Here is a 113,279-nt window from a genome sequence, read left to right on the forward strand (position 1 = left end):
TCCTTGCGCGACAGAGACATGATCTGCTGGATCGCCAGCATCTCCAGGGAGACGTTCGGATAGCGCGCCGCAAAGTCCGCCAGCCGGTCGGCCAGAAAGAAGTTGCCGAAGCCTTCGAGTGTGCTGAGACGGACGACGCCGCGCTGCGCCGTCAGACCGTCATTGATGTCGAGCTGCAATTGTTCGGTCTCGCGCTCGATCCGCTCGGCGGTTTCGACGAAGCGCTGGCCCATGCCGGTCAAGATGTAGCCGCGCGGATTGCGCTCGAACAGCTTGACCTTGAGCGCGAATTCCAGCCTGTCGATGCGACGAGACACCGTGGCATGGCTGGTCCTCAAGCGCCGCGCCGCCGTCGACAGTTGCCCGGTGCGGGCCACCGCCAGAAAGAACTGCAGATCGTCCCAGGTGAAATTCGGATTCATGCTTACTCCCCGTCTGTCCGAAAATGAACAGATCCTGTTTTGCAATTTACGGTTCCGGACGCTTGCATCCAAGCGGTTTTTTCCCGATTGTACGCGTCAGAGCGGACATCTGAGGAGCATGTCTGGCCAAATATGAACAGACCGAAACGAACGCCCCCGGCGGCCACCATCCGGCGCCGGAGTATTCCTGCGTTCGTTCGCGGCGGCTGGCGGTTCAGGAAGAAGACAAGATGACGAAGCTCAAGAATGCGGCGCCGGGGCGCGGCTGAAGGAGCGATGTCGCCCGAACCCGGGATCTGAAGGGTCGCGCCGTACATATCGAGGGAGAACCATGGACATATACGACTTCATCGTCGTTGGGGCAGGTAGCGCCGGCTGCGTGCTTGCCAACCGCCTTTCGGAAAACCCGGGGCATCGCGTGCTGCTGCTCGAAGCCGGCGGCCGCGACAACTACCATTGGATCCATATTCCGGTCGGCTATCTCTATTGCATCAACAATCCGCGCACGGACTGGTGTTTCACGACCGCAGCGGAAGAGGGCCTGAACGGCCGTTCACTCGGCTATCCCCGCGGCAAGGTGCTCGGCGGCTGCTCGTCGATCAACGGCATGATCTATATGCGCGGCCAGGCTGAGGACTACGACCACTGGCGCCAGCTCGGCTGTACCGGCTGGGGCTGGGACGACGTGCTGCCGCTCTTCAGGAAATCCGAGGACCACTATCGCGGTGCCAACGAGATGCACGGCGCCGGCGGCGAATGGCGGGTGGAAAAGGCGCGCGTGCGCTGGGACGTGCTCGACGCTTTTCAGAAGGCGGCAAGCGAAGCCGGCATTCCCGAGACGCCGGATTTCAACCGCGGCAGCAACGAAGGCTCCGGTTATTTCGATGTCAACCAGCGTTCCGGCATCCGCTGGAACACCGCAAAGGCATTCCTGCGCCCGGCCCAGAAGCGCGGCAACCTCACAGTTCTGACCAAGGCGCATGTGCGCAAGCTGATCATCGAGGGCGATCGCATCGCCGGCGTTGAATTCCAGCATGACGGCACAGTCAAGCGCGCCGGCGCAACCCGCGAAACTGTGCTCTCCGCCGGCGCGATCGGCTCACCCCATATCCTCGAACTCTCCGGCATCGGCCGTGGTGACGTGCTGCAGGCAAACGGCATCGAGCTTCGCCACGAACGCGCCGGCGTCGGCGAAAACCTGCAGGATCATCTGCAGCTCCGCATGGCCTACAAGGTCACCGGCGTACCGACGCTCAACGAAAAGGCAAACTCGCTGTTCGGCAAGGCGTCGATCGGACTCGAATATCTACTGAAGCGTTCCGGGCCGATGGCAATGGCGCCGAGCCAGCTCGGCATCTTCACCCGCTCCGGGCCGGAAAAGGAAACGCCGGATCTGCAGTATCATGTGCAGCCGGTGTCGCTCGACAAGTTCGGCGAGCCGGTTCATTCCTTCCCGGCAATCACCGCCAGCGTCTGCAATCTGCGCCCGGAAAGCCGCGGATCGGTACATCTGAAGGGTCCGGATTTTGCCGCCGCGCCGGACATCAGGCCGCGCTACCTGACGGCGGAGGCCGACCGCGATGTCGCGGTCAGCGCCATCCGGTTGACGCGGCAAATCGTCAAGCAACCCTCGTTCGCCCGCTTCAACCCGGTCGAGTTCAAGCCGGGCCCGTCCTACGAGACCGAGGAGGACCTGAAGCGCGCGGCCGGCGATATCGGCACGACGATCTTCCATCCGGTTGGGACCTGCCGCATGGGCGCCGATCCGGAGAGCGTCGTCGATCCGGAACTGCGCCTGCGCGGTCTGAAGGGATTGCGCATCGCCGACGCCTCGGTCATGCCGACGATCACCTCGGGCAACACCAATTCGCCGACGATCATGATCGCCGAAAAGGCGGCAACGATGATCCTGGCAGTCAATCGTTAGGCGTCAGCGGCAAGGGCGGGCGGCACTCGGGCGTCCGCCGAAGATGCTGATTCCATGCCGGATTCGGCCAGCTAGCGGTGTCGGATAACGGTAAACTGGCCGAAAAGCGACGCGAAAAGCTTAAATCTCAGGCGTTGAGCCCCTATATCAGGTCCTGATGGCTCGGTTTGAGCCCAAGCAAGATTTAGGGGTTGTGATGGCAATGCAGCGATTTGGGCGTTTTGGACGAACTCTGGCAATGATGGCGATCGGCATGGTCGTTGCGCTGACCGTTGTGGACGTCGCCGAAGCGCGGCGTTCGGGCGGCGGCTTCGGTAGCCGCGGCACCCGCACCTTCTCGCAACCGCCGGTCACCCGTACCGCGCCGACCAACGCGGCACCGATCGACCGTTCGATGACGCCGCGCCAGGACGCAGGCCCGGCCGCGACCAATCCGGCAGCCGGCCAGACGCGCCCGAACGCCACCCAGCCGAACGCCCGTCCGGGCTTCTTCAGCGGCTTCGGCGGTTCGCTGCTCGGTGGCCTGATGGTCGGCGGCCTCATCGGCATGCTGATGGGCGGCGGTTTCGGCGGTGCTGCCGGCTTCCTCGGCCTGATCGTGCAGATGCTCCTGATCGGTGGCCTGATCATGCTCGCCATGCGCTTCTTTAACCGCAACCGCCAGCAGACAGCCTATGCCGGCCCGTCCGAGCGCTCGTCGGGCCAGCAGCCATCGAACGGCATGCCGTCGTTCAAGATCCCGAGCATCGGCGGCGGCCAGGCAAGCGGTCAGGCGCAGGCTCGACCCCAGGCAGCCCCTCAGGCGGCGCCCGTCACCGACGGCCCGGCCGATGAAATCGGCGTCCAGGGGTCTGACCTCGAGCAGTTCGAAAAGATGCTGAAGGACGTGCAGGCGGCTTACGCCGCGGAAGACTACGGCACGCTGCGTCGCCTGACGACGCCGGAAGCCATGTCGTACCTAGCAGAAGAGCTCAGCGACAACGCCACGAGCGGCGTCAAGAACGATGTGCGCGACGTGCACCTCGTTCAGGGCGACGTCGCCGAAGCCTGGTCGGAGAACGGTACCGAATTTGCGACCGTCGCCATGCGTTACGAGAGCATCGACGTCATGCGCGACCGCACCACCGGCAAGGTGATCAGCGGCGATCCGGACAATCTGACGGAAGCCGTCGAGCTCTGGACTTTCGTGCGCAAGCCGGGTGCCGAATGGCAGGTTTCGGCGATCCAGGGCGTCAGCCACGACTGAAGCGCAGCAAAGCCTATAGAAAAAAGGCCCGGTCGGCATCGCCGCACCGGGCCTTTTCGTTTTCAGGCCGTCCAATCACACGGCCGCGGGGGCCCCAGTCGGCGGCGCGAGGATGCCGGTGATCAGATCCCGCAGCCAGCGATGGGCGGGGTCGCCGTCGCGCCGCCGGTGCCAGATCTGCCGGAAGGCGAAGGGCGGGATCGCGAAGGGTGGCGCGAAGATGGCGAGCGGCCCGATCTCCCCGTCGCGGGGCAGGATCCGGCGCGCAACCGTTAGCACGAGGTCGGTTCCCGGAACGAGACCCGGCGCCGCACTCCAATGAGGAAGGGCCAGCGCAATGCGGCGCTTGTGTCCAATAGCCGAAAGCGCAAGGTCGATCTCGTTGCCGGTATCGCCACGCAGGGAGACGAGAATATGCGGCCGCTGCAGATAGGCCGAAAGATCCATCGTCGTTTCGCCGCCGAGGCTCGCGCGATCGGCCAGGCAGGCGAAGTGCTCCTCGAACAGCAATGATGTCCTCAGATCCTCGGCAAGCGTCGGGAAAACCCCGAGCGCCAGATCGATTTCGCCGTCGACGGCCTGCGCCATCATCACTTCGCGGCTTGCCTGGCTGACGAGGAGATCGACGTTCGGCGCCTGCCGGCGCAGCACGGTCATCAGTTGCGGCAGCAGCACAAGCGCAGCGTAATCGGACATCGCCAGCCGGAAGACGTGGGGCTCGCGCGCCGGATCGAATGGCTGAGAACCCATGAGCAGACGCATATGCGCGAGCGCTTCGGCAAGCTGCGGCGCGATCTCCAGCGCCCGCACCGTCGGCTCGAGATGGCCGCCATGGCGAACCAGCAAGGGATCGTCGAACAGAGCGCGCAACCGCGCCAGCGCATGGCTGACGGCAGGCTGGCTCTTGTTCAACCGCAGAGCCGCGCGCGAGACGTGGCGCTCCGCCAGGAGCGCGTCGAGCACCACGAGCAGGTTCAGGTCGATTGCGCCAAGATTATTCATCATACGAATATAGCACGTGAAAAATTGGAATTTCCATTCCCAAGATAGATGATGGAGGGTCGCCGCAACAAAAAGGAAAAACAATGCCCAATCTCTCCTCCCTCCTGTTGCTTGCCGTGGCGATCTTCGCCGGCGCCGTCGTCCCCCTCCAGGCCGGCGCCAATGCCAACCTTGGCCGCCTCCTCGGCCATCCGCTCTGGGCGACGGTCGTCTCGCTCGGCGTCAGTCTCGCGCTCATCCTGCCGATGCTGATTGCCTTCCGGGCGCCGTTGCCCAGCCTGGCTGTGGCATTCAAGGGTCCGTGGTGGATCTGGGTCGGCGGCCTCGCCGGCGTGATCTACATCACTGCGGCTCTTCTCCTTGCGCCGAAGCTCGGCGCGGCAAGCTTCATTGTCGCCGTCATCGCCGGCCAGATGGTCATTTCCATGTTGATCGATCACTACGGCCTGATGGGTTTCCCGCAAAAGCCGGTCAATGCGGCGCGGCTGACCGGCCTGTTCTTCATCGTCGGCGGCATGGTGATCACCCAGATCGCCAATGTCACGCCGGCCTTGGCCAACGCGCCGCGATAGCACAGAGCCGCATCTCGGCAGCGGCAGCCATGACGATCAAGGCTGCCGCTTGTCACCTGAGAAGCACCCATGGTAAATGGCTGACCATGTCGAGCGAACCCCATTTGATGGCCTGATTTGCCCCGCAAGGCGGGGCTTGCATCTGTGAGCCCAGAACCGTCCGCCTCTTGCGCGGGCTTATCCTGTTCGCATTCGATCTCATCAAACCTGCCCAATACAGCAGACCCGAGATCGATTGCGTCTCATCGGGCTCTCCTATGGACAAATCCAATCTTTGGGGCGATGCCGCCTTCCGGCGCATCAGCCTCGTCCTCACCGTCGATTCCTTCTGCTCCTGGATGCTCGTCGCCGCGCTGCCGCTCGTCGTTGCAAGCCGCTTCGGCGCCGGTGCGGAACTGGTCGGCAGTCTTGCCTTGCGTCTGCTGCCGAGCCTCCTGCTTGCGCCGATCGTCGCCTCGCTCCTACGGCGCAGCGGCCCGCAGCTTCCGGTGCTGTGCTGCCTGTCGGTGACCGCCATCGCCATTCCCGGCCTTGCGTTCGCGCCGGACGCAATGACATTGCACATGATCGTCCTGGTCATCGGCGCTGCGGACGCGGTGGTCACGCCGGGTCTGTTGATGCTGCGCGCCGCCGTCGTTCCAGCCGGCCGCAACATGGAGGCCAACACCGCCTTCCAGGCGATCGACCGCTTCGCCAAGATTTTCGGTCCGCCGGCGGCGGGTCTGGCAGCTGCCTCCACCTCGATCGTGACAACCCTTCTTGCGCTGTCCCTTGCCCAGATCGGGGCAGCCCTTCTGCTGGTGCTTCAACCACGCGACAAGCCGGTGCAGGAGAACGCGGCACCCTCGCACGCATCGGGCTTCGGACGGGAAACCCTTGCGATGTTTCGCGAGAACCCCTTGCTCTGGGCTTTGCTGCTCCCGGCCTTCGGCTACATGGTCTCGCTCGGGACACTGCAGCCGTTCCTGTTCTGGCTCAGTCGTGACCAGTTTCATCTCGGCCCGGAGATGTGGACCTTGCTTCTGGCGGCACAGGGCGCCGGCGCCCTGATTGGTGCCGTCGTCTCGCACCGATTGGCGGGAGCTTTGACCAGTACGCAGGCGCTGCTTCGCGCCTATCTTCTCTCCAGCCTGCTCGAAGGCCTTTCGACCTTCGCGCTGATTTTTGCCCCCAACTCCCTGGTGGCCAGCGGACTGCTGATCGTCGGCGGCATACCGGAGATGATCGCTTTCGCTACCTACTTTACCCTCCTGCAACGCTGCCTGTCCCTGGAGCGCCAGGCAGTGTTTTACGCCGTGAGCTTGCCACTCATGGATGCCTGCTTGATCGCCGGCATCGTCTCGGGAGCCTTCTATACCAGCGATCTCGTGACCCTCGGGCAGTTCTGGCTCTTTGCCAGCGCCTGCGCCGTGCTTCCGGTTCTGCCGTTCCTCGCGTGGCGCGGGTCGGCGACCGACCGTCAGAGCAGTGTCTCGCGGCAAAAAGATCAACGCCAGCCGTAACTTACGGCTGGCGTGTTTCACTTTGACTGGCCATACTCGCACCGGGCTATAAAGGGGTATTGCATGCAGGACCGGTTGTTCATCGATGGCAAATGGGAAAAACCGCGGCGCGGCGGCACGCTCGACGTGATCGATCCGGCGACGGAGGAGATCATCCATCGTGCACCTGCGGCAACCTACGAGGACGTGGACCGGGCCGCAAAGGCGGCCCGCATCGCCTTCGATAGCGGCCCCTGGCCAAAACTTTCGGGCAGCGAGCGCGCCGCCTATCTGCGTGCAATCGCCGCCAAGATCGAGGAAAAGCGCCACTCGCTGGCCCGGCTCGAAGTCGCCGACAACGGCAAACCGCTGCCGGAAGCATTGTGGGACATCGACGATGCTGCAGGCTGCTTCCGCTATTATGCCGGCCTCGCCGAGGAACTGGACACCAGCCCTGAGGAGGCGATCGCCGTCGGCGACAGCCGCTTCACGTCACGCGCCGTGCGCGAACCGCTGGGCGTCGTCGGCGCGATCACCCCGTGGAACTATCCGTTGCTGATGGTGTCGTGGAAGGTGGCGCCGGCGCTGGCCGCCGGCTGCACCATCGTGCTCAAACCGTCGGAGCTGACACCGCTGACAGCACTTGAGCTCGGCGTCATCGCCGAGGAAGTCGGGCTGCCGGCCGGCGTGCTCAACATCCTCACCGGCACCGGCCAGGACGCCGGCCAGCCGCTGACCGAGCATCCACTGGTCGACAAGCTTGCCTTCACCGGCTCCGTCGTCACCGGCCGCAAGGTGATGATGGCCGGTGCCCAGGACATCAAGAATGTCAGCCTCGAACTCGGCGGCAAGTCGCCCTTCGTCGTCTTTGCCGACAGCGACATCGACAAGGCCGTCGAATGGATCATGTTCGGCATCTTCTGGAACCAGGGCCAGGTCTGCTCGGCGACCTCGCGCGTGCTCGTCGAGGAGACGATCTACGAGACCGTCGTCAAGCGCCTCTGCGAAGAAGCGGCGAAGATCACCATCGGCAATGGTCTGGAAGACGGAACCCTGCTCGGGCCGATCGTCTCGAAGGGGCAGTACGACAAGATCATGGGCGCGATCGACCGCGCCCGCCAGGACGGCGCCACGGTGGCTGCCGGCGGCGGCCGCCCGGCCGGCCTCAACAGCGGCTACTTCATCGAACCGACGGTGCTGACCGATATGCGCGAAGACAGTTACGTCTGGCGCGAGGAGATCTTTGGTCCGGTCGTCTGCGTCAAGCCGTTTGGCGAAGAGGCCGACGCGATCCGCATGGCCAACAACAGCCGCTTCGGTCTTGCAGCCGCCGTCATGTCGGCCGACAGGGACCGCTGCGAGCGCGTCGCCCGCGCTTTTCGCGCTGGCATCGTCTGGATCAACTGCTCGCAGCCGACCTTCACCGAAGCACCCTGGGGTGGCTACAAGCAATCGGGCATCGGCCGTGAGCTCGGCCGCTGGGGCCTTTCCAATTATCTGGAGACCAAGCAGATCACCAGTTTCGACGCCGACGAGCCCTGGGGCTGGTACATCAAGGGATAGCGCCGATCGGGGCGTGGAGGTCAGCGTCAAATTCCCTTCATGCGGCTGTGAAATAAGCCGACTAACGATGGCATCACGCAAAGTTGTCGTCGAACACACGCAATCCGGAGGGTCAGATGAACAGGTCGAACGACGAGATCGAAACGCAGGACTGGCTGGAAGCGGAACTGGCCGACACGCTCGACGAGGACTACGAACTCGAGCTTTCCGAACCGGCGCTGTCGGAAGAGATCCGCAAGATCTACCGCAAGAACCACCCGCCATCGATCCCGCGCATCGATTACTTCCGCTCGCTGCTGAAGTTGCAGTCGGAACTGATCAAGCTGCAGGACTGGGTGGTCCATCACAAGGAAAAGGTGGTGGTGATCTTCGAGGGCCGCGATTCCGCTGGCAAGGGCGGCGTCATCAAGCGCATCACCCAGAGGCTCAATCCCCGCGTCGTGCGTGTCGTCGCGCTGCCGGCACCGTCCGACCGCGAAAAGACGCAATGGTATTTCCAGCGCTACGTGCCGCACCTGCCGGCCGGCGGCGAGATCGTGCTCTTCGACCGCTCCTGGTACAACCGCTCCGGCGTTGAGCGCGTCATGGGCTTCGCCACCGAGGACCAGGTCGAGCAGTTCTTCGACGACGTGCCGGAATTCGAGCGCATGCTGGTTCGCTCCGGCATCCGGCTGGTGAAGTACTGGTTCTCGATCACCGACGAGGAGCAGCAGATGCGCTTCCTGGTGCGCATTCACGACCCGTTGAAGCAGTGGAAGCTGTCGCCGATGGATCTGCAGTCGCGGGTGCGCTGGGAAGGTTACACCAAGGCCAAGGAGGAGACCTTCGCCCGAACCAACATCCCGGAAGCACCCTGGCATATCGTCGAAGGCAACGACAAGAAGCGCGCCCGTCTGAACTGTATCGACCACCTGTTGAGGCAGATCCCCTACGAGGACGTGCCGCACGAGGAAATCTCCCTGCCGGAACGCGTCTTCAACCCGGACTACGAGCGCAAGGTTCTGCCGCCGGAACTCTACGTGCCGTCGAAATACTGACGCACGCGGGCAACCGCCCGCGTCTGCAGCCGTTGAAAGCGAGGCGGCATCCGCCCGCCTCGCTTGCAATATCCCCGCGAAAATCAGAGATTGCCGTGAAACGCCAGTTTCATGGACATCGCATGAGCCCGAAAGAACGTTCCTTCCTCACCCGTGTTCGCCAAGTGCTGCCGGAACTGCATCCGGCCGAGCGGCGGCTGGGCGACTTCCTCTGCGATTTTCCAGGCGAGGTCGCCAGCTACTCAGCCCAGGAACTGGCGGCGCTCGCACATGTGTCGAAGGCGACGGTCTCTCGCTTCATCCAGCGGCTCGGCTACGACAATTACGAAGAAGCGCGTCGGCATGCCCGCGCCGACAAGCAGACCGGTTCGCGCCTGTTCCTTGCAACCGCCACCGACAGCGGCGGCGAGCAGTCGCTCACGTCCCATGTGGCGCAGGGCGTGGCCAATATCGAAGCGACCTTTCTCGCCATTTCCGAAACCCAGGTGACGGCGGCGGCAACCGCCATCCTTGGCGCCCGCAAAGTCTGGGTCATCGGCTTTCGCGCCAGCCATTCCTTCGCCACCTATCTGCAATGGCAGATGACACAGGTGGTCGAGCACATCTCGGCCATTCCCGGCGGCGGCCAGACGCTCGGCGAACATCTGGTCAGCATCAACAACGACGACGTCGTCATCCTTTTCGGCCTGCGCCGGCGCGTCACGTTGATGGAACCGATCCTCGCGCAGCTCGAAAAATCGGGCGCAAGGCTGCTCTATATCACCGACGAAGGCGTTCCCTTCCTCAACCAGGCAGAATGGCATTTCCGCTGCCAGACGCTGGCGCCGGGGCCCCTGTTCAACCACGTCTCGGTGATGGCGCTCTGCCATCTGCTCACCACGCGTTGCATCGAAATCGCCGGTCCCGCCGGCCGAAACCGCCTGCGCGGCATCGAGGCGATCAACGACGCTCTCGACGAATTGTGAGCGCCGATTGGGCATTTGCCTGAAACGGCAGAACATTTTTCGAGCACAAGAAATCTGGGTTTCAACCGCCCGTTAGAGTGCAATCTGTCGCCAAGCTTTTGACGGCAAACGAGAAACTGTCGTTTCCCGTCGAGTGGCACGAAATCTGCATTCCATAACCTGGGTTGCGAGCGGCCATTTCCTTTCGCAGCGCGTCATAGAATCTCCTATGAAACTCAGATTTCATGATGTAGATTTCATGAAACTGAGTTTTCACATTTTCACGTTGTTAAGCCATAAAGGGGAACGAACCATGGCAGCGGAAAATATGGTACCGTCCGGCAGGTCATCGCCGGTCATCAGACAGTTGGAATCAGCCTTCACCAAGATCGGCGTCACCGGCGCCCACAAGCAAATTCTCGCCCTCGTGCTCATCGGCTGCCTGTTCGACAGCTTCGAACAGAACACCATCGGCGTTGCCGGCCCGATCCTGAAAGAACATTGGGGCCTTACCGGCACCGACATCGGTTTCCTCAACACCATCACCTTTGGCAGCGCGGCGATCGGCCGCCTGCTTTCAGGCATCCTCGGCGACCGCTACGGCCGACGCGTGATGCTGACCATCAACCTCCTGCTCTTCACCATTGGCTCGGCCGCCTGCGCCATGGCGCCGAACTTCGCCACGCTCTGCTTTGCCCGTGCCATCGTCGGCTTCGGCGTCGGCGGCGAAATCTCGACGGCCGTTACCATGCTGTCGGAATTCTGCTCGCCGAAATTCCGCGGCACGGCGGCCGGCCTCGTCAATGTCGGCGCCGGCGGCTTCGGCAACTTCCTGGCGCCCGCCTTCGGCCTGATGATCTTCACCCTCTTCCCGGGTGAAAACAGCTGGCGCTGGCTCTTCGCCGCCCTCGCGCTCCCGGCTCTGCTCGTCGTCTTCTACCGCCGCTTCGTGCCGGAGACCCCGCGCTTCCTGGCTTCGCAGGGCAAGATCGACGAAGCCAACAAGGTGCTCTCCATCCTTGCCTCCGGCTCGTTGCGCCCGCGCAATCTCAAGGTCCAGGAGTATCTGACCAAGGATCACCTGAAGGACGAAGAGCCGGCCAAGAGCGACTGGAAGGAACTCTTCCGCGCGCCCTTCATCGGCCGCACGATCCCCGTCGCCATCGCCATCCTGATGAGCTACGGCGCCCAGCTTTCCGTGCTGACGCTGATGCCGATCATCTTCGTCTCCATGGGCTACACGCTGCAGGGCAGCCTGCTCTACAGCATGATCATCCAGAGCGGCAGCGTGCTTGGTGCCATCGCCGCCTCGATGTTCGGCTACTACTTTCCGCGCAAGAAGGTGCTGACGCTCGGCGCCGTGTTCGCCTGCCTCGCGGCGGTCTCGATCGCCTATCTCGGCACCAACATCTATCTGGTGCTGATGTTCGGCGCGATCTTCCAGTTCTTCGTGCTGCTGCTCAACACCTCGATCTGGATCTATGCGCCCGAACTCTTTCCGACCCGCATCCGCGCCTTCGGCGTGGCGCTGATCCTGGCAACCGGTTCGGCCGCGGGTTCCTTCGTCCCCACCATCGCCGGCGCCCTCTTCGACGTCTACGGCATGGTCGGTGTCTTCGGGCTTGCCGCCGGCATGTATGCGGTCTTTGCCTTCTGCATCCAGCTCGGCCCCGAAACCTACGGCATGTCGATGGAAGACCTCACCCAGCCTGCCGATGCCGACCTGGCAAAGGCTGACACTTCTGAAATCAAAGTCGGCGTGGAACTGAGAACGTGAGCGCACATATCCTTCTGATCAACCCGAACAGTTCGCGTGCCACGAGCGACATGATGGTCGCCATCGCACGCCGGGCGGCATCAGGACGCATGGCCGTGGCAGTCGCCACGGCCATGCGGAACCCGCCGATGATCGTCACGCCGGAGCAGCTGGACGCATCCGCTGCCGAGGTCGTCGAGATCGGCGAAAAGCATGAGGCCGGATGCCTCGGCATCGTCGTCAGCGCCTTCGGCGATCCCGGCCTTGCCGCGCTCAAGCACCGGCTCGATATCCCCGTCATCGGAATCTGTGAGGCCTCGATGATCGAGGCCTCACAGGGCGGCCGCAAATTCGGCGTCGCCACCACGACGCCGGAACTGATCCAGGCGATCGACGACCGCGCCCGCGATCTCGGCGTCTGGGAACAATATACCGGCATCCGTTGCACTTCGGGCGATCCGCTGGCGCTTTCCGCCCACCCGGATCGGCTGCTTTCGGCTCTCGGCGATGCGGTCCGCCAATGCATCGAGCTCGACGGCGCCGAGGCCGTCATCATCGGCGGCGGCCCGCTCGGCCAGGCGGCCGACGAGCTCCAGCCGATGTTTTCGACGCCGATCATCGCCCCCATCCCGAGCGCAATCGGCCGCATGCTCGACCTGATGCAGGTCGCCGCCTGACAGGCATTCCTCATCGCAGACACCCAAAAGGAGTATGGATCGGGCGGCGCTAATGCCTGTTTCCGCCGGCCGCCCTGTGGTATTTTCGCCCTTCCTAATTGGCGAGACCGAAGCTGGGGCGGAGGTTACGCGATGAAATCTCTCTTTGCTTCGCTGGTCGCGGTGGCGTTCTTCGCCGCGGCGGCGAACGCGGGTCCTTTGCATGACGCGGCACGGGACGGCGACACGGAACGCGTCAAACAGTTGCTCGATCAGGGAACCGACATAACCGAGCCGGATGCGGCCGGTGAACCGGCGCTGTTGATTGCCGCTCTCAAGGGTCGCGCCGAGGTCGTCGCCCTTCTCATCGAGCGCGGCAACGACATCGAGATCCGCAATAAGGGTGGTCTCACCGCGCTTCACGCCGCGGCCTATGGCGGCAATCTCGAAACCGTCAAACTACTCGTCGCCAAGGGCGCGGCGGTCAACGACGTCGCCAACTTCTACAAGATGTCGCCTCTGCATGCAGCAGCCGAAGAAGGCCACGCCGAAGTGGTCGCCTTCCTGCTTGCCAACAAGGCAGACATCGAAGCCAAGGAGCGCAACGGCTATACGCCGCTCACCCAGGCCGGCTGGCGGTCCTATTGGCCGGCCGCCGAACTTCTGTTGAAGGCCGGCGCCACCTGCCAGAAGGCCGAGCTTGTCGGCGAATGGCTCTACGGCGAATGCACGAAACGTCAATAGATCCGGAAACGGAGGAAACGGCATGTCTCGACACTCCATACGATTTATAATCGCGGCGACAACGGCGTTCCTTGCGCCGGCCGTCCCGTCACTGGCAGAAGAGCCCGTGAACACCGGCTACTTCGGTGACGTGGCGATCAAGGGTTACGATCCCGTCGCCTATTTCACCGAGAACAAGGCTGTCGAAGGATCACCCGAATTCAGCTATCGCTGGCTTGGCGCCACCTGGCAGTTTGCCAGCGCCGAGCATCGCGACCAGTTCATCAAGGAGCCGACCCGCTATGCGCCGCAATATGGCGGCTACTGCGCCGATGGCGTCTCCTTCGGCACGGTCACGACCAACATCGATCCCAAAGCCTGGCGCATCATCAAGGACAAGCTCTATCTCAGCTACGATCCGGGCGCAGCCGACGGACTGGTGAAGAACCCGAACAAGGTGGTCGATTCGCGCAAGCACTGGTCCGAGGTCGAGCAGACGCTGCTCACCGAGAAGGCGAACATCAACTGGACGCAGCCCCGGCCCTGAAGGCCGGCGGCTCGGCGATGACAACCGTCACTTCTCGATCGAGAAGAACTTCAGCGACTGCGGCGTGACATTGATGTAGTCCGCCGTGCGCTCGCCCTTTGCCGTATTGCGGTAGACATAGCCGCAGACCATGCGGTCGAGAAAATAGCCGTCATATTTTTCGCAGAGCTGGTTGCCCTTCACTTCAATCCGACCGGTGATGTTGGTGTTGCTGGTGCGATAGGCGGTGTTGCCGTCCTTGTCGAAAAACTGCGCAAAGCCCGTGCCGTTCTTGTGCACGCCGACCCAGGTCTTGTCGGTGGTCAGTTGTTTCAGCTCGGCCGGGCCGAGCCGGTCGCTGGCGGCGCCGACGAAGCCGAAGGGCCATTCCGGAATACCGGCGACGCGAAGGCCGAAGAGGTGGCGATAGAGATCCTCTTCGCGCCAGTAGTCGTAGAGATAGCCGTAGTAGCTCAGGTTCGTGTCCGGGAAGAGCTTCAACAGCTCGTCCGCTTCGGCGGCCGCACTCTGCTGGTCGCCGCGCTGGGCATAGGCCGACGCCAGATACTCCCGCACCGCCTCCGCCTTTGGCAAGGATGCGCCGGCCGCTTCAATCAGGGGGATCGCCTTCTCAAGGTGACGCGTCGTGTAATAGACGATGCCCGAAAGCAGCTGCAGGCTCGAAGATGGCGACGGATCAAGCCTCAGCGCCCGCTCGATATCGTCGAGCGCCTGCTCGTGTTCACCGGTCTGGGCCAGTATCAGCGCCAGATTGGCGAGCGCCTCGGCATCCCCCGGCTGCGCCGAGACGGCTCGAAGCGCCGATTCCTTTGCCTCAAGGGGACGGCCGTCCACCAGCTGCAGCAGCGCCAGCACGGTATGGGCGCGGGCGTTGTTGGCGTCGAGCTTCAGGGCCTGTCCCGCCGCATCATAGGCGATCTTGCGCGCCACGGCCGCGGACCAGAGATAGTTGTAGTCGTTGCGCCAGACGTCGACGGCGACCCGGGCGATACCGGCATGCGCATCGGCGAACTTCGGATCGAGATCGATCGCCCGCTGATAATAGGAAAGCGTCTGGCGATAGGTGTCGACGTCGCGCCAGATCAAGCCCTGCTGCTCGGCGCGCATGTAGTTGTCGTAGGCCTCGAGATTGTCCGTCGGAATGCGCGCCAGCTGGTCGCGTTCGCCCTCGCTGAGCTTGACCTCGAGCGCTGCGATGATCTTGCCGATCACGTCGTCCTGAACCGCAAAGAGGTCGGCGTATTGCCGATCGTAGCGCTCGGCCCAGAGCGAAAGACCGCTCATCGCATCGATCAGCTTGACGTTGATGCGCAACCGCTGGTCCGCCCGCTGCAGCGTGCCCTCCAGCACATAGTGTACGCCAAGCTCGGCGGCCACGTCCTGGATCTTGTCGGTACTGCCCTTCAGCGCGAACACCGAATGGCGCGCGATGACAAAGAGGCCGGACACTTTCGAGAGTTCTGTGATGAGATCGTCCGTCAGCCCCTCGGCCAAATGGTCGTGATCGCTGTCGCCGCTGACATTGATGAAGGGCAGCACGGCAACCGAAGGCTGGTCCGGCAGCGGATAGGCGAAGCGCTGCGCCATCCCCTCCTGCCCGATCCACGTCCAAGGCTGCCACCAGGCGACCGCAGTCGACAGCGCAATCGCGACGAGACCAACGACCGATCCCTTCACCCAGGCCGCATTGCGTCGAGGCTTCTCGACAACCGTCCTGCCGGCGGCCCCCGGATCGAGGAGGACCCGGTAAACCCGGATCGGCTCGGCAAGCCCCTTGACCGTCTGTTGACCCAGGGACGCAAATCCGACTTTCAGCTTGGAGCTGACCTGGTCGTAAGCCGTGCCGGAGATCGCAATACCACCCGGCTCGGCAAGTCCCTGGACCCGATCGGCGATGTTGACGCCGTCGCCATGGATGTCGTCACCCTCGACGATGATGTCGCCAAGATTGATGCCGATGCGGAAGTCCAGCCTCTCGCCATCTGGCGCCTTGTCGGCTTCCGCCTCCGCCTTGCGCCGCTGGATCTCGACTGCGCATTGGGTCGCGTCGACAACGCTGCGGAATTCGACGAGCAGGCCATCGCCCATCGTCTTCACCAGACGCCCGTGATGCTCGCGGAAAAGCGGCTCGAGAATATCGCCGAGATCCGACTGGAATCGCAAGCGCGTCCCTTCCTCGTCCAGCCGGCTCAAGCGGCTGTAACCGACGACATCCGCGATCAGGACGGCTGCGAGACGGCGCTCCATCGACGGGCTCTCAACGTGCGATGTACTCCAGAGGCAATGGTACCGCAGCTTGGCGGGCGGCGCCATCGGCACGCATGGACGAGACGCGTCGACCAGGCCGTAACCGTTACGTACTTGCAGGACCTCGCTGAAGTGCCACGATTACAGGCGATCATCCGAAGGAAGCTGCCATGCTCAAACGACGGTCTCTGCTGGTGCTCGGCGCTCTTGCCACGGCACTTCCCGCACTCAAGTTGACGAGCGCGAGGGCTGCCGATGCAGGCCTCTCTGCGGACGAGGCGCGCGCCATTGCCAAGGACGCCTATATCTACGGTTTCCCGCTGGTCGACAGCTACAGGGTGCAGCATTCCTATTTCGTCGATCACGGCAATCCCGAGTTCAAGAGCGGCTGGAATACGCTCAACAATACCGCGCGGGTCTATACGCCTGACGACAAGGCGATCCAGACGCCAAATTCCGATACGCCCTACTCCTTCCTGGGCGCGGACCTGCGCGCCGAGCCGCTGGTCCTGACCGTGCCGGCGGTCGAGAAGGAGCGCTACTACTCGCTCCAGTTCGTCGACATGTACACCTTCAATTTCGCCTATGTCGGAAGTCGCGCCACCGGCAGCGAGGCTGGCACCTTCCTGCTGGCGGGACCGGGCTGGAAGGGTGAAACCCCGCCCGGGATCAAGGCGGTGATCCGGTCGGAAACGGAATTCGCTTTCGTGCTTTACCGCACGCAGATGTTTGATCCCGCCGACATCGAGAACGTCAAGAAGATCCAGGCGGGCTACAGGGTCGAGCTGCTGTCGAGCTTCCTTGGTCAGCCGGCTCCGGCACCGGCCGCGGCCGTCGATTTTATCACCCCGTTGAGCGCGGCTGACGAAAAGACCTCGCCTGACTTCTACAGGGTCCTGAATTTTATCCTGCATTACTGCCCGACGCACCCGTCCGAAACGGCGCTGATGCAGCGTTTCGCCGATCTGAACATCGGTGCGGGCAAGACGTTCGACATCACGGCTTTCTCGCCGGAGATCCAGAAGGCGATCACTGACGGCATGGCGGACGCCTGGGCGGCGTTCAAGGAACACAAGGAAACCGAAATCGACACCGGCAAGGCTTCGAGTGCCGACGCGTTCGGCACGCGGGAGTTCCTGAAGAACGACTATATGCAGCGCATGTCCGGCGCGGTTCTCGGTATCTACGGCAACTCGAAGGACGAAGCTCTCTATCCCGCCTATTTCGTCGATGACCAGAAGAAGCCGCTGACCGGGTCGGGCCACTACACCTTGCGCTTCGAACCCGAGCAACTGCCGCCGGTCAACGCCTTCTGGTCGCTGACCCTCTACGAACTGCCGTCGAGCCTGCTCTACGCCAATCCGCTTAACCGCTATCTCATCAACTCGCCGATGCTACCGAACCTGCAAAAGGACGCCGATGGCGGCGTGACGCTCTACGTCCAGCACGAGAGCCCTGGGCCTGACAAGGAAGCAAACTGGCTGCCGGCGCCGAGCGGCCCGTTCTTCACCGCCATGCGGCTCTACTGGCCAAAGCCGGACGCATTGGACGGAAAATGGAAAGCGCCGCCGATGCGGCGCGCCAACTGATCAACGAGGATTTGAATATGAAACACTATCGTTCGTTCCTCATTGCCAGTGCACTGGCGATGGCTGCCGCAACCCAGGCAAGCGCCGCCGACCCCGTAACCGTCGGTGTCGACAACTTCGTTCGTGCCGAGAGCGACATGTACCTCGCCTCCATGGTCAAGGACGGCGCCTTCGGCAAATTCGTGCATCGGCGCGAACCGGCTTCGATCGACAATCAGACCGTCATTCGCCTCAACCGCGATACGCTCTATTCATCGGCCGTGTTCGATCTCGACGCGGGCCCGGTTACGGTCACCATGCCGGACGCGGGAAAACGCTTCATGTCGCTGCAGGTGGTCAATGAGGACCACTATGTGCCGGAGGTCGTCTACGGCGCCGGAGAGGTGACGTTGACCAAGGAAAAGGTCGGCACGCGCTACGCCGTTGTCGGCGTCCGCACCCTGGTCGATCCGACCGACCAGAAGGATATCGCCGAAGTCCACGCCCTGCAGGATGCGATCAAGGTGACCCAGGAGAAGGAAGGCACGTTCGAAATCCCGGCCTGGGACCCGGCCAGCCAGAAGAAGGTGCGCGAAGCCCTGCTTGCGCTCGGCGCCACCATGCCGGACTTCAAGAAGGCCTTCGGCACCAAGGCCGACGTCGACCCGATCCGCCATCTGATCGGCACCGCGACCGGCTGGGGCGGCAACCCCGACAAGGACGCGTCCTATCTCAACGTCACGCCCGCCAAGAACGACGGCAAGACCATCTACAAGCTCGACGTCAAGGACGTACCGGTCGATGCCTTCTGGTCGGTCAGCGTCTACGACGCGCAAGGCTTCTACGAAAAGAACGCCTACAATGCCTACGCGATCAACAATATCACCGCCAAGAAGGGCGACGATGGCAGCGTCTCGATCCAGTTCGGCGGCTGCGACGGCAAGATCGCCAACTGCCTGCCCGTGGTCGACGGCTGGAACTATACGGTGCGGCTCTACCGGCCGCGCAAGGAAATCCTCGACGGAACCTGGTACTTTCCCGAGCCGCAGCCGGTAAACTAGGCGTGCCGCGAATTTGGCAGCGGAGGCCGCATGCATGGAACACAGCGATGACAACCTTGCGGCCTTCGCCGAGCATGGCGCAACGCCCCTGCCCGCAGCAACGGGTGAAGGCCGTGTCGAGCGTGACGGCGCACGAATCTGGTATGCGACCTATGGATCGGGCGAACCGGTTATCCTCTTGCACGGCGGCCTTGGCCACAGCGGCAACTGGGGCTTTCAAGTCCCGGCCCTGCTCGACACTGGCCACCGCGTCATCCTGATCGACAGCCGCGGCCATGGCCGCAGCACCCGCGACCGAAAGCCCTACACCTACGAACTGATGGCGGCGGACGTGCTTGCGGTGATGGACAGGCTGGATATTCAGAAGGCCGCCTTTGCCGGCTGGAGCGATGGCGCCTGCATCGCGCTTATCCTCGCCTCACAGACGCCGGAACGCGTCAGCGGCGTCTTCTTCTTCGCCTGCAACATGGACCCGAGCGGAACGAAGGACATCGAGCCGAGCCCGGTGCTCGACCGTTGCTTCAGCCGTCATGCCGAAGACTACCGCGCGCTGTCGGCGACGCCCGACGATTTCAGCACCTTCGTCGACGCCGTCAGCGAAATGCAGAGAACCGAGCCGAACTACACGGCGGAAGATCTCGGCAAGATCCGCGTGCCGGTCGTGATCGTCCAAAGCGAAAACGACGAGTTCATCAAACACGAGCATGCTGACCATCTCGCCCGCAGCATTCCCGGCGCCGCGTTCATCCTTCTCGATGGCGTCAGCCACTTCGCCCCGCTGCAGCGGCCCGACCGCTTCAATGCCGCGCTCACGGCTTTCCTTGTCGCACTCGAAGACGAGCCCAAAGGCGACGCGCAATGACGGCATTGACGAGCCCTTGTCGGCTCGTCATCTCGCCCTCAGGCGACGCTACTCGGCCGCTTCGGTCTCAGGCATCGGCACGTAGTTGAGGATCGGCGACAGCCAGCGCTCGACCTCGCGCACCGGCATGCGTTTACGTGTCGCATAGTCCTCGACCTGGTCGCGCTCGACCTTGGCGACACCGAAGTAATAGGCTTCGGGATGGCCGATATAGAGGCCGGAAACCGACGAACCCGGCCACATCGCATAGCTCTCGGTGAGGCTGACGCCGATCGTTGCTTCTGCGTCAAGCAGCCGGAAGAGCGTTGCCTTTTCCGTGTGATCGGGCTGGGCCGGATAACCCGGCGCCGGGCGGATGCCGGCATAGGGCTCCCCAATCAGCTCCACGGGCGTAAACGTCTCGTCCGCCGCATAACCCCAGAGTTCGGTGCGCACATATTCATGCATGCGCTCGGCAAAGGCCTCGGCGAAACGATCGGCCAGCGCCTTGACCATAATCGAGGAGTAATCGTCGTTGGCGCGCTCGAAGCGCTCGGCGATCGCCACTTCCTCGATGCCGGCTGTGACAACGAAACCGCCGACATAGTCGTTGGAGCCGCTATCAACAGGCGCGACGAAGTCGGAAAGGGCCACGTTCGCACGGCCATCGCGCTTGCTGAGTTGCTGGCGCAGCGTGAAGAAGGTCGCAAGTTCAGCGGCCCGATCCTCTCCGGTAAAGAGCCGGATATCGTCGCCGACCGTGCCTGCCGGCCAGAAGCCGACAACCGCCTTCGGCGCAAACCACTTCTCCTCGATGATCTTTTTCAGCATCGCCTGCGCGTCGTCGAACAACTGGCGGGCAGCCGCACCTTGCGCCTCGTCGTCGAGGATCTTCGGATAGACGCCCTTCAGCTCCCAGGTCTGGAAGAACGGCGTCCAGTCGATGTAGCGGGCAAGCTCCGCCAGATCCCAGCTTTCGAACACGCGCGTGCCGAGGAACGAGGGCGTCTTGGCCTGATAATTCGACCAGTCAACCCGATGCTGATTGGCACGTGCCTGCGACAGGGGCAGCCGGCGCTTTTCCGCCTCGTTGCGCGCATGCGCGTCGGCGACCTTGCGATACTCCGCCCGAACCGTCTCCATGTAATTGTCGCGCGCTTCGGGCGAGAGCAAGCTCGATACGACGCCGACGGCGCGGCTGGCATCGGTCACGTAGACCGTCTGGCCGCGATCGTAGCGCGGATTGATCTTGACGGCGGTGTGCACGCGGCTGGTGGTCGCGCCGCCGATCAGCAGCGGTACGTCGAAGCCTTCGCGCTCAAGTTCCGAGGCGACATGCACCATTTCATCCAGTGAGGGCGTGATCAGGCCAGAGAGACCGATGATGTCGACCTTCTGCTCGCGCGCCACTTCGAGGATCTTCGCCGAGGGCACCATGACGCCGAGATCGATGATCTCGTAATTGTTGCAGGCCAACACGACGCCGACGATGTTCTTGCCGATGTCGTGCACGTCGCCCTTGACCGTCGCCATCAGGATCTTGCCGGCGCTTTCGCGCGCCTCGCCGCCATTGGCGAGCTTTTCTGCCTCCATGTGCGGCAAGAGCACGGCGACCGCCTGCTTCATAACGCGTGCGGATTTGACCACCTGCGGCAAGAACATCTTGCCGGAACCGAAGAGGTCGCCGACGACGTTCATGCCGGCCATCAGCGGGCCCTCGATGACATGCAGCGGCCGCGCTGCCTCAAGCCGAGCCTCCTCGGTATCAGCCTCGATGTATTCGGTGATGCCGTTGACCAGCGCATGTTCGAGGCGCTTTGCCACCGACCATTCGCGCCAGGAAAGATCCTTCTCGCGGCCCTGCGAGCCGCCCTGTCCGCGATAGCGCTCAGCGATCTCCAGCATGCGCTCGGTCGAATCGGCGCGGCGGTTGAGCACCACGTCCTCGCAGGCCTCGCGCAGATCGGCATCGATGGCGTCATAGACGGCGAGCTGGCCGGCGTTGACGATGCCCATGTCCATGCCCGCCTGGATGGCGTGGTAGAGGAACACCGCGTGCATTGCCTCGCGCACCGGCTCGTTGCCGCGGAACGAGAAGGAGAGGTTGGAGACGCCGCCCGACACATGCACGTGCGGCAGGGTCTTGATGATCTCGCGCGTCGCCTCGATGAAGTCGACACCGTAGTTGTTGTGTTCCTCGATGCCCGTCGCCACGGCGAAGATGTTCGGATCGAAGATTATGTCTTCGGGCGGGAAGCCCGCCTGTTCCGTCAGGAGCTTGTAGGCGCGTGTGCAGATCTCGATCTTGCGCGCCTGGGTGTCGGCCTGGCCGACCTCGTCGAAGGCCATGATGACGACGGCGGCACCGTAGGCGCGGCAAAGCCTGGCATGGTGCAGGAACGCCTCTTCGCCTTCCTTCATCGAGATGGAATTGACCAGCGGCTTGCCCTGAACGCATTTCAGGCCCGCCTCGATCACTTCCCACTTCGACGAATCGATCATCACGGGAACGCGGGCGATATCGGGTTCGGAGGCGACGAGGTTCAAGAACTCGATCATCGCCTGCTTCGAATCGATCAGGCCCTCGTCCATGTTGATGTCGATGATCTGGGCGCCGTTCGCCACCTGGTCGCGCGCGACGTCGAGAGCGGCCGAATAATCGCCGGCAGTGATCAGCTTGCGGAACTTCGCCGAGCCGGTGACGTTGGTGCGCTCGCCGACGTTGACGAAGGGAATGTCGGAGGTGAGCGTGAAGGGCTCCAGCCCGGAGAGCCGCATCAGCGGCTCGACCTTGGGGATCTCGCGCGGCGGATGCTTGGCAACGGCCTTGGCGATCGCGCTGATATGGGCCGGCGTCGAGCCGCAGCAGCCGCCGACAATGTTGAGCAGCCCGTCGCGCGCAAAGGCTTCCACCTGGGCGGCCATCTGCTCCGGCGTTTCGTCGTACTGGCCGAACTCGTTCGGCAGGCCGGCATTGGGATAGGCGCAGACGAAGGTATCGGCAACGCTTGAAAGTTCGTCGATATGGGCGCGCATGGCATTGGCGCCGAGCGCGCAGTTGAGCCCGATGGTGAAAGGCTCGGCATGGCGCACCGAGTGCCAGAAGGCCGTCGGCGTCTGCCCGGACAGGGTGCGGCCCGAGAGGTCGGTGATCGTGCCGGAGATCATGACGGGCAGGTCGATACCCTTCTCCGCAAAGACTTCCTTGGTCGCGAAGATCGCCGCCTTGGCGTTCAGCGTATCGAAGATCGTCTCGATCAGAATGATGTCGGCGCCGCCGTCGATCAGACCGCGGATCTGTTCGGCATAGGCGATTCGCAAATCGTCGAAGGTGACGGCGCGATAACCGGGATTGTTGACGTCGGGCGAAATCGACGCCGTGCGGTTCGTCGGCCCGAGCGCGCCGGCGACGAAACGGCGGCGACCGTCTGCGGCTTCGGCCCGCTTGGCCGCGCGCCGAGCCACTCGGGCACCATCGCGGTTGAGATCATAGACCATGTCTTCCATGCCGTAATCGGCCTGGGCGATGCGGGTCGAGGAGAACGTGTTGGTTTCAAGGATATCCGCGCCGGCGATGGCATAGGCGTAATGGATGTCCTCGATCGCCTTCGGCTGGGTCAGCGTCAGAAGGTCGTTGTTGCCCTGTTGATGACAGGCGCAGCCGCCAAATCGGTCGCCGCGGAAATGCTGCTCGACAAAGCCGAGCTGCTGGATCTCCGTGCCCATCGCGCCATCCATGATCAGGATGCGTTCGCGCGCGGCCTGGGCCAGCGCCCGCTTGATCTCGGAGCCATCCGGCTTGCAGGAAACATCGCCGAAAAGGGCGTCGATGGCGGACATGGGAAATCTCCCGTTCTGAAAACGACAAACACTAAGGCAAGTCAATCACATAAAGATATCTTTATGTCAACATATGCGGCAATCACATTTACCCCTCGGAGCAAAGAAAATGGCCCGCCGCAATCGCGACGGGCCATAATGAAAGCGATACTCTGGATCGGCAAATCAGATCCGGGCTAGGCAGTCCTCGGTTTCATAAATGGCGCAGAGGATATGGTAGAAGCTGCTCGCCGGCGCCGGCTCCTCGACGAAGGTGCCGTCGGCCTTCTGCTTGTCGCGCCAAAGGCCCGCAATCGGCGTCGCCAGAAACGTCTGAAGGGCCGCCGCTGCTCGCGCGGCCGAAGCAAGATAACGCTCGCGCTCGGCACCATTGGTGAGTGCGGCAAAGCGGACGGCCGCCTTCAGCCACTCGGTCTGCGGCCAAAGCCTCGCGATCGGATCTGCCACCGACAGATCGTCGAGAAGCGTCATGATCGCGACGTTGCGGTTCGCGCAGATGCCGTGGGCCTCACCGATATCGAACAGCCGCCGTGCCTTGACGATCGCCTCGGCGCTGCCGCGGCGCTCCGCCCAGCGCAAAAGCAGCCACGCCCATTCGAACAGATGTCCAGGCTCGACGATCCGGCCCTTTTCGCCTGCCATCGGCGCCCAGTCGTGATCGAAGAATTCGCGCAGCACACCGCTCTCGGCATCGATGAAATAATCCATCGCCAGATGCGCAATTTCGTCGGCGAGGTTCGCCCAGCCAACCCGATCGAAGCCCTCGACCGTCTCGCTCGCCAGGCACGCCTCAAAGAGATGCATATGCGGATTGGAGCAGAGCGGCAGGCGCGAGGGATTGTCTTCCTCGAAGCCGGCGACCGGATGCTTGACATGCGCCTCGATCCGCGAGCGAAGGTCATTGCTGCGCTCGATCATCTCGGCCTTGCGGGCCGGCACGACCTCGCCCAGATAGGCGAAGGCAAGCAGCGCGAAGGCCTGGTTGTAGAGGTCAAAGGACGGATCGAGCAGATTGCCGTCGGCATCGGCGAGCGCGCCGTAAAAGCCGCTCGGCTGCTTGAAAATGCGATCGAAATAGGCAAGCCCGCCTTCGGCGGCACCGCGCCAATCACCGGACCAGCCGCGCCGCCCGGCCTCGGCGAAACAGTAGACCTGCCGCGGCTGAACGCGTGCACGCCGGTTGGCGCGAGTCGGCTCGCCTGCCATATCGATCGTCTCGACGAAGCCGCCTGAATGATCGACACCCTTGTCGCGCCAGAGCGGCAGGGCCTTGTCTGCCAGCCAATCCGACAGCACGCGTGATTGCGAAATTATATCCAATGCCAATTCTCAGTCCTCGAGCTTCAAGGCGCCATGATCCTTGCCGAGCAGGGCCGAGAGCGCTTCGACCACCATGTTGTGGTCCTCGCGTTGCGGCAGGCCGGATACGGTGACGGCACCGATACAGCCGGTACCTTTGACGACGATCGGGAAGCTGCCACCGTGCGCTGCATAATCCGCATCGGCAAGGCCGAGCTTGGCCTGCAGATTGGTCTGCGCCTTGGCCAGCTCGCGGCCGGTGGCATAGCTGCTCTTGAACAGGCGGAACACGGTGTTGCGCTTGCGGCGAACCCAGTTCGGATTATCCGGCGTAGCCCCGTCGAGCGCGGCATAGAACACCTGCATCGAGAAGAGCGTGATGTCGATGACGACGCCAAGCTTGCGCTCGGCCGCCATCTTGCGCAGCAGTGAGCCAAGCTCCCACGCCGCATCGAGATCGAAGCGCTCGAACTGCAATTCCTGTTCCTGCCGCGCGATGCGGGCGAGGTCCTTGTCGATATTCATGGGGGTCATTCCTTCCAGAGCCAGGCCGCACCGCGCACGCCGGAACTGTCGCCGTGCAGGGCCTTGCGAATGGGCGTTTCGAACGTGTCGCCGAAGAGGTAGTTGACGACCCGCGGCGGCACGTCCTGGTAGATCTCGTCGACATTCGACATGCCGCCGCCAAGCACGTAGACATCCGGGTCGACGATGTTGGTGAGCAGTGCCAGGCTGCGCGCCAGCCGGTCGACGAAGCGCTCATAGACGCCCGTTGCAACCGGATCGCCCGCCCGCTTCGCCTCGATGATATCGCGCCCGCGCTTCTCGCCGCCGGTCGTCAGGCGATAGTCGAGCTCGACACCCGTGCCGCAGGCATACATGTCGAGGCAACCGTGCTTGCCGCACCAGCATTTGTGGCCAGGATATTCGTCCTGCGTCATCCAGGGCAGCGGATAATGGCCGATCTCGGCGGCAACGCCCTGGTAGCCGGCGTGCACCTTCTTGTCGATCGCAAGGCCGCCGCCATGGCCAGTGCCGACGATAACGCCGAAGACCACATGCTCATTCTTGCCGGCGCCGTCGACCGCCTCCGAGACCGCCAGGCAATTGGCGTCGTTGGCAAGCCGGACCGGCCGGCCAAGCGCCGTTTCGAGGTCACGCCCAAGGGGCTTGCCATTGATCAGCACCGCATTGGAATTGCGCACGATTCCGGTGCGCGGATTGGGACTGCCGGGAATGCCGATGCCGATCGAGCCCTGTTCGCCCGCCGTCTGCTCGGCGGCAGCAACCAGATCGAGAACGGCGCGGATGCAATCGTCATAGCCGCTGGTCGGGGTCGAGACGCGATGACGGGCGCGTGTTTCGCCATCGCGGCCAAGCGCGATGACTTCCATTTTTGTGCCGCCCCAATCTATTCCGATGAACATATGTGGATCAGGTCTCTGATGAAGGACTCAATGGGGAGCGCCAGCTTCCTCGGGCCGGCGCTTGCTTTGCTTAGCATTCAGAGGACATGGAAGACCAGCCCCCGTTTCATCGTCGTTTTCAAGCCTGCCGGTCCGCGTCGGCACACCACCCGGACGAGACGACCCAAGCTCGCCGCCACCTGCATTTCCGCGGGCACGCACGCAAAAACACTTGGCGAAGAGCCCTTGCTTTTGTATGGGTGCTATTCAAGTGGTCCCGTAGCTCAGCAGGATAGAGCACCAGATTCCTAATCTGGGGGTCCCGCGTTCGAATCGCGGCGGGATCACCATTCTCCAAGACCCCCCTTAATCGAATTGGACGCGGCGCACGCCGTGCTGACGCCGTGGATGACAGCAAAGCAACCCCCTCCGGAGAAAACACGGTTCATCTGCTCGTGACCTATATGGAAATGCTCGAACGTCCGGCGGGCGACGCGTTTCCGGCACCGATCGCGCAAGCGGTGGTCGCGTCCGAACGTCCGGATGCCGCTGCGTTTCTTTCGCTCTATCGCGCCGTCGGCGAACCGTTGCGCTGGGATCAGCGGCTGCGCATGCCGACGGCCGATCTCGACGACTTTCTCAGAAGCGCCTCCACGATCCTCTACATCGTCCGGCTGGATGGCCGCGCAGTCGGGCTCTGTGAATTCGACCGCGCCGATACCGGGGATGTCGAGCTCACCCATTTCGGCCTGATCCCGGATGTTTACGGCCAAAGGCTGGGGCCATTTCTGCTCGATAGCGCGCTGCGCGCCGTCTGGGACCGAGGTGCAAACCGGATCTGGCTACATACGGACGAATGGGATCACCCGAAGGCGCAGGCTACCTATCGCCGCGCCGGCTTCAGCGCCTTTGCGCAGAAGCTCGAGGAGATCGTGCCCTAACGCACGCTCACCGAAGCGGCTGCCACGCCGGGCCGCCCCAGGCTTTGAGTTCCTGCAGAAACACCTGCAGCCGCGATGGCAGGAAGCGCCGCGTCGGATAGACCGCATGCACAAAGACATCCGGCGCGGACCATCCCGGAAGCACGCGCAGAAGCTTGCCGCTCGCAAGCAGGCTGTCACAGAAGATCGGCGGGAGCCGGCCGATGCCGTGGCCGCGCTCGGTCATGGCACTCGCCGACTGGATATCGTGGACCGACACCGCCCCGGTCACACGCAGGCTGGCCGCTTCGCCACCCTTGACCAGATGCCATTCGGCCTCGTTGCCCCGGGCATTGACCAGGACACAGCGGTGGCCACTCAGGTCTTCGGGTCGCGATGGGGTGCCATGTTTGTCGAGATAGCCGGGTGCGGCCACCAGGAAATGGGTGCTTCGACCCAAACGCTGCGCGACAAGCGACGAATCGCGCAAGTCTCCGAACCGCACTGCGACGTCGATGTTTTCGGCAACGAGGTCCATGAACATGTTGGTGACGAGCAGATCGACCTCGATCTCGGGATACGTCTTCAGAAATGCGGACAGGAAATCAAAGAAGGGCGGCTGCCCGAGGGTCATGGGAACGGTGACCCGCAGCAACCCCTCCGGTCTTCTCTGTGCCTCGCTCAGCACCCGCTCCGCGTCGCGAAGCTGCTTCAGCGGTTCGCCGCATTCCGCATAATAGGCGCGCCCCTGCGCCGTGAGACTGAGCTTGCGCGTCGTGCGCTGGATGAGCGTGACGCCCAGTTGCTCCTCGAGCGCCGTGACCTTGCGGCTGACGGTGGAGACCGGCATGCCGAGCGAACGTGCCGCCCGGCTGAAACTCTCGAATTGGGCAACGGCCGCAAAGACCGCGATATCATTCAGATCGACCATGGGAAGATTTTTGCATCGTTGGAAAAGTAATTCCAGATATTTCCGCCTAATCGCACAATCTGGCAGCAGCCATATTGATCTCACCGAAACCGTCCATCCACGGAGAGATCAGATGACAAACAAAGTCGCCATCATCACCGGTGCATCCCAGGGCATCGGCGCGGGCCTCACAAACGCTTTTCTGGCAGAGGGCTACAGCGTCGTCGCAACCTCGCGCAATGTCAGCCAATCGCGCGAAATCACCGAATCGGACCGACTGGCCCGGGTCGACGGCGATATCGCCGATCCGGAGACGGCGAAACGCGTGGTCGAAACCGCGATCGCCCGGTTCGGCTCGATCGACGCGCTCGTCAACAATGCCGGCATCTTCTTCACCAAGCCCTTCGTCGACTACACCGCCGAAGACTACCGGCAGCTGAGCGCCACCAACATCGAGGGATTCCTCCACACGACCCAGCTTGTGATCAAGCAGATGCTTTCGCAGAAAAGAGGCGGCAGCATCGTCAGCATCACGACACCCCTTGCCGACCGACCGATTGCAGGCATGAACGCTTCGGTCGCCATGCTGACCAAGGGCGGCATCAACGCGATCTCGAAGAACATCGCCATGGAATACGCAAGGGACGGAATCCGCGTCAACGTCGTGGCCCCCGGTGTCGTCGACACGCCGCTCCACAAGGACAACCCGCGGGATTTCCTGAACACGCTCTCGCCGATGCACAGCATTTCCAGCGTGGCCGAGATCGCGGATGCCGTCCTGTTCCTGACCAGGGCGCCGCGCATAACCGGGGAGGTGCTGAACGTGGACGGCGGCGCGCATCTGGGCAAATGGTAGAGTGGGAGCGCCCGTTGCTGGCGCAGGGCGGCGCAGGGGAAAAGAAACGCGCTGACGTCATGCGCCTGTCACGAACGACAGCTAAACAACACTCACATCTTCCTGATGACCACGGATGAACTGGCATCGACGGAAGGTGATGAGGAAGGTCGGGTTTGCCCCGGCCTTTTTTTGTTGGGCCGGTCCCGTTCCTTCGATCACGATCGCAAGGTTGCCGCGCTGGGCGGCTGGCTTGACAGGAGATGCAGTCTGCCTGACGGTGCGCGCATGACGGGAGGACACCATGGGTAAGCTTCTGCAAATCATCGCCATCGTCATCATCCTGGCCGCTCTGGCCGCCGCGATCGCGCTGCTCGCTGCCGATCCGGCAACGGCGCAGCTTCGGGCGCTCGTCATACTGCCTTGGGCCTTGAGCGCGATCCTGAGCGGCATACTTCTCGCGGCTTTCGGCTCGATGCTGCGGCAGCTCAGCGCGATCCGCGCCGCGACCGAGCGTCAGGCCGCCCTGTTCCAGGCCATCCTTGACCGCAGAGCGCCGACGGCCGCGCAATAAGCGTTGCTATCCGCGTTCGGTCCACCAAAACCTGATGATTTCAATCATCGGGCCGGCACACGCGCAGCCGATGTCCATCCGGGTCCAGCGCGACGAAGGTGCGGCCGAAGACCGCCGTCTTCAGCTCCTGCTCGATCGTGATCCCTTTGCTGCGCCATTCCGCATAAAGGCGCTCGACCTCGGCATCGTCCTTGACCATGAAGGCGACTTCAGAGCGGTGACCGCTTCCCGACGAAACGAAATCCCGTGCACCGGTGGACCAGAGACTGAACGTCAGCCCGTTTTCGAGTTGGAAGGCGACATAGGTCGGGAAGGATGCAACGGGTTCGCGTCCAAGCAGGCCGGTATAGAAGGCAGCGCTTCCGGTTGGGTCTTCGACATAGAGCAGGATAAGGTTCGGTGACAGCATCGTCGGGTCTCCTTTTCGATGCCCGGACCCTAGGCACTGCCGCTGTCAGATCCTGTCAGCATCAACCGGACAGTCAAAGGCCGCCGGGCCTTGCGATCCGGCGGCCTTTGGCTGGAAGCCGACACATCAGAAGACGGCGAGATATTTCAACAGAGAGATGATGCCGATGATGATGACGATGATCTGGACGATCTGCTTGGCGCGCGCGTCGAGCGGCAGACGCTGGACGAGATAGAGCACCAGCACGATGACGAGGAAGGTAATCAGAATTCCGATAAGCAGCCCCATGGAACACTCCCATTTTCACACAACAGCGCCGCGATGGCGTCGGGATTGTAACTAGGACGCGAAGGAAAAAGTTCCAATCGAGGCGACAACTTATGCCACTGGTTCACCCAGGCGCAGGCCGCGCCTGGTGTTTCCGCTCAGGCGAGAAGCCGGCTCAGGATGCCGGCTTGCAGGCGGTTCCCCGATCCTCGTCGCCTTTGGTGGCATCATACAGCGTTGCTTCCTCGCCCTTCGTCCACCAGACATATTGCCCGCCGGCATATTTGGCTCCGGACGCAGCTATCACGTTTGAGGCGACGACGAATGTGCCGTCGATGGTGAAGGTCACCAGCGAAACCGGGCCGGCATTGATGTATTCCGCCTCGATCGCCTTGCCGCCGCAGTCGTAGCGGACCGATTGCCGGTCCACCGCATCGGCGCCGGGAACGCGGATCGTCACGTCGGCGCCTTCAGACGCTGCCGTCATAGACGCCAGTTTCAGGGCGATGCCGCCGCCGGCCTTGCCAAGCACGAGCTTCGATCCTTCCACCGACCAGGAAAGCTCGTTGCTGAGCGCCTTGAGGAACTTCTGCTCCTGGTTCATCACCGCGGGCACGCACATCTTGCGTGTCGATGCCGCCGGGCCGAAGGTGATCTTCGAGCCGGAGAGACTGAAAGTACCGGTGAAATGGTTGCAGCCGGCCATGCCGCCATAGGTCCCGTCCTCGCGGATCTCCAGGGTCGACTGGAGATTGTCGATGACCCCACCCCCACCGATATCTTCGGCAAGCCAGGTGGCGACGAGCTGCGGCGGCACGTTTTCTGCCGCAACCGGCTGCATCGATGCCATTTCGATCGCGACGCAGGCGCAGGAAACGGCGGTTATGATTTTCAGCATCGCGAACTCCTCCGGACCCCGACTCAAGGCACCCAATTCTTAGCCTGCGGACGAGACGGAATGAAGACCGCGCCCTTGTTGCCGGCGGATTTCGCCTGTAGAGCCTAGCAAACAACATAAAAACTCGGATCGATCTCGTGAAGATCATGCGCCCGCGGCGAAGGCTCAGCCGGGCATCCCGTCCGAAAAGAAGAACATGGGTATTGGCATGGCATCCCACGACAGTGCGAAGCGCCGACTGACGATCCTCGGCTCGACCGGTTCGATCGGCACCAACACGCTCGACGTTATCGAGCGCCTTGGCGGCCGTGAGCGCTTCGACGTCGTCGCCGTCACCGGCAACGGCAACATTCCCCTGCTCGCCGAGCAGGCCGTGAAAGTTGGCGCCGAACTCGCCGTCACCGCCAACGATAGCCAGTACGAAAACCTGAAGGCCGCGCTCGCCGGCACCGGCATTCAGGTTGCCGCCGGCAAGAGCGGCCTGATCGAGGCGGCCGAGCGCAGCGCGGACTGGGTGATGGCGGCGATCGTCGGCAATGCCGGCCTGGCGCCGACGCTTGCCGCCGCCCGCCGCGGCGCCGACATCGCGCTTGCCAACAAGGAGTGCCTGGTTTCCGCCGGCAGTCTGTTCATCGACGCGGTGAAGAAAGGCGGCGGTCGGCTGCTTCCGGTCGACAGCGAACACAATGCCATCTTCCAGGTTCTGGAAGAACACCAGCGCCATGCGGTCGAGCGCATCATCCTGACCGCTTCCGGCGGCCCGTTCCGCACCAAGTCGCTGGAAGAAATGCGTCACGTGACGGCGGACGTGGCGCGCGCCCATCCGAACTGGTCGATGGGGCTGAAAATCTCGATCGACAGCGCCTCTATGTTCAACAAGGCGTTGGAGATGATCGAGGCAAAGCACCTCTTCGCGCTCGAACCCGCGCAGGTCGAGGTGATCGTGCATCCGCAGTCGGTGATCCACTCGATGGTCGGCTATACCGACGGATCGGTGCTCGCCCAGCTCGGCTGCCCGGACATGCGCACCGCCATCGGCTATGCGCTCTCCTATCCGAGCCGCTGCAGCCTGCCGATCGAGCGGCTCGATTTCGCCAAGCTGTCCCGCCTCGATTTCGAGGCTCCGGACGAAGTGCGCTTCCCGGCCATCCGCCTGGCGCGACGCGCCATGGTCGAAGGCGGGGTGCAGGGTGCGGTCCTCAACGGCGCCAAGGAAACCGCGCTCGACGCGTTCATCGCCGGCCGCACCGGCTTTCTCGCCATGGCAGAGATCGTCGAAAAGGTCATGGACAAGCTCGCCGACCTGCCGGCGGCAGCAACGATGGACGACGTCTTTGCCGCCGACGAAAAAGCCCGGCACTTGGCGGCCGGGCTGCTTCGGTAATTCAGAGCTTTCTGACCGGCGCGCATGGCGCCGGCAAGATTGGCCTTACGCGACAGCGCGGGCCAGCGCACAGCGCGACCACAGCGAATGCAGCGCGCCGACGAGATGGTCGATATCGGCATCCGAATGGAGCGGCGTCGGGGTGATGCGCAGGCGCTCGGTCTTCTTCGGCACCGTCGGATAGTTGATCGGCTGCACGTAGACGCCGAAATTATCGAGCAGGAGATCCGAGATCCACTTGCACTTGGCAGCGTCGCCAACCATGACCGGCACGATATGGCTCGGGTTCGGCATGTGCGGAATGCCGCGCTGGTCGAGCAGCGAGCGCAGGCGACGCACACGTTCCTGGTGCGCGAAACGTTCGACCTGGCTTTCCTTCAGGTGGCGGATCGAGGCGAGCGCGCCGGCGGCAAGCGTCGGCGGCAGCGCCGTCGTGAAGATGAAGCCGGAGGCAAACGAGCGGATGAAGTCGCAGAGTGCGGCGGAGCCGGTGATGTAGCCGCCCATGACGCCGAAAGCCTTGCCGAGCGTGCCTTCGATCACCGTCAGGCGGTGCATCAGGCCTTCGCGCTCGGCAATGCCGCCACCGCGCGGGCCGTACATGCCGACCGCATGCACTTCGTCGAGATAGGTCATGGCGCCGTACTTGTCGGCGAGGTCGCAGAATTCCTTGATCGGCGCGATGTCGCCATCCATCGAATAGACGGACTCGAAAGCGATGAGCTTCGGCGCACGCGGATCGGCGGCAGCGAGCTTGGCCTCGAGGTCAGCGACCGAATTATGCTTGAAGATGACGCGTTCGCACTTGGAGTGACGGATCCCCTCGATCATCGAAGCGTGATTCCCGGCGTCCGAGAAGACGATAACACCGGGAATCTTGGAACAGAGCGTTCCGAGCGCGGCCCAGTTGGACACGTAGCCCGAAGTAAAGAGCAGTGCCGATTCCTTGCCATGCAGGTCCGCGAGCTCGCGCTCAAGCAGGACGTGGTAGTGGTTGGTACCGGAAATGTTGCGGGTGCCGCCGGCGCCGGCGCCGCATTCGTCGATGGCGCGCTTCATCGCCTCGGTGACGACAGAATGCTGGCCCATGCCGAGATAGTCGTTCGAACACCAGACGGTGACTTCCTGAACGCCTTCAGCCGTATGGCGCACGGCCTTCGGGAATTGGCCGCGATGACGGGCGAGGTCTGCGAAAACCCGGTAGCGGCCTTCCTGATGCAGCCCGTCCAGCTCGTTCTTAAAGAAATTCTCGAAATCCATCATTTTCTCCAGTGCCCGGCCGCTTTTCTTCAATCAAAGCGACCTGGGGTCAACCTCGGAATGCCCAGCATCTGCCAACTGCGGCAAAAGGCCCTTGACGCGCTGCCTTCCCAGCGAGTGCATCCGAGATGATCTAGCATTTTTGAGCCTGAGCATCTTCGCTGCTTTCACTGAAACCGTTTCAACGGGAACAGCCCTAGTTTTGAAACATTCCAAAGAAAGCCTTAGTGCATGTTCATCACGTCAAGCTTGATCGAAGTCAAGCAAGGATGAAAAAAGGACGGCCGAAGCCGTCCTTTTTCAATGTTGGTGTGACGGCGAAGGCTGGTCATGCCGCCGCAACGGCGCGTTTGGCCATGACCTTCACCAGATTGGCGCGATAGGCCGCATCCGCGTGAATGTCGGAGAGCAGCTCCGAGGCATCGACGCTAATATTGCCGAGCGCATCCGGCGTCCAGTTGGCAGCAAGGGCTGCCTCCATCTCCGCCTGACGGAAAACGCCATTTGCGCCCGCACCCGTGACCGCGACCCGGATCTCGCCATTGTCGCGCTTGGCGACGAAGACACCGGTCATCGCGTAGCGCGAGGCCGGGTTGGCGAATTTCTGGTAGGCGGCCTTTGCCGGGGCGTCGAAGCTGACCGCGACGACGATCTCGCTGTCTTCCAGCGCCGTTTCGAACAGACCGGTGAAGAAATCGTCGGCCGCGATCTCCCGCCGGTTGGTCACGATCGTCGCGCCGAGCCCGAGCATCGCTGCCGGATAATCCGCCGCCGGATCGTTGTTGGCGATGGAGCCGCCGATCGTGCCCATGTGTCGCACATGCGGATCGCCGATATGGCTGGCAAGGCTGCAGATCGCCGGACACACAGCTTTGAGCGCCGCCGACGAGGCGACCTCATAATGTGTCGTGGCCGCGCCGATCCGCACGGATCGGCCGTTGACTGAGATGCCCTGCATGTCGGCGATGTGCCGAAGGTCGATCAGATCGCTCGGCGACGCCAGCCGCTGCTTCATCGTCGGAATGAGGGTCATGCCACCGGAGACGTACTTGCCTTCGCCGGCCGCATCCATTCGGCTGACGGCGTCCTGAACCGAGGACGCCCGGTGATATTGGGTCTCGTACATGAGGTGTCCTCCCGTTCACTTGGCCGCGTGCGCCGCCGCCCACACCTTCTGCGGTGTCGCCGGCATGGTAAGCGCGTTGTTGCCGATGGCATCTGTGATGGCGTTGATCAGCGCCGGTGGCGAGCCGATGGCGCCGGCCTCGCCGCAGCCCTTGATGCCCAGCGGATTGTTCGGGCAGGGCGTGTTCGAGGTCGAGACCTGGAACGACGGCAGGTCGTCGGCGCGCGGCATGGCGTAGTCCATGTAGCTCGCCGTCAAAAGCTGGCCGGAGGCATCGTAATGCACGCCTTCGAGCAGCGCCTGGCCGATGCCCTGGGCAATACCGCCATGCACCTGTCCCTCGACGATCATCGGGTTGATGATGTTGCCGAAGTCGTCGGCCGCGACAAACTGGATGATCTTGGTTCGGCCCGTTTCCGGATCGACCTCCACCTCGCAGATGTAGCAGCCGGCCGGAAAGGTGAAGTTGGCAGGGTCGTAGAAGGCCCCCTCCTTCAACCCCGGCTCCATGCCGGCCGGCAGATTGTGGGCGGTGTAGGCGGCAAGCGCCATCTGGAACCACGGCACGGTCTTGTCGGTGCCGGCGACCTTCAGTTCGCCGTTTTCGATGACGATGTCGCTTTCGTCCGCTTCCATCAGGTGAGCGGCAATCTTCTTCGCCTTGGCTTCGACCTTGTCGAGCGCCTTGACGACGGCCGACATGCCGACAGCACCGGAGCGCGAGCCGTAGGTGCCCATGCCCATCTGCACCTTGTCGGTATCGCCATGCACGATGTTGACGCTGTCGATCGGCACACCGAAGCGGTCGGCGACAAGCTGGGCAAAGGTCGTCTCGTGGCCCTGGCCATGGCTGTGCGAGCCGGTCAGGACCTCGATCGTACCGACGGCGTTGACCCGCACTTCGGCCGATTCCCAAAGACCGACGCCAGCACCGAGCGAACCCACCGCCGCCGACGGTGCGATGCCGCAGGCCTCGATGTAACAGCTCATGCCGATGCCGCGCTTCATGCCGCGCTTTTCCGCTTCCGCCTTGCGGCCGGCAAAGCCATTCCAGTCGGCCGCCTGCATGGCCGCTTCGAGCGAAGCGTCGTAGTCGCCGGCGTCATAGTTCATGATGACAGGCGTCTGATGCGGGAAGGAGCGGATGAAATTGACCCGACGCAATTCGGCAGGCGAGACGCCGAGTTCGCGGGCCGCCGTCTCCATCGTGCGTTCCAAGAGATAGGTCGCCTCCGGCCGCCCGGCGCCGCGATAGGCGTCGACGGGCGCAGTGTTGGTATAGACCGTGCGCACATTCGCATGGATCGCCGGGATGTCGTACTGCCCGGAGAGCAGCGTCGCATAGAGATAAGTCGGCACCGCCGAGGAGAACAGCGACATGTAAGCGCCGAGATTGGCGATCGTATCGACCTTGAGCCCGATGATGCGGTTGCTCGCATCGAACGCCATCTTCACCTTCGACACGTGGTCGCGACCATGCGCATCGGTGAGGAACGCTTCGGTGCGGTCCGACGTCCATTTGACCGGCACGCCGGTGCGCTTCGACGCCCAGAGACAGACGATCTCCTCCGGATAGATGTAGATCTTCGAGCCGAAGCCGCCGCCGACATCGGGCGCGATCACCCGCAGCTTGTTTTCCGGCGCGACATTATAGAAGGCGCTCATCACCAGCCGGGCCACATGCGGGTTCTGGCTGGTGGTGTAGCAGGTATAGTGGTCGTCGCCGGCGTCGTAGATGCCGATCGCCGCACGCGGCTCCATCGGGTTGGGCGAAAGCCGGTTGTTGTGGATGGTGATTTCGGTGACATGCGCCGCAGCGCCGATCGCCTTGTCGGTCGCCGCTTCGTCGCCGATCTGCCAGTCGAAGATCAGGTTACCGGGCGCTTCCGGGTGAAGCTGCGGCTGTCCCGCCTCAAGCGCCTTTGAGGCGTCGATCACGACGGGAAGCTCCTGGTATTCGACGACCACGGCTTCGGCAGCATCACGCGCCTCGGCGACGCTGTCGGCAACGACGATCGCCACCGCATCGCCGACGTATCGCACGGTCTCGTGCGCGAGCGGCCGCCAGGCGCCCATCTTCATCGGCGATCCGTCCTTGGAATGGATCATCCAACCGCAGATCAGGTTGCCGATACCATCGGCGAGCAACTGCTTGCCGTCGAGCACGCCGATCACGCCTGGCATGCCGATCGCCGCCGACCCGTCGACTTTGAGGATCTTCGCATGCGCATGCGGGCTGCGCACGAACACCGCATATTTCATCCCCGGCACGGACATGTCGTCCGTATAGCGGCCCTTGCCGGTCAGGAACCGCTTGTCCTCCTTGCGCGCCACGCGCGCGCCAATGCCTTCAACGCCCATTGCCTATCTCCTCCCGAGATATCCAGCGACAGTCCCGACGGCCATGCATCGGTCCTGAGTGACATGCGTCAGGGGCGAGATTCCGCCCCCGTTCTGCCGCTATTCTGCGGCCACACGGGCGCCGCTCATCTCGGCGGCGGCGGCAAGGATCGCTTTCACGATGTTGTGGTAACCGGTGCAACGACAGATGTTGCCTTCGAGCTCGGCGCGCACCGTCGCCTCGTCCAGCTGACCCTGATGCCTGCGGATCATGTCGACGGCCGTCATCACCATGCCGGGCGTGCAGAAGCCGCATTGCAGGCCGTGATTGGCCTTGAAGGCCGCCTGCACCGGATGCAGTTCGCCATCGGCCGCCAGCCCTTCGATGGTGGTGATCGTAGAGCCTGCGGCTTGCGCGGCGAGGATGGAACAGCTCTTGACCGACTTTCCGTCCATATGGATGACGCAGGCGCCGCACTGCGAGGTATCGCAGCCGACATGGGTGCCGGTCAGTCCGAGATTTTCGCGTATGAATTGCACCAGCAATGTGCGGTCGTCGCAATGACCGCTCACCTGACGGCCGTTGACCGTCATTGTTACTTTCGCCATTTCGCTCCTCCGGGGTCGGTCAATGCCAACACGAGCGCGGCCGGAAAGTCGGGTGAGATGGTTCACGCGACTAGGGTACGCGCCAACTGATATCGATGCCCGTCGCCCACGGATCCGCTCCTCCGGATTTTCGCAGGCTTGTTTGTATCATTTGTCTTTTTTTGGAATGCCGCAACCGCCCCTGCCCGCCGAACGACAAAATTTTTCCACGCCGGTTGTGCCGAAGGGAACTGCCTTCATGTCCCGTTCAGGAACGATATCATTATCTTGCCGGCAGGAAGAAACCGCAGCGCTCCCGTAGACTTTCGATGGGGACCGCGTATTTTCCGAACCGCAAGTTCCGGTGGAGCGGGATGTTCCCGGCTTCGCCATCATCCACGGGACGGACTGAGCGATAGGCTTGAGATCCGTAGACATCGGAGAGAACAACATGAAGAAAGCCATCGCACTTGTGCTGGTCGCCCTGGCGGTCGCAAGCTGCACCCAGACGGAAAAGGGCGCCGGCATCGGTGCCGTTTCCGGCGCGATCATCGGCGGCGCTGTTACCGGCGACGTCCGTGGCGCTGCAGTCGGCGCGGCAATCGGCGGTGTTTCCGGCGCAGTCATCGGCAACGTCACCGAGCAGCCCGGCCAGTGCTACTATCGCGACCGCTACGGCCGCCGCTACATCGACTCGTGCCCGCGCTAAGGCGACAGGCAGCCTGCCGTCGGCTGCAGCTTGAGCCGCCCGACGGTCTGGTTTGATGTTTCCCCCTCACGGCTGACCGCCCTGAGGGGGTTTTTCGTTGCGGCAACCGCATCCTCTGCCGCACACAACGCGCAGCGGCCAACGAAGGCGCCGAAATCGGGTGGCAACCGCCGAAGCAATCCCGTCTGCTGACCTCGACGTTTCATGATCGAGGTTCTTCCATGCCAAACCCACCACGCGACACCCTGCCACCGGCCTTCAAGCGCATCGGCTGGTCTAACCTGTTCGCACAGTTTTCCGAGCAGATGGCGCTGGCCGCCGCTCCGCTCGCCGCCGTGCTTCTGCTCGCCGCAGGCCCTGCGGAAACCGGATGGCTGCAGATGGCGCAGACGCTGCCATTCCTTCTGCTCTCCATTCCCGCCGGTCTCGTTGCCGACCGCGCATCGCGGCGCAGGCTGATGGTCTCCTCGGAAATGCTGCGCGCGCTGTCGCTGGTTGCCACGCTGTTGCTGATGCTCGGCGGCCTGCTGTCGCTGCCGCTGCTCGCCGTCATGGGCTTCGTCGGCGCCATTGGCACGGTCTGCTACAATGTCGCCGCCCCAGCCCTGGTGCCGGCGATCGTGCCCCGTCACCAACTCGCCGACGCCAATCGCTGGCTGGAGCTCGCCCGCAGTCTCGCCTATTCCGGCGGACCGGCGATCGGCGGCGCGATCGTCGCATGGACCGGCGCATCGCTCGCCTATGTCGCCGCCACATCCCTGTCCCTTCTCTCTGTCGTCCTGCTCGCCGGCCTTGGCGACCAGCAGCAACCGACCGCTCCCAGGCGCAACCTCCTTCAGGATCTCGCCGAAGGCGCCCGGTTCCTGGGCGGCCACGCGCTGCTCAGGCCCATTCTGGTGACCGCCATCGTCTTCAACACGGCCTGGTTCGTGCTGCAGGCGGTCTATGTCGCCTATGCCATTCAGACCCTCGGGCTGACGGCGACCGGCGTCGGCATCACGCTTGGCATCTATGGCGCCGGCATGATGATCGGCGCCTTCGCAGCCCCCGCCATTGCGCGCCGGATCCCCTTCGGCCTGATGATCGCCCTCGGCCCGCTCGGCGGGTTGACGGCTGCGGCCGTGATGCTCTCGACCATCTGGGTTCCCTCAGGCGCCCTTGCCGGTTTGAGCTTCTTCCTGTTCGGCGCCGGCCCGGTGCTCTGGTCGATCGCCACGCTCACTTTGCGGCAGGCCGTCACCCCCAATGCGATGCTCGGGCGCGTATCGGCCTTCATCACCACCGCCACCTTCGGCGCCCGGCCGATCGGTGCAGCGCTCGGCGCCATCGTCGCCACACGCTTCGGCGTCGAGGCGTGCCTTGCCGTCGCAGCGGTCGGTTTCCTCATCCAGTTCCTCGTCATCATCGCTTCCGGCGTACCGCAATTGCGGGCGCTGCCCGAGGCGGCGTAGCGGCTCGATACAGCGGACAAGGCGGCATTTAAGCCTCCAAAAAGGCGCAGCGCCTTACTGGTTGTCGGCGGTGGTTGTGCTGCGCCGACAACATTTCCGCGCTTTTTCGACGGAATCGGCACCGAAATTCGGCATCAGGGGTGGATGCAGCGGATCGTCATCGTTAACAGATGGAAAACCTTAGGCATGCGATAGTGACCCAGCCGCATAAGCAGGCAGTTTGTATTGGGTCGCCTGAAGACGGGATGCGGAAGCGAATGTCCCCACCACGGTCGAGTATTGCGTACTGGAAGGCAGCGACTTCGCTTGCTGTTGCCTTTTCGTGCGCGCTCGGCCCGCTTTCCGCCGAGAAGGCCTATGCCTTCAAGCTCTTCGGCATGAAGTTTTTCGAGAGCGACGAGGAAGAGGCGCCGGTGATCGACCCGGTCAACTATACCCTCACCTTCGACGCCGGCACCGAAGACAAGGAACTGAAGGAAGCGCTGGAAAACAGCTCGCAGCTCGTGCAGGGCCAGGAAAAGCCTGTCTCCGGCGATCTTGGCCTGGCAATTCGGGCGCGTGACGACCGCGACCGGCTGCTTGCCGCACTCTACGAAAAGGCCCGCTACGGCGGCACCATCGCGATCCGCATCAACGGCCAGGATATCGACAGTCTGCCGCCGGATCCGTCTTTCCCGGATGGCAAGCCGATTCCGGTCACCGTCACCGTGACGCCGGGTCCGGTCTTCAACGTCGGTTCCGTCAAGTTCGAAGGCGATGCGGCCGGTTTCAGTCCCGCTGATTACGGCCTGCCCGCCGGCGCGCGTGCCGATTCCACCTTGATCATCAAGGCCGGCGAAAAGGTCGTGAACGATCTGCGCGAGCAGGGTCGCCCCCTGGCCAAGCTCACCGAACGCAGCGCTGTCGCCAACCACGCCAACTCGACCGTCGACATCGTCATCGGCGCCAGCGGCGGCCCGGTTGCCCCAGTCGGCGAAGTCAGCGTCGACGGAACGAAGACCGTCGACCCGGGTTTCGTGCGCGACTACTCACGCCTCAACGAAGGCCGTCCCTATTCGCCCGCGGACATCCGCAAAGCCTCCGAGCGCCTGCGCCAGCTCGGCGTCTTTTCGAGCGTCACCATCAAGGAAGCCAATGCGCTTTCGCCCGATGGATCTCTCCCGATGAAGATCGAGGTGTCCGAAGGCAAGCACAAGTATTTCGGCTTCGGCGCCCAGGTCTCGACCACCGACGGCCTCGGGCTTTCGGGCTACTGGGGACACCGCAACCTTTTCGGCCGCGCCGAATCGCTGCGCATCGAAGGATCGGTCGACCGCATCGGCGAGACCAAGGAACTGGACAAGCTCGACTATTCGGTTGGCATCCTGTTTGCCAAACCCGGTGCCTTCGGCCCGGCTTCCACCTTTACCGCGAGCGTCAAGGCCAACATCCAGGACCCAGACGCCTACCGCGCCAAGATCCTGACGGCAGCGGCCGGCGCCACCTTCGAGCTCTCGGACACCGACACCGTCTCAGGCGGCGGCGAGCTCAGCTGGGCCAATATCGACGACGCCTTCGGCTCGAACTCCTATCTGACGGCCGCGATCCCGCTCGAATATGTGCGCGATACCCGTAACGACAAGCTGAACGCGACCGAAGGCTACCGGGCGATGATAAACGCCAAGCCGAGCTACGAAATCAAGGGGCAGACCTTCTTCTCGTCCTTCGAAGCCTCGGCATCCGGTTACCATGCGCTCGGCGACGAGAAGCGCTTCGTGCTTGCCGGCAAGATCGGCGCCGGCATGCTCGTCGGCGGCAGCGGGCTCGAAGACATTCCTGCCAACCGCCGCTTCTATCTCGGCGGTGGCGGCTCGGTACGCGGCTATTCCTACCAGGAGATCGGCCCGCGCAATTCCGACAACGAGGAGACCGGCGGACGCTCCTATGTCAATGCCTCGCTCGAAGCCCGCATCGCCATCACCGACACCATCGGCGTCGTGCCTTTCATCGACGCCGGTACGGTGTCTGCGAAGACGACGCCGGATTTCTCCGACATCCGCGCCGGCGCCGGCATCGGCCTGCGTTACGCCACGCCCTTCGGCCCGATCCGCCTCGACTTTGCCGTTCCGCTTAACAAATATCCCGGCGGCACCAAGTACGGCATCTATGCCGGTATCGGCCAATCCTTCTGATCCGGGCCGTTTCTTCCACCAGAACCTGCAAATCGCCGCCATTGCCGGATAGTTTCTGCCGGCGGCGATTCCGCTTGGGAGCAACTTGCGTTATGGGTAGATCATGAATCAGGTCGTCCGCTTCCTTCGCGCGACGCTGCGCTATGGCCTTCGTGTGCTTGGCGTGATTGCGGTCGTTGCCCTTCTTCTCGTCGCCTTCGTGGGCTTTACCACACCCGGCGCAAGGCTCGTCGCCTGGGCAATCGAGAAGTATGCGGCAACCCCCGACCAGATCGTGCGGATCGCCGATCCGAGCGCGCTGTTGACCGGCAAGTTCACGGCCGGAAGCATCACGCTGTTCGATGGCGAGGGCGTCTATGCCGAAGTGCGCGACCTCGATCTCACCTGGTCGCCCGCCGCCCTTCTCTCCTTCCGCTTCGAAGCCGCAGCACTCTCGGCCGGCTCGGTGCGCGTCGAGCGCCTGCCGATCCCCTCCTCCGAGACCAAGGAAGTCCGCTCGACCTTTGCGCTTCCCGTGGACGTCAAGATCGACGCGATCGATCTCAAGGAGGTCATCATCGGCAAGGCGATCGCCGGCGAGGACCAGTTCCTGACCGCCAGCGGCAAGGTGAACGCGACCAACGAGAGCATCGCCCTTCAGCTTGCGGCCGCCCAGCGCGACCGGCCGGAGGCGCGCGCGGTCGCCGATATCGTCTTCAATCCGGCGGGCAACGAACTGAAGCTCGAGGCGACCGTGGACGAGCCCAACAACGGCGTGCTGGCAAAGCTGCTTCGCCTGCCCAACGAGCCCGCAGTCAACATCAAGCTGACCGGCGAAGGCCCGCTTTCCGACTGGGCCGGCAGCGCCACGGCCGCACTCGACGGCAGCGAAATTCTCAAGCTCGACGGTCGCCACGTCCAGACGCCCGACGGAATGCACCGGCTGACCGTTAACGGCGGCGGCGGTTTCGGCTCGCTGATGCCGCCGGCGCTGCGCCCGATGTTCGAGGGTGACACCAGTCTCGACATCGCCGCCGCGTTCAACGACCAGGGGCTGGTTCAGGTCGACAAGGCTCATGTGACGACGGGCGCGCTCTCCTTTGCCGCTTTCGGTACTTACGACAGCAAGGGCGAGAACAACCTCAAGGCCAGGCTTGCCGGCACCAACGGCCCTGTCGACTTCCGCTGGCCGCTGCAGAAGGGTGAAGCGCAGGCCAAGATCAATGCCGTCGATTTCTCGCTGATCGGCGACGCGCAAGCCGCGATCCTCGATCTCACCGCAGACGTCACCTCCCTGGCGGTGCCCGACGTGGCGCTTGGCGCAGTCAAGCTTTCGGCACGCAGCGACGGCTTCAATCTCCAGGCGCAATCCGGTCCGGTGAAGGCGGCAATCGAGGTGGGCGAAGCCGGCTTCAACGACCCCAACCTCGCCCGCCTGGTCCAGGTGCCGCTGAAGGTGGACGCAATCCTCTCCGTGACGAAGGAAAACATCGCCTTCAACCCGGTGACGATCGAAAGCCCCGGTATCGGCGGTTCGCTCACCGGCGCCTTTTATCGCGACGAGAACACGGTTTCCGCGGCCTTCAAGCTCTTCGCCGTTCCGGACGCGTTGCCGCCGGCGGCCGCCGCGAAATTCGATGGCACGATCGCACTCTCGGGCGAAGTGAAGACGGCAACCGACGGCGGCGTCACCGTGGAGGGCCTCGAGCTCAAGTCGGGCACGATCGAGGCCGCCGGCACCGTTGCGCTCGCGCAGAGCAACCTGACGGCCGACCTTAGGGGTACCCTGCCTGATCTCGGCAAGCTGCTTGCCGATGCCAAGGGCCAGGCCGACTTTACCGCCGCCGTGACCGGCCCGCTTTCGGAACTCGGCATCAAGGCCGAGTTGACGTCGAGCGGCGCGACACTGGCCGGACGCACGCTCAGCGACCTCAACGTCAAGGCCGACGCCAAGGCCAACCCTTCGAGCCCGCAGGCAAGCCTGACGGCGACCGGTGCACTCGACGGCCAGGCCATCGACGTCAAGGCCGACGTCGTCTCGAAGGATGGCCAGACCGCAATCCCGGTGCTCGAAGCCAGGATCGGCGAGAACAAGCTGACCGGGGCGATCAGCTTCACCCCCGATTTCAAGCCGGACGGCACGGTCAGCTTCGACCTGCCCGATATCGGCCTCTTGGCCGCCATGGCCGGGCAGAAAGCATCCGGCGACCTCAACGGCTCGGCGGCCATCAAGACTCAAAACGGCATCACCTCCGTCGTCGTCAAGGCCGGCGGCAGCGGCATCAAACGTGACGCACTGACGATCTCCAGGCCGACCGCCGACATCACCATCGCCGACCTCGCGGCCCTGGCGATCAAGGGCAGCATCCGCGCCGAAACGGTGGCGCAGGGCGAAAACCGTGTTTCCGGACTTGCCGTCGATTTCGAGCAACAGGCCGGCCGCACCGGTTTTGCCATCGACGGCAAATATGACGGCGGACCGCTGACGGTGAAGGGCGACCTCGCGGGCGCCAAGGGCCGCACGGAAATCCGCCTCGCATCCTTTGGCGCAACGCCGAAGGGCATTGCCCTGAAACTGGCGCAGCCGACGGTGATCGCCATCGAAAACGGCACCGTCCGTCTCAACGCGCTGACGATCCAGGCATCGAAAGGCACGATCGCAGTCAACGGCACGGCTGGCGAAAAGCTCGACATCACTGCGAAGCTCAACGCCCTGCCCGCAGCACTGGTCAACGCCTTCGCACCGGACCTCGGCGCCGAGGGCACGATCGCCGGCACCGTCGATGTCGAGGGCGCAGCGTCTGCCCCGGTCGTCGCCTACGACCTCAAATGGTCGGGCGCCTCGCTCGCGGCAGCCCGCACCGCGGGCGTTGCGGCCTTCGATGTGACGGCGGACGGCAAGTTTGCCAACAACAAAGTGACGCTCGATACGACGCTTTCGGGCGCCGGCGGACTTTCCTTCAAGGGCGGCGGCAATGTCGACATCGGCGGCAACATGCCGATCGCGATGAAGTTCAGTGGCAACGTCCCCTTCGCCCTCATCGCCAACCTGATGGCGGAGAAAGGCTTCACGCTGACGGGCCAGGCAAATGTCGATGTGGCAATCTCCGGTTCCGCCAAGGCGCCGCAGATCGCCGGCACGATCACCACGTCAGGCGGGCGCCTCGTCGACGTGCGTCGCAACCTGGCGCTCAACGACCTGACCGCCAATGTCGCGCTCGATGGCAAGCAGGCGACGATCTCCAGGCTCTCGGCCAATCTCGCGACCGGCGGCTCGGTCGAAGCCAGCGGTACCGTCGGCACCGTACCCGGTTCCGGCTTCCCGGCCAACCTGACGATCAAGCTGAACAACGCGACCTACGTCGATGGCACCCTGTTCAACGCCAACGTTGCCGGCGAGATGACCTTGACCGGTCCCCTGGTCGCGACCCCGACGCTCGGCGGCAAGGTGACGATCCGCAAGGCATCGATCACCATTCCGGAGAAGTTGCCGACGTCGCTTTCGGCCATCGACATCAAGCACAAGAATGCGCCGCCCAAGGTGCGGAAGATGGTCAAGGACCTGCGCAAGGACGAAGTGCCGGCCGCAGGCGCCAATGCCAGCGGCGTGATTGCCTTCGATCTCGGCGTCAACGCCCACCAGATCTTCGTGCGCGGCCGCGGCATCGACGCGGAGCTTGGCGGCGACCTGACGATCCGTGGCACCGCCGTGCAGCCAATTGTTTCCGGCGGCTTTGAGATGCGCCGCGGACGGCTCGAAATCCTCGGCAAGCGCCTGACCTTCACCGACGGCAATATCGGCTTTGGCGGTGACCTGATCCCGACGCTCGACCTCAAGGCGACCTCCAGCGTCGGCGCGACCACCATCACCGTCGCGGTCGCGGGCCTCGCCAACAATCCGCAGATCGCCTTCTCTTCCTCCCCGGCGCTGCCGCAGGACGAAATCCTGGCGCAGCTCATCTTCAACCGATCGCTGTCAAACCTCTCGGCCTTCCAGATCGCCCAGCTCGCCTCGGCCGTCAGCCAGCTTGCCGGTGGCGGATCGACCTCGCTGCTCGACGGCCTGCGCAACAAGCTCGGCGTCGACGATCTCGACGTCACCACCGACGAGAATGGCGGCGCCTCCGTGCGCGCCGGCAAGTATCTCAACGACCGCACCTATATCGAGCTGCAGCAGGGCTCCGATTCCGCCTCCAGCAAGGCGGTCATCAATCTCGATGTCGGCAAGGGCGTGAAGCTCAAGGGCTCGGCCGCCGGCGACGGTTCGGCCTCGGGCGGCGTCTTCTTCGAAAAGGAATATTGAGCGGCGGCGGGCGTAAACACGCCTGTCCCGCCCGCATCACAAGGAAGCCGGTGGGTCGATCGCGATCCACCGGCTCCAGAGCCCCTGTGTTGCCCGCTCGACAGCAAACTCACTATGGTCCTTTGGAGGCACCGGCGGCGCCTGAAGCCGTGATCGGTCGCATGTCATCGGCGCGGAGCGCGCTGCCCTTCTTGCGCCTGTTTCAGGCCCAGCCATTCTCGGGGACGAAGGAGACCTCGCGGCGTGGGCGCGTCAGCTCGTAGCGGTTCCATGCGACGGCGTCAGGCGACAGGCCGGTCATCTCGGTTTTTCGGGCGAGCATGAGGAGTTCGTCGATCGACAGGGCATCGCCGCGCTCGATCTTCTGGAGCGCCGCATCGATCAAGGACAGGCTGTGTTCGACACGGTCGCGCAGGTCCAAGAACGCCGATTGCTGGACGGCTAGCGTTTGTCCGAGGGCCGGCGCAGTACCGGCGAGCATTTCGGTAATCCGGGTGAGGCTAAGGCCAAGCCGCCTCAAAGCCATGATTTCGGTCAGCCGCGCGATTTCGACCGCACCATAGAGCCGCCACTTCTTCTCCGTCCGCCGCGGCGTGATCAGGCCGCGGTCCTCATAGACCTTGAGAGCGCGGATGGTAAGGCCAAGACGGTCGGCGCATTCGGCCGCCGACAGCAGTTCATTGTGGTTCACGCCCATGAGCACCTCTTCGAAACACTTCTAAAAAGGTGACTTTGCGGTCGAGCCGAGCGGGCTTTGCGAAGCTTTGATGGAGATTTGGCGAAGACGCACCGTGAAAGGCGATTTACCGGCACGCGCCGTCAAAACTTGCGGGACCGCTCCGTGGAAATGCCACTTTGCCAAACCTACATCGGCATCCAGGCGCGACCGCGCGCCCCGTTGTTTCATTCCTTTTTTCAGGTGATTGCCTTGCCCTCTTCTTTTCCGCGTCCCGAACTGCCCGAACCATTCCGCCCTCTTGTCGCTGGCTATCAGTGGAACCGTGATCTGCTCGGGCAATCCGACTCGAGCATCTTTCTTCTGAAGGCGCCCGATCGACCCATGCTGGTGCTGAAGCTCGAGGAAGCCGGCCCGTTCAGCGAGTTCGTCGACGAGGCGGCGCGGCTTGATTGGCTGGCATCAAAGGACTTGCCCTGCCCGCGGGTGATCGCTCGTGCCTTCGGCGCGGAGACGAACTGGCTGCTGCTGCAAGCAGTGCAAGGGACGGACCTCGCCTCCACGACGCTCTCGCCCAAGGACCAGATCGTCATCCTCGCGGACGCGCTGAAGCAACTGCATGCGCTGGATATCGCCAACTGCCCCTTCGATCACCGGATCGAAGAGCGCATCGCCATCGCGAAGGCGCGCACCCAGGCAGGCGTGATCGATGAAAGCGACTTTGACGAGACGCGGCTCGGCCGAACGGCGGCGGATCTCTTTGCCGAACTGCAGGCGCACGTGCCCCAACCCGGTGAACTCGTCGTCACCCATGGCGACGCCTGCCTGCCGAACATCATCGAGAAGAACGGCCGGTTTTCCGGCTTCATCGATTGCAGCCGGCTGGGCGTCGCCGACCCCTACCAGGACATCGCTCTTGCCTGCCGCAGCATCGTCCACAATCTCGGCGAGGAGTGGGTTCAGCCGTTTCTGACCCGCTATGGCCTCGACAAGGACGATTCGGAGAAACGTGACTTCTACTGCCTGCTCGACGAGTTCTTCTGATCGTCAGGCAGCAGGCATAAAATCCACCCAGAGCACATGCCCGGGTAGCGAAAGGCCCGCAACGTCTCAGGCGGCGTTGCGGGCCTCGATGCTCAGATCGACGACGTCGGCATCTTCCATAGCGTTGAACAACGCCCAGATGTGGCCGAAGGGGTCGATGAAGGCGCCGACGCGATCGCCCGTCGACAAGGTTTCGGCCGCATTGCGAAGGCTTGCGCCTGCGCCGATCGCTCGGCCGATGACGCGATCGACGTCGCGCACATGCAGCTCCAGGATCACCGCCGTGGTGCCGAGCGCATGCGGCGAGCGCGGCCCGCCAAGCTTGGGTTCCGCATCGCGGCGCGGATTGGCCCCGGCAATACGGAACACCGATTCCCCGATCCTCAGATCCGCACTCGTCAGAATGCCGCTCGGCCATTCATGCCTTTGCAGCAGTTCGGCGCCGAGTGCTTCGCGATAGAAGGCGATGGCGCGATCCTCGTCGCCATGCCTGACGAACAGCTTCACACAGATCTGCCGATCGGCAAGCCTGCCGCCATTGGCAACCATGACATCCTCCATCTTGGGTGAGGCGGCCATCATAGCGAAATACGAGAACAAATCAAGAACAATTCGACTCTGAGAGGCATTTTCCTCACCGCTTCGGGCGGCCAGAAATGCTCAGAACGCGCCGGTCATCTTGCTGGTTTTCAACAGGATATTCGTCTCCGTAACGGTGATGCCGTCGATCAGGCGGATGCGCCGCAGCGTTTCGTCGAAAGAGACGAGATCGCGGTCCTGAAGCTCGGCGATGAAGTCCCAGCGGCCATTGGTGCTGTGCAGCGCCCGCACCTGCGGCAGTCCGCGCAATTGCTCGGCGACACGATCGGCCATCTTGCCGTGCACCTCGATCATGACCACGGCGCGCACCCCGGAGGTCGGGATTTCGGCACCGGTGCGGATGGTGAAGGCAGCGATCGTACCATTGGCGACCAGCCTGTCGATACGGGCCGCCACCGTCGCCCGCGACACGCCCGTCATTTCCGATAGCGTCGAAACGGGAATGCGCGCATTCTGGCGCAGAGCGCTTATCAGCGCCTGGTCGAGATCATCCATAGTCTGCCACTTTGTAAAATCGGACTTAGCAATCTGTCGAAACTAGCTCACTAATCGGCAGTTTTCCATCTTTTTGCTGACGCCCATTTTGGCCATAATCCACACATCCCGGACGGGATCACATGGGAATTATCTTGAAAAGGAATCGGGCGGACATGACGACCATCACGCTGATCGGCGCACCCATCGAGGAAGGTTCTGGACGACGCGGCGCGGCCATGGGCCCGACGGCTCTGCGCATCGCCGGCATCGATACGGTGCTGCGCGATCTCGGCCATACGGTTCACGACGAAGGCGACGTCAAGCCGCTGCCGGCGCGCGATCTCGCCAACCATCCCGGCGCCAACAACCTGCAGATCGTCGCAGCCTTCGCCCGCGCCCTGCATGATTCCGTGCACGACACCGTGCGCAAGGGCCATTTCCCGATCATTCTGGGTGGCGACCATGCGCTTTCGATGGGCAGCGTCTCCGGCATGGCGCGCTATGCCGCAGACGTCGGCCGGCCGCTGTTCGTGCTCTGGCTCGACGCCCATGCCGACTTCAACTCGCCGTCGACCTCGCCCTCCGGCAACATGCACGGCATGCCGGTCGCCTTCTTCTGCGGCCAGGCCGAATTCGCCCCGATCCTGCCGTCGGACCGTCCGCTCGTCGATCCGAAGAAGGTCTTCCAGGTCGGTATCCGCTCGGTCGACGACCGCGAGCGCGAAGAGATCACAGAACATGGCGTGCGCGTCTTCGACATGCGCGCCGTCGACGAACTCGGCATGGCTCACATCATGCGCCAGATCCTCGAAGAGGTCCGCGCCGCCAATGGCCTGCTGCATGTCAGCCTCGATGTCGATTTCATGGATCCGGAACTGGCGCCGGGCGTCGGCACCACCGTTCCGGGCGGCGCCACCTTCCGCGAGGCGCACCTGATCATGGAAGTGCTCTGGGAAAGCGGGCTCGTTTCCTCGCTCGACGTCGTCGAGCTCAACCCCTTCCTCGACGATCGCGGCAAGAGCGCGCGCATCCTGGTCGAACTGACGGCGAGCCTCTTCGGCCGCCGTGTTCTCGACCGGCCGACCCGCAGCGCCTAGATCACGGAGATCTTGGGTCGACTGGATCCAAGATCATAAGCGTGAACGGCTCTCATAAGTCTAAGCGGGATGCGGGCGGAAAACCGCGCACACTTTTCCTCTTCCCGCTCAGACAAAGAAACACCGGAGGACGATATATGAACACGACGGCTGCCCTGATCGAAACCGAATACCGGCTCGGCGCCCATAACTACAAGCCGCTCGACGTGGTGCTTTCGCGCGGCGAAGGTGTCTATGTCTGGGATATGGAAGGCAACCGCTACCTCGACTGTCTCTCGGCCTATTCTGCCGTGAACCAGGGCCATTGCCACCCGAAGATCCTGAAGGCGATGATGGAGCAGGCGCAGAAGCTGACGCTGACCTCCCGCGCCTTCCGCAACGATCAGCTGGCGCATTTCTACGAAGAGATCGCTGCGCTGACCGGCTCGCACAAGGTGCTGCCGATGAACTCCGGCGCCGAAGCCGTCGAGACCGCCGTCAAGGCCGTGCGCAAGTGGGGCTACGAGGTCAAGGGCGTGGCCGAGAACAAGGCCGAGATCATCGTCTGCTCCAACAACTTCCACGGCCGCACCATGGGTATCGTCGGTTTCTCGACCGATCCGGACGCCCGCACCGGCTTTGGCCCGTTTGCGCCGGGCTTCAAGGTCGTACCCTTCGGTGACATCGACGCCTTCCGTGCGGCGATCAACGAAAACACCGTCGCCTTCCTGGTCGAGCCGATCCAGGGCGAAGCCGGCGTCATCGTCCCGCCGGTCGGCTACTTCACGACGGTGCGCGAGCTCTGCACCAAGCACGGCATCACGCTGATCCTCGACGAGATCCAGACCGGGCTTGGCCGCACCGGCAAGCTGCTTGCCGAAGAGCATGAGGCGATCGAAGCCGACGTGACGCTGATCGGCAAGGCTCTGTCCGGCGGCTTTTATCCGGTCTCGGCGGTGCTTTCGAATTCCGAAGTGCTCGGCGTCTTGAAGCCCGGCCAGCACGGCTCGACCTTCGGCGGCAACCCGCTTGCCTGCGCCATTGCCCGCGCGGCGCTGAAGGCGCTGACCGAGGAAGGCATGATCGAGAACTCGGCAAAGATGGGCGAGCGCTTCCAGAAGGGCCTCACCGACATCCGTTCCAACATCATCAAGGACGTGCGCGGTCGCGGCCTGATGCTGGCGGTGGAACTGGTGCCGGAAGCCGGCGGCGCGCGCAAGTATTGCGAAGCGCTGAAGCAGCTCGGCATCCTTGCCAAGGACACCCACGGCGACACGATCCGCATCGCGCCGCCGCTCGTCATCACCGCCGAGCAGGTGGATTGGGCGGTCGAACAATTTGCCAAGGTTCTCGCCTCCGCTTGATCGCAAATCGCTTCCGCCCCGGGGTCCCGCCCGGGGCGAGATCTTCGTAAGCACTTGCAAAAGCAAGTCTTAACGAATCCCGGCCTATAGTCCTTTCCCAAAGCGCAAAGCGGTTCCTCCGCGCATGATGCAGCTGCGCCCTGCCGGATGTGATCGGCGGACTGGAAGGATCTCTCCTTTACGGATCATTGACCGCGCCTGATGCGCCGTCAGCCATGCGGAGAGATCTGGAGTTTGGCGGTGTCGCGCCCAGAGGCGTCGACCGGAAAGCTGGAAGGACCTTCGATGACAAGCACACTCAGGACGGCCGGGTTCGACGGCGAGACGCTGGAAATCATTGCGTTCCGCCTCCACGATCAGGAATTCTGCGTCAAGACGACGACGATCCGTGAAATCCGCGGCTGGGCGCCCTCGACGCCTATCCCGCATTCGCCGCCGGAAGTGATCGGCGTCATGAACCTGCGCGGCACGGTGATCCCGATCATCGACCTCGCCCACAAGCTCGGCATGAAATCGACCACCGCCAACGAGCGCAGCGCCATCGTCGTCGCCGAAGTGCACAACATGGTCATCGGCCTCGTCGTCGACCGCGTGTCGGATATCCTCACGGTCCAGGGCAGCCAGGTGCAGCCGGTGCCGGAAGTGACGGCCTCCTTCGACAAGAGCTTCGCCGAAGGCATCATCGCCAACGAAACCGGCATGATCTGCTTCCTGAACCTTGCCCGCATGTTCAAGGAACGCGAGGTCGAGGAACTGGCCGCCTAAAGCAACAGCTCAGCGATATTCAAGGCCGTCCGACGTCTCGTCGGGCGGCTTTTTTGTTGGTTATTTGCTCAGCCGGAGGGCAATACTTTAGAAAAACAGGGGAAACTAATTCAACTAAAATTGGGATCTACGAGTTCTTACAACTGAAATTTGATAGTTGCTATTTTAACACCTGCTTAATAATCCTATCACTAACCTAGATTGCATAAACACGGCGCCTGGGCATGAAGCCCGCCAGTTCGAACTCCCCTCACGAAGCACTAAATCGCTGACCCGGTGGGCCAGCGCGGGACGACCAGACATGTTTCGGCAGGCCGGCATTTGTCTTAGTCCGGGAGTTTGCGCCGCTTCGGCTCCGCAAACCCTGTCAAAGAAGGCACGAAGCCCCCGGCTTGAGCCAACAAACGAGAAGAGGGTTACAATGTTCGCTCTCGGAAAAATTGCAGACGCGAACCAGATCATCGCCGCGCTATCGAAGTCGCAGGCTATCATCCAGTTCGACCTGACCGGCAAGATCCTGACCGCCAATGAGAATTTCTGCCAGGCACTCGGTTACAACCTCAGCGAAATCGTCGGGCAGCACCACCGCATGTTCTGCCCCGCCGACTACGCCCAGACGCAGGAATACCGCGACTTCTGGGCCCGGCTCGGCCGCGGCGAATTCGACGCCAATGCCTACAAGCGTGTCGCCAAGGGCGGCCGCGAAATCTGGATCCAGGCGACCTACAACCCGGTGCTTCGGGGCGGCAAACCCTACAAGGTGGTCAAGTTCGCAAGCGACATCACTGCCGCCAAGGCAAGGGCCACGGAAGATGCCGGCAAGCTCGACGCGATCTCCCGCTCCCAGGCCGTGATCGAGTTCACGCCATCGGGCGAGATCCTGACCGCCAACGAAAACTTCTGCGCCGCGCTCGGCTACAGCCTCCAGGAAATCCAGGGCAAGCACCACAGCATGTTCTGCGAGCCCAACTATGCTCGCACCGCCGAATATGCCGACTTCTGGAAGCGGCTCGCCGCCGGCGAGTTCTTTTCCAACGAGTTCGTGCGCTACGGCAAGGGCGGCAAGGAGATCTGGATCCAGGCGGCCTATAACCCGATCCGCGACTTCAGCGGCAAGGTCTACAAGGTCGTCAAGTTCGCGACCGATGTCAGCGAGCGCATGAGCGCCATCAACAGCCTCGGCGCGGGCCTGCGGGCGCTCGCCGAAGGCGATCTGACGCGCAACCTCGACACGCCCTTCGTACCAAGCATGGAAGCGGTGCGGATCGACTTCAACGATGCCACCGCAAAGCTGCGCGGGGCGATGCGAACCGTCGGCGACAATGCCAGCGCGATCGCCTCCGGCGCCCGCGAGATCCGGGCCGCCGCCGACGACCTGTCGAAGCGCACCGAGCAACAGGCCGCTTCCGTGGAAGAGACCGCCGCAGCGCTCGACGAGATCACCACGACCGTCTCCGACTCCAGCCGCCGCGCCGAGGAGGCCGGAGGCCTGGTCGCCAAGACCAAGGCCGGTGCCGAACGCTCCGGCAATGTGGTCAAGAGCGCGATCGGCGCCATGGACCAGATCGAACAGTCGTCACGCGAAATCTCCAACATCATCGGCGTGATCGACGACATCGCCTTCCAGACGAACCTTTTGGCGCTGAACGCCGGCGTCGAGGCGGCGCGCGCCGGTGAAGCCGGCAAGGGCTTCGCCGTCGTCGCCCAGGAAGTGCGTGAACTGGCCCAACGCTCCGCCAGTGCCGCCAAGGACATCAAGTCGCTGATCGGCACCTCGACCGAACACGTCAAGAACGGCGTGTCGCTGGTCGGCCAGACCGGGGCGGCGCTTGAGGAAATCCTCGTCCAGGTCCAGGAGATCAACGCCAACGTCTCGGCGATCGTGGAAGCGGCACGGGAACAGTCGACCGGCCTCAAGGAGATCAACCAGGCGGTCAACTCGATGGACCAGGCGACCCAGCAGAACGCCGCGATGGTCGAGGAAAGCACGGCCGCAAGCCACGCCATGGCCCGCGAGGCCGAAGCCCTGCACGAACTGCTCCGGCAGTTCCGCTACGGCGAGCAGGCCCAGGTCGTCGACGCGAACCGCCACCTCGAAGATCGCGCGCAGCCATCACGCCTACAGGCCACCGCCCGCGCCATGCGCGGCGGACAACGAACAAGCCTGGCCGCGGCACCGGCCGCGGATGGCTGGCAGAATTTCTGAGCGCACATCCCTGCACCCCGCGCTCGGGAATGGGGAAGGCGGCGACCGGTAGCCGCCTTCCCTTAAATCTTTTCAGGAGAGTGCCCGCTTAGGAAAACGCGCTCTCGATGAGCGCGCAGAAAGCGCTGGCAGGTAAGGAAAGCAGGCTAGGCCGCTTCCGGACGTTTGATCTTTGCGGCCGCCTCCAGCACCAGCGGCGTCAGCCCCTCGCCGCCATTGTCGATATGCTCGAACAATTTGCGCCGCATGCGCGGCTCCCAGTACTTGTTGATATGGGTGGCAACGCCCTGCGCCGCCTCGCTCTCAGGCTGGCTCTTGAAGAAGGTGGCGATCTGGTTCGCCATATAGATCAGCTTGGCGTTGGTATTGTCATGCGACATCGACGGCAGCTCCGGACTTGATGCGTTCGGCATGGGTGAAAATCTCGAATTCGTCGCCGCGTACGAGCGCAATCAGCGTCATGCCCGCAGCTTCCGCCGTGCGGATGGCAAGCGCCGTCGGCGCCGAAATGGCGATGATCACAGGGCTGCCGACGACTGCCGTTTTCTGCACCATCTCGACGGACACCCGGCTGGTGACGACCACCGCGCCCTCGCTGCCCTTGAAGCCGGCGCGTGCGGCGGCACCGACCAGCTTGTCGAGCGCATTGTGGCGGCCGACATCCTCACGCACCGCGATCAGCCCTCGGCCCGGCACATAGAAGGCGGCACCGTGCACGGCGCGCGTTTCGAAATGCAGCGGCTGCTGGCCATTGAGCAGCGCTACGGCCGAAACCACGTCCTCCTGCGACAACGTCAGTCTCGAACGGGAAACGTCCGGCGTCGGCCGTACCGCCTGCTCGATCGATTCGATGCCGCAAAGACCGCAACCGACCGGCCCCGCCATGTGCCGTCGGCGTTGACGCAGCATGTCGTTCTCTTCGTCCTGAAGCACGATCTGCAAGTCGATGCCGAGATTGCCGGCGACCGTCTCGGAGACGAACTCGACCGTTTCGATCTGGCCGGGATCGGTAATGATGCCTTCGGTCAGGCTGAAGCCGACGGCGAAATCCTCGAGATCGCCGGGCGTCGCCATCATCACCGCATGGGTCGAACCACCATAGCTGAAAGCGACCGGCGTCTCCTCCGGCACGGCGCGCGCACCGTCCCGAAGCGCGCCGTTGCGGCGGGCGGCCTCGGGAACGGTCTTGGATGTCCTAAACGTCGCCATGATCGGTCGCAGCGAAAGGCATTATTCCGCCGCCTCCAGCTTACCGGAAATCCGGCGCGACTGGCGGGCCTGCTCGTCATAGTCGACCTGCCAGTCCGACGGGCCGTTCGACGGCATCACCTGCACCGCCGTCACCTTGTATTCCGGGCAGTTGGTGGCCCAGTCGGAGAAGTCGGTGGTGATGACGTTTGCCTGCGTCGTCGGGTGGTGGAAGGTGGTGTAGACGACGCCGGGCGCGACGCGATCGGTGATCAGCGAACGCAGGGTCGTCTCGCCGGCGCGGCTTGCGAGCCGGATCCAGTCGCCATCACGGATGCCGCGCTGCTCGGCGTCGTGCGGGTGGATCTCCAGCCGGTCTTCCGCATGCCAGACGACGTTGTCGGTGCGTCGCGTCTGGGCGCCGACATTGTACTGGCTAAGGATGCGGCCGGTCGTCAAAAGCAGCGGGAAGCGCGGGCCCGTGCGTTCATCCGTCGCCACATATTCGGTGCGGATGAACTTGCCTTTGCCACGCACGAAACCGTCGATATGCATGATCGGCGAACCCTCGGGATGCGCCTCGTTGCAGGGCCACTGCACCGAGCCCATCTTTTCGAGATAATCGTAGGAAACCAGCGCGAAGCTCGGCGTCGTCGCGGCGATCTCGTCCATGATCTCGGACGGATGGCGGTAGTTCCAGTTGAGGCCCATGGCCTGGGCGAGCTTCTGCGTGACCTCCCAGTCGGCATAACCGTTCTTCGGCGTCATCACCTTGCGCACGCGGTTAATGCGGCGCTCGGCATTGGTGAAGGTGCCGTCTTTTTCGAGGAAGGTCGAACCGGGCAGGAAGACGTGCGCGTAGTTGGCCGTTTCGTTCAGGAACAGGTCGTGCACGACGACGCATTCCATCGCGGCGAGGCCGGCTGCCACATGCTTGGTGTCCGGGTCGGACTGCAGGATGTCCTCGCCCTGGATGTAGAGCGCCTTGAAGGTGCCGTCGACCGCGGCATCGAGCATGTTGGGGATGCGCAGACCCGGCTCGTTGGAGATCTCGACGCCCCAGAGCTTCTCGAAGGTCTCGCGGGTGGCATCGTCGGAGATGTGACGGTAGCCCGGCAGCTCGTGCGGGAACGAACCCATGTCGCAGGAACCCTGCACGTTGTTCTGGCCGCGCAGCGGGTTCACGCCGACGCCCGGCCGACCGATATTGCCGGTGACCATGGCGAGGTTGGCGATCGCCATGACCGTCGTCGATCCCTGGCTGTGCTCGGTGACGCCGAGACCGTAATAGATCGCGCCGTTGCCGCCGGTGGCATAGAGCCTGGCCGCGCCCCGCACGAGATCGGCCGGCACGCCGGTATAGGCTTCGGTCGCCTCCGGGCTATGGTAGGGCTCGGCGACGAAGGCGGCCCAATCCTCGTACTCCGACCAGTCGCAGCGCTCGCGGATGAACTGTTCGTTGGCGAGGCCTTCGGTGACGATCACATGGGCGATCGACGTCAAGATCGCGACGTTGGTGCCGGGCTGGAGCGGCAGGTGATAGGCGGCCTCCACATGCGGCGAGCGCACGATGTCGGTGCGGCGCGGATCGATGACGATCAGCTTGGCGCCTTCGCGCAGCCGCTTCTTCAGTCGCGAGCCGAAGACCGGATGGCCGTCGGTCGGGTTGGCGCCGATGATGACGGCGACGTCGGTGAACTCGACACTGTCGAAGTTCTGCGTACCGGCCGAGGTCCCGAAGGCCTGGCCGAGGCCGTAGCCGGTCGGCGAATGGCAGACGCGGGCGCAGGTATCGACATTGTTGTTGCCGAAGCCGGCGCGCACCAGCTTCTGCACCAGATAGGTCTCTTCATTGGTGCAGCGCGACGAGGTGATGCCGCCGACGGAATCGCGGCCGTACTGATACTGGATCCGCCGGAACTCGGAGGCCACATGCGCGTAAGCCTCCTCCCAGGTGACCTCGCGCCAGGGATCGGAGATCTTCTCGCGGATCATCGGGTTGAGGATGCGGTCCTTGTGGTTGGAATAGCCGTAAGCGAAGCGGCCCTTGACGCAGGAATGGCCGCGATTGGCCTGGCCATCCTTCCACGGCACCATACGCACCAGTTCCTCGCCGCGCATTTCCGCCTTGAACGAGCAGCCGACGCCGCAATAGGCGCAGGTCGTCACTTCGGAATGTTCGGGCTGGCCGATCTCGATCACCGACTTTTCGATGAGCGTCGCCGTCGGGCAGGCCTGGACGCAGGCGCCGCAGGAGACGCATTCCGACGACATGAAGTCTTCCGCCATCCCGGCCGAAACGCGGCTGTCGAAACCGCGGCCGCCGATCGTCAGCGCGAAGGTGCCCTGCACTTCCTCGCAGGCGCGCACACAGCGCGAGCAGACGATGCATTTGGCCGGATCGTAGGTGAAATAGGGATTGGACTCGTCCTTCGGCATCCACTTGGCGTTGATCTCGCCATTGTTGCGCGCCGTGACGTGGTTCTCGCCCTCATAGCCGTAGCGCACGTCGCGCAGGCCGACTGCGCCGGCCATGTCCTGCAGCTCGCAATCGCCATTGGCAGCACAGGTCAGACAGTCGAGAGGGTGGTCGGAAATGTAGAGCTCCATCACCCCGCGGCGCACGTCCTTCAGCCGCGGCGTCTGGGTGGAGACCTCGATACCGGCTGCAACCGGCGTAGTGCAGGAGGCCGGCATGCCGGCGCGTCCCTTGATCTCGACGAGACAGAGCCGGCAGGAGCCGAAGGCATCCATCATGTCGGAAGCGCAGAGCTTCGGCACTTCTATGCCGGCATCCATCGCCGCGCGCATGATCGAAGTGCCCTCGGGCACGGTGACCTCGCGTCCGTCGATCGTCAGCGTCACCAGTTTTTCGGACTTGGAGGCCGGAGTGCCGTAGTCGATTTCATGAATGAGAGACATGGTCTTTTCCTCACTCCGCCGCTTGAACGCGCGGTGCCGGCTGAAAATCATCCGGGAAATGGGTCATGGCGCTCATGACCGGATAGGGCGTGAAGCCGCCAAGGGCGCAGAGCGAACCGAACTTCATCGTGTTGCAAAGATCGGCGAGCAGTTCGCGGTTCTTCTCCGGCTCGATGCCAGCGGCGATCCTGTCGGTCACCTCGACACCGCGCGTCGAACCGATGCGGCAGGGCGTGCACTTGCCGCAGCTTTCTACCGCGCAGAATTCCATCGCAAAGCGCGCCTGGTGCAGCATGTCGACGGTGTCGTCGAAGACGACGATGCCGGCATGGCCGATCAGACCGTCACGCGCGGCAAAGGCTTCGTAGTCGAACGGCGTATCGAACAGGGCACGGGGAAAATAGGCGCCGAGCGGACCGCCGACCTGCACGGCCTTGACCGGCCGGCCACTCGCCGTGCCGCCGCCGATGTGATCGATGATCTCGCCGAGCGCCAGGCCGAAGGCGGTTTCGTAGAGACCGGCATGCTTGACGTTGCCGGCGATCTGGATCGGGATCGTGCCGCGCGACCGGCCCATGCCGAAGTCGCGGTAATAGGCGGCGCCCTTGTCCATGATGATGGGGACGGAGGCGAGCGAGATCACGTTGTTGATCACGGTCGGACAGTCGAAGAGGCCCTTGTGCGCGGGAAGCGGCGGCTTGGCCCGCACGATGCCGCGTTTGCCTTCGAGGCTATTGAGCAGCGCCGTTTCCTCGCCGCAGACATAGGCACCTGCGCCCTCGCGCACTTCCATATCGAAGGCCCGACCGGAACCGAGCACCGAGGTGCCGAGCACGCCGGCCTTGCGGGCGATCTCGATCGCCTCAGCCATCGCCGCGATCGCATGCGGGTATTCGGAGCGGGTGTAAATGAAGCCCTTGGTCGCGCCGGTCGCGATGCCGGCGATCGCCATGCCCTCGATCAGCACGAAGGGATCGCCTTCCATGATCATCCGGTCGGCAAAGGTGCCGCTATCGCCCTCGTCGGCGTTGCAGACGATGTACTTCCGATCACCCGCCGCATCGAGAACGGTCTTCCACTTGATGCCGGTCGGAAAGCCTGCGCCGCCACGGCCGCGAAGGCCGCTTTCGGTCACCTGCGCGACAATGTCCTGCGGCGCCATGGCAATGGCATTGCGCAGACCGGCGAGTCCGCCATGGGCCTGGTAATCGTCGAGCGAAAGCGGATCGATGATACCGCAGCGGGCAAAGGTCAGCCGCGTCTGCTGCTTCAGGAAGGGGATCTCCTCGGTCTTCCCGAGACAGAGTGCATGATCGCCGCCGTCGAGCAGGGCGGCATCGAGCAGCGAGGAAACGTCACGTGCCTTGACCGGGCCATAGGCAACACGGCCGTCAGCCGTTTCCACCTCGATCAGCGGCTCCAGCCAATGCATGCCGCGCGAACCGTTGCGCACAATCGTGGCGTCGAGGCCGCGTGCGCCGATCGCCTCGGCCATTGCCTTGGCTACCTTGTCGGCGCCGAGCGCCACGGCCGCGGCGTCCCGCGGAATGTAGATCTTTGCGGTCATCGACGCGCCTCCTGAACGAGCGCTTCGAGATCGGCGGCATCGACCCGGGCATGCACTTCTCCGTCCAGCATGGCGGAGGGTGCGCAGGAACAGAGCCCGAGACAGTAGACCGGCTCCAGCGTCACCGCGCCATCCGGGGTCGTCTGGTGAAAATCGATGCCGAGCAGCCGCTTCGCGCGCTCGGCCAGCTGGTCGCCGCCCATCGACTGACAGGCTTCGGCGCGACAGAGCTTCAGCACGTGGCGCCCGGCGGGGTGCTCGCGGAAATCATGGTAGAAGCTCATCACCCCATAGACTTCGGCGCGCGAGAGGTTGAGTTCGCGGGCAATCACCGGAAGACATTCCTGCGGCACATAGCCGAACTCTTCCTGCAGCTCGTGCAGGATCGGCAGCAAGGGGCCTTCCAGCCGCTTCAGCTCCTCGACGATGGCGAGCGTGGTTTCCGCGATATCGGCGCGCGGCTGATGGATGTTCAACGGGAGCCCTCCCGGCTCGTGGGCGAGGCGGCAGCACCCGAAACGGACGACCGGCCCAGCCGACATTTCACTTCTGGCGAAGGCCGTTCCTCGGCGGTCTCCGGCCATGATCAAAAAGCTTCGCGCTTATGGCCGCATGGGTCAATAAGGCTGTTCCGTCGATCGATAGAAAAAATCTATTGAGCCTGATTCCGCTCGCCGAGAATGCGTGCTTCGTGAAGCAAGGCCCACACCAGCGGCGTAAACGGCTCACGATGCGTCGCAACCAGGCCGACCGTGTGACGGGCGTCCGGATCGACGATCGGGATCATCCGGATATCTTCGTGAAAACCGAATGATTTCGCGACGTTGAATGGCATGATGCTGGCCCAGCGGCCGGTGCGCACATGCGAAAAAAGCACGATCATCGAGTTCGATTCGAGCGTCGGTTTGGCGACGGCACCGGCCTCCGAAAAATGCTGGTTGATGATGCGGCGGTTCTGCATATCGGCCGTCAATAGACAAAGCCGAACGTCGCTAACCTCTTTCCACGTCACGCTTTCCCGCTCCGAAAGCGGTGTTCCGGCGGCGGTGACGAGGTGATAGCGCTCGACCTGGAGCGGAACGCTCGTCACCCGGCCGAGCGGCTCGTTCTCCAGATAGGTGAGCCCCGCATCGATCTCGAGATTTTCGAGCAGCGCCAGGATCTGCACCGATGTCGTCGAGAGCACGGAAAAGGTGACATCAGGGTGCTTTTCCTGGAACGGCGCGGTGATCATCGGCACCATGGCAAGTGTCGTCGGCACCGCGGCCAGCCGGATATGGCCGGAAAGACCCTTGCGCGCCGCCCGCATCTCCTCACGCATGGTGCGGGTATCGCCGACGATGCGCCGCGCCCATTCGAGTACGCGCTGGCCCTCGGGCGTCAGGCCCTGAAAGCGCGACCCGCGGCTGACGAGCATGACGCCGAGCTGATCCTCAAGCTGGCGGATGGCCGCCGACAGCGTCGGTTGCGTCACCCCACACTCCTCCGCCGCGCGACCAAAATGCCTTTCGCGGGCGAGAACGAGGAACATTTCCAGCTTGTCGATCATGTCCGGCCTTCAGTTGTTGTGGCTCTGCCCCTCACCCTAACCCTCTCCCGCTTGCGGGACGTGGCGCTTCGCGAGGTCGCCCCTTCATGATGCAGGCCCCGAATGGAATGGGGACGCGAGCGGGCGCCGCAGCCTTCCTTCTCCCCGCAAGCGAGGAGAAGGTGCCGGTAGGCGGATGAGGGGCAGCCGACTTCATCTACCGCTCAAACGATCAGCTGCCCGCCATTCACCTCCAGCACCTGCCCGGTGATGTAACCCGACAGCACATGCGAGGCGAGGAAGAGATAGGCGGGCGCGCAGTCTTCCGCCGTCCCGAGCCGACCAAGCGGAATGGTCTTGCGGGTCGCCTCCAGCTTCTCCGGCGATGAGTAGCGCTCGTGGAATTCGGTGGTGATCGTCCCCGGCGAAACGCAGTTGACCCGGATGCCCTCGGGCGCGAGTTCCCGCGCCAAGGCCTTGGAATAGGTGGAAACGAACGCCTTCGTCGCCGAATAGATCGACGACCCGGCGCTGCCGCCGGTAACCGCAGAGATCGAGACGGTGTTGACGATCGCCGGATGCGTACCCTTGCGCAACAGCGGCAGCATCGCCCGCGTCATCTCGACGACCGCGGTCTGGTTGAGCTGGACGACGGTCTGATACTGCTCGTCGGACAGCTCCGCCGCCGGGAAGCGGCCGACCATCGTGCCGGCATTGTTGATGAGGATATCGATGCTCTGGAAGCGGCTGCGCACCACGTCGGCCAGCCCCTCGACACCATCCGGCGCGAGAAAGTCCGCCGTCGCCACATAGGCCCGGCCTTCCGTCGCCGCAGATTCGAGAAAATCGGGCAGGTCGCCGATCGACCGGCCGGCATGGACGAGTACATGCGCGCCACAATCCAGGAACTGCCGGGCAACCTCGAGCCCGATGCCGCGCCCGGCACCGGTGATCACGACGGTCATGCCCTTGAACAAGGCCGGATGAAACATGTCTTTCCCCTCTTCACTCCTAAGGCAGGGTCGCCTATCGCCGTAGCGAATGCAACGCGCGCCGACACCCTGGACCCGCTGCGAAAGCAATTTCGCCGCAAACGCCGATTCTGAAATTGCGCGGCTTTCGTTTTTGCATATTATGAAACAAAACGAAAATGGGGAGGATGGAATGTATTTGACCGGTCGGCAGGAGGAGATCCTGGAACTGGCAAAAAGCGAGGGCCGGGTACTGGTCGAGGAGCTGGCGCAGCGCTTTTCCGTCACGCCGCAAACCATCCGAAAGGACCTGAACGACCTCTGCGACGCCAAGATCCTGAACCGCATTCATGGCGGCGCGATCTTCCCGAGCGGCAAGGAAAACGTCAAATACGACGCCCGCCGCCAGATCGCGGCACTTGAGAAACAGGCGATCGGCAAGGCCGCCGCCGAACTCATCCCCGACAACGCGTCGCTGTTCATCAATATCGGCACCACCACCGAAGCTGTGGGCGAGGCCCTGCTCGACCACAAGGAACTGATGGTCATCACCAACAACATCAATGTCGCCAATCGCTTACGCGTTTTCCCCTCGATCGAGGTGGTGATCACCGGCGGCGTCGTGCGCGGCTCGGACGGCGGCATCGTCGGCGAGGCCGCCGTCGATTTCATCAAGCAGTTCAAGGTCGACTTCGCCGTCATCGGCGCCTCGGCGATCGACCATGACGGCGCGCTGCTGGATTTCGATTTTCGCGAAGTGAAAGTCGCCCAGGCGATCATCGCCAATGCGCGCCATGTCATTCTGGTTTCCGACTCGACCAAATTCGAAAGAACCGCGCCTGTTCGCATCGGCCATATATCGCAGGTCCAGACCTTCATCACCGACCGCTGCACGCTCGAAAACGTCAGGAAAATCTGTGTTGAACAGGACGTTCGCCTGATCGAAACCGACGCCTGAAACGGGAGATTTAGCCACCCCTAAAGATTCGGGGAGCATTCGTTTGACATTCGATATGTTTTCGTTTTAACTGATTTCACTTTCGCTGATGCATCAATTTGTGCATCGCGAAATGTGGAGGGGAAACAGCAGTGTCAGAGCAGGCAATCTACGACGTCTTCGTCATCGGCGGCGGCATCAACGGATGCGGCATCGCGCGCGACGCGGTCGGCCGTGGGTACTCGGTCGCCTTGGCCGAAATGAACGATTTCGCTTCCGGCACGTCCTCCGGCTCCACCAAGCTCATTCACGGCGGCCTGCGCTACCTCGAACATTACGAATTCCGCCTCGTGCGCGAAGCGCTGATGGAGCGCGAAGTGCTGTGGGCGATGGCGCCGCACGTCATCTGGCCGATGCGCTTCGTGCTGCCCTATCACAAGGGCGGCCTGCGCCCGGCCTGGCTCATCCGCCTCGGCCTCTTCCTTTACGACCATATCGGCGGCCGCAAGCTGCTGCCGGCAACGGCGACGCTGGACATGAACCGCGATCCCGCCGGCAAACCGCTGAAGCGCCTGTTCAACAAGGCCTTCGAATATTCCGACGGCTGGGTCAACGACGCCCGCCTCGTGGTCTTGAATGCCCGCGACGCTGCCGACCGCGGCGCCGTCATCATGGCCCGTACCCGCGTCGTCGCTGGACGTCGCGACGGTGGGCTCTGGGCCATCGAAACCGAGAACCAGGCAACCGGCGAACGCAAGACGCTCAAGGCCCGCATGCTCATCAATGCCGCCGGCCCCTGGGTCGACGCGGTTCTCTCGGGCGCGCTCGGCAAGAACGACGTGCACAATGTCCGCCTCGTTCAGGGCAGCCACATCGTCGTGAAGAAGAAGTTCGACGATCCGCGCGCCTATTTCTTCCAGAACCCGGATGGCCGCATCATGTTCGCCATCCCTTACGAAGAAGACTTCACGCTGATCGGTACCACCGACCGCGACTACACCGGTAATCCGGGCGAGGTGCGCATCAGCGACGCGGAGGTCGACTATCTCTGCCGGGCAGCAAGCGAGTATTTCCTTGAGCCGGTGGAAAAGGACGACATCGTCTGGACCTATTCGGCCGTTCGCCCGCTTTACGACGACGGCGCCAGCAAGGCGCAGGAAGCGACGCGCGACTACGTGCTGCGGGTCGAGGGTGACAAGGGTGCGGCACCGCTGCTCAACGTCTTCGGCGGCAAGCTCACGACCTATCGCCGCCTCGGCGAATCCGCGCTGGAAAAGATCGGCGAGGCGATCGGCGTCAAGGGTTCGAAATGGACCGCCGGCTCCAGGCTTCCGGGCGGCGATTTTCCCGCCCAGGGTTATGCCGACGAAGTCGCAAGACTGCGGAAGCAATATCCCTTCCTTGCGCCCCAGCATGCGCGTCGCCTCGTGCGCCTCTATGGCACGCGCGCCGCAGCACTTCTGGGTTCGGCGTCGAACGAGGCCGGTCTCGGCCACCATTTCGGCGCCGATCTCTACGAGGCCGAGGTCAAGTGGCTGATGACGCAGGAATGGGCGCGGCACGCCGAGGACGTGCTGTGGCGGCGCACGAAACTGGGATTGAAGCTGACGCCGGGCGAGGCGGCAGCGCTGGAGGAATACATGCGAGGCGCGGCCAACGCAGCCGCCTGACAACGCTCGCATTCAATGCATTTCCAACACGGGCGCGCGCGCCCGGAAATGCAGAAAACCGATGAGATAGAGCGTTTCCGCGCTGGGGTGGAAAACGCTCGGACTGCCGACAGGCTGGGTGGAGAATTCAATGCTTGAAATGAAGAAGATATCCAAGGTCGTAGGCGGGGAGACGCATATCTACCCGACCGACCTGGTGCTGGAGAGGGGGTCGCTGAACGTTCTGCTCGGCCCGACCCTTTCCGGCAAGACGTCGCTGATGCGGCTGATGGCCGGTCTCGACAAGCCCGCCTCCGGTTCGCTCCTTTTCGACGGCGCCGACGTCACCGGCCTGCCGGTGCAGAAGCGTTCGGTCGCCATGGTCTACCAGCAGTTCATCAACTATCCGGCGATGACCGTTTACGAAAATATCGCCTCACCGATGCGCATCAGCGGCGCCGACACCGCCACCATCGACCGCGAGGTGCGCAAGGCGGCCGATCTGCTGAAGCTGACGCCTTATCTCGACCGCACGCCCTTGAACCTCTCGGGTGGCCAGCAGCAGCGCACGGCACTTGCCCGCGCCATCGTCAAGAACGCCGATCTGGTGCTGCTCGACGAACCGCTCGCCAACCTCGACTACAAGCTGCGCGAGGAACTGCGCGAGGAACTGCCGAAGATCTTCGCCGCCTCCGGCGCCATCTTCGTCTATGCGACGACCGAGCCTTCAGAAGCGCTGCTGCTCGGCGGCAACACCGCAGCCCTCAGCCAGGGCCGCATCACCCAGTTCGACAAGACAATCGACGTCTATCGCCGCCCGGTCGACCTGATCACCGCCCGCACCTTCGCCGATCCGCCGCTGAACTGCATCGAGCTGGTCAAAGCGGGTTCGGCCTTCACGCTCGACGGCAAGTCTGTGCTCACCGTCCCGGCACATCTGGCTGGCATTGGCGAAGGTCCCTGCACCGTCGCCTTCCAGCCGCATCACCTGTCGTTTGACCGCCCGCAGGGCGGCGGCGATGCGCTGACGGTGAAGACGGCGATCTCCGAAATTGCCGGCTCCGAAAGCTTCATTCACGTCGGTTTTGCCAATGCGCGCTGGGTGATGCTGGCGCCGGGCATTCACGACATCGAACCCGACGCGACCCTCGAGGTCTTCGTCGATACCCGCCATCTCATGGCCTTCGGGCCGGACGGACGCGCCATCGGCGGCACGGCCTAAAGGAGGCGCTGGGAGGAAAACATGGCACGCATCAATCTCAACCATATCCGCCACGCCTATGGCGCCAAGCCGAAGTCGGAAAACGACTACGCGCTGAAGGAAGTGCACCACGAGTGGAACGACGGCGGCGCCTATGCGCTGCTCGGGCCCTCCGGCTGCGGCAAGACCACGCTGCTCAACATTATCTCTGGCCTGATCAACCCGTCCGAAGGCGAGATCCTCTTCGACGGCAAGGACGTGACGCATCTGTCGACCCAGGAACGCAACATCGCCCAGGTGTTCCAGTTCCCGGTCATCTACGACACGATGACGGTTTACGATAATCTGGCCTTCCCCTTGCGCAACCGGCATGTGCCGGAGGCCGAGGTCGACCGCCGCGTCAAGGAAACGATCGAGATGATCGGCCTTGGCGGCTGGGCGAAGAAGACGGCTCGGGGCCTCACCGCCGACCAGAAGCAGAAGATCTCGCTCGGCCGCGGCCTCGTGCGCAACGACGTCAGCGCGATCCTCTTCGACGAACCGCTGACGGTCATCGATCCGGAAATGAAGTGGGTGCTGCGCTCACAGATCAAGCGCCTGCACAAGCAGTTCGGCTTCACCATGGTCTACGTCACCCACGACCAGACCGAGGCGCTGACCTTCGCCGACAAGGTCGTCGTCATGTATGACGGCCAGATCGTGCAGATCGGCACGCCGGCGGAACTCTTCGAGCGCCCGCGCCACACCTTTGTCGGCTACTTCATCGGCTCGCCGGGCATGAACGTGCTGCCGGTCAAGCTCGACGGCGGCACCGCGACGATCGGCGGCGAGCAGTTGGGCCTCACCTTCCAGCCCAAGGTCAAGGCCGGCGCCAAGACCGAGCTCGGCATCCGCCCGGAATTCGTCTCGCTCGGTCGCGAAGGCATGCCGGTCGCGATCACCAAGGTCGAGGATATCGGCCGCCACAAGATCGTGCGCGCCCGTTTTGCCGACCAGCCGATCTCGATCATCGTCGACGAGGACGGCGAGATCCCCGCCGAGCCGCGCGTCACCTTCGACCCGAAAGCCATCAATATCTACGCCGATTCCTGGCGCGTCGGCGAGGAGGCCTGACCATGGAGAAAACCTGGAACAACAAGGCCTGGTTCATGGTGCTGCCGGTCCTCGTGCTGGTCGCCTTCTCGGCCGTCATCCCGCTGATGACCGTCGTCAACTATTCGGTCCAGGACACCTTCGGCAACAACCAGTTCTTCTGGGCCGGCACCGACTGGTACGTGCAGGTGCTGACGTCGGACCGCTTCTGGGACGCGCTCAGCCGCAACCTGATCTTCTCGGCGATCATCCTGGCAATCGAAATCCCGCTCGGCATCATCATCGCGCTCAACATGCCGAAGAAGGGTCTCGGCGTACCGGTCTGCCTGGTCCTGATGGCGCTGCCGCTCTTGATCCCGTGGAACGTCGTCGGCACCATCTGGCAGGTCTTCGGCCGCGTCGACATCGGCCTGCTCGGCCGCACGCTCGAAGCGATCGGCATCAACTACAATTACGTGCAGAACCCCGTTGCCGCCTGGGTCACGCTGATCGTCATGGACGTCTGGCACTGGACGAGCCTCGTCGTCCTGCTCTGCTATGCCGGTCTCGTCTCGATCCCCGACGCCTATTACCAGGCGGCCAAGATCGACGGCGCCTCGCGCTGGTCGGTGTTCCGCTACATCCAGCTGCCGAAGATGAAGCGCGTGCTTTTGATCGCCTTCCTGCTGCGGTTCATGGATAGTTTCATGATCTACACCGAGCCCTTCGTCGTCACCGGCGGCGGTCCCGGCAACTCGACAACCTTCCTGTCCATCGACCTCGTCAAGACGGCCATCGGCCAGTTCGACCTCGGTCCTGCGGCAGCGCTATCGATCATCTACTTCCTCATCATCCTGCTGCTCTCGTGGATCTTCTACACCGTGATGACCACGAGCGACGCGCAGGGCTGACAAAGGCGGGAGGAGAAACAAAATGCAAAAACAACTACTTACCGAACGCCTCTCCTGGCTGGTGCCGACGGTCTACATCGTCTTCCTGCTCCTGCCGATCTATTGGCTCGTCAACATGAGCTTCAAGGAAACGAGCGAGATCCTGAGCACCTTCTCGCTCTGGCCGGTCAATCCGACGCTCCGGAACTACCAGGTGATCTTCACCGATCCCTCCTGGTACAACGGCTACATCAACTCGATCATCTACGTCGTCATGAACACGGTGATCTCGGTGACGGCAGCGCTGCCGGCGGCCTACGCCTTCTCGCGCTACCGCTTCCTCGGCGACAAGCACCTGTTCTTCTGGCTCTTGACCAACCGCATGGCGCCGCCGGCCGTCTTCGCGCTGCCCTTCTTCCAGCTCTATTCGGCCTTCGGCCTGATCGACACGCACATCGCGGTTGCCCTTGCGCACTGCCTGTTCAACGTGCCGCTCGCGGTCTGGATCCTGGAAGGCTTCATGTCGGGCGTGCCGAAGGAGATCGACGAGACCGCCTATATCGACGGTTACTCGTTCCCGCGCTTCTTCGTGAAGATCTTCATGCCGCTGATCGCCTCGGGCATCGGTGTCGCTGCGTTCTTCTGCTTCATGTTCTCCTGGGTCGAACTGCTGCTTGCCCGCACGCTGACGACCACGGACGCCAAGCCGATCGCCGCCACCATGACCCGCACGGTCTCCGCCTCCGGTCTCGACTGGGGCGTGCTGGCGGCCGCCGGCGTGCTCACCATCATTCCGGGCGCACTCGTGATCTATTTCGTTCGCAACTACATCGCCAAGGGCTTTGCCCTGGGGAGGGTATGATGACCGCTCAACCCGTTCGCAACGCTCGCTGGCAACTGCCGTTTGCCGCCGTTCTCGTCGTCTACGCCGCCGTTGCCGGGCTGCTCTTCAGCATGCTGCCCATCAAGGACGGCGCGCGCGACTGGTTCGCGCCGCTTATCCCCGGTGGCTGGATGGCCTGGTCGTTTCCGTCGGCCATGTTCTTCCTGACGATCTTCGCACTGCTGTCGATGATGGCGGTCTGGGAATATGCCTCGCCCGGTGGCAACCCGCGCGTCGGCATCCTGCGCTTCGAGACGACACGGGGCGATCGCCTCTTCGTGTCACTGCTCGGCAGCGCCTTCATTCACCTCGCATGGCTCGGCTTCGTCGGCGGGCAGAACCTGTGGTGGGCGCTCGCGCTCTCCCTGGTCTATGCCGTCGGCGTCTTCCGCTACGTCTGAGGCGAACCGATTTGAGGGGCCGCCAGACGGGCGGCCCCTCGAAAGATAAAGAACCGCATTCGCAAACCTAAGGGAGGGAATTATGCGACGGCATCTTTTGACTACGACGGCAGCTATGCTGCTGGCTTTCACCGGCAGCGCTTTTGCCGGCATGGACGAAGCCAAGAAATTCCTCGACAGCGAGATCGGCGACATGTCCTCGCTCGACCGCGCCGGCCAGGAAGCCGAAATGCAATGGTTCGTCGATGCGGCGAAGCCCTTTGCCGGCATGGAAATCAAGGTCGTTTCCGAAACGATCACCACCCATGAATACGAATCGAAGACCCTGGCCAAGGCCTTCTCCGACATCACCGGCATCAAGATCACCCACGACCTGATCGGCGAAGGCGACGTCGTCGAAAAGCTGCAGACGCAGATGCAGTCGGGCGAAAACGTCTATGACGCCTACATCAACGACTCGGATCTGATCGGTACCCATTGGCGCTACCAGCAGGCCCGCAGCCTGACCGACTTCATGGCCAATGAAGGCAAGGACGTCACCAACCCGAACCTCGACATCGACGACTTCATCGGCAAATCGTTCACGACAGCACCGGATGGCAAGCTCTACCAGCTTCCCGACCAGCAGTTCGCGAACCTCTACTGGTTCCGCTACGACTGGTTCAACGACGAGAAGAACAAGGCGGACTTCAAGGCGAAGTACGGCTACGACCTCGGCGTTCCGGTCAACTGGTCGGCCTATGAGGATATCGCCGAGTTCTTCACCGGTCGCGAAGTCGACGGCAAGAAAGTCTATGGCCACATGGACTACGGCAAGAAGGACCCGTCGCTCGGCTGGCGCTTCACCGACGCCTGGCTGTCGATGGCCGGCAACGGCGACAAGGGCATCCCGAACGGCAAGCCGGTCGACGAGTGGGGCATCAAGGTCGACGAAAACTCGCGCCCGGTCGGCTCCTGCGTTGCCCGCGGTGGCGACACCAACGGCCCGGCCGCTGTCTACTCCATCCAGAAGTATCTCGACTGGATGAAGGCCTACGCACCGGCAGCTGCGCAGGGCATGACCTTCTCGGAATCCGGCCCGGTTCCGTCGCAGGGCGAAGTCGCCCAGCAGATGTTCACCTACACGGCGTTCACCGCCGACTTCGTCAAGCCGGGCCTGCCCGTCGTCAACGAGGACGGCACGCCGAAGTGGCGTTTTGCTCCGAGCCCGCATGGCGTCTACTGGAAGGACGGCATGAAGCTCGGTTACCAGGACGCCGGTTCCTGGACGCTGCTGAAGTCCACGCCTGACGACCGCGCCAAGGCCGCCTGGCTCTATGCGCAGTTCGTGACCTCGAAGACCGTCGACGTGAAGAAGAGCCATGTCGGCCTCACCTTCATCCGCCAGTCGACGCTGGACCACAAGAGCTTCACGGACCGCGCTCCGAAGCTCGGCGGTCTGATCGAGTTCTACCGTTCGCCGGCCCGCCTGCAGTGGTCGCCGACCGGCACGAACGTTCCTGACTATCCGAAGCTGGCTCAGCTTTGGTGGCAGGCGATCGGCGATGCATCCTCGGGTGCCAAGACCGCTCAGGAAGCCATGGACTCGCTGTGCGCCGAGCAGGAGAAGGTTCTCTCCCGTCTCGAACGCTCGGGCGTTCAGGGCGACATCGGTCCGAAGCTCGCCGAAGAGCACGATCTCGAGTACTGGAACAAGGATGCCGTTTCCAAGGGCAACCTCGCTCCGCAGCTGAAGATCGAGAACGAGAAGGAAAAGCCGCAGACCGTCAACTACGACGATCTGGTCAAGAGCTGGCAGAAGTAAGAAACCAACGGCCGCCTGCAAAACGGGCGGCCCTCATCTCCTCGGGAGATGCGGCACCGGGGTCGGCAACGGCCCCGGTATTTCTTTGCCCATAGGCGTGAAAGGACCTGTCGCGCCTACATGTGGGCAAGCCGCAGGCGTCCGGATTTCTCGGATCGTCGCTTGTCGAAGATGGCCCTGACCGCCTGCGTCGAGCCATCATCCATCCGCACGCTCATATCCATGTGGAGATGCTCATCGACGATCGTGATGCGGATGTCGAACGGCTTGCCGCGATAGCGGCCGGCGCCGTCCTCGTTCCAGCGCCCGATGCCCGCAGCGCTCGAACCGCCGCCGACGCGCCCGAGATGGGTCACCGCGAACCATCCATCCCTCCCCGTCACCTTCAGCACGGGGCCGTTCCGCCGGATCTCGACCGAGCAGCTCTCGAAGTCACCGGCGCCGGACGTGACCTGCTGCCATTGCCCCTGGAAGCTGACGCCGCTCGCCCCGGCGATCGCCGGCCAGAGAACGATCAGCAACACGAAAAGCGCACGGCAGGGAGACGAAAAGGCCAATCTGCAAGATTTCATCGACATGATCCCCAACGAACCGCGGCGGAGCCTTCGCACCCGGCGCGACGAACCATCGTCGCTTCGCATTGCAGCAACGTTGCATCGTTGCTAGGATCAAGCTGTTCGTTGGCGCGCCTTGAGGCCTTCTTCGGCAATACCTGCCCGGTCGGCGCCGTTCGACGGTCAAATCCGAACCTTTCCCGCCCGGATCACCCCTCGACAACTTCCCCCGAAATCCGGAAAGTGTTTTCGTTCCGGCGATACTTGCGACATTCTGTCTCGACAACCGAAGATAGCGTTCCCCTGTTGGAGGACGGGGGCCGGACTGGTCGATGTAATGGGAGGAGGAACCATGAGCGACGTTTCCAGCATACACCCGGTGGACGAGAGGCTGCCCGTGGGCAGACTTGCGACCCTCGGGTTGCAGCATGTCCTTGTCATGTATGGCGGCGCCGTCGCGGTGCCCCTGATCGTCGGCCGCGCCTTGCAGCTCAGCCCCCAGGACGTCGCTTTCCTGATTTCCGCCGATCTTTTCGTTTGCGGCCTCGTCACCATCATCCAGTCGCTTGGCCTCGGCCGCAGCATCGGCATCCGGCTTCCGGTCATGATGGGCGTTACTTTCGCCTCGGTCGGCCCGATGGTCTCGATGGCGGCGATGACACCCGGGCAAGAGGGTGCCCGGATGATTTTCGGCGCCATCATCGGCGCCGGCCTCGTCGCGCTCCTGCTCGCGCCGGTCATGGGCCGGCTTCTGAGGTTCTTCCCCCCCGTCGTCACCGGCACGATCATTCTCGTCATCGGCGTTTCGCTGATGCGCGTCGGCGTGAACTGGATCTTCGGCAATCCCTTCGGTCCGACCGCACCCAAGCTCGTCGATCCGAGCCATGCGGAATGGCTGGCGGAGCTCAAGAAGGCCGCGGCCACCGGAGGCCCGGCGGTACCGGACGGCCTGGTGCTTGGCGCCAGCGTCCCGAACCCGCTCTACGCCGAGCCGAGCCACATTGCGCTGGCCGGCTTCGTGCTCCTCTCCATTCTCGTGATCGCCCGCTTCGGCCGCGGACTGATCAGCAACATCGCGGTGCTGACCGGCGTGGTCGTCGGCTGCGTCGTCGCCGCAGCAGTCGGCATGATGCATTTCGACCGGGTGGCCGATGCCGGCTGGTTCGCGGTGGTCACGCCGCTGCGCTTCGGCATGCCGATCTTCGATCCGGTGCTGATCGCCACCATGTCGCTGGTGATGATCGTCGTGATGATCGAATCGACCGGCATGTTCCTGGCACTCGGCGAAATCACCAATCGCGAAGTCTCGCGGCAGCAGTTGACGGCGGGGCTCAGGGTCGATGGCCTCGGCACCATGATCGGCGGCCTGTTCAACACCTTCCCCTACACGAGCTTCTCGCAGAATGTCGGGCTTGTCGGCGTCACCGGCGTCAAGAGCCGCTACGTCTGCGTGATGGGGGGCGTCATCATGATCGCGCTCGGCCTCATCCCGAAGATGGGCGCACTGGTCGAAGCGGTTCCGACCTTCGTGCTCGGCGGCGCCGGCCTGGTGATGTTCGGCATGGTCGCTGCGACCGGCGTGCGCATCCTGTCGACCGTCGATTTCAAGTCGTCGCGCAACAACCTGTTCGTGGTTGCCGTCTCGGTCGGCTTCGGCCTGATCCCGCTGATCGCGCCGAACTTCCTGATCTGGCTGCCGCATGCGATCCACCCGATCATCGAGTCCGGCATCGTGCTTGCCTCGATCTCGGCCGTCGTGCTCAACGCCTTCTTCAATGGCCTCAGCTTCGAAAGCACAGCCAGCGTCAACGCGGCCAAGCTCGCCGACAGCCATTGAGCCACCCGCAATCACGGAACCCCGGCTTTCCCACGAAAGCCGGGGTTTCGCTTTTTCACATCTCGGAGGATCCCGATACTTCGATCGCCAACGAAGCATCCGCCGTAAGCGTCGCGCTAGAACGATGGCAACAATGACGACAAGGATGCGATCCCGATGGCCAAGACCAACCTTTCTTTCGAACTCCTGCTGCTTCTTGCGCTCGCAACGCTCTGGGGCGCCTCCTACACCTTCATCAAGATCGGCATCGAGACCATTCCGCCGGTTACACTGATTGCCGCCCGCACCCTGATTGCCGGCGCGCTTCTTCTTGCCGTTCTGCGCTGGCGTGGTCTCAGCCTGCCGCGTGACGCGGCGACCTGGCGGCGCTTCCTGTTCCAGGCCTGCCTCAACAGCGTTGTGCCCTTCACGCTGATCGCCTGGGCCGAGCAGACGATCGATGCCGGCATCGCCTCGATCCTCAATGCGACGACGCCGATCTTCGCCTTCCTGATGACGGCGCTGATCACCCGCCACGAAGCGGTCACGGCCCGCAAGCTCGTTGGCATCGTCGCCGGCATGACCGGCATCAGCCTGATCATCGGCATGGAGGCCCTCGGCGGCCTCGGGGAACAGTTGCTGCCACAGTTGGCCGTGGTGCTCGCCACCGTCTGCTACGCGGGCGCCGCCATCTTCGGTCGCAGCTTCAAGGGACTCGACCCGATGATGCCCGCCGCCGGCTCGTTGATCGCAGGTGCTGCCCTGCTGATCCCGGTAAGCCTCGTCGTCGACAGGCCCTGGACGCTTGCGCCGTCGACGGAGTCGCTGCTGGCACTGCTCGGCCTCGCCGTCTTCTCGACCGCCCTTGCCTTTGCCATCTACTTCCGGCTGATCCAGACACTGGGCTCGGTCGGCGCCACGGCACAGGCCTATCTGCGCGTGCCGATCGGCGTTGCCATCGGCGCGCTCTTCCTCGGCGAACGGCTGTCGGACACCGCCTGGATCGGCCTTGGCTGCGTCATCGTCGGGGTCGCGGCCATGACCATTCCGGCGCGGCGACGCGTCGCCGCGATCGCCGACCGCGGCTGAGGCCACTTACGGATAAAGAGAAGAGATTGCGCGCGCCGTCTGGCGCGCCATTGCCGACGCCTCAGTCCTTGCGCTTGCGGCAGTAGAGTTCCAGCCGGTGACGTACGAGGTCATAGCCGAGTTCGGCGGCGATTTCCGCCTGAAGCTGCTCGATCTTGTCGGAGCGGAACTCGATCACCGCACCGGTGTCGATGTCGATCAGATGATCGTGGTGCGGCGCGTCGGCGGTCTCGAAGCGAGCGGTCGCACTCTCAAAGGCATGGCGCTGCACCACGCCCTGTTGCTCAAGCGCAGACAACGTCCGGTAGACCGTCGATAGCGAGACGGTGGCGTCGATTTCCTTCGCCCGGCGATGCAGTTCGTTTGCATCCGGATGGTCTTCGGCGGTGGCGAGGATCTTCAGAATAGCGGCACGCTGGCGCGTCACGCGCACGCCGCCATCCCTCAACACGCCTTCCAGTTCTTCGACACGATTCTTGTTCTGTTTCATGGTCGTACACTAGCCAAGGGCACGGCCTTTGAAAATAGCTAGTTGCGAATGCTTCTCATTTGCATTGACTTATGCAAATCATTCCCCTACTCCTGTGAGCATCAACACTGGGAGTAGAGAATGATCGATCAGACGAGGCGCGCGATCCTGGCGGCAATGACGGCCGTCGCAGCCATTGCGCTCGTTCCAGGCGCCGCTTACGCGCAGGAGAAATTCAAGGCAGTGACGACTTTTACGGTCATTGCCGACATGGCAAAGAACGTCGCGGGCGACGCGGCCATCGTCGAATCGATCACCAAGCCGGGCGCCGAGATCCACAACTACCAGCCGACGCCGCGCGATATCCTGAAGGCGCATGACGCCAAGCTGATCCTCTGGAATGGCCTGAACCTGGAGCGCTGGTTCGAGAAATTCTTCCAGAACTTCGACGATGTTCCCGGTGTCGTCGTCTCGACCGGCATCGACCCCATGGGCATTGCCGAGGGCCCCTATACCGGCAAGCCCAATCCGCATGCCTGGATGTCGCCATCGGCCGCGTTGATCTATGTCGACAACATCCGCGACGCCTTCGTGAAGTATGACCCTGATAATGCCGAGACCTACAAGGCCAATGCCGAGGCCTATAAGCAGAAGATCGAGGCGACCATTGCACCGATCCGCGCCGAGATCGCCAAGATCCCCGAGGACAAGCGCTGGCTGGTCTCGAGCGAAGGCGCCTTCAGCTACCTGATCCGCGATTTCGGAATGAAGGAACTCTATCTCTGGCCGATCAACGCCGACCAGCAGGGTACCCCGCAGCAGGTCCGCAAGGTGATCGACGCCGTCCGGGCGAACCATATCCCTGTGGTCTTCTCCGAAAGCACGATTTCGCCGGACCCGGCAGAACAAGTGGCGCGCGAGACCGGTGCAAAATACGGCGGTGTGCTCTACGTTGATTCCTTGAGCGAAGCGGACGGCCCGGTTCCGACCTATGTCGACCTGCTGCGCGTCACATCGGAAACCATCGCCAAGGGTCTTGCACAATGAACCTTCAGGTGAAGACGCGCTCCGGGCCAGCACCTTCTTCCGGTGAGCAAGGAAGCGGCATCCGCGTCGCGGGTGCCACCGTCACCTACCGCAACGGCCTGCGGGCGCTGCGTGACGCCAGCTTCGAGATCCCGACCGGCACGATCACCGCGCTCGTCGGCGTCAACGGCAGCGGCAAGTCGACGCTGTTCAAGGCGATCATGGGTTTTGCCCGCCTGTCGCGCGGCGAGATCGCGATCCTCGGTCTTTCCGTGCCGGACGCGCTGAAGAAAAACCTCGTCGCCTATGTGCCGCAGGCCGAAGAAGTCGACTGGAACTTCCCGGTGCTGGTCGAGGACGTGGTCATGATGGGCCGTTACGGCCACATGAACATGTTGCGCATCCCGAAGAAAGTCGATCACGAAGCGGTCGAGGCAGCCCTTGCCCGCGTCGGCATGAGCGACTACCGCAAGCGCCAGATCGGCGAACTCTCCGGCGGCCAGAAGAAGCGCGTCTTCCTCGCACGCGCCCTTGCCCAGGACGGCAAGGTCATCCTGCTCGACGAACCCTTCACCGGCGTCGACGTCAAAACCGAGGACGCGATCATTCGGCTTTTGATCGGCCTTCGCGACGAGGGCCGGGTCATGCTGGTCTCGACCCACAATCTCGGCAGCGTACCGGAATTCTGCGACCGCACCGTGCTTCTGAAGAACACCGTGCTCGCCTATGGCCCGACCGAGACGACCTTCACCCGCGAGAACCTCGAGCTCGCCTTCGGCGGCGTGCTGCGGCACTTCGTGCTCGGCGGCGATAGCCTGCACGACGACGCCGATCCCCGCCAGCTTGCCGTCATCACCGACGACGAGCGTCCGCTCGTCATGTATGGCGACAAGGACCGCATGGTGGCGCAACCGGCAAAGCCCGAGACCAACGGGGAACAGAACGGCAAATGATCGCCACGCTCTCCGAACCCTTCACCTACGGCTACATGCTCAACGCCATGTGGGTGAGCGCACTGGTCGGCGGCGTCTGCGCCTTCCTGTCCTCCTATCTGATGCTGAAAGGCTGGTCGCTGATCGGCGACGCGCTCTCGCACTCGATTGTGCCCGGCGTTGCCGGCGCCTACATGCTCGGCCTGCCCTTCTCGCTCGGCGCCTTCTTCTCCGGGGCCCTTGCCGCCGGCGCCATGCTGTTTCTCAATCAGCGCACAAGGCTCAAGGAAGACACGATCATCGGGCTGATCTTCACCTCCTTCTTCGGCCTCGGCCTCTTCATGGTCTCGCTGTCGCCGACGTCGGTGAACATCCAGACAATCGTGCTCGGCAACATCCTGGCGATCACGCCCGCCGACACGCTGCAATTGGCGATCATCGGCATCGTCTCGCTCATCATCCTGACGGCCAAGTGGAAGGACCTGATGGTGACCTTCTTCGACGAGAGCCACGCCCGCTCGATCGGCATCCCGACGACCTTCCTCAAGGTCTTGTTCTTCACGCTGCTTTCGGCCTGCACGGTCGCGGCCCTCCAGACCGTCGGCGCCTTTCTCGTCATCGCCATGGTCGTAACACCGGGCGCCACCGCCTATTTGCTGACGGATCGTTTTCCGCGGCTGATCCTCATCAGCGTCGCCATCGGCACGCTGACGAGCTTCTTCGGCGCCTATTTCAGCTATTTCCTCGATGGCGCCACCGGCGGCATCATCATTGTGCTACAGACGCTGATCTTCCTCACGGCCTTCGTCTTTGCCCCGAAGCACGGGCTTCTGGCCGCGCGCCGGCGCGGCGCCGAACCGGTGGAGGCCGGCCGATGATCTCGCTCGACATGATGCTTGCCGTGTTCGAATTCGAGTTCATGCGCAACGCGCTTTTGATCTCGGTGCTGGTGGCGATCCCGACCGCGATGCTCTCCTGCTTCCTGGTGCTGAAGGGCTGGTCGCTGATGGGCGATGCGATCTCACATGCCGTCTTTCCCGGCGTGGTGATCTCCTACATCGTCGGCCTGCCGCTCGCCGTCGGTGCCTTTGCCGCCGGCATGTCCTGCGCGCTGCTCACCGGCTATCTCAAGGAAAACAGCCGCATCAAGCAGGATACCGTCATGGGCGTGGTCTTCTCCGGCATGTTCGGTTTCGGCCTGGTGCTCTACACCAAGATCCAGAGCGACGTGCACCTCGATCACATCCTCTTCGGCGACATGCTCGGCATCGGCTGGCCGGACATTGTCGAGACCGGCGCGATCGCGCTCGTCGCCGCCGGCATCCTCGCGGTCAAGTGGCGGGATTTCCTGCTGCATGCCTTCGACCCGGCCCAGGCCAAGGCGGTCGGCCTGCCGGTCAACTGGCTGCACTATGGGCTGCTGGCGATCCTGTCGCTAACGATTGTCGGTGCGCTGAAGGCGGTGGGGCTGATCCTCGCCATCGCCATGCTGATCGCGCCCGGCGCCATCGCCTTCCTGATCACCCGGACAATGGGCATGATGCTCATCGTCGCCGTGCTGATCGCGATGACGGCGTCCTTCACCGGCGTCTATCTGTCCTTCTTCATCGACAGCGCGCCGGCGCCGACCATCGTGCTCCTGATGACCGCAATGTTCCTGATGGCCTTCGCCTGGTCGTCCTGGCGGACCTACCGCAACGAAGCCCGGCGCGTGGCGGCCGAATGAAAAAGAGGCTCCCCTTGGCGGGGGAGCCTCTTGCCTTTTCTCAGTGGCTCGGATGCAGCGCGTCGTTGAGATACATGCAGGTCAGCATGGTGAAGATATAGGCCTGGATCAGGGCCATCAGCAGCTCCAGCCCCGTCAGCGCCACCGTCATCAGCAGGGGCATGATCGCCGCCAGAATGCCAAGCGCGCCGAAACCGCTCAAGCCCACGACGAAGCCGGCGAAAACCTTGAGCGTGATATGACCGGCGAGCATGACCGCGAACAGACGGACCGAGTGGCTGACCGGGCGCGACAGGTAGGAGACCACCTCGATCGGGATGATGATCGGTGCCAGGATCAACGGCACGCCTGAGGGCATGAACAGCCTGAGAAAGCCGAGGCCGTGCCGGTAGAGGCCGTAGAGCGTGACCGTCAGGAACACCAGCATCGCCAGCGCGAAGGTGACGGCGATATGGCTCGTTACCGTGAAGGCATAGGGAAACATGCCGATCAGGTTGGCGGTCAGGATGAACATGAACAGCGAGAACACCAGCGGGAAGAAGCGCATGCCCTTTTCGCCGGCGTTGTCGCGCAAAGTCTTTGCCGCAAACTCATAGAGGATTTCGGCAGCCGACTGCGCCCGGTTCGGCACGAGGCCGCGTCTCCTGGTCGACAGGATCAGGAAGAGGCTGGCGATCGCGATCGTCAGCACCATGTAGGCGGCCGAGTTGGTAAAGCTGATCTGGTGGCCGCCGACTTCGGCGATTGGGAAGAGCGACTTGATCTCAAATTGTTCGATGGGTCCGGCCATCATCAACCTCGTGCGTTGGTGACGAAACGTCGGCGGCGCGCGCAGGCGGCCACCTGCGCGCTTCAATATGTTGGGAAAGCGATCGGCGGCCGAGATCGTTCCACGAAACGATGGCTTCCGGCGGGGCAATTGGGCTGCTCGATGAAGGAATTGGTCACGCGGACGTGCCGCGGGCTACAGGGCTGCATGGTACGATCGTCTCCAATATCTCGGTCGAGATAATGGGGCCGTCCCCAGGCGAAACACCGACGCGGGTCGTCCCGCGTCCGCCTGACCTAGAGGCAATTTGCGCCGGGGTCAAGTCGGCGCTTGGCCGCCGCGCAACCGGTCTCAGCCGTAGCGACGGTGATCCGCAAGCACCTCGTCGATCACCACGCGCTGCTTTGCCTTTTCGCTCGCGGGCGCGCCAGTCATGTCGGCAAGGACGATCAGCGCCTTCCACAGCGTCCAGCCGCGGCCGCGCGCCCAGGCGCCGCGATCGAGAGCCATGCCGTCGCGGAAAACCTCGCGGCTCTCGCCGTCGAAAAACGTCCAGGCGATCGCCAGATCGCAGGCCGGATCCCCGACGCCGGAGGTGCCGAAGTCGATGACGCCGCTCAAGCTGCCGTTCTCGACCAGCAGGTTGCCCCAGGCGATATCGCCGTGAAACCAGACAGGCGCTCCTTCGAAAGACGCGGCAAGTGCGGCCTCCCACACCTCTGCTGCCACTGTCGTATCGACATTGTCCGCAAGCAGCGTGAGCGCCTGACGCGTCTGCGCGTCATAGAAGGCGGGCGGTCCGCCGCGATGGAAATTGTGATCGCCGGGCAAGGGTGCCCCGATGGCATCCGCTTGCATCAGCGCGCGCAGGAACCGCGCCAGGTCCTTCGCCACCTGACTGACATCGTCGACCCGCTCGACAGCCAGTGTTTGCCCGGGGAGATAACGATAGACCGACCAGGGCCAGGGAAAACCTTCTCCCGGCACGCCCTTGCCGAGAGGCACCGGAATGGGCAGCGGCAGTTGCGACGCCAGCAGCGGCAGCCAGCGATGTTCCTTTTCGACCTGCAGAACGTAGTGTTCGGCGCTCGGCAACCGGACGGTCATCCGGTCGCCGAGGCGAAACGTCCGGTTATCCCAGCCGCCCGGTTCGATCGGCCGTACGTCGAGTTCCGACCATTGCGGAAACTGCGCCGCGAGCAGCCGGCGCACCAGTGGTACGTCGATCGAGGGAGTTGCGGATGTCGGCTCTGTCATGACGAACGTACGCCCCGTTTGAATGTCTGCGGACGCAAGCTATGCAATCGCTTCCGGATTTCAACTTTTTAGTTCACGCCGACAACCATTCACCGGCGCGTTGCACCGGGATGCAACAGTCGCCGCGCGGTTATCGGCGGTTGCATATTGCCGTCGCGACGGATTTCGAGGATGAAGAAAGCTTGGACATCTTGCTAGCCTGAGATCATGGAAACCCGGCAGACCGATCGCCCTTCGCTGGAGGCTCCGCAGCTCATCGCCCATCATCGGGCGGGCGAGGCTGCATGAGCACGGCCAAGGGCAAGACGCCCGCCGGCAAGCCGGCCCGCAGCACCGGTCTGCGCTTCTTCATCGTGGCCCTGCTGCTGATCGTCACCGCAATCGTCGCGACGGCCCTGCTCGCCAACGAGCAGCGCAATCTGAAAAGGGTTCTGCTCGCATTCGGCCTGCCGACGACCTTCCTCGAACGGGGAAAGCCAGACGAGACGACGGGCACGAAGCGCGCGAGGCGCGTGCCACCGCGCATCGCCCTGCCCGCCTGGACCTTCCAGGATCTGCAGACGCCGGAGCAGCCGTTCCTGCGCGCCATCCGCAGCGACCCCAAGGCGCTTTGCGACGAGTTGCGCGACGCCGGGTTTCGGGAACTCGAATGGAAATCGAGCGCCGGCGAACAGGCCCAATGGGAATGCTCCTCGCTCATTTCCTTCCCCCGGCCGGGCGAGGACAAACCCTCCTCGATCTTCATCTTCGTCAAGGGCAGCGGCGAGGAAGAGATCTCATCGTTCCGGGTCAAGCTCAACATCGAGCGCCAGGAGGACAGCCAGGCGGTGACGACGGCGGCGGCCCGCGCGGCATCCGTGTTCCTCGACCACGTGCGCTGGGCGGATGCGGCCAGCGTCACCTTGCAGATCCAGGCGCTGAGGGAATTCGACCTCAAGCGCTTCGGCAGCCGCATCCAGCTCAAGCGTGAATCCGACGAGGAGACGCAGCGCTACAATTTCCTCGCCAATCAACCCGCCCGCGCCCGCCCGAAGAACATTGCCGAACAATATTTCGACCGCAGCAAGTGGCTCGCCTATGGCGATGGCAGCCTGCGCAGTTTCGTTCGGGGGCCGAGCGCCTGGAACGCTCCAGCCAAGGTGCCCGACGGAACGGGTAGCAACAAAGAGGAATCCGCGCCGTCCGCTAGCCCACCCTGACGGCCGCGTCGCTTGTCGCTTGAGCCGAAGGACGGCCTAGCGGTCGATCCGCGTCGAGAGGATGATCGACGACAGCGTCCGGTCGACACCGTCGATTTCGCCGATCCGATCGATCAGCAGATCGAGTTCGCTGATCGACGTCGCGGCGACCACGGCGATCAGATCGAAGCTGCCGCTGACCGAATGCAGCGTCTGGATTTCCCGGATGGCGCTCAGTTCTGGGGTCACGCGCGAGAGCGCCCGCGGCGCAATGGTGATCAGCACATGCGCCTTGACTAGCCCCTTCTCGTAGCTTTCCGAGAGGCGCACGCCATAGCCGGCGATGATGCCTTCGCGCTCCAACCGCTCGATACGGGCCTGCACCGTCGTGCGCGACAGACCAAGCCTTCGGGCAATCGTCGCCGTCGGCATGCGGGCGTTCTCGCTCAAGATGGCGAGAAGCTCGCGATCCTTGTCGGTGATCTGCATTTCGTCGATCCTGTTGGGCAATCTGCCGAATTTAGATAGGCGATTTAGTCATATCAGCGCTTCAAATCAACAGCCCCTCCCGCGACAATAGAGACACAAACAGTTCTCATACCCCGGGGGAAAGAATGAAGAATATCGTCGTCATCGGAGCAGGCAAGATCGGCTCCACCATCGCTCGCATGCTGGCCCACACCGGCGACTACAGCGTCTGCGTCGCCGACCGCGCCGCCGAGCAGCTGGAACAGGTCGAAAAGCATGCCGCGATCACGACGGCAACCGTCGACATAGGCGACAAGAAGGCGCTCGTCGCCCTTCTCTCCGGCAAGTTTGCCGTGCTCAGCGCCGCTCCGTTCCACCTGACGGTCGCAATCGCCGAAGCCGCTGCCGAAGCCGGCATCCACTACCTGGATCTTACCGAAGACGTCGAATCCACCCGCCAGGTCAAGGCGATCGCCGCCAAGGCGAACACCGCCTTCATCCCCCAGTGCGGCCTCGCACCGGGCTTCATCTCGATCGTCGCCAACGATCTCGCCAGCCGCTTCCAGACGCTGGAAAGCGTGCGCATGCGCGTCGGCGCCCTACCGCAGTACCCGTCGAACGCTCTGAACTACAACCTCACCTGGAGCACCGACGGCGTCATCAACGAATACATCGAGCCCTGCGAGGCGATCGTTGAGAGCAACCTGATCGAAGTTCCGGCCATGGAAGAGCGCGAAGAATTCTCGCTCGATGGCGTCACCTACGAAGCCTTCAACACCTCGGGCGGCCTCGGCACGCTCTGCGAGACGCTGAAGGGCAAGGTCCGCACGCTGAACTACAAGACGATCCGCTACCCGGGTCACGCAGCCATCATGAAGGCGCTGCTGAACGACCTCGGCCTGCGTCACCGCCGCGAAGTCCTCAAGGACATCTTCGAAAATTCGCTACCGACCACCACCCAGGACGTCGTCGTGATCTTCGTTACCGTTTCGGGCTTCCGCGACGGTCGCCTGATCCAGGAAACCTACGCCAACAAGGTCTATAGCGGCGTCGTTGCCGGTCGCATGCAGAGCGGCATCCAGATCACCACGGCCGGCAGCATCTGTGCCGTGCTCGATCTGCTCGCCGAAGGCAAGATCGCCCAGAAGGGTTTCGTTCGTCAGGAAGACATCGGCCTCGACACCTTCCTCGCCAACCGCTTCGGTCACTACTACGCCCAGAAGGGCGAGAGCGCGCGCGTCGCCGGCTGAGCCAATCAGTCCTGACGCGCCGACTTCAATGCCCGGGTTCAGCCCGGGCATTTTTCGTTTCACGGTCCGCCAACGATGCGATGCGCTTAGTTGCGGCCGAATTCGTCTTCAATGCGAACGGTGTCGTCGTCGCCGAGATAGGAGCCGGTCTGCACCTCGATCAGCTCGAGCGGAATCTTGCCCGGGTTGTGCAGCCGGTGCACCGTGCCCTGCGGAATGAACACGGACTCGTTCTCGTGCAGGAGCCGCGTCTCGCCGCCCATAGTGATCTCCGCCGTGCCGCGCACGACGATCCAGTGCTCGGCGCGGTGATGGTGCTTCTGCAGGGAGATCTTCTTGCCGGGCGTCACACGCAGCCGCTTCACCGAGAAGCGCTCGCCGTCGGAAAGCGCGGCCACCGCGCCCCAGGGACGGTAGGCAGTGGGGTGCACTTCCGTCAGCGCTGCGGTTTTGGGAGAACGCGCGAGCGCCTTGACGATATGGCCGACGCTCTGGCTGTCGTCTAGCCGCCCGACATAGACGGCGTCCTCGCCGGCGATGACGGCCACGTCTTCCAACCCCTGCACCGCCAGGTGAATGTCGCGTGACAGAACCAGCGAGTTGCGGGTGTTCGACACCGTCGCCCGGTCCGTGACGACATTGCCGTCGTCATCCTTGCGCCCGGTCTTCCACACCGCATCCCAGCTTCCGAGATCCGACCAGGGGAAGGACGACGGCACAACGGCTGCATGGTCGGTCTTTTCGAACACGGCGTAGTCGACGGAAATATCCGGAGCGGCTGCAAAGCTCTCGCCGTGCAGCCGGGTGAAATCGAGATCCTTGTAGGCACCTTCGACCGCAGCCTTCGCTGCGTCGAAGACTTCGGGCGCAAAGCGCTTCAACTCGTCGAGGAAGAGCGTCACCGGCAGCATGAACAGGCCGGAGTTCCAGAGATAGCGCCCGGTCGCGATCATCGACTCGGCTTTCGCCCGATCCGGCTTCTCGACAAAACGCACCACCCGGTTCGTACCTTCGGCCAGCTCGTCGCCACACTCGATATAGCCGTAACCGGTGGCCGGCTCGGTCGGCGTGATGCCGAAGGTCACCAGCTCTCCCCGCCCGGCGGCCGCCTGCGCTCTCAGGATGCAGTCCTCGTAGAGGACGCCGGCATCGATCTCGTGATCGGAGGCGAGCACCTGCATGATCGCCCCTTCGCCGTAGCGGCCAAGGACTGCAAAGGCGGCGGCGGCAAGGGCCGGTGCGGTGTTGCGCGCCACCGGCTCCAAGAGGATGTCGCCGAGCTCAGCCTCGATCGCACGGGCTTGCTCGGCGACGATGAAGCGAAAGTCGCTGTTGGTGACAACGATGGCAGGTTCGTATCGCGTGCGGTCGCCCACGCGTTCGAGCGTCTGCTGGAACAGCGATCGCTCGGAAAGAATCTGCAGGAACTGCTTGGGCGCGGCGGAGCGCGAGAGCGGCCACAGTCGGGTGCCCTTTCCGCCGGCCATGATGACAGGAACAATCTTCGACGTCATGCCAGCAGTCTCTCTTCCTAGGCTGAACGATGCCGGCTCAGTACAGCAGCTCTAATGAAGAATGGCTAAAGCGGCCGGTCCGGCTGCTATTGGTTACAAGATCGGACAAAACAGGCAACAAAAAACCCCGCTCGAGGGCGGGGCTTTCTCATTCGCTTCACCCTTCCGGGTGTCCCTTTCAGGCCGGGATCACGATCTCGCCGAGCTTCGTCAGTTCGGCGACGAACTGCTCCAGACGGGTCTTCTTTTCGTCGCCGGCGCCTTCCAGCTCGGCACGAACCGCGTCGATACGGCTTTCGAGAGCCGTGCGGTCGAGTTCATCGACATGAACGGCGGATTCGGCGAGCAGCGTGCAGCCGGTCGGCAGGATGTCGGCAAAGCCGCCAAACACCGCAAAGCGCTCCGTCTTGCCGTCGGCCAGCTTCACCGTGACCACGCCGGGCTTCACCGTCGTCATCGTCGGCGCGTGATTGGCCATCACGGTCATCTCGCCCTCGGTCGCCGGGATGACGACTTCCGTCACCTTTTCAGAGACGAGCAGGCGCTCGGGGGAAACAAGCTCAAAGTTGAAATCGGCCATGACCATTCACTTCTTGTGGGCGCGCCACCTGAGAGGCGGCTGTGCATGTCTTCCCTATCCTTGCGAAAGGACAGGATGAAAGCCTCGGCGCTTGTGCAGCGCCGAGGCTTAACAGTGCTATCAAGCGGCTTCGGCAGCCAGCTTCTTGGCCTTTTCAATCGCTTCTTCGATCGAGCCAACCATGTAGAAGGCAGCTTCCGGCAGGTGGTCGTACTCGCCGTTGACCAGGCCCTTGAAGCCCTTGATCGTGTCTTCGAGAGCGACGAGCTTGCCCGGCGAACCGGTGAAGACTTCGGCGACGAAGAACGGCTGCGACAGGAAGCGTTCGATCTTACGAGCGCGGGCAACGGCCAGCTTGTCTTCTTCAGACAGTTCGTCCATGCCCAGGATGGCGATGATGTCCTGGAGCGCCTTGTAGCGCTGCAGGGTCGTCTGCACCTTACGCGACACTTCATAGTGCTCTTCGCCGACGATCATCGGGTCGAGCATGCGCGAGGTCGAGTCGAGCGGGTCAACGGCCGGGTAGATACCCTTTTCGGCGATCGAGCGCGACAGAACGGTCGTTGCGTCCAGGTGGGCGAACGAGGTTGCCGGTGCCGGGTCGGTCAAGTCGTCGGCCGGAACGTAGATGGCCTGAACCGAGGTGATCGAGCCCTTGGTCGTCGTGGTGATGCGTTCCTGCATCTGACCCATGTCGGTCGCCAGCGTCGGCTGGTAACCCACGGCCGACGGAATACGGCCGAGCAGAGCCGACACTTCGGAACCTGCCTGGGTGAAGCGGAAGATGTTGTCGACGAAGAACAGAACGTCCTGGCCCTTGTCGCGGAAGTCTTCAGCGATCGTCAGACCCGTCAGGGCGACACGAGCGCGGGCGCCCGGCGGTTCGTTCATCTGGCCGTACACGAGAGCAGCCTTGGAGCCTGCGCCACCGCCGTGCTTGTTAACGCCGGACTCGATCATTTCGTGGTAAAGGTCGTTGCCTTCGCGGGTACGTTCACCCACGCCTGCGAACACCGAGTAACCACCGTGCGCCTTGGCGACGTTGTTGATCAGTTCCATGATGAGAACGGTCTTGCCGACGCCTGCGCCGCCGAAGAGGCCGATCTTGCCGCCCTTTGCGTAAGGAGCGAGAAGGTCGACGACCTTGATGCCGGTGACGAGGATCTGCGCTTCCGTCGACTGCTCGACGTAGGACGGCGCTTCCTGGTGGATGGCGCGCTTGCCCGAGGTGACGAGCGGGCCTGCTTCGTCAACCGGCTCGCCGATGACGTTCATGATACGGCCGAGCGTTTCGTCGCCAACCGGAACCGTGATCGGTGCGCCGGTGTCGGTGACCGACTGGCCGCGGACGAGACCTTCGGTCGAGTCCATGGCGATCGTACGGACGGCGTTTTCGCCGAGGTGCTGTGCGACTTCGAGAACGAGGCGGTTACCGTTGTTGTCGGTTTCCAGCGCGTTCAGGATCTGCGGAAGCTGGCCTTCGTCGAACGCGACGTCGACGACGGCGCCGATGACCTGCGTTACGCGACCGACAGCGCCGGTTGCGGCTGCTGCTGCGGTCTTGGCGGAAGCTGCCTTCCTCGGTGCAGCGGGCTTCTTCTCCGCTGCGGTTTCTTTCGGGGTAGCTGCCTTAGCCATAATCCTTACCCTCTTCTCGTGACCTTAGAGCGCTTCCGCGCCCGAGATGATTTCAATGAGTTCCTTGGTGATCTGAGCCTGGCGCTGACGGTTGTAGTTCAGCGTCAGCTTGTTGATCATCTCACCAGCATTGCGCGTCGCGTTATCCATCGCGCTCATCTTGGCGCCCATTTCGCCGGCGACGTTCTCGAGCAAGGCCCGGAAGATCTGCACCGAAATGTTGCGCGGAATGAGATCGCTGAGGATCGCGCCCGCGTCCGGCTCATATTCGTAGACAGCGGAAGCATCCGATGCTTCCGCTGCGACCGGGCCGGCCGAAGCGGGGATCAGCTGCTGAGCCGTCGGAATCTGGGCGATAACGGACTTGAACTCAGAATAGAACAGCGTGCAGACATCGAACTCGCCCTTTTCGAAGAGCGCGATGATCTTGTGGCCAATCTGGTCGGCGTTTTCAAAGCCGATCTTCTTGACCTCACGCAGGTCGACACGATCGATGATCAGCGACGCGTATTCGCGGCGCAGAATATCGAAGCCCTTCTTGCCGACGCAGATGATCTTGACCGTCTTGCCGGCTGCAAGCAGCTTGCGAACGTGGTCGCGGGCATGACGGGCGATCTGCGAGTTGAAGCCGCCGCAAAGGCCGCGTTCAGCCGTGCAGACGACCAGAAGGTGCGTATCGTCCTTGCCGGTTCCGGTCATCAGCGCAGGCGCGCTGTCGTCCGCGCCAACCGCCTGGGCGATGTTGGCGAGAACGGCAGCCATACGCTGCGAGTAAGGCCGGGCGGCCTCGGCCGCCTCCTGCGCGCGCCGAAGCTTCGCCGCGGCGACCATTTTCATCGCCTTGGTGATCTTCTGCGTCGCCTTGACGGAGGCGATCCGGTTCTTCAGATCCTTAAGTGAAGGCATCCGTTATCCGTCCTAAATGAAATCCGCTCAGGCGAAAGACTTGGCGAAGCTGTCGATTGCAGCCTTCAGCTTGCCCTTGACGTCGTCGGAGATCGCCTTGTCCTTGCGGATGGTTTCCAGGATGTCCTTGCCTTCCGAACGCATGTACGAAAGCAGGCCCTGCTCGAACTTGCCGACCTGGTTGACCGCCAGCTTGTCGAGGTAACCGTTGACGCCTGCGAAGATGACAGCGACCTGTTCTTCCGTCTTCAGTGGCGAGAACTGCGGCTGCTTCAGGAGTTCGGTCAGGCGGGCGCCGCGGTTCAGCAGGCGCTGCGTAGCGGCGTCGAGGTCCGAGCCGAACTGCGCAAAGGCGGCCATTTCGCGATACTGGGCGAGTTCGCCCTTGATCGAGCCGGCAACCTGCTTCATCGCCTTGATCTGCGCGGCCGAGCCAACGCGCGAAACCGACAGACCGACGTTAACGGCCGGACGGATGCCCTGGTAGAACAGGTCGGTTTCGAGGAAGATCTGGCCGTCGGTGATCGAGATCACGTTCGTCGGGATGAACGCCGAAACGTCGTTACCCTGCGTTTCGATGACCGGCAGAGCCGTCAGCGAGCCAGCGCCCATGTCGTCGTTCAGCTTTGCAGCGCGCTCGAGCAGACGGGAGTGCAGGTAGAAAACGTCGCCCGGGTAAGCTTCGCGGCCCGGCGGGCGGCGCAGCAGGAGCGACATCTGGCGGTAGGAAACAGCCTGCTTCGACAGGTCGTCGTAGCCGATCAGGGCATGCTTGCCGTTGTCACGGAAGTATTCGCCCATCGCGCAACCGGCGAACGGTGCGAGGTACTGCATCGGAGCCGGGTCGGAAGCGGTCGCAGCAACGATGATCGAGTACTGCAGAGCGCCACGCTCTTCCAGAACCTTCACGAACTGGGCAACGGTCGAACGCTTCTGGCCGATTGCGACGTAGACGCAATACAGCTTGTCACCTTCCGGACCATTGTCGTGAATGGCCTTCTGGTTGAGGATCGTGTCGAGGATGATCGCGGTCTTGCCGGTCTGGCGGTCGCCGATGACGAGTTCGCGCTGGCCACGGCCAACCGGGATGAGGGCGTCGATGGCCTTGAGGCCGGTCGACATCGGCTCATGCACCGACTTGCGCGGAATGATGCCCGGAGCCTTGACGTCAACGCGCGAGCGCTGCTTGGCGTTGATCGGGCCCTTGCCGTCGATCGGGTTGCCGAGCGCGTCGACGACGCGGCCGAGCAGTTCCGGACCAACCGGAACGTCCACGATGGCGCCAGTCCGCTTGACGGTGTCGCCTTCCTTGATGTCGCGGTCCGAACCGAAGATAACGACACCGACGTTGTCGGCTTCGAGGTTCAGCGCCATGCCGCGAATTCCACCCGGGAATTCGACCATTTCGCCTGCCTGGACATTGTCGAGGCCGTAGACGCGGGCAATACCGTCACCGACGGAAAGCACCTGACCGACTTCGGAGACTTCTGCTTCCTGGCCGAAATTTTTGATCTGATCTTTGAGAATTGCGGAAATTTCCGCGGCGCGGATATCCATCAGCCGACCTCTTTCAGTGCAAGCTTAAGGGTAGAGAGTTTGGTGCGAAGGGAAGTGTCAATCTGGCGGGACCCGACCTTGACGATCAGACCTCCAAGAATAGACGGGTCGACGGTGACGTTGACCGCCACGTCTTTGCCGGTGACGCTCTTCAGCGTCGCCTTCAATTCAGTTTCCTGCGCCGCGGAGAGCGCATGGGCCGACGTGACGTCGGCGGAAATTTCACCACGATGGCGCGCGGCGATCAGGCGGAACGCCTTGATCATGCCCGGCAGCGCGAAGAGGCGGCGATTGCGGGCAACGACCTTGAGGAAGTTACCGACGAGCCCGGAGATGCCAGCCTTCGCGGCAACTGCCGAAATGGCCTTGAACTGGTCGTCTGCAGAAAAGACCGGGCTGGCGATCAGCCGCTTCAGATCGTCGCTGCCGTCGATCAGGGCCTGGACGCGGGTAAGATCCGCACCGACTGCCTCGACCGAACCGGCGCTGAGCGCGAGTTCAAAAAGCGAGGACGCATATCTTTCTGCAACACCGGAAATAAGCTGGGATGTGTCTGCCACGGGCACAAGCTTCTCTCAATTTCATCCAAGAACTGCGCTGGCGGTGGGCCGTCAACTTAAAATCTTGAATTTGCTGCAATAATTTGCAGGATATCGAGGCCTGGCGACCCACTTCCCCCGCAATTCGCGGTTCGTCTAGCATAGGATGTTTGGACTCGCAACACGCGAAGGGCAGGAATGCGGCATAAGTCGGCCACCTTTGGCCGAATTTTGCCGTAAATTCGGTCCTGCGCTGTGAATCGCGGGGAAGCCCGCAATCGCAATCAGATCATGCCGAAGACATAGGCGAGCGGAAGGATGGCGAGTGCCGCCTGAACGATGAGCGCCGCCCAGTTGTAGAGCGTGCTGCCGTTGTCGCTCATCATCGAGAGGATTCGGCCGAAGGCGGCGAGCGCAAAGGCCGCGCCGACAGCGAGATAAACCATCGGCTGGGCGAGCAGAATGGCGGCAAGACCGAGCCCCACATGCATGCCGCCCATGGTCGAGCGCGCCTCGGCAAGGCCGCCGCGCCGCCCCTCGGCAATACCGATGCCGGCTGCGCGAAAGGTCAGCCGCGGAGCAAACAGCATGACGACGCCGATCAACGCTGCTACCGCCGCCGCGCAGAAGGCGAGGAACTCGCCGGTTTCCGTCGGAATATAAAACTCCATGCCCGTTCCCGCAGATGAGCCCGTTGTCATGCTGCCCCGTCGTCGGCCGGAGCAATGCGTCCCTGACCTCTAGCGCATGTAGCCCCGGTTGTGAATCGCCCACGGGCTTCAGAATGCGGCGATCACAGGAAACTTGAACTACAGGAAGCTCTGCGGATCGATGTCGAGCTGGACGCTGATCGAGCCGCGCTCCTTGGGACCGGCGGCGATCATCGCCTTGACGAAGGCCTGCATGTCGCTGTTACGCCGGCCATGCACCAGCAGCCGGAAGCGATGCCGCCCACGCACCAGCGCCAGCGGCGCCTCGGCCGGACCGAGAATACTGATACCCTCGGTGCGGGGGGCGGCCATCCGCAAGCCGCGCGCGTGGCCCTCGGCATCCTGGCGCGTGTCGGCCGAAACGATCAGCGAGGCAAGCCGGCCAAAAGGCGGCAGCAGCGCTTTCTCGCGCTCGGCGATCTCGCGGTCGTAGAAGGCGTCGGCATCGCCGGAAACGATCGCCTGCATCACCGGATGCTGCGGCTGATAGGTCTGCAGCAAGCCGAGGCTTTTGAGACCCGTTCGGCCCGCACGACCCGTCACCTGCGAGAGCAGCTGGAAGGTCCGCTCCGCCGCACGCGGATCGCCGTTCGCAAGACCCAGATCCGCATCGACAATGCCGACCAGTGTCATCAGGGGGAAGTTATGTCCCTTGGCGACGAGTTGCGTGCCGATGACGATATCGGCTTCGCCACGCGTGATGGCTTCAAGCTCCAGCCTCAACCGTTTGACGCCCATCAGGTCGGAAGAAAGCACGATGGTGCGCGCCTCGGGGAAATGCCGCTCCACCTCTTCGGCGATGCGCTCGACCCCCGGCCCGCAGGCCACCAGATGATCGAGCGTGCCGCATTCCGGGCAGGCTTCCGGCGTGCGCTCGGAGTAGCCGCACTGGTGGCACTGGATCTGCCCGCGGAAGCGATGCTCGACGAGCCAGCTCGAACAATCCGGGCACTGGAAGCGATGGCCGCAGACGCGGCAGAGCGTCAGCGGTGCGTAGCCGCGACGATTGAGGAAGAGCAACGCCTGTTCGCCACGCTCGACCGCCTTGCCGACCTGGTTCAAGAGCACCGGCGACAGAAAGCCGCCGCGTGCCGGCGGGTGCTGACGCATGTCGACGACGCCGAGCCGCGGCAGCGCCGCATCGCCGAAACGGGTCGGCAGGTGGATCGGCTTGTAACGGCCGACGTCGCCATTGACCCGGCTTTCGAGCGACGGCGTCGCCGAGACGAGCACGACGGGAAAGCCGGTGATGCGACCACGAACGACCGCCATGTCGCGCGCATTGTAGAAGACGCGATCTTCCTGCTTGTAGGCGGGGTCGTGCTCTTCGTCGACGATGATGAGGCCCAGTTCCTCGAAGGGCAGGAACAGCGCCGAGCGGGCGCCGGCCACGACGCGGACGGTGCCTGTCGTCACCTGGCGCCAGACCTTTTCGCGGGTGCGGGGAGCCAAGTCCGAATGCCACTCGGCGGGCTTGGCGCCAAAACGATCCTGGAAGCGCTCGAGGAAGCTCGACGTCAGCGCGATTTCGGGAAGCAGGATCAGCACCTGCTTCCCGGCGCGAAGGGTCGCAGCGATCGCCTCGAAATAGACCTCGGTCTTGCCGGATCCGGTGATGCCGTCGATCAGCGACACCGAGAAGCCGCCCTCCTCTACCGCTGCCAGCAGATCGGCGGCCGCATCCTTCTGTGGGCCTTCGAGCCGGGGCGCGGCGAAATCGGGATCTGGCAAGGCGACGACAGGCGGCGGCGCCATGAAGACGGTCTCGAAGACGCCTTGCTGGGTTAGCCCTTCGATCACACTCGACGACGTGCCGGCGGCATGCGCCAGCCCCGAACGAGTCCAGGAAAAACCGTCACTGGCGGCAGCGATTACGCGCTCGCGCGCAGCCGTCATGCGCTCCGGCCGCATCTCGGTGAGACGCAGTGCCTCCACCATCGGTTCGGGATCGAACGCCGCCGGTGCGCGGAGCGCCATACGCGCCACCAGCCCCGGCGGCGTGACGGTATAAGCGGCCACCCAATCGAGAAAGGTCCGCATGTCGCGCGTCAGCGGCGGGCAGTCGAAAGCCTTCTCGATCGTCTTGAGTTTCTTGGCATCGACGCTCCCGTCATCATCGCCATCCCAGACCACGCCGACGACGAGACGGGGGCCCAGAGGCACCTGCACGATCGAGCCCGGTTCGACCGCCATGCCGTCGGGAACCGCATAGGAATAGGCTTTCGGCGCCGGCATGGGCACCAGGACCGGCACGACGCGACGGGCCGAAACGGGCCCGAGCAAATCGCCGAATAAATCGGTTGAATCGCGAGTCATTTTGCCGTGACCTTGCCACGTGTTTCGGTTAAAGAAAACTGCGCTGCGAACCGCAGCCTTGCAGGCCGCAGGGTTTGTCACGGTTCCACCAGAGTTTCAACGCGCGCGATCTCTGCCAACGGAATTCCTCCCCGGTAGATATGCGCCGAACGGCAATCGTGCCCCAAGGGAGTGACCCCATGAAATTTTTCGTTGATACCGCCGACGTCAAGGAAATCCGTGAGCTGAACGATCTCGGCCTCCTCGATGGCGTCACCACCAACCCGTCGCTGATCCTGAAGTCGGGCCGTGACATCACGGAAGTCACCAAGGAAATCTGCGGCATCGTCGAAGGCCCGGTTTCGGCTGAAGTGACCGCAACCGAATACGCCGAGATGATGAAGGAAGCCGCCGTTCTCTCGAAGATCGCCGACAACATCTGCATCAAGCTGCCGCTGACGCTCGACGGCCTCAAGGCCTGCAAGGCGCTGACGTCTGACGGTCACCAGACCAACGTGACGCTGTGCTTCTCTGCCAACCAGGCCCTGCTCGCCGCCAAGGCCGGCGCGACCTTCGTCTCGCCTTTCGTCGGCCGCCTCGACGACATCGCGTTTGACGGCATGGACCTGATCCGCGAGATCCGCCACATCTACGACAACTACGGCTACGAGACCGAAATCCTCGCAGCTTCGATCCGCACCGTGAACCACGTCAAGGAAGCCGCCCTCATCGGCGCGGACGTCGTCACCGCACCGCCGGCAACGCTGAAGGCGCTGGTCAAGCACCCGCTGACCGACAAGGGCCTCGAAACCTTCCTGGCCGACTGGGCCAAGACCGGCCAGAAGATCGCCTGATACTTTCAGGAAAGTTCAGAAAGAGCCCGGCCACCGCGCCGGGCTTTTTTGTTGCCTACTCGTCATCGTCCATCAGCCCTGTCAGCCGCATGCCGTCGATCCAGGTGGCGCTGTCCTTGCGGATCACTCGCCGCGGACGAATGCCCGAGCGTTGACGCACTTCCTGCGCCAGCCGCTCCGAATGGGTGACGATCCAGACCTGGCTTTCGCGCGACGCGCTGGCGATCATGTCGGCAAGCGCCGGCAGCATGTCCGGGTGCAGGCTCGTCTCCGGCTCGTTGAGCGCGATGAAGCGCGGCCGGCGATAGGAAAGCAGTGCGGCCGCCAGCGCCAGAAAACGCATCTGCCCGTCGGAAAGCTCGCGCGGCGAAAACGGTCTGTTGGGAAAATCCGGAAAGACCAGCGAAAACTCGGCGAACTGGCCAGGTTCGGGAACACCGAGGTAAGCGCCGCCGAACGCGTCGGCGATGGCCCGGTCGAGATCGACCGTGTCCTCGCGCGTGTGACGGAGCGTTGCAAAGACGGCCGCCATATTGACGCCGGTCTCGTCGAGCATCGGCGCGGTCACCGCAAGGCAGGGCAGCCGCAACGGCGAATCGCGGTCGGTGCGGAAGCCGTGAAAAAAGCGCCACTGCTCGACCGCACGGCGGAAGGTGCCGACCTCCGGATAATGGCCGGCATCGCCGAGCAGCGAGATCGCCGTTTCGGACGTCAGCGCCTGCTCCGGATAATCCTCCATCCGCCCGCGTTCGCCGCGCACGAAGATGCCGGGGCCCACGCGTTTCATCATCGTCACCGGGCGGCGGCCGGTTTCGACCGTCAGTTCCTCTTCCTTGACCTGTGGCTCATAGGCGAACCCGGCCGCAGCCTTCGGCGGACGCAGCCCGGCCTCGATGCGGTAGCGGAAGGTGATGGCCCGCTCCTCGTCCAGAAGCTCGGTTTCGAGCCTTATGCGCGCCGGCTTGTCGGCACGCCGGCGGCCGCTCCAGAGCGCCGACGACATTCCGCCCTCTTCGGCAATCTCGCGCGCCAAAGTGCCCCGCGTGGCGGCTTGCACGAGTTGAAGCGCCCGGTAGAGATTGGACTTGCCGACGCCGTTTTCGCCGATGAACAGGTTGACCCCGGTCAGATCCATGCGGATCGACCTCAGCGAACGGTAGTTTTCGGCAAACATGGATTGAAGCTGCATGGCTCAGACCTAGCCGATCCGCCGCGCGGGGTGAAGCCCGCCAGCGTTTCCGTAAGCCACGACAGTCGCTAGAGCGCGGCCGCCGTTTGCAGCCGGGGCTTGAAGGCCGCGTCGGCATCCAGCGCCAGATCGAAGACCGTGTGTCGTTCGAGCGCCTTCGTCACCTCGCCCGTTTCACCTTCCAGCGCCTCCGGCGGGATGAGGTTGCCGATGCGAAAGTCGAAAAGATCGCCCTTCTTGTTCAGCAGTTCGTGGAACACGGTCATGTCGCGCAGCTCGGTCGACCATTTGGCGAACCAGTAGAACAGGCCGGAATTGCGGGCGCTCATATGCACCGGCAGGATCGGCAGGCCGTATTTGCGCGCAAAGCCCACGGCCGATGTCTTCCATGGCCGCTCGTTGAGACATCCTTCGGCCCAGTAGGCGATGCGTCCCGAGGGGAAGAGCACCGTCGCCTTACCCTCGCCGATCGCCCGGTTGGTCACCTGCAGCGTCTCACGCGCCTTCAGCTTGCTCTTGTGTTCCTCGCGCCATTCGACCGGGATGACCATTTCGACGAAGCGCGGATTGACGCGGATGGCGTCGCGATTGGCGAAGAACATCATGTCCGGCCGCCGGCTCTTCAAGAGGTCGAAAACGGCGATCCCATCGGCAATGCCGGTCGGGTGGTTGCTGACGAGCAGGAAGCCGCCCTTGGCGGGAATGCGCTCGGCCCGGTCGACCCGCACCTCCAGCGAAAGCAGCGAGCTCAGGTGCTCGAAGGCCTGGAATCCCGGCATGTTGGCGACGGCATCGGCGAACTCGTGCGCCTTGCGATAGTTCAGCAACGTGTAGAGAAAAGGCCGCATCAGCGGCCATAGCGGGCTCTTGACGATCCGCTGGCCACGCTCCGCGATCAGCGTGTCGACGATGTGGCCAGGCTGCCCCTGGGAGACCAGGGTGATTACTTCTGCAAAATGCGCGAATCCGTTCACCGAATCCCGTCCCGCCATAGTCCGATCCGTTTGTTTGCGGCTGACCATCGCAATTCTATATGATCGAAGGATGACAGATTCCAAGGGTGCATTAGCAAAAACCTAAGATGCGTCAGGGCATTGTCGCGGACCGACAAACTCAGGAAAACGACAATGAACGAGTTCCTCGTCATCGGCCATCCCGAGCTACTTGCCGAGCGTCAGCGCTGGCTGGACGGCCTCATGCGGGAGCGCCGCCTCTCCGACAATACCGTCGAGGCCTATGAGCGCGACACCCGGCAATTCCTGACATTTCTCACCGGCCATCTCGCCGGGCCGCCACGGCTTTCCGATATCCGCACGCTGAGGCCGGCTGACCTTCGCGGCTTCCTCGCCCAGCGTCGCAAGGGCGGCGCCGGCGCCCGCACGCTCGGCCGCGGGCTGGCCGGGCTTCGCTCCTTCCTGCGCTATCTCGAACGCAACGGCCTTGCCAACGCGGCCGGTGCGGCTGCGGTGCGTTCGCCCAAACAGCCCAAATCCCTGCCGAAGCCGCTCACCGATCGCGAAGCGCTGAATGTCGTGACGTCCGAGGCGCAACTTGCCGAGGAACCCTGGATCGCGGCGCGCAACGCAGCGGTGCTGACCCTGCTCTACGGCTGCGGCCTGCGCATTTCCGAGGCGCTCGGCCTCACGCCGTCAGCATTTGCCGGCGCGCCCTCGTCGCTGCGCATCGTCGGCAAGGGCGACAAGACCCGCATCGTGCCGCTGATCGAAGCGGCGCGCGAGGCCGTCGCCACCTACTTGAAGCTCTGCCCCTATCCGATCGCGGCCGATGCGCCGCTGTTCCTGGGCGCGCGCGGCGCCAAGCTGCAGCCGGCGATCATCCAGCGCGAAATGCAGAAGCTGCGCGGGGCGCTCGGCCTGCCCGAGACGGCAACGCCGCATGCGCTGCGCCACTCCTTCGCCACCCATCTGCTGGCCGGCGGCGGCGATCTCAGGACCATTCAGGAACTGCTCGGCCATGCCAGCCTGTCGACCACCCAGGTCTATACCGGCGTCGATTCGGCTCGGCTTCTGGAAATCTACGACCGCGCTCACCCGCGCGCCTGATTTTCGGCGAAAGGGCGGATTAACCATGCCCGTTAGGGAAGCCGTGACCGGCCCGGGCCTAGGGTCGACTATCGACCATGCGACTGTCAGGGAAGAACGATGACCGCCTTTGCGAGACCTCAGCAAAACCTGCCGCGGCACCTGCTTGCGCGGCTCGCCGATGGCGCACTTTGGCTGGCCGCCCTGCTCCATGTCATGCTCGCCGCCTGCCTCCTTGTCGCTCTCGTCTTCGTCGCTGAGGCTGATGCCACGGAGGTCGAATGTGGCGGCGCGAATGTTCTGACCGCGCTTGCAAAATCCGACCCGACGAAACTGGCCGCACTCGAAGCGGAAGCTGCCGCCATCCCGAACAGCAAGGGCATCTTCTGGAAGATCGAGAAGGACGGTGTCGCGCCGTCCTGGCTGCTTGGCACGATGCATGTCACCGATCCGCGCGTGCTGGCCCTGCCGACTGAGGCGCCCGCCGCCTTTGAGGCAGCCTCGACCGTCATCGTTGAATCGGACGAGATCATCGATGAGAAGAAGTCGGCCGCCGCGATCCTGATGCGGCCCGATCTCACCATGCTTCCGGACAACAAGACGATCGCCGACTTCCTGAAGCCCGACGACCGCGAACAGCTCGAAACAGGCCTTAAGGCACGCGGCATTCCGCTGACCCTGGTTTCCCGCATGAAGCCCTGGATGATCGCGAGCTTCGTCGCGCTGCCCGCCTGCGAAATGAGCCGCAAGGCTGCAGGCGCCTCCTTCCTCGACAAGAAGATCGCCGAGGATGCCGTCAGTCAGGGCAAGAGGCTGAAGGGGCTGGAAACGCTGGTCGAGCAGCTCGCCGCCATGGACTCGCTGCCGACCGAACTGCATCTACGCGCCCTCATCGAGACGCTCGCGCTCGGCAAGACCATCGACGACGTCTTCGCGACGATGACCGATCTCTATCTCGTAGGCGACACCGGCATGATCATGCCGATGATGAAAGCCGTTTCGAACAAGAGCGCCGAGGATTTCGGCTATGCCGATTTCGAGCAGCGCATCATCGTCGACCGCAACAAAACCATGGCGACGCGCGCCGAACCGATCCTCAAGGACGGCGGCGCCTTCATGGCGGTCGGCGCACTGCACCTGCCGGGCAAGGAAGGTCTGGTCGAACTGCTTCGCGCCCAGGGTTTTACGGTCACGCGCGCCAACTGACGGGCCGGCCGTCAGCGAGCGCCCGCCGGCACGACGCTCCCTTCTCAGCCTTGCGCACCGGCACGGGAAACGACCTCGGACGCGCGCGCAGTGGTAGAATCACTCTCGATCCACGACAGACGGCGATAACCCCAGAACGCTGCGGCAAGGATCAAGGCCCCGGCGGCGAGCGCAATGGTGAAGCCGGCCTGAACGCCGAAGCGCGCGACCACGCCGCCTGACACCGCCGCGCCCGCCGCAACACCGATGCCGAGACCGGTGGTCAGCCAGGTCAGCCCTTCCGTCAGCTTCGACGGCGGCACGGCGGTTTCGCCGATGCTCAAGGCAACGATCATCGTCGGCGCAAAGAACACGCCCGAAATGAACATCATCGTCGCAAGGCTGCCGATCCCGTCGGCAAAGAGCAGCGGCAATGTGCTGGCGGCGGTCATGCCCGCACCGATCATGAACAGCTTCGCCAAAGGCAGGCCGATCCGGACCGCACCGAACGCCAGACCGGCGATGCAGGAACCGAGGGCATAGAGGGAGAGCACGAGGCTCGCCGCCGCTGGACGCCCTTCGGCCTCGGCAAAGGCGACGCTGACCACGTCGATCGTGCCGACAATGATGCCCATGCCGGCGAGCGCGACAATCAGCACGCGCAGCGCCGGGTAACGAAGGACCGAACCGGGCGCCATCGTCTCGGTCGGCTTGACCGGTGGCTCGGTGCCTTTCTGCAGCACGAAGGCGGTGACCCCGATGGCCAGGCATGCCGCAGCCGCCAGCGGTCCGGCCTCGGGAAACAGGCCGACGCTTAAGCCCACGGCGATCGGCGGCCCGACGATGAAGCAGATCTCGTCGAAGACCGATTCGAGCGAAAAGGCGGTCTTCAGCTCCGGACGGCCGCGATAGAGCTCGGTCCATCGCGCCCGGGTCATCGCCGACATGCTGGGCGTGCACCCGGCAAGAATGGAAAAGACGAAGAGTGTCCAGTCCGGCGCCCGCCAATGGGTCGAGACGAGGAGAGCCGAGCTGCCGAGAAGGCTGAGTGCCGCGGCGACCGGCAGGACGTGGCTCTGGCCGAAGCGATCGACGAGCCGGGAAACCTGCGGCGCCAGCAGTGCCGAGGCCAGCGTGAAGGCGGCGGCCACACCGCCAGCCAGCCCGTAGCTGCCGCGGGACTGAGCCAGCATGGTGATGATGCCGATGCCCATCATCGACAATGGCAACCGTGACACCAATCCCGCCAAGGTGAAGCCCACCGTGCCTTTGGCAGCAAAGATCTGTGCATAGGGATTGGCCATGAAAACTCCTGCAATACATGTCTGAGCGTCGCGTCATTAACATACGCCGCGTATGGCAGTGATATTGACATACGCTTCGCATGTCAATTAACATACGAACCGCATGCAAAAGGAGGAGCTGCAAATGACAAGGCGCGCGCGCAGCGACATGATCGCGGAAACGAAGGCAAAGCTGATCGCCGCCGCCCGGGAAGCGTTCAGGCAACGCGGATATGCGGAGACTTCGATGGACGATTTCACCGCCTTGGCCGGGCTCACGCGTGGGGCGCTCTATCATCATTTCGGCGACAAGAAGGGCCTGCTGCGTGCGGTCGTGGAGACTCTGGACGGCGAGATGGACGCACGGCTCGACGCAGCCTCCGCGACCCCGGAGCCGTGGGACGGTTTCGTGCGCCGCTGCAGGCTCTATCTGGAAATGGCGCTCGAACCGGAAATCCGACAGATCGTGTTGAAGGATGCGCCGGCCGTACTCGGAGCAAGCGTGCTGGAACCGAGCCGGCGCCAATGCCTCGCGTCGTTTGCCACCAGGCTTTCGGCGATGATCGCCGCGGGCGTCGTACGTCCGGGAAATGCCGAGACATTGGCGCGGCTGATCAATGGCGCGCTCTCCGATGCGGCGCTCTGGATTGCCGAGGCGGAAGATCCGGCCATGCGCCTCACCAGCGCACGCGACAATCTCGACCTGCTTTTGTCCGGACTGAAAATTGAACCCCGGACTTAACCGCCGGGACCTGCCACCCGCGCCAGAAGTGTCGGCACGATAGCCTTGTGAAACGGCGTGACGGCCATGAGGTAAACCCGCCCGAGCGTGTTGTGCCTGCGCACAAGCGTGGTGACGCCGACGATCTGATTGACCGCCGACCCCGCCCGGACGTCGACGACGATGCGGAAATCGAGATGCTTGTCATCGAAGCCGAGCACCACTTCGTCATCACTCTTCGAAACGACAGGAAACGCCCCGATCAGTCCCAGACGGCTGGACGGCGCCGCCGACTTCAGGCCGATGATCGAGACGATGCGGTTGCGCAGGCGCAGCAACACGCGGACCCATCGCGGCGACCGGCCAAGCGAACGTTCGGCGGCTTCCGCCGCGGTCACGCCCTTGCCATCAAGGGCAAGCTCGAAGCGGTCGGCCCAATCGGCATTCGGTAGATGCCGGCTCGGCAACGATATGGCCACGGCTCTCGGTTTCATCTTTCCTCCTGACGCGCGCGTCGTCTGTCCTTGCAGACATGATCGCGCCCTCCCCCGTGCCTGGACAGAAGACCGCTTGTCGCAGCCCTCGGGCCAATCGTCACATCCCCTCTTCCAGATCCTCCGCCCTCCACCCCTTCCCTTCGCTCCGGCAAGCTGCATAACTCAGGCGGGACGCTGCAAAATCTGGAGATGGACAATGGAAACCAGCTACGACACACGCGAACTCGAGATGGTCGTACTGATGACGCCGGATATGGCGAACTTCAGCGGTAAGGTCCATGGCGGTGCGCTGCTCAATCTCCTCGATCGCGTGGCCTTCTCCTGTGCCTCGCGCTATTCTCAGCAATATGCCGTGACGCTCTCGGTCGACCAGGTCACCTTCCGCCAGCCGATCCATGTCGGCGAGCTCGTCACCTTCCGTGCAGCCGTCAACAATGCCGGCCGCACCTCGATGGAAATCGGCATCCGGGTCGAGGCCGAGAACATCAGGAGCGGCGAGCGCCGCCACACCAATTCCTGCTATTTTACCATGGTCGCCGTCGATGCCGACGGCAGCCCGACTCCGGTTCCGACCCTTGTCACCGACACGGCCGACCGCAAACGCCGGCAGCGCGCTGCCGAGGCCCGGCGCAGCCTGAGGCGCGAGTTCGAGGAGCGTTTCCACGCCCTCAGGTCTGCTTCAGAAGAATGATACGGTCGCTTGGCGAACAGGACTGCCGATGGCGACAATGTCAGCGGGCGCTGACGCCACTGAGTGTGCAATGACCACAAGGGCCAGCCGGCATGCACGAGCGCGGCCGGAAACAGGGGGCCGCGTGATCGCAGCCCCCTGCATGATCCTTACATGTGGATCGGCTTGAAGAAGGTCGAAAGTGCCGCTTCCTTGACCGCTTCCGACATGGTCGGGTGCGCGTGGCAAGTGCGGCCGAGGTCTTCCGACGAACCGCCGAATTCCATCAGAACCGCGATCTCGTGGATCATCTCGCCGGCGCCGAAGCCGACGATATGGCCGCCGAGCACACGGTCGGTTTCCTTGTCCGCAAGGATCTTCACGAAGCCGTCGGTGGCGAGCATCGCGCGCGCACGGCCATTGGCGGTGAAGGGAAACTTGCCGACCTTGTAGGCGACACCAGCCGCCTTCAGCTCTTCTTCGGTCTTGCCGACGGAGGCGACTTCCGGCTGGGTGTAGACGACGCCGGGGATGACGTCATAGTTCACGTGGCCGGCCTGACCGGCGAGGATCTCGGCAACGGCAACACCTTCGTCTTCCGCCTTGTGGGCGAGCATCGGGCCGCGCACGACGTCGCCGATCGCGTAGACGCCGGCGACGCTTGTCTGGAAGTGATTGTCGATCTCGACGCGGCCGCGCTGGTCCATGACGACGCCCGCTTCCGCAAGGCCAAGACCGTCGGTGTAGGGCTTGCGGCCGGTGGCGATCAGCACGACATCGGCATCGAGCGTCTGGGCGTCACCGCCCTTGACCGGCTCGAACGTCACCTTGGCGCCCTTGCCGTCCTTGACGACGCCGGTCACCTTGGCGCCGAGCTTGAAGTCCATGCCCTGCTTGGCGAGCATGCGCTGGAACTGCTTGGCAACCTCGCCATCCATGCCGCCGAGAAGCGTGTCGAGATACTCGACAACGGTGACCTTGGCGCCGAGGCGGGCCCAGACCGAGCCGAGTTCGAGGCCGATGACGCCGCCACCGACGACGATCATGTTGGCCGGAACCTTCTCGAGCGCGATGCCGCCCGTCGACGAGATGATCACCTTCTCGTCGATATCGACCTTGACGCCCGGGATGCCAGCGACGTCGGAGCCGGTGGCGATCACGATGTTCTTGGTTTCGAGGATCTGTTCCTCGCCCTTGTCGTTGGTGACGGAGACCTTGCCCTGGCCGAGCACCTTGCCGGTGCCCTGGATGCCGTCGATCTTGTTCTTCTTGAACAGGAACGAGACGCCGTCGACATTGGCCTTAACGGTCGCGTCCTTGTGGGCCATCATCTTTTCGAGGTTCAGCTTCGGTGCCGCGACTTCGACGCCGAGCGCGTCAACACCGTGGGCAACCTGATGGAACATCTCGGAAGCATGCAGCAACGCCTTCGACGGGATGCAGCCGATGTTGAGGCAGGTGCCGCCGTAGGTGGCGCGCTTTTCGACGACGCCGACCTTCAGACCGAGCTGGGCCGCCTTGATCGCGCAGACATAGCCGCCGGGGCCGCTGCCGATAACGATGAGATCATAAGCCATTAGAATATCCTTCCTTCAGGACGGTTACCGTCCGCCGCTGACATTGAGAATTGCCCCCGTCACATAAGTCGCCTTATCCGACAGGAGGTAGAGAACCGCGTCAGCGACTTCCTCGGCCGTGCCGGGTCGCTGAACGGGAATGGTGAAGGCGAGATCACGCGCCCGGTCCGGCAGGCCGCCGGAGGCGTGGATCTCGGTATCGATGATGCCGGGCCGTATCGCGTTGACGCGAATGCCTTCGGTCGCGACCTCGCGCGAAAGCCCTGTCGTGAAGGTGTCGATCGCACCCTTCGAGGCGGCGTAATCGACATACTGCGCCGGCGAGCCAAGCGTGGCGGCAACCGAGGAGATGTTGACGATGACACCGCCCTGGTGCCCGTATCGTGTCGACATGCGCCGGACGGCTTCCGCTGCACAGCGGATGGAGCCGGTGACGTTGATGCGGAACATGCGCTCAAGCCGCTCGGGCGACATCTCGTCGACACGTGCCGTCTGTCCGACGATGCCGGCATTGTTGACGAGCCCGTCCAGCCGGCCGAAAGCCGAATCGACGGCAGCAAAGATCGCTTGGACATCCGCCTCGGAGCCGACATCGCCCTGAACTGCGATCGCCGTGCCGCCGGCCCGCTCGATCGCGCCGACAACCGCATCGGCCGCATCGCGGTTCGACGCATAATTGACAACGACCCGCCAGCCGGCTTTTGCAGCGCCAAGGCAGATTGCAGCACCGATGCCGCGGCTGCCGCCGGTCACGAGAAGAACAGGGCTCGCACTCATGCGGCGCATCCCTTGAACGTGAAGGCATCCCAACTGTCGGCCTCGGCCTTGCCCTTGCCCCAGGCGGTCGAAGCGCGAAGCGACGGACCGAAGTCGGGAAGCAGCAGTTGCTCGGCCGCCGTCTCGGTCTCTTGCGGGATCTCGCTGATCGCGCCGGCCTTGTCGAGCGCGTAGACGACACCCTGCCACACAGTACAGGCGCGCAGTTCCTCGCCGGTCGCATCCCCCTCGGGGCAATTGTGCATGATCAGCCCGGTCGCCCGTTCCGGCTCGCCCGCCGGCATGACGACGCCATCGAGCAGCAGGCCGGGCTTGAGAACCGCCACCTTGAAGTGGTTGCTGGTCGCGGCGCTTGCCGAGCCGACCGGTTCGAAACGCAGCTCGTAGGCCCCGTCGCGGTCGCCGTAGATCGCGTGCGACTGCTTGCAGTCAGCGGCGATCGCCGGCGCAGCAAAGGCAAGACCGAGCAGGGCTGAAAGGAGACGACCGGAGCGCATGATCAGGCAGCCTTCTCCGTCGCGAGCTTGAGGCCGAGCGCGATGAAGACCACGCCGCTGGCGCGGTCGATCCACTTGCTGGCGCGGGTAAACGCAGCACGCATGCGCGGCGTCGTCATGAACAGGCTGACGCCGACGAACCACGAGATCAGGCAGGTCGCCATGACAAGGCCGTAGCCGAACTTGATCATCATCGGCGTATGGGCGTGAACGACCGTCGAGAAGATCGACAGGAAGAAGAACACCGGCTTGGGGTTGAGCGCGTTGGCGGCAAAGCCGAGGCCGAAGGCCTTGGCCGCCGACTGGCCCTTGACCGGCCGGTTGCCTTCCGTGTGGTCGACGTTGATCTCCGTCTGGCCGGCGCGAAGCGCCTTGATGCCGATATAGATCAGGTAAGCGACGCCGCACCATTTGACGATGTTGAACAGATAGATCGACTGCGAAATGATCAGCCCGAGGCCGAGGATCGTGTAGGTCACATGGAACATCAGCGACGTGCCGATGCCGAAGGACGTGATGATCGCCGGGCGGCGGCCATGCACGATCGACTGGCGCATGACCATCGCGAGGTCGGCGCCGGGTGAGACGATGGCGAAGGCGAAGATCGCCATCAGCGATGCGAGTTCGAAGAAATACTGGCTCATGGGTTTGCGACCGGTGCGTTGAAGGCCCAGACGTGGCCGAAGGGATCCTGGATGCGCGCGTAGCGTGCGTGCCAGAAGGTATCCTGCGGCTCCAGAACTGTCGATGCCCCGGCGGCCACCGCCTTGTCGTAGGCTGCGTCGACATCGGCAGCCTTCGCCAGGTTGATGCTGATCGCAACGCCGGTACCGCCGATCGTGTTCGGCGAAAGCACGCTGCCGCCGAATTCGGGGAATTCGTCGTGCAGCATCACCTCGCCGCCGTAGATCGCCAGACTGGCGTGCATGACGCGTTTGCCGTCCTCGGCCATCGCGTGGAATGTATTCACCGCACCGAGCGCCTTCTCGTAAAAGGCGATGGCGGCAAGCCCGTCCTTGACGCAGATATGCGCCTGGATCGGCGGAACGTCGGGTCCGAATGCCATGCCAGTCTCCTCTTGCCTTGTCGCCGGGATGCTATGCCATGAGCCGGACGACCATCAGCAACAGCGCAATGATCGACACGAACCAGACGAGGGTGCGCAACACGGGAACGCCGGCCGCGTAGAGAACAGTGTAAGCCAGCCGTGCCAGAAGCCAGGTCACTGCGCCGATGGCGCCGAGACCGCCGGTCTTGCCGGTCACCGCCAGGGCGAGCGCAAGCCCAACAAAGGCCGGATAGGTTTCCAGCATGTTGCGAAGCGACCGCAGCAAACGTCCTGCCACGATGCTCTTCGAAACGCGCTGTTCGTCGCGGGGGCCGAGCAGATATTTGAAACCGAGATCGCCGGCGAGATCGAGCGACAGCGCCTGCACCAGGATGTGCACGATCAGGAACACCACGCTCCAGCCAAGCACCCAGATTTCAGTCGACGCTGCGGCGGCTTCCATCATCCCTCGCAATCGCAGGAGCGGTTCGGATCGACATCATCGGCCCTGACGGCCAGTCTCTCCGGCCAGGCCGCAGAGACGGTTTTCGCCGCGCGTGATCGCGGACGGCGAACGGCGGGGGCATGAAGGACGCCCCCGCTGTTTCCGGATATCAGAGATCGAGAACCAGGCGTTCCGGATCTTCCAGGCTTTCCTTGACGCGCACGAGGAAGGTCACGGCTTCCTTGCCGTCGACGATGCGGTGATCGTAGGAGAGCGCGAGGTACATCATCGGGCGGATGACGACCTGGCCGCCGATGGCGACCGGACGCTCCTGGATCTTGTGCATGCCGAGGATGCCCGACTGCGGCGCGTTGAGGATCGGCGAAGACATCAGCGAACCGTAGACGCCACCGTTGGAGATGGTGAAGGTGCCGCCCTGCATGTCGGCCATCGACAGCGCGCCGTCACGGGCAGCCTTACCGAGGCGACCGATGTCCTTTTCGATCTCGGCGATCGACATCTGGTCGGCATCGCGAACGATCGGAACCACAAGACCCTTGTCCGTGCCGACGGCGACGCCGATGTGGCAGTAGTTCTTGTAGATGATGTCGGTGCCGTCGATCTCGGCGTTGACGGCCGGGATTTCCTTCAGCGCGTGGGTGACGGCCTTAGTGAAGAAGCCCATGAAGCCGAGCTTCACGCCGTGCTTCTTCTCGAAGATGTCCTTGTACTTGTTGCGCAGCGACATGACGGCGCTCATGTCCACCTCGTTGTAGGTGGTGAGCATGGCGGCAGTGTTCTGCGCATCCTTGAGGCGACGGGCAATCGTCTGGCGCAGGCGGGTCATCTTGACGCGCTCTTCGCGAACGACGTCTTCAGCCGTCGACGGCGCACGGGCCTGGACCTTGGCTGGCTCGGAAGCGGCCGGCGTCGAGATGCCCTTGGCGACGGCTGCAAGGACGTCGCCCTTCAGCACCTGGCCACGCTTGCCGGAGCCGTCGACCTGATCGGCCGAGAGGTTGTTTTCGGCAAGCAGCTTGCCAGCCGACGGTGCCGGCGGCATCGACGAGGCAGCCGGTGCTGCAGCAGCGGCCGGGGCGGCAGCAGCCGGCTCGGCCTTCTTTTCGGCGGCAGCAGCCGGAGCGGCCGCTGCGGCGCCAGCGGCACCTGCAGCGATCTGGCCGAGCAGCGCGCCGAGCCCGACGGTCTCGCCGGCCTGGGCGACGATTTCAGAGAGCGTGCCTGCGGCCGGAGCCGGAACTTCGATCGTCACCTTGTCGGTTTCGAGTTCGAGCAGGGGTTCATCGGCCTTGATGGCGTCGCCGACCTTCTTGAACCAGGTGCCGACGGTCGCTTCGCTGACGGATTCGCCAAGGGTGGGAACGCGGATTTCTGTTGCCATGATTTTTGTTCCGTTGATCAGATATCTGTTTCTATTGGCTCAGAGCGTGGGGAGCATCAGCCCCCCAGCGCGTCCTCGAGGAAGGCGGCAAGCTGCGCCAGGTGCTTCGACATCAGGCCCGTCGCCGGCGATGCGGCAGCCGGACGGCCGGTGTAGCGCACGCGCTGATACTTGGCGTCGATATGGGCGAGAACCCATTCGAGGTACGGGTCGATGAACGACCAAGCGCCCATGTTCTTCGGCTCTTCCTGGCACCAGACCATCTCCGCGTTGCGGAAGCGGCTGAGCTCGTTGATGAGCGCCTTGGCCGGGAACGGATAGAGCTGTTCGACGCGCAGCAGGTAGATGTCGTCGATACCGCGCTTTTCGCGTTCTTCGAGCAGGTCGTAGTAGACCTTGCCCGAGCAGAGCACGACGCGACGGATCTTCGAGTCCTTCTGCAGCTTGATCGGGCCGTCCTTGATCACCTCGGCATCGTCCCACAGCAGGCGGTGGAACGAGCTCTCGCCGGCCATTTCCGACAGGCTGGAGATCGCACGCTTGTGACGCAGCAGCGACTTCGGCGTCATCAGGATCAGCGGCTTGCGGAAGTCGCGCTTCACCTGGCGGCGCAGGATGTGGAAGTAGTTCGCCGGCGTCGTGACGTTGGCGACCTGCATGTTGTCTTCCGCGCAGAGCTGCAGGAAGCGTTCCAGGCGAGCAGACGAGTGCTCCGGACCCTGGCCTTCATAGCCGTGCGGCAGCAGGCAGACGAGACCCGACATGCGCAGCCACTTGCGTTCGCCCGACGAGATGAACTGGTCGAAGACGACCTGCGCACCGTTGGCGAAGTCGCCGAACTGAGCTTCCCAGAGGGTGAGCGCGTTCGGACGGGCGAGCGAGTAGCCGTACTCGAAGCCGAGAACCGCCTCTTCCGAAAGCATCGAGTTGATGACTTCGTAGCGCGCCTGGGTCGGCGACAGGTTTGCGAGCGGGATGTAGCGCTCTTCCGACTGCTGATCGTAGAGCACCGAGTGGCGCTGCGAGAAGGTGCCGCGTTCGCAGTCCTGACCCGACAGGCGGATCTTGGTGCCTTCCGTGACCAGCGTGCCGAAAGCGAGCGCCTCAGCCATGGCCCAGTCGACACCCTCGCCGGTCTGGATCATGTTGGCGCGGTTTTCCATGAAGCGCTGGATCGTGCGGTGCGCGCTGAAACCAGCCGGGATCTCAGAGATCTTGCGGCCGACTTCCTTCAACTGCTTCATCGGCACCGAGGTCTTGCCGCGGCGCTGTTCGTCCTGGTTGTCGGCAGAGCGCAGGCCCGACCAGACACCGTCAAGCCAGTCGGCCTTGTTCGGCTTGTAGGACTGGCCGGCCTCGAACTCCTGTTCGAGATGCGCACGCCAGTCGGCCTTCATCTTCTCGACTTCGCCTTCGGAAATCAGGCCCTCGGCGATCAGGCGGTCGGAGTAGACCTGGACGACGGTCCTGTGGGCGCGGATGACCTTGTACATCTTCGGCTGCGTGAACGCCGGCTCGTCGCCTTCGTTGTGGCCGAAGCGGCGATAGCAGAACATGTCGATGACGACAGGCTTGTGGAACTTCATCCGGAATTCGGTGGCGATCTTGGCCGCGTAGACAACCGCTTCCGGATCGTCGCCGTTAACGTGGAAGATCGGCGCTTCGATCATCTTGGCGACGTCGGACGGATAGGGCGACGAGCGCGAGAAGGCCGGATTGGTGGTGAAGCCGATCTGGTTGTTGATGATGAAGTGGACCGTACCGGCAACGCGGTGACCGCGCAGGCCGGAAAGCCCGAGGATTTCAGCAATCACGCCCTGGCCGGCAAAGGCAGCGTCGCCGTGCAGCAGAAGCGGCATGACCTTGGAACGTTCGCGCAGCGGAATGATGTCGCCTTCAAAGACGGTCGCCATCTGGTCCTGCTTGGCGCGTGCCTTGCCCATGACCACGGGGTTGACGATTTCCAGGTGCGACGGGTTCGCCGTCAGCGACAGGTGAACCTTGTTGCCGTCGAATTCGCGGTCGGAAGACGCACCGAGGTGGTACTTCACGTCGCCCGAACCTTCGACGTCGTCAGGCGCGTAGGAGCCGCCCTTGAACTCGTGGAAGATGGCGCGGTGCGGCTTTGCCATGACCTGGGAAAGCACGTTCAGACGGCCGCGGTGGGCCATGCCGAGCACGATTTCCTTGAGGCCTTCCTGGCCGCCGCGCTTGATGATCTGCTCGAGCGCCGGGATGAGCGACTCACCGCCGTCGAGACCGAAGCGCTTGGTGCCCTTGTACTTGACGTCGATGAACTGCTCGAAGCCTTCGGCCTCGATCAGCTTCTGCAGGATCGCCTTCTTGCCTTCCGGCGTGAAGTCGACGCCCTTGTCCGGACCTTCGATGCGCTCCTGGATCCAGCCCTTCTCTTCCGGGTTGGACATGTGCATGAACTCGACGCCGATCGTCGAGCAGTAGGTGCGCTCGAGGATTTCGACCATCTCGCGGAGGGTCGCGTATTCGAGGCCGAGCACGTTGTCGATGAAGATCTTGCGGTCGAGATCCTTGTCCTCGAAACCGTAGTTCGAGGGCGAAAGCTCGTTGTAGTCTTCAACCGGGGCAGCCAGGCCGAGCGGGTCGAGCTTGGCATGCAGGTGGCCGCGGGCGCGATAGGCGCGGATCATCATGATGGCGCGGACGGAATCGCGCGTCGCCTGATGGATGTCAGCAGCGCTGGCGACGGTGCCGGTGGCGGCCGCCGTTTCCTCGGCCTTCGCCTTGACCTTCTTCTCGATGACCTTCTCGACCGTGCCCCAGTCGCCATCGAGCGCCGAGACCAGTTCGCCATTGGCCGGGATCGGCCAGTTGTTCTTTTTCCAGGAGGCGCCCTTGGCTGCCTTCACCACATCTTCCGGCCGGTCGGCGAGCGCCTTGAAGAAGGCCTGCCATTCAGCCGACACGGACGCCGGGTCCGCCTCGTAGCGTGCATGGAGCTGCTCGATATAGGCGGCGTTGGCGCCGTCCAGAAACGAAGTGAGCTGGAATTGCTCGTTGGCCTCTTGCCTTGTCATGGTCTCACGCGGACTGATCTGTCCGCCTCCTGACTGAAGTTGGGTTGCCGGGTATCCCGGTCGTTCATGTTCGTTCGGCGCGTCCGGGCGCCGGGCCTTTTTCCTACGGCGCCGCGCATCGTCAGGACGCGCTGGGTCACCGTGGCAGTCATTGCCGCATGTCCTGATCTTCAATCAGCCAAGGAAACAGGCGGCAGGCACGTTGTCCGGGCCGGATCGACCGGCCCGGACAAATGGTTTGAGATCAGCCCTTGAGGACTTCGACCAGCGTCTTGCCGAGACGAGCCGGCGAAGGCGATACGCGGATGCCTGCCTGCTCCATCGCAGCGATCTTGGATTCCGCATCGCCCTTGCCGCCGGAAACGACAGCGCCGGCGTGGCCCATGGTACGGCCCTTCGGAGCGGTACGGCCCGCGATGAAACCGGCCATCGGCTTCTTGCGGCCCTTCTTGGCTTCGTCGATGAGGAACTGTGCAGCATCCTCTTCGGCCGAGCCGCCGATTTCGCCGATCATGATGATCGAGGTCGTGGCTTCGTCCGCCAGGAACATCTCAAGCACGTCGATGAACTCGGTGCCCTTGACCGGGTCGCCGCCGATGCCGACGGCCGTCGTCTGGCCGAGGCCCTCGTTGGAGGTCTGGAACACGGCTTCATAGGTCAGCGTGCCGGAGCGCGAGACGATGCCGACCGAACCCTTGCGGAAGATCGAGCCCGGCATGATGCCGATCTTGCATTCTTCCGGCGTCAGGATACCGGGGCAGTTCGGGCCGAGCAAACGCGACTTGGAGCGGTCGAGGCGAGCCTTGACGCGTACCATGTCGGCAACCGGGATGCCTTCGGTGATGCAGGTGATGAACGGGATTTCCGCATCGATCGCCTCGATGATCGCGTCCGCGGCACCTGCCGGCGGAACGTAGATCACGGATGCGTCCGCGCCGGTCTTTTCACGGCCTTCGGCAACCGAGGCGAAGATCGGCAGGCTTTCGCCCTTGGAGCCGGTCCAGGTTTCGCCGCCCTTCTTCGGGTGAATACCGCCGACCATCTGCGTGCCGTAATAGGCAAGCGCCTGTTCGGTATGGAAGGTGCCGGTCTTGCCGGTCAGGCCCTGAACGAGGACCTTGGTGTTCTTGTTAACGAGAATCGACATGAGGTGGTCCTTCAGTTAGCCGTTGATCGCGGCGACGATCTTCTTGGCAGCATCGTCCAGATCGTCGGCGGCGGTGATCGCCAGGCCGGATTCATTCAGGATCTTCTTGCCAAGCTCGACATTCGTGCCTTCGAGACGAACGACCAGCGGAACCTTGAGGCCAACTTCCTGCACGGCCGCAACGACGCCTTCAGCGATGACATCGCACTTCATGATGCCGCCGAAAATGTTGACGAGGATGCCCTCGACCTTCGGGTCGGCCGTGATGATCTTGAAGGCTGCCGCGACCTTCTCCTTGCCGGCGCCGCCGCCGACGTCGCAGAAGTTCGCCGGCTCCTTGCCGTAGAGCTTGATGATGTCCATCGTCGCCATGGCAAGGCCGGCGCCGTTGACCATGCAGCCGATGTTGCCGTCGAGCGCGACATAGGCGAGATCCCACTTCGAGGCCTCGATTTCCTTGGCGTCTTCTTCGGTCTCGTCGCGCAGAGCCTTGATGTCGTCGTGGCGGAAGAGCGCGTTGCCGTCGAACGAGACCTTGGCGTCGAGAACGCGCATGCGGCCGTTCTTCATGACGATCAGCGGGTTGATCTCGAGCAGGCTCATGTCCTTCTCGACAAAGGCCTTGTAGAGGATCGGGAAGAGCTTTTCAGCGTCAGCCTTGGCTTCGCCGTCGAGCTTCAGGGCCGCGGTGAGCTTGGCAAGATCAGCGGCGGTGACGCCGGCTTCCGGGTTGATCGCGACGTTGACGATCTTTTCCGGCGTGTCGTGCGCAACAGCCTCGATGTCCATGCCGCCTTCCGTCGAAACGACGAAGGCAACCTGGCCGACCGAGCGGTCGACGAGCAGCGACAGATAGAGTTCGCGCTCGATGTCGGCGCCGTCCTCGATGTAGAGGCGGTTCACCTGCTTGCCGGCCGGGCCGGTCTGCGCGGTGACGAGCGTGTTGCCGAGCATTTCCTTGGCATGAGCCTTGGCTTCGTCGATCGAGAAGGCAAGACGAACGCCGCCCTTGGCGTCGGCGGACAGTTCCTTGAACTTGCCCTTGCCGCGGCCGCCCGCATGGATCTGGCTCTTGACCACGTAGAGCGGGCCCGGGAGCGACTTGGCAGCAGCTTCAGCTTCGTCAGCCGAGAAGAT

The 113,279-nt window shown here is 63.4% G+C and carries 101 protein-coding genes, 1 tRNA gene and 1 pseudogene (2 of these 103 cut by a window edge); 50 read left to right on the plus strand and 53 right to left on the minus strand.

Features of this window, described 5'->3' with window-relative positions; genetic code table 11:
• A protein-coding gene (locus AC3WVQ_RS16585; protein ID WP_060521343.1) for a LysR family transcriptional regulator crosses the window boundary here: on the minus strand, positions 1-422 show its 5' portion. It extends 523 nt beyond the left edge of the window; only the first 422 of its 945 coding nucleotides appear in the window; the start codon lies at positions 420-422; the stop codon falls past the left edge of the window.
• Positions 423-753: 331 nt separating this feature from the next.
• Between AC3WVQ_RS16585 and AC3WVQ_RS16590 the strand changes: the two genes are divergently transcribed.
• Positions 754-2,349: a GMC family oxidoreductase gene (locus AC3WVQ_RS16590; RefSeq protein WP_060582918.1), complete on the plus strand. Its 1,596-nt coding sequence runs from the start codon at positions 754-756 to the stop codon at positions 2,347-2,349.
• Positions 2,350-2,551: 202 nt separating this feature from the next.
• On the plus strand, positions 2,552-3,595 hold the full coding sequence (locus AC3WVQ_RS16595; protein ID WP_371589773.1) for a Tim44 domain-containing protein: 1,044 nt from the start codon (positions 2,552-2,554) through the stop codon (positions 3,593-3,595).
• 75 nt (positions 3,596-3,670) lie between these two features.
• Here the strand turns inward: AC3WVQ_RS16595 and AC3WVQ_RS16600 are convergent, their stop codons facing one another.
• Positions 3,671-4,600: a LysR substrate-binding domain-containing protein gene (locus AC3WVQ_RS16600; RefSeq protein WP_246812860.1), complete on the minus strand. Its 930-nt coding sequence runs from the start codon at positions 4,598-4,600 to the stop codon at positions 3,671-3,673.
• A gap of 80 nt (positions 4,601-4,680) precedes the next feature.
• On the opposite strand from AC3WVQ_RS16600, the gene AC3WVQ_RS16605 reads away from it, so the two are divergent.
• The 9 genes from AC3WVQ_RS16605 (at position 4,681) to AC3WVQ_RS16645 (ending at position 13,876) form a co-directional block, all read left to right on the plus strand.
• Complete coding sequence (locus AC3WVQ_RS16605) at positions 4,681-5,169, plus strand: DMT family transporter (RefSeq protein ID WP_060521346.1); 489 nt, start codon at positions 4,681-4,683, stop codon at positions 5,167-5,169.
• 257 nt (positions 5,170-5,426) lie between these two features.
• Complete coding sequence (locus AC3WVQ_RS16610) at positions 5,427-6,671, plus strand: MFS transporter (protein WP_110818916.1); 1,245 nt, start codon at positions 5,427-5,429, stop codon at positions 6,669-6,671.
• A 63-nt stretch (positions 6,672-6,734) separates the two neighbouring features.
• Positions 6,735-8,213 carry an aldehyde dehydrogenase family protein gene (locus AC3WVQ_RS16615; RefSeq protein WP_110818915.1) on the plus strand — a complete coding sequence of 493 codons (1,479 nt, stop codon included), beginning with the start codon at positions 6,735-6,737 and terminating at the stop codon, positions 8,211-8,213.
• Between the two features lie 116 nt (positions 8,214-8,329).
• Positions 8,330-9,250 (plus strand): polyphosphate kinase 2, encoded by a 921-nt coding sequence (gene ppk2, locus AC3WVQ_RS16620; RefSeq protein ID WP_060530005.1) that lies wholly within the window; start codon positions 8,330-8,332, stop codon positions 9,248-9,250.
• A gap of 122 nt (positions 9,251-9,372) precedes the next feature.
• Positions 9,373-10,215, plus strand: a complete 843-nt coding sequence (locus tag AC3WVQ_RS16625) for a MurR/RpiR family transcriptional regulator (protein ID WP_034802348.1) — start codon at positions 9,373-9,375, stop codon at positions 10,213-10,215.
• A 292-nt stretch (positions 10,216-10,507) separates the two neighbouring features.
• The gene (locus AC3WVQ_RS16630) at positions 10,508-11,971 is read left to right on the plus strand and encodes an MFS transporter (protein ID WP_034802351.1); all 1,464 of its coding nucleotides are present in this window, start codon (positions 10,508-10,510) and stop codon (positions 11,969-11,971) included.
• A complete protein-coding gene (locus AC3WVQ_RS16635) occupies positions 11,968-12,627 on the plus strand; it encodes an aspartate/glutamate racemase family protein (RefSeq protein ID WP_060521350.1) in 660 nt (219 codons plus the stop codon). The genes AC3WVQ_RS16630 and AC3WVQ_RS16635 overlap by 4 nt, the downstream gene beginning before the upstream one ends.
• Before the next feature lie 132 nt (positions 12,628-12,759).
• Positions 12,760-13,350, plus strand: coding sequence for an ankyrin repeat domain-containing protein (locus AC3WVQ_RS16640; RefSeq protein WP_060611016.1), 591 nt, complete (start codon positions 12,760-12,762; stop codon positions 13,348-13,350).
• 22 nt (positions 13,351-13,372) lie between these two features.
• Positions 13,373-13,876: a YHS domain-containing (seleno)protein gene (locus AC3WVQ_RS16645; RefSeq protein WP_492382871.1), complete on the plus strand. Its 504-nt coding sequence runs from the start codon at positions 13,373-13,375 to the stop codon at positions 13,874-13,876.
• Positions 13,877-13,903: 27 nt separating this feature from the next.
• Here the strand turns inward: AC3WVQ_RS16645 and AC3WVQ_RS16650 are convergent, their stop codons facing one another.
• Positions 13,904-16,123: an adenylate/guanylate cyclase domain-containing protein gene (locus AC3WVQ_RS16650; protein WP_090295418.1), complete on the minus strand. Its 2,220-nt coding sequence runs from the start codon at positions 16,121-16,123 to the stop codon at positions 13,904-13,906.
• Between the two features lie 170 nt (positions 16,124-16,293).
• Here AC3WVQ_RS16650 and AC3WVQ_RS16655 point away from each other — a divergent pair, with 170 nt between their 5' ends.
• From AC3WVQ_RS16655 to AC3WVQ_RS16665, 3 genes are read left to right on the plus strand one after another with little or no spacing between them, the layout of a single operon-like run.
• The gene (locus AC3WVQ_RS16655) at positions 16,294-17,712 is read left to right on the plus strand and encodes a DUF1254 domain-containing protein (protein WP_110818914.1); all 1,419 of its coding nucleotides are present in this window, start codon (positions 16,294-16,296) and stop codon (positions 17,710-17,712) included.
• Between the two features lie 17 nt (positions 17,713-17,729).
• Positions 17,730-18,752 (plus strand): DUF1254 domain-containing protein, encoded by a 1,023-nt coding sequence (locus AC3WVQ_RS16660; protein WP_090295475.1) that lies wholly within the window; start codon positions 17,730-17,732, stop codon positions 18,750-18,752.
• Positions 18,753-18,786: 34 nt separating this feature from the next.
• The gene (locus tag AC3WVQ_RS16665; RefSeq protein ID WP_060521353.1) at positions 18,787-19,614 is read left to right on the plus strand and encodes an alpha/beta fold hydrolase; all 828 of its coding nucleotides are present in this window, start codon (positions 18,787-18,789) and stop codon (positions 19,612-19,614) included.
• A 48-nt stretch (positions 19,615-19,662) separates the two neighbouring features.
• Here AC3WVQ_RS16665 and metH read toward each other — a convergent pair whose 3' ends face one another.
• The 4 genes from metH to AC3WVQ_RS16685 all read right to left on the minus strand — a co-directional run bounded on the left by metH (position 19,663) and on the right by AC3WVQ_RS16685 (position 26,159).
• Entirely contained in the window at positions 19,663-23,433 is a 3,771-nt protein-coding gene (gene metH, locus AC3WVQ_RS16670; RefSeq protein ID WP_090295414.1) for a methionine synthase, read from the minus strand.
• Positions 23,434-23,598: 165 nt separating this feature from the next.
• Complete coding sequence (locus AC3WVQ_RS16675) at positions 23,599-24,753, minus strand: AGE family epimerase/isomerase (RefSeq protein ID WP_162728692.1); 1,155 nt, start codon at positions 24,751-24,753, stop codon at positions 23,599-23,601.
• A 9-nt stretch (positions 24,754-24,762) separates the two neighbouring features.
• The gene (locus tag AC3WVQ_RS16680; RefSeq protein WP_034802370.1) at positions 24,763-25,257 is read right to left on the minus strand and encodes a heme-degrading domain-containing protein; all 495 of its coding nucleotides are present in this window, start codon (positions 25,255-25,257) and stop codon (positions 24,763-24,765) included.
• A gap of 5 nt (positions 25,258-25,262) precedes the next feature.
• Positions 25,263-26,159, minus strand: coding sequence for an ROK family protein (locus AC3WVQ_RS16685; RefSeq protein ID WP_090295407.1), 897 nt, complete (start codon positions 26,157-26,159; stop codon positions 25,263-25,265).
• 252 nt (positions 26,160-26,411) lie between these two features.
• Between AC3WVQ_RS16685 and AC3WVQ_RS16690 the strand changes: the two genes are divergently transcribed.
• Positions 26,412-26,488, plus strand: a tRNA-Arg gene (locus tag AC3WVQ_RS16690).
• A 54-nt stretch (positions 26,489-26,542) separates the two neighbouring features.
• Positions 26,543-27,079: a GNAT family N-acetyltransferase gene (locus AC3WVQ_RS16695; protein ID WP_244546730.1), complete on the plus strand. Its 537-nt coding sequence runs from the start codon at positions 26,543-26,545 to the stop codon at positions 27,077-27,079.
• A 7-nt stretch (positions 27,080-27,086) separates the two neighbouring features.
• Here AC3WVQ_RS16695 and AC3WVQ_RS16700 read toward each other — a convergent pair whose 3' ends face one another.
• The gene (locus tag AC3WVQ_RS16700) at positions 27,087-27,989 is read right to left on the minus strand and encodes a LysR family transcriptional regulator (protein ID WP_090295402.1); all 903 of its coding nucleotides are present in this window, start codon (positions 27,987-27,989) and stop codon (positions 27,087-27,089) included.
• A 112-nt stretch (positions 27,990-28,101) separates the two neighbouring features.
• Here AC3WVQ_RS16700 and AC3WVQ_RS16705 point away from each other — a divergent pair, with 112 nt between their 5' ends.
• Positions 28,102-28,824: an SDR family NAD(P)-dependent oxidoreductase gene (locus AC3WVQ_RS16705; RefSeq protein WP_089044371.1), complete on the plus strand. Its 723-nt coding sequence runs from the start codon at positions 28,102-28,104 to the stop codon at positions 28,822-28,824.
• 81 nt (positions 28,825-28,905) lie between these two features.
• Here the strand turns inward: AC3WVQ_RS16705 and AC3WVQ_RS16710 are convergent, their stop codons facing one another.
• Positions 28,906-29,109, minus strand: coding sequence for a hypothetical protein (locus AC3WVQ_RS16710; protein ID WP_110818912.1), 204 nt, complete (start codon positions 29,107-29,109; stop codon positions 28,906-28,908).
• Between AC3WVQ_RS16710 and AC3WVQ_RS16715 the strand changes: the two genes are divergently transcribed.
• Complete coding sequence (locus AC3WVQ_RS16715) at positions 29,108-29,377, plus strand: hypothetical protein (RefSeq protein WP_090295394.1); 270 nt, start codon at positions 29,108-29,110, stop codon at positions 29,375-29,377. The genes AC3WVQ_RS16710 and AC3WVQ_RS16715 overlap by 2 nt on opposite strands.
• 40 nt (positions 29,378-29,417) lie before the next feature.
• Here AC3WVQ_RS16715 and AC3WVQ_RS16720 read toward each other — a convergent pair whose 3' ends face one another.
• The 3 genes from AC3WVQ_RS16720 to AC3WVQ_RS16730 all read right to left on the minus strand — a co-directional run bounded on the left by AC3WVQ_RS16720 (position 29,418) and on the right by AC3WVQ_RS16730 (position 30,951).
• A complete protein-coding gene (locus tag AC3WVQ_RS16720; protein ID WP_060582868.1) occupies positions 29,418-29,786 on the minus strand; it encodes a VOC family protein in 369 nt (122 codons plus the stop codon).
• A 126-nt stretch (positions 29,787-29,912) separates the two neighbouring features.
• On the minus strand, positions 29,913-30,074 hold the full coding sequence (locus AC3WVQ_RS16725; protein ID WP_089044368.1) for a Thivi_2564 family membrane protein: 162 nt from the start codon (positions 30,072-30,074) through the stop codon (positions 29,913-29,915).
• Positions 30,075-30,228: 154 nt separating this feature from the next.
• Complete coding sequence (locus AC3WVQ_RS16730; protein WP_110818911.1) at positions 30,229-30,951, minus strand: META domain-containing protein; 723 nt, start codon at positions 30,949-30,951, stop codon at positions 30,229-30,231.
• A 208-nt stretch (positions 30,952-31,159) separates the two neighbouring features.
• Here AC3WVQ_RS16730 and dxr point away from each other — a divergent pair, with 208 nt between their 5' ends.
• Positions 31,160-32,335, plus strand: coding sequence for a 1-deoxy-D-xylulose-5-phosphate reductoisomerase (dxr, locus tag AC3WVQ_RS16735; protein ID WP_090295472.1), 1,176 nt, complete (start codon positions 31,160-31,162; stop codon positions 32,333-32,335).
• Positions 32,336-32,380: 45 nt separating this feature from the next.
• Here the strand turns inward: dxr and hemA are convergent, their stop codons facing one another.
• The 4 genes from hemA to AC3WVQ_RS16755 form a co-directional block, all read right to left on the minus strand.
• Positions 32,381-33,595 carry a 5-aminolevulinate synthase gene (hemA, locus tag AC3WVQ_RS16740; RefSeq protein ID WP_090295389.1) on the minus strand — a complete coding sequence of 405 codons (1,215 nt, stop codon included), beginning with the start codon at positions 33,593-33,595 and terminating at the stop codon, positions 32,381-32,383.
• A gap of 328 nt (positions 33,596-33,923) precedes the next feature.
• Positions 33,924-34,721: an FAD binding domain-containing protein gene (locus AC3WVQ_RS16745; RefSeq protein ID WP_090295386.1), complete on the minus strand. Its 798-nt coding sequence runs from the start codon at positions 34,719-34,721 to the stop codon at positions 33,924-33,926.
• Positions 34,722-34,736: 15 nt separating this feature from the next.
• On the minus strand, positions 34,737-37,082 hold the full coding sequence (locus AC3WVQ_RS16750; protein WP_090295382.1) for a xanthine dehydrogenase family protein molybdopterin-binding subunit: 2,346 nt from the start codon (positions 37,080-37,082) through the stop codon (positions 34,737-34,739).
• 99 nt (positions 37,083-37,181) lie between these two features.
• Positions 37,182-37,670 carry a (2Fe-2S)-binding protein gene (locus AC3WVQ_RS16755; RefSeq protein ID WP_034802397.1) on the minus strand — a complete coding sequence of 163 codons (489 nt, stop codon included), beginning with the start codon at positions 37,668-37,670 and terminating at the stop codon, positions 37,182-37,184.
• A gap of 430 nt (positions 37,671-38,100) precedes the next feature.
• On the opposite strand from AC3WVQ_RS16755, the gene AC3WVQ_RS16760 reads away from it, so the two are divergent.
• The 4 genes and pseudogenes from AC3WVQ_RS16760 to AC3WVQ_RS16775 all read left to right on the plus strand — a co-directional run.
• Positions 38,101-38,358, plus strand: coding sequence for a YMGG-like glycine zipper-containing protein (locus tag AC3WVQ_RS16760; protein WP_034802400.1), 258 nt, complete (start codon positions 38,101-38,103; stop codon positions 38,356-38,358).
• A gap of 221 nt (positions 38,359-38,579) precedes the next feature.
• Positions 38,580-39,809 carry an MFS transporter gene (locus AC3WVQ_RS16765; RefSeq protein WP_060521366.1) on the plus strand — a complete coding sequence of 410 codons (1,230 nt, stop codon included), beginning with the start codon at positions 38,580-38,582 and terminating at the stop codon, positions 39,807-39,809.
• Between the two features lie 257 nt (positions 39,810-40,066).
• On the plus strand, positions 40,067-41,980 hold the full coding sequence (locus tag AC3WVQ_RS16770; RefSeq protein ID WP_082566522.1) for an autotransporter assembly complex protein TamA: 1,914 nt from the start codon (positions 40,067-40,069) through the stop codon (positions 41,978-41,980).
• A gap of 1,480 nt (positions 41,981-43,460) precedes the next feature.
• Positions 43,461-46,262: pseudogene (locus tag AC3WVQ_RS16775) on the plus strand (translocation/assembly module TamB domain-containing protein); the annotation flags it as partial.
• Positions 46,263-46,464: 202 nt separating this feature from the next.
• Here the strand turns inward: AC3WVQ_RS16775 and AC3WVQ_RS16780 are convergent.
• Entirely contained in the window at positions 46,465-46,959 is a 495-nt protein-coding gene (locus tag AC3WVQ_RS16780; protein ID WP_051659627.1) for a MerR family transcriptional regulator, read from the minus strand.
• Positions 46,960-47,190: 231 nt separating this feature from the next.
• On the opposite strand from AC3WVQ_RS16780, the gene AC3WVQ_RS16785 reads away from it, so the two are divergent.
• Positions 47,191-47,982, plus strand: a complete 792-nt coding sequence (locus AC3WVQ_RS16785; protein WP_244546729.1) for an APH(3') family aminoglycoside O-phosphotransferase — start codon at positions 47,191-47,193, stop codon at positions 47,980-47,982.
• Between the two features lie 66 nt (positions 47,983-48,048).
• On the opposite strand, the gene AC3WVQ_RS16790 is transcribed toward AC3WVQ_RS16785, so the two are convergent.
• Entirely contained in the window at positions 48,049-48,531 is a 483-nt protein-coding gene (locus tag AC3WVQ_RS16790; RefSeq protein ID WP_034802409.1) for a VOC family protein, read from the minus strand.
• Positions 48,532-48,642: 111 nt separating this feature from the next.
• Positions 48,643-49,077, minus strand: coding sequence for an Lrp/AsnC family transcriptional regulator (locus tag AC3WVQ_RS16795; RefSeq protein WP_034802411.1), 435 nt, complete (start codon positions 49,075-49,077; stop codon positions 48,643-48,645).
• A gap of 155 nt (positions 49,078-49,232) precedes the next feature.
• On the opposite strand from AC3WVQ_RS16795, the gene rocF reads away from it, so the two are divergent.
• From rocF to AC3WVQ_RS16815, 4 genes are all read left to right on the plus strand, one after another.
• Entirely contained in the window at positions 49,233-50,156 is a 924-nt protein-coding gene (rocF, locus tag AC3WVQ_RS16800) for an arginase (RefSeq protein WP_060582860.1), read from the plus strand.
• A 137-nt stretch (positions 50,157-50,293) separates the two neighbouring features.
• Entirely contained in the window at positions 50,294-51,499 is a 1,206-nt protein-coding gene (rocD, locus tag AC3WVQ_RS16805; RefSeq protein ID WP_060582859.1) for an ornithine--oxo-acid transaminase, read from the plus strand.
• A gap of 285 nt (positions 51,500-51,784) precedes the next feature.
• A complete protein-coding gene (locus AC3WVQ_RS16810) occupies positions 51,785-52,264 on the plus strand; it encodes a chemotaxis protein CheW (protein ID WP_034803080.1) in 480 nt (159 codons plus the stop codon).
• 421 nt (positions 52,265-52,685) lie between these two features.
• Positions 52,686-54,470 carry a methyl-accepting chemotaxis protein gene (locus AC3WVQ_RS16815; RefSeq protein ID WP_060521371.1) on the plus strand — a complete coding sequence of 595 codons (1,785 nt, stop codon included), beginning with the start codon at positions 52,686-52,688 and terminating at the stop codon, positions 54,468-54,470.
• A 146-nt stretch (positions 54,471-54,616) separates the two neighbouring features.
• Here AC3WVQ_RS16815 and AC3WVQ_RS16820 read toward each other — a convergent pair whose 3' ends face one another.
• From AC3WVQ_RS16820 to AC3WVQ_RS16850, 7 genes are all read right to left on the minus strand, one after another.
• Positions 54,617-54,850 carry a formate dehydrogenase subunit delta gene (locus AC3WVQ_RS16820; protein ID WP_034802422.1) on the minus strand — a complete coding sequence of 78 codons (234 nt, stop codon included), beginning with the start codon at positions 54,848-54,850 and terminating at the stop codon, positions 54,617-54,619.
• The gene (fdhD, locus tag AC3WVQ_RS16825; RefSeq protein WP_110818910.1) at positions 54,840-55,679 is read right to left on the minus strand and encodes a formate dehydrogenase accessory sulfurtransferase FdhD; all 840 of its coding nucleotides are present in this window, start codon (positions 55,677-55,679) and stop codon (positions 54,840-54,842) included. Before fdhD ends, AC3WVQ_RS16820 begins: the two co-directional genes overlap by 11 nt.
• A 21-nt stretch (positions 55,680-55,700) precedes the next feature.
• Positions 55,701-58,580: a formate dehydrogenase subunit alpha gene (gene fdhF / locus AC3WVQ_RS16830; protein ID WP_034802427.1), complete on the minus strand. Its 2,880-nt coding sequence runs from the start codon at positions 58,578-58,580 to the stop codon at positions 55,701-55,703.
• Positions 58,581-58,590: 10 nt separating this feature from the next.
• Positions 58,591-60,147 carry a formate dehydrogenase beta subunit gene (locus AC3WVQ_RS16835; RefSeq protein WP_060521372.1) on the minus strand — a complete coding sequence of 519 codons (1,557 nt, stop codon included), beginning with the start codon at positions 60,145-60,147 and terminating at the stop codon, positions 58,591-58,593.
• Entirely contained in the window at positions 60,144-60,623 is a 480-nt protein-coding gene (locus tag AC3WVQ_RS16840; protein WP_060586415.1) for a formate dehydrogenase subunit gamma, read from the minus strand. The genes AC3WVQ_RS16835 and AC3WVQ_RS16840 overlap by 4 nt, the downstream gene beginning before the upstream one ends.
• Before the next feature lie 176 nt (positions 60,624-60,799).
• On the minus strand, positions 60,800-61,696 hold the full coding sequence (locus tag AC3WVQ_RS16845) for a LysR family transcriptional regulator (RefSeq protein ID WP_492382872.1): 897 nt from the start codon (positions 61,694-61,696) through the stop codon (positions 60,800-60,802).
• A gap of 203 nt (positions 61,697-61,899) precedes the next feature.
• On the minus strand, positions 61,900-62,667 hold the full coding sequence (locus AC3WVQ_RS16850) for an SDR family NAD(P)-dependent oxidoreductase (protein ID WP_090295366.1): 768 nt from the start codon (positions 62,665-62,667) through the stop codon (positions 61,900-61,902).
• 172 nt (positions 62,668-62,839) lie between these two features.
• Here AC3WVQ_RS16850 and AC3WVQ_RS16855 point away from each other — a divergent pair, with 172 nt between their 5' ends.
• From AC3WVQ_RS16855 to AC3WVQ_RS16890, 8 genes are all read left to right on the plus strand, one after another.
• Positions 62,840-63,604: a DeoR/GlpR family DNA-binding transcription regulator gene (locus AC3WVQ_RS16855; protein WP_043619091.1), complete on the plus strand. Its 765-nt coding sequence runs from the start codon at positions 62,840-62,842 to the stop codon at positions 63,602-63,604.
• Between the two features lie 131 nt (positions 63,605-63,735).
• Positions 63,736-65,253, plus strand: coding sequence for a glycerol-3-phosphate dehydrogenase (gene glpD / locus AC3WVQ_RS16860; protein WP_090295363.1), 1,518 nt, complete (start codon positions 63,736-63,738; stop codon positions 65,251-65,253).
• A 130-nt stretch (positions 65,254-65,383) separates the two neighbouring features.
• A complete protein-coding gene (locus tag AC3WVQ_RS16865; protein ID WP_090295360.1) occupies positions 65,384-66,454 on the plus strand; it encodes an ABC transporter ATP-binding protein in 1,071 nt (356 codons plus the stop codon).
• A 21-nt stretch (positions 66,455-66,475) separates the two neighbouring features.
• On the plus strand, positions 66,476-67,546 hold the full coding sequence (locus AC3WVQ_RS16870) for an ABC transporter ATP-binding protein (protein WP_034802449.1): 1,071 nt from the start codon (positions 66,476-66,478) through the stop codon (positions 67,544-67,546).
• Positions 67,547-67,548: 2 nt separating this feature from the next.
• The gene (locus AC3WVQ_RS16875) at positions 67,549-68,415 is read left to right on the plus strand and encodes a carbohydrate ABC transporter permease (RefSeq protein WP_034802451.1); all 867 of its coding nucleotides are present in this window, start codon (positions 67,549-67,551) and stop codon (positions 68,413-68,415) included.
• Between the two features lie 22 nt (positions 68,416-68,437).
• Complete coding sequence (locus tag AC3WVQ_RS16880) at positions 68,438-69,256, plus strand: carbohydrate ABC transporter permease (protein WP_090295357.1); 819 nt, start codon at positions 68,438-68,440, stop codon at positions 69,254-69,256.
• Positions 69,256-69,678, plus strand: coding sequence for a DUF2160 domain-containing protein (locus tag AC3WVQ_RS16885; protein WP_034802456.1), 423 nt, complete (start codon positions 69,256-69,258; stop codon positions 69,676-69,678). The genes AC3WVQ_RS16880 and AC3WVQ_RS16885 overlap by 1 nt, the downstream gene beginning before the upstream one ends.
• Before the next feature lie 82 nt (positions 69,679-69,760).
• Positions 69,761-71,482 (plus strand): ABC transporter substrate-binding protein, encoded by a 1,722-nt coding sequence (locus AC3WVQ_RS16890; RefSeq protein WP_034802459.1) that lies wholly within the window; start codon positions 69,761-69,763, stop codon positions 71,480-71,482.
• A 116-nt stretch (positions 71,483-71,598) separates the two neighbouring features.
• Here the strand turns inward: AC3WVQ_RS16890 and AC3WVQ_RS16895 are convergent, their stop codons facing one another.
• Positions 71,599-72,054: a hypothetical protein gene (locus AC3WVQ_RS16895; RefSeq protein WP_143034210.1), complete on the minus strand. Its 456-nt coding sequence runs from the start codon at positions 72,052-72,054 to the stop codon at positions 71,599-71,601.
• A gap of 334 nt (positions 72,055-72,388) precedes the next feature.
• On the opposite strand from AC3WVQ_RS16895, the gene AC3WVQ_RS16900 reads away from it, so the two are divergent.
• Entirely contained in the window at positions 72,389-73,873 is a 1,485-nt protein-coding gene (locus AC3WVQ_RS16900) for a nucleobase:cation symporter-2 family protein (protein WP_492382873.1), read from the plus strand.
• 156 nt (positions 73,874-74,029) lie between these two features.
• The gene (locus AC3WVQ_RS16905) at positions 74,030-74,941 is read left to right on the plus strand and encodes a DMT family transporter (RefSeq protein ID WP_090295349.1); all 912 of its coding nucleotides are present in this window, start codon (positions 74,030-74,032) and stop codon (positions 74,939-74,941) included.
• Between the two features lie 61 nt (positions 74,942-75,002).
• Here AC3WVQ_RS16905 and AC3WVQ_RS16910 read toward each other — a convergent pair whose 3' ends face one another.
• The gene (locus tag AC3WVQ_RS16910) at positions 75,003-75,431 is read right to left on the minus strand and encodes a Fur family transcriptional regulator (protein ID WP_034802472.1); all 429 of its coding nucleotides are present in this window, start codon (positions 75,429-75,431) and stop codon (positions 75,003-75,005) included.
• 120 nt (positions 75,432-75,551) lie between these two features.
• Between AC3WVQ_RS16910 and AC3WVQ_RS16915 the strand changes: the two genes are divergently transcribed.
• The 4 genes from AC3WVQ_RS16915 to AC3WVQ_RS16930 are packed head-to-tail and all read left to right on the plus strand — an operon-like array spanning position 75,552 to position 79,094.
• Positions 75,552-76,457 (plus strand): metal ABC transporter substrate-binding protein, encoded by a 906-nt coding sequence (locus AC3WVQ_RS16915; RefSeq protein WP_034802475.1) that lies wholly within the window; start codon positions 75,552-75,554, stop codon positions 76,455-76,457.
• Entirely contained in the window at positions 76,454-77,389 is a 936-nt protein-coding gene (locus AC3WVQ_RS16920; RefSeq protein ID WP_034802478.1) for a manganese/iron ABC transporter ATP-binding protein, read from the plus strand. Before AC3WVQ_RS16915 ends, AC3WVQ_RS16920 begins: the two co-directional genes overlap by 4 nt.
• Positions 77,386-78,246, plus strand: a complete 861-nt coding sequence (locus AC3WVQ_RS16925; protein WP_034802481.1) for a metal ABC transporter permease — start codon at positions 77,386-77,388, stop codon at positions 78,244-78,246. The genes AC3WVQ_RS16920 and AC3WVQ_RS16925 overlap by 4 nt, the downstream gene beginning before the upstream one ends.
• Positions 78,243-79,094, plus strand: a complete 852-nt coding sequence (locus AC3WVQ_RS16930) for a metal ABC transporter permease (RefSeq protein WP_060611074.1) — start codon at positions 78,243-78,245, stop codon at positions 79,092-79,094. Before AC3WVQ_RS16925 ends, AC3WVQ_RS16930 begins: the two co-directional genes overlap by 4 nt.
• A 40-nt stretch (positions 79,095-79,134) precedes the next feature.
• Here AC3WVQ_RS16930 and AC3WVQ_RS16935 read toward each other — a convergent pair whose 3' ends face one another.
• Both AC3WVQ_RS16935 and AC3WVQ_RS16940 read right to left on the minus strand, forming a co-directional pair.
• On the minus strand, positions 79,135-79,884 hold the full coding sequence (locus AC3WVQ_RS16935) for a F0F1 ATP synthase subunit A (protein ID WP_090295342.1): 750 nt from the start codon (positions 79,882-79,884) through the stop codon (positions 79,135-79,137).
• 330 nt (positions 79,885-80,214) lie between these two features.
• Positions 80,215-81,120: an aminoglycoside phosphotransferase family protein gene (locus AC3WVQ_RS16940; protein WP_090295339.1), complete on the minus strand. Its 906-nt coding sequence runs from the start codon at positions 81,118-81,120 to the stop codon at positions 80,215-80,217.
• A gap of 41 nt (positions 81,121-81,161) precedes the next feature.
• Here AC3WVQ_RS16940 and AC3WVQ_RS16945 point away from each other — a divergent pair, with 41 nt between their 5' ends.
• The gene (locus AC3WVQ_RS16945) at positions 81,162-81,323 is read left to right on the plus strand and encodes a hypothetical protein (protein ID WP_162731870.1); all 162 of its coding nucleotides are present in this window, start codon (positions 81,162-81,164) and stop codon (positions 81,321-81,323) included.
• An 81-nt stretch (positions 81,324-81,404) separates the two neighbouring features.
• Positions 81,405-82,319 carry a DUF6030 family protein gene (locus tag AC3WVQ_RS16950; RefSeq protein WP_060521384.1) on the plus strand — a complete coding sequence of 305 codons (915 nt, stop codon included), beginning with the start codon at positions 81,405-81,407 and terminating at the stop codon, positions 82,317-82,319.
• A gap of 36 nt (positions 82,320-82,355) precedes the next feature.
• On the opposite strand, the gene AC3WVQ_RS16955 is transcribed toward AC3WVQ_RS16950, so the two are convergent.
• On the minus strand, positions 82,356-82,787 hold the full coding sequence (locus AC3WVQ_RS16955; protein WP_043619168.1) for an Lrp/AsnC family transcriptional regulator: 432 nt from the start codon (positions 82,785-82,787) through the stop codon (positions 82,356-82,358).
• A 125-nt stretch (positions 82,788-82,912) separates the two neighbouring features.
• Between AC3WVQ_RS16955 and AC3WVQ_RS16960 the strand changes: the two genes are divergently transcribed.
• Positions 82,913-84,016 carry a saccharopine dehydrogenase family protein gene (locus tag AC3WVQ_RS16960; RefSeq protein ID WP_034802496.1) on the plus strand — a complete coding sequence of 368 codons (1,104 nt, stop codon included), beginning with the start codon at positions 82,913-82,915 and terminating at the stop codon, positions 84,014-84,016.
• Positions 84,017-84,102: 86 nt separating this feature from the next.
• Here AC3WVQ_RS16960 and AC3WVQ_RS16965 read toward each other — a convergent pair whose 3' ends face one another.
• From AC3WVQ_RS16965 to AC3WVQ_RS17000, 8 genes are all read right to left on the minus strand, one after another.
• The gene (locus AC3WVQ_RS16965) at positions 84,103-85,530 is read right to left on the minus strand and encodes a mannose-1-phosphate guanylyltransferase/mannose-6-phosphate isomerase (RefSeq protein ID WP_110818908.1); all 1,428 of its coding nucleotides are present in this window, start codon (positions 85,528-85,530) and stop codon (positions 84,103-84,105) included.
• Positions 85,531-85,708: 178 nt separating this feature from the next.
• The gene (locus tag AC3WVQ_RS16970) at positions 85,709-86,110 is read right to left on the minus strand and encodes a F0F1 ATP synthase subunit epsilon (protein WP_034803086.1); all 402 of its coding nucleotides are present in this window, start codon (positions 86,108-86,110) and stop codon (positions 85,709-85,711) included.
• A gap of 120 nt (positions 86,111-86,230) precedes the next feature.
• Entirely contained in the window at positions 86,231-87,748 is a 1,518-nt protein-coding gene (atpD, locus tag AC3WVQ_RS16975) for a F0F1 ATP synthase subunit beta (RefSeq protein WP_034802502.1), read from the minus strand.
• A 24-nt stretch (positions 87,749-87,772) separates the two neighbouring features.
• Positions 87,773-88,654: a F0F1 ATP synthase subunit gamma gene (locus AC3WVQ_RS16980; RefSeq protein WP_034802504.1), complete on the minus strand. Its 882-nt coding sequence runs from the start codon at positions 88,652-88,654 to the stop codon at positions 87,773-87,775.
• A 27-nt stretch (positions 88,655-88,681) separates the two neighbouring features.
• Positions 88,682-90,211, minus strand: a complete 1,530-nt coding sequence (atpA, locus tag AC3WVQ_RS16985) for a F0F1 ATP synthase subunit alpha (RefSeq protein WP_492382874.1) — start codon at positions 90,209-90,211, stop codon at positions 88,682-88,684.
• Entirely contained in the window at positions 90,211-90,777 is a 567-nt protein-coding gene (locus tag AC3WVQ_RS16990) for a F0F1 ATP synthase subunit delta (protein ID WP_034802509.1), read from the minus strand. Before AC3WVQ_RS16990 ends, atpA begins: the two co-directional genes overlap by 1 nt.
• A 257-nt stretch (positions 90,778-91,034) precedes the next feature.
• Positions 91,035-91,421 carry an AGROH133_08824 family phage infection protein gene (locus AC3WVQ_RS16995; protein WP_034802512.1) on the minus strand — a complete coding sequence of 129 codons (387 nt, stop codon included), beginning with the start codon at positions 91,419-91,421 and terminating at the stop codon, positions 91,035-91,037.
• A 138-nt stretch (positions 91,422-91,559) separates the two neighbouring features.
• On the minus strand, positions 91,560-93,776 hold the full coding sequence (locus tag AC3WVQ_RS17000; RefSeq protein WP_090295334.1) for a primosomal protein N': 2,217 nt from the start codon (positions 93,774-93,776) through the stop codon (positions 91,560-91,562).
• Between the two features lie 179 nt (positions 93,777-93,955).
• On the opposite strand from AC3WVQ_RS17000, the gene fsa reads away from it, so the two are divergent.
• The gene (gene fsa, locus AC3WVQ_RS17005; protein WP_034802519.1) at positions 93,956-94,609 is read left to right on the plus strand and encodes a fructose-6-phosphate aldolase; all 654 of its coding nucleotides are present in this window, start codon (positions 93,956-93,958) and stop codon (positions 94,607-94,609) included.
• Between the two features lie 55 nt (positions 94,610-94,664).
• Here the strand turns inward: fsa and AC3WVQ_RS17010 are convergent, their stop codons facing one another.
• Positions 94,665-95,798 (minus strand): AAA family ATPase, encoded by a 1,134-nt coding sequence (locus AC3WVQ_RS17010; RefSeq protein WP_090295332.1) that lies wholly within the window; start codon positions 95,796-95,798, stop codon positions 94,665-94,667.
• Positions 95,799-95,866: 68 nt separating this feature from the next.
• Positions 95,867-96,790, minus strand: a complete 924-nt coding sequence (locus AC3WVQ_RS17015; protein ID WP_034802530.1) for a GNAT family N-acetyltransferase — start codon at positions 96,788-96,790, stop codon at positions 95,867-95,869.
• Between the two features lie 135 nt (positions 96,791-96,925).
• Here AC3WVQ_RS17015 and AC3WVQ_RS17020 point away from each other — a divergent pair, with 135 nt between their 5' ends.
• The gene (locus AC3WVQ_RS17020) at positions 96,926-97,861 is read left to right on the plus strand and encodes a tyrosine recombinase XerC (RefSeq protein ID WP_034802532.1); all 936 of its coding nucleotides are present in this window, start codon (positions 96,926-96,928) and stop codon (positions 97,859-97,861) included.
• A 99-nt stretch (positions 97,862-97,960) separates the two neighbouring features.
• A complete protein-coding gene (locus tag AC3WVQ_RS17025; RefSeq protein ID WP_110818907.1) occupies positions 97,961-99,046 on the plus strand; it encodes a TraB/GumN family protein in 1,086 nt (361 codons plus the stop codon).
• Positions 99,047-99,090: 44 nt separating this feature from the next.
• Here AC3WVQ_RS17025 and AC3WVQ_RS17030 read toward each other — a convergent pair whose 3' ends face one another.
• Positions 99,091-100,329 carry an MFS transporter gene (locus AC3WVQ_RS17030; RefSeq protein WP_492382875.1) on the minus strand — a complete coding sequence of 413 codons (1,239 nt, stop codon included), beginning with the start codon at positions 100,327-100,329 and terminating at the stop codon, positions 99,091-99,093.
• Between the two features lie 124 nt (positions 100,330-100,453).
• Here AC3WVQ_RS17030 and AC3WVQ_RS17035 point away from each other — a divergent pair, with 124 nt between their 5' ends.
• The gene (locus AC3WVQ_RS17035; RefSeq protein WP_090295324.1) at positions 100,454-101,050 is read left to right on the plus strand and encodes a TetR/AcrR family transcriptional regulator; all 597 of its coding nucleotides are present in this window, start codon (positions 100,454-100,456) and stop codon (positions 101,048-101,050) included.
• Here AC3WVQ_RS17035 and AC3WVQ_RS17040 read toward each other — a convergent pair.
• On the minus strand, positions 101,047-101,523 hold the full coding sequence (locus AC3WVQ_RS17040) for a DUF2867 domain-containing protein (protein ID WP_090295322.1): 477 nt from the start codon (positions 101,521-101,523) through the stop codon (positions 101,047-101,049). The genes AC3WVQ_RS17035 and AC3WVQ_RS17040 overlap by 4 nt on opposite strands.
• A gap of 199 nt (positions 101,524-101,722) precedes the next feature.
• On the opposite strand from AC3WVQ_RS17040, the gene AC3WVQ_RS17045 reads away from it, so the two are divergent.
• Entirely contained in the window at positions 101,723-102,217 is a 495-nt protein-coding gene (locus tag AC3WVQ_RS17045) for an acyl-CoA thioesterase (RefSeq protein ID WP_034802542.1), read from the plus strand.
• 149 nt (positions 102,218-102,366) lie between these two features.
• Here the strand turns inward: AC3WVQ_RS17045 and lpdA are convergent, their stop codons facing one another.
• From lpdA to sucC, 10 genes are all read right to left on the minus strand, one after another.
• On the minus strand, positions 102,367-103,773 hold the full coding sequence (gene lpdA / locus AC3WVQ_RS17050) for a dihydrolipoyl dehydrogenase (RefSeq protein WP_090295320.1): 1,407 nt from the start codon (positions 103,771-103,773) through the stop codon (positions 102,367-102,369).
• A gap of 24 nt (positions 103,774-103,797) precedes the next feature.
• Positions 103,798-104,550 (minus strand): SDR family oxidoreductase, encoded by a 753-nt coding sequence (locus tag AC3WVQ_RS17055; protein WP_090295465.1) that lies wholly within the window; start codon positions 104,548-104,550, stop codon positions 103,798-103,800.
• Positions 104,547-105,047 carry a hypothetical protein gene (locus tag AC3WVQ_RS17060; RefSeq protein ID WP_089044341.1) on the minus strand — a complete coding sequence of 167 codons (501 nt, stop codon included), beginning with the start codon at positions 105,045-105,047 and terminating at the stop codon, positions 104,547-104,549. Before AC3WVQ_RS17060 ends, AC3WVQ_RS17055 begins: the two co-directional genes overlap by 4 nt.
• Positions 105,048-105,049: 2 nt before the next feature.
• Positions 105,050-105,691: a LysE family translocator gene (locus AC3WVQ_RS17065; RefSeq protein WP_090295318.1), complete on the minus strand. Its 642-nt coding sequence runs from the start codon at positions 105,689-105,691 to the stop codon at positions 105,050-105,052.
• The gene (locus AC3WVQ_RS17070) at positions 105,688-106,113 is read right to left on the minus strand and encodes a VOC family protein (protein ID WP_090295317.1); all 426 of its coding nucleotides are present in this window, start codon (positions 106,111-106,113) and stop codon (positions 105,688-105,690) included. Before AC3WVQ_RS17070 ends, AC3WVQ_RS17065 begins: the two co-directional genes overlap by 4 nt.
• A gap of 31 nt (positions 106,114-106,144) precedes the next feature.
• Positions 106,145-106,558: an MAPEG family protein gene (locus AC3WVQ_RS17075; protein ID WP_060521399.1), complete on the minus strand. Its 414-nt coding sequence runs from the start codon at positions 106,556-106,558 to the stop codon at positions 106,145-106,147.
• 151 nt (positions 106,559-106,709) lie between these two features.
• Entirely contained in the window at positions 106,710-107,942 is a 1,233-nt protein-coding gene (gene odhB, locus AC3WVQ_RS17080; RefSeq protein WP_090295315.1) for a 2-oxoglutarate dehydrogenase complex dihydrolipoyllysine-residue succinyltransferase, read from the minus strand.
• Positions 107,943-107,998: 56 nt separating this feature from the next.
• The gene (locus AC3WVQ_RS17085) at positions 107,999-110,995 is read right to left on the minus strand and encodes a 2-oxoglutarate dehydrogenase E1 component (protein ID WP_060521400.1); all 2,997 of its coding nucleotides are present in this window, start codon (positions 110,993-110,995) and stop codon (positions 107,999-108,001) included.
• 244 nt (positions 110,996-111,239) lie between these two features.
• Entirely contained in the window at positions 111,240-112,142 is a 903-nt protein-coding gene (sucD, locus tag AC3WVQ_RS17090) for a succinate--CoA ligase subunit alpha (RefSeq protein ID WP_034802559.1), read from the minus strand.
• 15 nt (positions 112,143-112,157) lie between these two features.
• Positions 112,158-113,279: the 3' portion of an ADP-forming succinate--CoA ligase subunit beta gene (sucC, locus tag AC3WVQ_RS17095; protein ID WP_090295314.1), read on the minus strand. 72 nt of this gene lie beyond the right edge of the window; 1,122 of the gene's 1,194 nt are visible here — the last part of the coding sequence; the start codon falls outside the window, past its right edge; it ends in the stop codon at positions 112,158-112,160.

It is taken from the genome of Ensifer sp. EB106-05-01-XG146, from assembly GCF_058791875.1.

Excerpts from the sequence above, each read along its gene's own strand:
- AC3WVQ_RS16590 (WP_060582918.1), top strand. The coding sequence starts at position 754 with ATGGACATATACGACTTCATCGTCGTTGGGGCAGGTAGCGCCGGCTGC.
- AC3WVQ_RS16595 (WP_371589773.1), top strand. The coding sequence starts at position 2,552 with ATGCAGCGATTTGGGCGTTTTGGACGAACTCTGGCAATGATGGCGATC.
- AC3WVQ_RS16600 (WP_246812860.1), bottom strand. The coding sequence starts at position 4,600 with ATGATGAATAATCTTGGCGCAATCGACCTGAACCTGCTCGTGGTGCTC.
- AC3WVQ_RS16605 (WP_060521346.1), top strand. The coding sequence starts at position 4,681 with ATGCCCAATCTCTCCTCCCTCCTGTTGCTTGCCGTGGCGATCTTCGCC.
- AC3WVQ_RS16610 (WP_110818916.1), top strand. The coding sequence starts at position 5,427 with ATGGACAAATCCAATCTTTGGGGCGATGCCGCCTTCCGGCGCATCAGC.
- AC3WVQ_RS16615 (WP_110818915.1), top strand. The coding sequence starts at position 6,735 with ATGCAGGACCGGTTGTTCATCGATGGCAAATGGGAAAAACCGCGGCGC.
- ppk2 (WP_060530005.1), top strand. The coding sequence starts at position 8,330 with ATGAACAGGTCGAACGACGAGATCGAAACGCAGGACTGGCTGGAAGCG.
- AC3WVQ_RS16625 (WP_034802348.1), top strand. The coding sequence starts at position 9,373 with ATGAGCCCGAAAGAACGTTCCTTCCTCACCCGTGTTCGCCAAGTGCTG.
- AC3WVQ_RS16630 (WP_034802351.1), top strand. The coding sequence starts at position 10,508 with ATGGCAGCGGAAAATATGGTACCGTCCGGCAGGTCATCGCCGGTCATC.
- AC3WVQ_RS16640 (WP_060611016.1), top strand. The coding sequence starts at position 12,760 with ATGAAATCTCTCTTTGCTTCGCTGGTCGCGGTGGCGTTCTTCGCCGCG.
- AC3WVQ_RS16645 (WP_492382871.1), top strand. The coding sequence starts at position 13,373 with ATGTCTCGACACTCCATACGATTTATAATCGCGGCGACAACGGCGTTC.
- AC3WVQ_RS16650 (WP_090295418.1), bottom strand. The coding sequence starts at position 16,123 with ATGGAGCGCCGTCTCGCAGCCGTCCTGATCGCGGATGTCGTCGGTTAC.
- AC3WVQ_RS16655 (WP_110818914.1), top strand. The coding sequence starts at position 16,294 with ATGCTCAAACGACGGTCTCTGCTGGTGCTCGGCGCTCTTGCCACGGCA.
- AC3WVQ_RS16660 (WP_090295475.1), top strand. The coding sequence starts at position 17,730 with ATGAAACACTATCGTTCGTTCCTCATTGCCAGTGCACTGGCGATGGCT.
- AC3WVQ_RS16665 (WP_060521353.1), top strand. The coding sequence starts at position 18,787 with ATGGAACACAGCGATGACAACCTTGCGGCCTTCGCCGAGCATGGCGCA.
- metH (WP_090295414.1), bottom strand. The coding sequence starts at position 23,433 with ATGTCCGCCATCGACGCCCTTTTCGGCGATGTTTCCTGCAAGCCGGAT.
- AC3WVQ_RS16680 (WP_034802370.1), bottom strand. The coding sequence starts at position 25,257 with ATGAATATCGACAAGGACCTCGCCCGCATCGCGCGGCAGGAACAGGAA.
- AC3WVQ_RS16685 (WP_090295407.1), bottom strand. The coding sequence starts at position 26,159 with ATGTTCATCGGAATAGATTGGGGCGGCACAAAAATGGAAGTCATCGCG.
- AC3WVQ_RS16700 (WP_090295402.1), bottom strand. The coding sequence starts at position 27,989 with ATGGTCGATCTGAATGATATCGCGGTCTTTGCGGCCGTTGCCCAATTC.
- AC3WVQ_RS16705 (WP_089044371.1), top strand. The coding sequence starts at position 28,102 with ATGACAAACAAAGTCGCCATCATCACCGGTGCATCCCAGGGCATCGGC.
- AC3WVQ_RS16715 (WP_090295394.1), top strand. The coding sequence starts at position 29,108 with ATGGGTAAGCTTCTGCAAATCATCGCCATCGTCATCATCCTGGCCGCT.
- AC3WVQ_RS16710 (WP_110818912.1), bottom strand. The coding sequence starts at position 29,109 with ATGGTGTCCTCCCGTCATGCGCGCACCGTCAGGCAGACTGCATCTCCT.
- AC3WVQ_RS16720 (WP_060582868.1), bottom strand. The coding sequence starts at position 29,786 with ATGCTGTCACCGAACCTTATCCTGCTCTATGTCGAAGACCCAACCGGA.
- AC3WVQ_RS16725 (WP_089044368.1), bottom strand. The coding sequence starts at position 30,074 with ATGGGGCTGCTTATCGGAATTCTGATTACCTTCCTCGTCATCGTGCTG.
- AC3WVQ_RS16730 (WP_110818911.1), bottom strand. The coding sequence starts at position 30,951 with ATGCTGAAAATCATAACCGCCGTTTCCTGCGCCTGCGTCGCGATCGAA.
- dxr (WP_090295472.1), top strand. The coding sequence starts at position 31,160 with ATGGCATCCCACGACAGTGCGAAGCGCCGACTGACGATCCTCGGCTCG.
- hemA (WP_090295389.1), bottom strand. The coding sequence starts at position 33,595 with ATGGATTTCGAGAATTTCTTTAAGAACGAGCTGGACGGGCTGCATCAG.
- AC3WVQ_RS16745 (WP_090295386.1), bottom strand. The coding sequence starts at position 34,721 with ATGTACGAGACCCAATATCACCGGGCGTCCTCGGTTCAGGACGCCGTC.
- AC3WVQ_RS16750 (WP_090295382.1), bottom strand. The coding sequence starts at position 37,082 with ATGGGCGTTGAAGGCATTGGCGCGCGCGTGGCGCGCAAGGAGGACAAG.
- AC3WVQ_RS16755 (WP_034802397.1), bottom strand. The coding sequence starts at position 37,670 with ATGGCGAAAGTAACAATGACGGTCAACGGCCGTCAGGTGAGCGGTCAT.
- AC3WVQ_RS16760 (WP_034802400.1), top strand. The coding sequence starts at position 38,101 with ATGAAGAAAGCCATCGCACTTGTGCTGGTCGCCCTGGCGGTCGCAAGC.
- AC3WVQ_RS16765 (WP_060521366.1), top strand. The coding sequence starts at position 38,580 with ATGCCAAACCCACCACGCGACACCCTGCCACCGGCCTTCAAGCGCATC.
- AC3WVQ_RS16770 (WP_082566522.1), top strand. The coding sequence starts at position 40,067 with ATGTCCCCACCACGGTCGAGTATTGCGTACTGGAAGGCAGCGACTTCG.
- AC3WVQ_RS16780 (WP_051659627.1), bottom strand. The coding sequence starts at position 46,959 with ATGGGCGTGAACCACAATGAACTGCTGTCGGCGGCCGAATGCGCCGAC.
- AC3WVQ_RS16790 (WP_034802409.1), bottom strand. The coding sequence starts at position 48,531 with ATGGTTGCCAATGGCGGCAGGCTTGCCGATCGGCAGATCTGTGTGAAG.
- AC3WVQ_RS16795 (WP_034802411.1), bottom strand. The coding sequence starts at position 49,077 with ATGGATGATCTCGACCAGGCGCTGATAAGCGCTCTGCGCCAGAATGCG.
- rocF (WP_060582860.1), top strand. The coding sequence starts at position 49,233 with ATGACGACCATCACGCTGATCGGCGCACCCATCGAGGAAGGTTCTGGA.
- rocD (WP_060582859.1), top strand. The coding sequence starts at position 50,294 with ATGAACACGACGGCTGCCCTGATCGAAACCGAATACCGGCTCGGCGCC.
- AC3WVQ_RS16810 (WP_034803080.1), top strand. The coding sequence starts at position 51,785 with ATGACAAGCACACTCAGGACGGCCGGGTTCGACGGCGAGACGCTGGAA.
- AC3WVQ_RS16815 (WP_060521371.1), top strand. The coding sequence starts at position 52,686 with ATGTTCGCTCTCGGAAAAATTGCAGACGCGAACCAGATCATCGCCGCG.
- AC3WVQ_RS16820 (WP_034802422.1), bottom strand. The coding sequence starts at position 54,850 with ATGTCGCATGACAATACCAACGCCAAGCTGATCTATATGGCGAACCAG.
- fdhD (WP_110818910.1), bottom strand. The coding sequence starts at position 55,679 with ATGGCGACGTTTAGGACATCCAAGACCGTTCCCGAGGCCGCCCGCCGC.
- fdhF (WP_034802427.1), bottom strand. The coding sequence starts at position 58,580 with ATGTCTCTCATTCATGAAATCGACTACGGCACTCCGGCCTCCAAGTCC.
- AC3WVQ_RS16835 (WP_060521372.1), bottom strand. The coding sequence starts at position 60,147 with ATGACCGCAAAGATCTACATTCCGCGGGACGCCGCGGCCGTGGCGCTC.
- AC3WVQ_RS16845 (WP_492382872.1), bottom strand. The coding sequence starts at position 61,696 with ATGATCGACAAGCTGGAAATGTTCCTCGTTCTCGCCCGCGAAAGGCAT.
- AC3WVQ_RS16850 (WP_090295366.1), bottom strand. The coding sequence starts at position 62,667 with ATGTTTCATCCGGCCTTGTTCAAGGGCATGACCGTCGTGATCACCGGT.
- AC3WVQ_RS16855 (WP_043619091.1), top strand. The coding sequence starts at position 62,840 with ATGTATTTGACCGGTCGGCAGGAGGAGATCCTGGAACTGGCAAAAAGC.
- AC3WVQ_RS16865 (WP_090295360.1), top strand. The coding sequence starts at position 65,384 with ATGCTTGAAATGAAGAAGATATCCAAGGTCGTAGGCGGGGAGACGCAT.
- AC3WVQ_RS16870 (WP_034802449.1), top strand. The coding sequence starts at position 66,476 with ATGGCACGCATCAATCTCAACCATATCCGCCACGCCTATGGCGCCAAG.
- AC3WVQ_RS16875 (WP_034802451.1), top strand. The coding sequence starts at position 67,549 with ATGGAGAAAACCTGGAACAACAAGGCCTGGTTCATGGTGCTGCCGGTC.
- AC3WVQ_RS16880 (WP_090295357.1), top strand. The coding sequence starts at position 68,438 with ATGCAAAAACAACTACTTACCGAACGCCTCTCCTGGCTGGTGCCGACG.
- AC3WVQ_RS16885 (WP_034802456.1), top strand. The coding sequence starts at position 69,256 with ATGACCGCTCAACCCGTTCGCAACGCTCGCTGGCAACTGCCGTTTGCC.
- AC3WVQ_RS16890 (WP_034802459.1), top strand. The coding sequence starts at position 69,761 with ATGCGACGGCATCTTTTGACTACGACGGCAGCTATGCTGCTGGCTTTC.
- AC3WVQ_RS16895 (WP_143034210.1), bottom strand. The coding sequence starts at position 72,054 with ATGAAATCTTGCAGATTGGCCTTTTCGTCTCCCTGCCGTGCGCTTTTC.
- AC3WVQ_RS16900 (WP_492382873.1), top strand. The coding sequence starts at position 72,389 with ATGAGCGACGTTTCCAGCATACACCCGGTGGACGAGAGGCTGCCCGTG.
- AC3WVQ_RS16905 (WP_090295349.1), top strand. The coding sequence starts at position 74,030 with ATGGCCAAGACCAACCTTTCTTTCGAACTCCTGCTGCTTCTTGCGCTC.
- AC3WVQ_RS16910 (WP_034802472.1), bottom strand. The coding sequence starts at position 75,431 with ATGAAACAGAACAAGAATCGTGTCGAAGAACTGGAAGGCGTGTTGAGG.
- AC3WVQ_RS16915 (WP_034802475.1), top strand. The coding sequence starts at position 75,552 with ATGATCGATCAGACGAGGCGCGCGATCCTGGCGGCAATGACGGCCGTC.
- AC3WVQ_RS16920 (WP_034802478.1), top strand. The coding sequence starts at position 76,454 with ATGAACCTTCAGGTGAAGACGCGCTCCGGGCCAGCACCTTCTTCCGGT.
- AC3WVQ_RS16925 (WP_034802481.1), top strand. The coding sequence starts at position 77,386 with ATGATCGCCACGCTCTCCGAACCCTTCACCTACGGCTACATGCTCAAC.
- AC3WVQ_RS16930 (WP_060611074.1), top strand. The coding sequence starts at position 78,243 with ATGATCTCGCTCGACATGATGCTTGCCGTGTTCGAATTCGAGTTCATG.
- AC3WVQ_RS16935 (WP_090295342.1), bottom strand. The coding sequence starts at position 79,884 with ATGGCCGGACCCATCGAACAATTTGAGATCAAGTCGCTCTTCCCAATC.
- AC3WVQ_RS16940 (WP_090295339.1), bottom strand. The coding sequence starts at position 81,120 with ATGACAGAGCCGACATCCGCAACTCCCTCGATCGACGTACCACTGGTG.
- AC3WVQ_RS16945 (WP_162731870.1), top strand. The coding sequence starts at position 81,162 with ATGCAATCGCTTCCGGATTTCAACTTTTTAGTTCACGCCGACAACCAT.
- AC3WVQ_RS16950 (WP_060521384.1), top strand. The coding sequence starts at position 81,405 with ATGAGCACGGCCAAGGGCAAGACGCCCGCCGGCAAGCCGGCCCGCAGC.
- AC3WVQ_RS16955 (WP_043619168.1), bottom strand. The coding sequence starts at position 82,787 with ATGCAGATCACCGACAAGGATCGCGAGCTTCTCGCCATCTTGAGCGAG.
- AC3WVQ_RS16960 (WP_034802496.1), top strand. The coding sequence starts at position 82,913 with ATGAAGAATATCGTCGTCATCGGAGCAGGCAAGATCGGCTCCACCATC.
- AC3WVQ_RS16965 (WP_110818908.1), bottom strand. The coding sequence starts at position 85,530 with ATGACGTCGAAGATTGTTCCTGTCATCATGGCCGGCGGAAAGGGCACC.
- AC3WVQ_RS16970 (WP_034803086.1), bottom strand. The coding sequence starts at position 86,110 with ATGGCCGATTTCAACTTTGAGCTTGTTTCCCCCGAGCGCCTGCTCGTC.
- atpD (WP_034802502.1), bottom strand. The coding sequence starts at position 87,748 with ATGGCTAAGGCAGCTACCCCGAAAGAAACCGCAGCGGAGAAGAAGCCC.
- AC3WVQ_RS16980 (WP_034802504.1), bottom strand. The coding sequence starts at position 88,654 with ATGCCTTCACTTAAGGATCTGAAGAACCGGATCGCCTCCGTCAAGGCG.
- atpA (WP_492382874.1), bottom strand. The coding sequence starts at position 90,211 with ATGGATATCCGCGCCGCGGAAATTTCCGCAATTCTCAAAGATCAGATC.
- AC3WVQ_RS16995 (WP_034802512.1), bottom strand. The coding sequence starts at position 91,421 with ATGGAGTTTTATATTCCGACGGAAACCGGCGAGTTCCTCGCCTTCTGC.
- AC3WVQ_RS17000 (WP_090295334.1), bottom strand. The coding sequence starts at position 93,776 with ATGACTCGCGATTCAACCGATTTATTCGGCGATTTGCTCGGGCCCGTT.
- fsa (WP_034802519.1), top strand. The coding sequence starts at position 93,956 with ATGAAATTTTTCGTTGATACCGCCGACGTCAAGGAAATCCGTGAGCTG.
- AC3WVQ_RS17010 (WP_090295332.1), bottom strand. The coding sequence starts at position 95,798 with ATGCAGCTTCAATCCATGTTTGCCGAAAACTACCGTTCGCTGAGGTCG.
- AC3WVQ_RS17015 (WP_034802530.1), bottom strand. The coding sequence starts at position 96,790 with ATGGCGGGACGGGATTCGGTGAACGGATTCGCGCATTTTGCAGAAGTA.
- AC3WVQ_RS17020 (WP_034802532.1), top strand. The coding sequence starts at position 96,926 with ATGAACGAGTTCCTCGTCATCGGCCATCCCGAGCTACTTGCCGAGCGT.
- AC3WVQ_RS17025 (WP_110818907.1), top strand. The coding sequence starts at position 97,961 with ATGACCGCCTTTGCGAGACCTCAGCAAAACCTGCCGCGGCACCTGCTT.
- AC3WVQ_RS17030 (WP_492382875.1), bottom strand. The coding sequence starts at position 100,329 with ATGGCCAATCCCTATGCACAGATCTTTGCTGCCAAAGGCACGGTGGGC.
- AC3WVQ_RS17035 (WP_090295324.1), top strand. The coding sequence starts at position 100,454 with ATGACAAGGCGCGCGCGCAGCGACATGATCGCGGAAACGAAGGCAAAG.
- AC3WVQ_RS17040 (WP_090295322.1), bottom strand. The coding sequence starts at position 101,523 with ATGAAACCGAGAGCCGTGGCCATATCGTTGCCGAGCCGGCATCTACCG.
- AC3WVQ_RS17045 (WP_034802542.1), top strand. The coding sequence starts at position 101,723 with ATGGAAACCAGCTACGACACACGCGAACTCGAGATGGTCGTACTGATG.
- lpdA (WP_090295320.1), bottom strand. The coding sequence starts at position 103,773 with ATGGCTTATGATCTCATCGTTATCGGCAGCGGCCCCGGCGGCTATGTC.
- AC3WVQ_RS17055 (WP_090295465.1), bottom strand. The coding sequence starts at position 104,550 with ATGAGTGCGAGCCCTGTTCTTCTCGTGACCGGCGGCAGCCGCGGCATC.
- AC3WVQ_RS17060 (WP_089044341.1), bottom strand. The coding sequence starts at position 105,047 with ATGCGCTCCGGTCGTCTCCTTTCAGCCCTGCTCGGTCTTGCCTTTGCT.
- AC3WVQ_RS17065 (WP_090295318.1), bottom strand. The coding sequence starts at position 105,691 with ATGAGCCAGTATTTCTTCGAACTCGCATCGCTGATGGCGATCTTCGCC.
- AC3WVQ_RS17070 (WP_090295317.1), bottom strand. The coding sequence starts at position 106,113 with ATGGCATTCGGACCCGACGTTCCGCCGATCCAGGCGCATATCTGCGTC.
- AC3WVQ_RS17075 (WP_060521399.1), bottom strand. The coding sequence starts at position 106,558 with ATGGAAGCCGCCGCAGCGTCGACTGAAATCTGGGTGCTTGGCTGGAGC.
- odhB (WP_090295315.1), bottom strand. The coding sequence starts at position 107,942 with ATGGCAACAGAAATCCGCGTTCCCACCCTTGGCGAATCCGTCAGCGAA.
- AC3WVQ_RS17085 (WP_060521400.1), bottom strand. The coding sequence starts at position 110,995 with ATGACAAGGCAAGAGGCCAACGAGCAATTCCAGCTCACTTCGTTTCTG.
- sucD (WP_034802559.1), bottom strand. The coding sequence starts at position 112,142 with ATGTCGATTCTCGTTAACAAGAACACCAAGGTCCTCGTTCAGGGCCTG.